The sequence below is a fragment of the Oscillatoria sp. CS-180 genome, assembly GCF_028330965.1.
Lineage (GTDB): Bacteria > Cyanobacteriota > Cyanobacteriia > Phormidesmidales > Phormidesmidaceae > Halomicronema.
This window is the reverse complement of the sequence record NZ_JAQMUB010000067.1, coordinates 1-115343: the sequence shown is the minus strand read 5'-3', so window position 1 is coordinate 115343 and position 115343 is coordinate 1. Positions and strand designations below refer to the sequence as shown.

Sequence of the window (115343 nt, the reverse complement as noted above, 5' to 3'; positions counted from 1 at the left end):
CAAGCGCGGTCATTCCATCTTGACTACCATCATCATCAAAAATGAGGGGAATAACCGGATTTAATTCTTGATCTGGCATTATTAATCAGCCTTTAACTTAAAATTAACATCGCAAAAATTGCACCCAGACATGGGTAATAGGTGCACAACCTATTGAGACAATTGAAGTGCACAATAATTCAATTGAAATTGAGAAAATCGAAAGTTAGATTAGAGCAATTTCAGCGTTGAAGGAGTTCCATGACACTCACTTCGGTCAAAAATTATGATACTGGAACAATCTCCGTAGAAGGGTAATATTAGTAAGTTGTCTAAGCTAAGTTTTGTAGCAATCTGAACAATAGTGCTGCGTGCTTACACGGCAACTCTTGTTTAAAGAACTCAGTTAGCATTCATTTTATAGAGTCACTGATCTTAGGGCTTTTTACATCGTCAGTGTGAACAAATTGAGCTTTTCAAACCGTGTTAAAGACTTTGCATAGGACGTCGAGAAATTTGGCTTTTGATCTCTTGAAAGATTTTTTCCCTGCATGATGTTATCGGCTTGCTTAGGTAAGAAAAGGTAGAAAAGTTATCTTTTGTCAGGATCGTGATTGATTCAATAATGACCTTGTCGAAGATTCGATTATGATAATGAGACGATTTAGAGCTAGTAGCGAAGGCTGTTTACTAGACAATCGGGTCGAGCCGAGTTGAAATCCGCCAGGCGATCGCCGCAGTTTTTTTCTGATGGATGCAGATAGCCTCGTTCATGCCGTAGAAGAGCTTTTGCAGCGACGTTTAGAGGCGCTTGAGCGGTTCGTTTTGTGTCAGTCCTGGCTGAAGCGTACTTATGCTCAGATGGCGCATGAGTCGAGCTATGGCCCAGAGTATGTCAAGCAGATAGGGTCCAAGCTCTGGTCAGAGATCTCTGTTGCTATGAACGAGACGGTGAGCAAAAAGAATATTCATCTGGTGTTTACCCCATATTTTCAAAATTTATCCAGCAATCAGCAGCCGTCGTCTGTTCAAACAGGTTCACTCACCGCTGTGTCCAAGTCGTCTGATTCCTCTAGTGAAGTCCTCGCTGCTAACGATTATGGCGATTTCACGGTGCCCTCAGGACCAGTGCCCCTGAATTCATCGTTATATATTCAACGGTTGCCTTTGGAAACGATCGCGTTTCACGAACTGGAACAGCCAGGCTGTTTGTTAAAAATCAAGGCTCCCCGTCGTATGGGTAAAAGTTCTTTGCTGAATCGGCTGCTGGCCCATAGCTCGACTCGGGGTCACCGCACTGTGAAGCTGAACTTGCAAGAAGTGGACGAAGCTTGCTTTGCCAGTTTGGATAAGTTCCTACGCTGGTTTTGTGCCAACCTGAGTGGGCAGTTGGGATTGCCGTCTCAAGTGGATGCACTATGGGACGATGACATGGGTAGTAAGGTCAACTGCAAGCTTTACATCGAACGGTGTGTGCTGGCCAACTTGACGGCTCCATTGGTATTGGGAATCGATGAGCTGAACCGTATTTTTGAATATGCCGCGATCGCCAATGACTTTTTGCCTATGGTGAGAGTGTGGTACGAGCAGTCCAAGGATGATTCGCTTTGGCAGAAGCTGCGTCTAGTACTGGTCCACGGCACTGATTTCTACGTGCCTTTGAAAATTAATCAGTCCCCCTTCAATGTAGGCTTGTCCATCGTCCTTCCCTCGTTTACGCTGGCTCAGCTACATGAACTCGCTCATCAATATGGCCTGACCTCGCTAACCCAAGGTCAAGGGCCGTGGCATCTCAAAGCGCTGCATCACTTGACCAACGGTCATCCTTATCTTGCCAGTTTGGTTTTTTATGCATTGCAACAGCCGCAGACCTCTTTGGCAGAGATTTTGGAGACAGCAGCAACACCCATCGGGATTTATCGCCAGCATCTGCAACGCTATTTAGCTACCTTACAAAGCGATCCGGAACTGGCTGATGTCTACTCAAAGGTGGTCAATGCTGAGGAGGGCGTGAGGTTGGATGCGATTGCGGCTTATCGGCTAGAAAGCTTTGGTCTGATTCGCTTTGAAAATGATCTCTTCAAACCTGCCTGTGAGTTGTATCGGCTCTATTTTCAGAATCAACTGGCTGCATCGACTTCATGACTTATGCGATATCAAGTGGGTGGCACCTTGGTTGCCACCGATCCAACTTATGTCGAACGGCAGGCCGATACCGATCTTTATCAAGCCTTGGAAGCTGGTGAGTTTTGTTATGTGCTGAACTCCCGGCAAATGGGCAAATCTTCGCTGATGGTGCGGACGAAGTATCGGCTCCAGCAAGAAGGACACCGCTGCATCACCGTAGACTTGACCAACATTGGCAGTGAAACTGTTACGCCTACTCAGTGGTACAAGGGATTGATAGCTGAGCTATGGTCGGGCTTTCGGCTGTTTGACAAGGTGAATTTTCGCGATTGGTGGCAACAGCATGATGATCTGTCACTGCCACAAAAGCTAAGCCAGTTTATTGCCGATGTTTTACTAGGTCGACATCCCGAAGACCGCTTCTATATCTTTTTTGATGAGGTTGATAGCATTCTAGGGCTGTCCTTCTCAATTGATGACTTTTTTGCCCTCATTCGCTATTGCTACAACCGGCGGGCCGTCGATGCTCGCTATTGCCGGATTGCGTTCGCCATTTTTGGCGTTGCTTCTCCGTCTACGCTCATTCAAGACAAACAGCGAACGCCGTTCAACATTGGCCGAGCCATTTCCCTGAACGGCTTTTCGCTCAGTGAAGCTCAGCCTTTAGCGACAGGACTTCAGAGGGCAGGAGCCGCTCCACAACAGGTATTAGCGACCGTACTCAGATGGACTGGGGGACAACCTTTACTGACGCAAAAACTCTGTTCCCTACTGATTCAGGAGCATCAGTCAGCCTATCTCACCGACCCTGAAAGCCTAGAAGAAGCGATCAGCCCAATTCACAAACCAGCGGTCGAAAGCTGGATTGATCAGGTCGTTGCAACCCACATCATTGCTCATTGGGAGAGCAACGATGAGCCAGAGCATCTACGCACAATTCGCGATCGCATCCTCTATCAGCCCACTATGACCAGTCGCATTTTGGGACTTTATCAGCAGATTCTTACGATCAGAGACGTTCCTTTAGATTCCAGTCCTGAGCAAATCGAGCTGCTGCTTTCAGGACTGGTTGTTTCTCAATCAGGGCAACTTCAAGTCAAAAATCGTATTTATCAGGCCGTCTTCGATGAAAACTGGGTCGCTAAGCAACTCAGTCACCTGCGTCCCTATGCTGAAACATTCAATACTTGGATAGCATCCCGTCAGCAAGATACCCGCTGTCTGCTGGAGGGGCTTGCTCTCAAGGAGGCGATCGCTTGGGCCGATCAGAAACAGCTCAGCGACTTAGATTATCGATTTTTGAGAGCTAGTCAATTGCAAGAACAGCAGCGCGTTGAGGCACGCTTAAACCAAGAACAACAAGAACGCCAGCAAGCCGAATTCGCTTTGTGGGCTGCTAAGGAAGCGAATCAGGTCCTCGCCCATGCGCAGCGTGTCAGTCAACAGCGGGCCAAGCGTCTGCGACCTCACCTCAGGTGGACTGCTGTATTAGGCGGGGCGATCGCCAGTTTGACGTTGCTGCTGCGTCTAACCGGATGGCTAGAGGGAATGGAATGGGCAGTGCTGGATAGGTTTTTTCAGCTGCGCCATGGAGCTGAAACCGTTGATCCTTATATCACCGTAATTACGATCAACGAACCTGATTTGCAACAGATTGGACGTTTCCCGATTCCTGATCAAGTGCTGGCCGAGACTTTGCAATCCTTGAATGCTCAGCAACCGCGCCTGATTGGTCTTGACTTGTATCGTGATTTGCCTGTACAGCCGGGGACCGACCAACTCAACCAGCTATTTGCCGCACTGCCTAACCTTATCGGCATCGAGAAAACGGTCGGCAGTCAGGTTGCTCCGCCCCCCTCATTGGCCGTTAGCGATCGCATCGGTTTTGCTGACTTGGTGCTAGACAGCGATGGAAAAGTGCGTCGGGCATTGCTGTCAGTTCGTAGCGAAGAGGGTGAAACGCAGCAGGGGTTGGGGCTGAGGTTGGCAGTTGCCTATCTAGAGGCTGAAGGGATATTTCCTGAATCGCTGCCAAACCAACCTCATAGCATAAGGCTGGGCCAGTCCACCCTACGGCCTTTTCGTCGGTATGACGGAGGCTACATCCGGGCAGACGACGGAGGCTATCAAATCTTGATGAACTATCGCGGTAACTTGTCCAAATTTCAAACCTTTTCGATTAATCAGGTCCTGGCCGGAGAGGTCCCTGAGGAGGCTGTGCGCGATCGTATTCTTCTCATCGGGTCCACTGCTGAAAGCATCAACGATTTGTTTCGAACACCCTACAGCCGCAGTTGGTTTGGGGCCTCTGAACAGATGGCGGGAGTCACGATTCATGCCAATATCATCAGTCAGCTCTTAGCGGGAGCAATCGACGGGCGTCCTTTACTGAATACCTGGTCAGAACCTGGGGAATGGCTGTGGATTTGGGGATGGACGACAGCGGGTGCCGTTGCCGCTTGGGGGCTAAAGCTGATCAGACGAATTGCGATCGCGAGTCTAGTGGGGGCGATCGTTCTGCTTGTTGTCAGCTATCTCAGCTTTCTGGCAGGCTGGTGGATTCCTGTCGTCCCAGCAGTCCTGGGATGGATTACCGCCTGCTTATCGTTTCCGCTGATCGCCGCTCGGCGCTCAAAACGCATTCAGCTTCAGCAAACCGTTCAACAACTCGGGCTGCTTAGCCGAGAACAACCTGCTGTTGCCCAAATCGCCTTGGAGTTTTTGAAGCAGACGGAAAGCAAAGAAAACCAAGCGACGATTCATGCTTTTTGGGACAATGCTTCAGATTAATAGACAGCTTTCATGGCGATTTCTTTGTTAGAAAATAAAAATACTGGCTGCGGGCATTACGCTGCGCTAACAATACCCAACCAGCGGTCAATGCTTGCATGAAGATCCTTTAAACAACACGAGTAAGGCTGCTGTATGTCGCACTCGACCGGTACATAACGACCCTGTCGATAGGCATGGGCATGGGCTAAACTCGCTTGTCTTACTTTTCTCACGTTGAGGTCTTTGAAAGAGCCTATTTTCATTACTTTTTCCAACTTCGATTGCCGGATCTTTTTTGATATTCTCGGTCAATGTTGGCTTTGCTTAAAAGTCATCATTAGGATTTAGGCCCTGTTTCATGGCCCGAGGACCTTTTGACGCCAGAGGTATAGCCGTCGTCAGTTCTGTTAAGGACATCTAGCGATGTGCTGAGCACCCGTTTGTGTATGAGCCAGAGGGCTGAAGCCATACCACTAGCTTTACGGTGCTGTATGAAGCGGCGGCAGAAAGGACCTAAAGGAAGAGCCTGTCACGAGCAACTAGATGCTTTGAAGTTCTAGGAATCGTCCAGTCAGAAATGCAATTTTTGTGAGTTGATGGTTAACCTGCAAGCTTCTCCCTACATTTGGCGATCGCAGCCGGGCTACTTGAGTGAAAGTGGTTCGGGTTTCGAATCTATTCATATCTTGCTGGGCCGATTTCTGGCTGATCGTCATAGCCCCAGCCCACTCATGCATCGATCTGTGGTGGAGCACAATCCTGAGTTTGCTTGGGGGCAGGGGCAGCCTTTGGAAAAGGTGATCGATTCTCAAGCCGCCTTCGAACAACTATTGATGAATCCACAGCTCTATCGCAATGCGATCGCAGTCATTGAACCTTGGGAGCATGTGGGCCATAACCCGCTGGGTGAACATGTCCGGGCATCTATCAACGTGGCCTATCTAGCGCAAGTCATTGCCGATTGTGACACCGTTTTGTTTCCGCTCTGGTCATCCGGGGTGTTTGATCTCGACAAGCTGACGGCGGTGTTGGCGTCTGGTTTAGCGATCGTGATGGAAGGCGGTGATCCTTCCCTGCGAGACCCGACAACCTTTGCTGGGTCCCGATGCTCGCACGACGATTTGATTGCGGTGACGGAAAGGATTTTGCTGTCGCGATCGCCTACCAGTGCGCCCGCCATCTTTATCTGTTTGGGACATCAGCTTGCAGCTCAAGCCCATATCAGCCTGCTACAAAAAGCGGTTCAAGCAGTGCTGACGTCAGGTCCCCTTGTCGGAGATGCGAAAGGAAAATCGCTGCGATCGCTGCAGCGGGTTTGTGAGCGTATTCAGTCTGTGGGGCAATCGCTTCCCATTTTGAAGAAAACCGGACGGCAGGTAGCTAACGGCTGGACTCATCCAGAATTTGCAGTAGCCAAAAATGAATCGCAGGAAGTGGGCGATCGTCAGCTGTTGCACTATCAGTCTCCTGATGCCGAGACGTCAGCGATTCCTGAAGAGCTGACGACTGCCCATGAAATTACAGCTGATCAACATGAAGGCATCATCGACACGACCATTGAGTACGAACATGAACTCAACATCGCCATGTTCCATTCCGATGAGGTGAACGAAGAGGCAATTCTCTTTGCGAACTGGGCCTATCGGTTGATTCATGATGCCCTGATTCCCTGTCGCCATGTGGTGGCTAATAGCTCGTTATCCTGGCTCATTCGTCTGCCCGATGCGATTGAGATTCTTTGTTCGACAGCAGAGCACGGTGAGGTGGTGACCGAGTGCTCTGCCACTTGCATCAACTACATCGATTTCGAAACGCGGAAAGTGCGGCGATCGTTTACTTGTCAGTTCCATCCTGAACTGCTGTCTGACCTGCGAGTAGTCGGCGTGCGGGAACCACCTACCTACGCAGAGCTGAAGCAAGACGATGGAGCGCGGCTGTTTATGCGACTCCTCTATGCCGGCATGCAGGAGTAACCCCCATTGCTGAAATTCTTTGTTTCCAACGCTTGAAATGAAAGAGTTGAATATGCTCAGCAATCCCACAAAATCCCGCTCCGCACCACTAATGTGATGCCCTTTGTCTTGCAAATCAAGGAGCTTTCAAGTTATGCCTCCGAATCTTTCTGCAGATCGTCAGCATGAGTTTAGAGAAATCTATACCCTATTTGACGCCAACAACGATGGCTATCTGACCGAGCAGGAAATTGCTGACGCGCTAGAGGTCTTAGGACGGGGAATTACGCCTCGGGACCGTAGTCAACTATTGAACAAAGCCAGCGCCGCTGTCCAAGGGGACTTGAGATATTTTTTCAATCAGATTGATGTCAATCAGAGTGGCACCCTATCGGTGCAAGAATTGACCGCACATCTGCGCCAAACGGGACAATTTTCATCTGAGACAGAATTGGCTTATTTGTTTAACTGCATTGATAGAGATGGCAGCGGCGAGATTGACTTTGAAGAGTTTGGCGAGCTGATGCTGCGGCATCGTCGGCTGATGGCTAATTATGAGGAATTTACGACATACTTCTTGCCCATTCATGCTGACGGTGATGATGCGATCAGTCTTAAAGAAATGAATTTGGCTATGCGCAGTGTCGGTGAGGCGCATTTGTCAGAACAGGAATCGGCGCAGCTGAAAGCGCAGATACAATCGTTGCCGCTGACCTGGACTCGCTTTATCGAGATGTTGTTATTGACTTAGCTATGCCTGAACCCTGTGGATACCGAGAGCGCTTTTTCTTCCAGCTTAAGCACAGCCATCCTAACGCTTATGCCATCTATCTTATGATCAGCATCGTCAGTATCTGGAGTGGCAGCTGGTACCTTGCAGACACGTGGGCTAGCGGACAAGATCTACTAGCTCCAGTCTCTGCTGTTGCCCCAGTGGTTGCGGCAAAACATCTGTTTTTGCTTGTGCTGGGCTTAACGATGCTCTACATCGACGATCAGTCGCTTGATGAATTGGTTTTGATGAGAACCAGTCGACTTAAACCAATAGATAGGCGGCGGGGGCAATGGGGTAAAGCAGTTGTCTACCTTAAACGTCACTATCCCAACCTTATTGCTGTCTATACCTACATCGGTATTATCTTGTCTTGGTGTGGTACGTGGGGGCTGCTGTGGGATATTCCCATACAGCCTTTTTGGCGGTCTTGGATGACCATTGCCTTGGGATTTTTGATGCTCTATGTTGATGACTTGAAGCTGACAGAGGTTTAAAGGTGTGACTCACATCAGGAACTACTCGTCATTGCAGACCTCAAATTCCTCACTTTTCTAACCTTGTCTAGGGCTAAACCCCCTGTAATATCAGATTGTTTCTGTCATCTTAAGCGGTTATTCAACCCGCTCCTAGAAGTTTTTAGATGAAACGTCGTCACCTTTTTGAGCAAATTGCTGTTGGCGGTATGGCGGGTGCACTAACAGCCTGCAGCTACCCTCCAGAGCTGACCAGCGAACCAGAGCGATCGCAGCCTGTCGTCAACTGGCGTATGGCAACGAGTTGGCCTCGATTTCTCGACGTCTTCGAAGGACTTGACATTTTATGCCAGAGAGTGAGTGAAATGACCTCTGGGCGCTTTACCATCACTCCCTACGAAGGGGGCGAATTGGCTCCACCACTGGGTGTGTTTGATGCGGTCGCAGCTGGAGAGGTGCCCTGTGCTCATACAGCACTCTATTACTTTGTAGATAAAGACCCAGCTTTGGCGTTTGGCGCATCGATTCCCTTTGGTTTTGACACGCAGCAGCAACACGCCTGGCTCTACAGTGGTGGCGGCATTGCCAATATCCAAAAGCTGCTTGACCCATTTGGCTTAGTCTGGCTTCCAGCAGGTAACACAACGGGACAGATGGGTGGTTGGTTCCGCCAACCTATCAACACCGTCGCTGACTTAGCAGGACTGAAAATGCGAATTCCGGGTCTGGGTGGCCAAGTATTGAGTCGATTGGGGGTTGCCACAACCCCGCTTGCTGCGCAGAATATTGTGCCTGCTTTGCTAGATGGCACCATTGACGCTGTCGAATGGATTGGTCCCAGGGAAGACCGCACCTTGGGGTTACAGAATGCTGCTGCCTATTATTACTATCCCGGATGGTGGGAACCCGCGACTACTTTTGCATTACTCATCAACCAGCAGCAGTGGGCTAATCTTCCCCCGGCCTATCAAACGGTTTTGAAAACGGCATCTGCCGCTGCCAACCTTGCTATGGTTGCTCGCTACAACGCCCGTAATCGGGAAATTCTAGAACGTTTTCGATTAGGAGGAACCACAACCCTGCCCTTTAGCGATGAGATTTTGGCAACGGTTCGTCAGACGGCCTTTGACATGTACGAAGAATTTGCGGCAGATGATAGAACTTTCGACACCCTCTATCGACAATGGTTAGATTTTCGACAAAATCTCTATGCCTGGAATCGAGTGAGTTCTCTGAGTCTTGCCCAATTTGCTTTTAACACCGTTTAGGAGCTAACGGTTCAATGCAGCGCAGACGGCTACTCCAAAATTTGACCCTCGGGGCAACAGGGGCGATCGCCCTTCAACAAACAGCGCAAGCCCAAATCAACTCTGCGGTGACGCCTGCCTCATCAACTGAAATCAAATGGCGCATGGCAACGAGTTGGCCCCGTCGCAACAACATCATCTTTAGCGCTATCAAAATGTTCTGTGAAAAAGTGGCGACAATGACAGCGGGGCAATTTATCATTACTCCCTACGAAGCTGGGGAAATTGTATCGGCGTTAGAGGTGTTCTCTGTCGTGCAGTCGGGTGAGGTTGACTGCGGTCATACCACGAGTGGCTATTACCTCGATCAGGCCCCGGCCCTCGTGTTTGGCACCAGTCTGCCCTTTGGTCTGATGCCCTATCAACAATATGCCTGGCTCTACTACGGCGGCGGTTTAGAGGCGATCCAATCCATCTACAACGATTTGGGATTGGTGGCTTTGATGGCTGGCAGCCCAGGGGTCCAAATGGGAGGCTGGTTCAATAAAACGGTGGACACCGTTGATGACCTAAAGGGACTTAAGATGCGTCTACCCGGTTTTGGGGCACGGGTGATGGAACAACTGGGGGCAGAGCCTGTACTTCTAGGCGTCAATGATATTGCAACAGCACTGGATGAGGGTCAGATTGACGCTGCAGAATGGCAGAATCCTCATGGGGATGAACAACTTCGTCTCTATGAAGTTGCAAGATATTACTACTATCCCGGTTGGTGGGAACCCAGCACAACCTACGAAATTTTGATCAATCAGGAGCAGTGGCAGCAGTTGCCGACGGCGTATCAGCGCATCCTGCAAGCGGCTGCCAGTGAGATGAACCTGACGATTCTGGCAGAGTTTGATGCGGCAAACGGTCGAGCCTTACAAAATCTCATCTTTCGAGGCGTTGAGCTAAGACCCTTTAGCCAAGACATCTTAGAGGCAGCTCACACCGCCACCTTTGAGCTCCTGGAAGAGACGGCTGGCGAGGACTTGAGTTTTCAGCAGTTATACCAGCAGTGGCGTCAGTTTCGGCGTCAAATCTTCCAGTGGAATCAAATTAATGAACTAAGTTTTAACCGTTTTTCTCTCCAGGCTGATGAATCATAAATCCCATCACAATACGCCTAAGCGATCGCACCAGTTAAACCGATTACAGCTGTGGCGTACGCTGCGAAACCTGAAGATTGGCCGCAAGCTGACGTTGGGATTTGGCAGTTTGGTCGCAATTACGCTGTTGGTGGTGGTCTCAAGTTATTTGGCCGGACAGGTAGCCTCATCCAATATCCAGCGCACTCAAGATCTGCGGGTGCCGACAACCCTTGCCTCAGCCAATGCCCAAGAAAACTTGTTGAAAATGCTGTCGAATATCCGGGCCTATTTGGCAACCGGAGAACCAGAATATCGCTACCGATATCAGCAAACCCGTCAAGCCTTTGAGGCGGATTTAGCCCAGTTGGAAAGGTTATTTAGCGATCGCGATGCCTCAGCCCAGTCACGGGAACAACTGGAGGAATTAACAACGAGCTACCGCGATTGGTTAGCGTTACCCGATCAGCTCATCGCCTTACAAAACAATCTAACGGATAACCAACCGGCGTTGAAAATTCTGGACGAGCAGGGCGATGCCAGCGTGATTGTGATTCAGCGAGAGATGGGGCTAATGCTAGAGGAGCAAGAACTGCGATCGCCCTCCCGCGCCAACACAATCTTACTGCGTGACATGGCGGAATTCAGGAATACGTTCTCATTAGCGCTCGCAGCCCTGCAAAGCTATCTCGTGACCCGAGAACCCGCCTTCCGCTTCGAATACAACGCTTTGGCGAGGGCGAACCAACTGGTTTGGGAACAGCTCTTGGAGAATCAGACTGGCCTTACCGACAGTCAGAGAAACCGGATGACGGCAATTGCTAAGCAACGGCAGGCGATCGCCCCCTTGCCAGAGCAGATGTTCGACATTGTTGATAGTGACCAGTACCGTCAGGATTTATTCTTGTTTCAAGAGCAGGCTGAACCGCTGGCCGAGTCGATGCTGAATCAGCTCAAGCAAATTGTGACCGATCAGCAAGTCGACTTAGCCCAAGAATTACAGGCTGGCAGTCGAGGGCTGGCTTTGGCGCAATGGCAGACGTTGTTAGGTGGTTTGCTAGCAGTAGGGGTGGGCCTTGCAATGGTCAAACTGCTACAGCAGCAAATTGCAGAACCCATTAAACGACTCACTGAAGTTACTAGCCGTATTCAAGCGGGAGATTTGGACGCTAAAGCCCCTGAAACCTCTAAAGACGAAGTGGGTGATTTGGCGCGATCGTTCAACAGCATGGCAGCTCAACTTAAAGAGTCTTTGGAAACATTAGAAGACCGGGTAGAAGAACGCACTGCCGAACTCGCTAGCGCCAATGAGCAAATTCTGGCATTGAATGAGCGGCTCAAGGCAGAGAACCTGCGGATGGGGGCCGAACTCGACGTAGCCCGCCAGATTCAACAGATGATCTTGCCCAAAGCAGAAGAATTAGAAAATGTTGAAGGTCTGGACATTGCAGGCTACATGGAACCCGCTGATGAAGTTGGGGGTGACTACTATGACGTGTTGCAGACCGAAGGCATCGTCACTTTGGGTATTGGAGATGTGACTGGCCACGGGTTAGAGAGTGGCCTGCTGATGCTGATGACCCAAACCGCCGTCCGCACTCTACAGGAAATTCGCGAGTATGACCTGGTGCGATTTTTAGACACCCTCAACCGCACGATTTATCGTAATGTGCAGCGGATGAATAGCGATCGCAACTTGACCTTGACTATCCTCAACTACTCTGAAGGTCGGGTGAGTATCAGCGGTCAGCACGAAGAAACGCTAGTGGTGCGAGCCGAGGGTACGGTTGAGCGCATCGATACGATGGATTTAGGCCTCCCCATTGGATTGGATGACGATATTGCAGAATTCATTGATCACGCCATTGTGGAACTGCAACCTGGAGATGGGATTGTCCTTTACACCGATGGGATTCCCGAAGCCTACAATCCCGATAAGCAGCAGTACGGCTTGGAACGACTCTGCGAAATGGTGAGCAAACATTGGCAGAATCCAGCAGAACAGGTCAAACAAGCCATCATTGATGATGTTTGTCAATTTATCGACACCCAGAAGGTGTTTGACGACATCACACTGTTGGTGTTCAAACGGCAAGACGTTACCACAGAGTCTTTACCTGATCCGGCTAACGAAAGTTTTCTCAAGACATTAGCGATGCAATAACTGGATGTTCAGTTGGGTAGATCCCAACGTATTGAAGGCTGATGACGATGGACTATTACCCAATTCCAAAAGGCAACTCAGGTATGGAGAAGACATTTGGCGATTTCATCACAAACTTTCCTCCGGATCACGACTCTCTGGAGCTAAGTTTTACGCCTACCTCTGAGCGGATTCGTCATCTTTGGCGCAATCAGCGGTTATCGGCCCATTTCATCGCGGATTACTTCGTCAATTTTTTGCCGCTCGATAAGGATGATCCGGTTGAAGAGCGGCGGATCAAAGAGGCTAAAGGAGCCATTAGCTACGTCGCTAATGAACTGCTTGAAAATGCCATGAAGTTCAATCTTGAAGATGCTGACTGCAAGGTCAGATTTGGCATTCACTTTTTGGATGGTTCCGACATTATCGCGGTCATGTTTGCCACAAATAGCATCAACCGCTTCGGAGCTGAAAAATTTCAACAGTTCATTCAAGAATTGCTAGAGTCTGATCCAGAAGAATTTTATATTCGTCAGGTAGAAGCCAGCGCCGAAGACCCCGATACCAAAATTTCAGGATTAGGCTTCCTAACGATGATCAATGACTACCAAGCTAAGCTGGGTTGGCAATTTGAACCCGTTGCCCCGGATTCAGAAATTTCTATTGTCACCGCCATGGTTCAAATTGCTCTATAGGAACAGGTTTGCCAAGACGTTCCAAAATAAAACCTAGACCAGTAAGATCACAGAGAATTTATGGGATGCTACATAGGCGATTCTCCATGATCGCCTGGATAAGATCAGCCGCAATATTCAGCTGTTTTACCTTAATACAACTGCTTAAGCTCAGAGGATAGGACTTGTCATGACCGCTCAGGAAATCAAAGGCGAAGACTACACAATTCAATATGACTCAGAAACTCAAACTGTTAAGTTTCAGGGAGAACTAGCGCTGGGAGGCCCTAAAGACTATGACCCGATCAACAGCTTACTAGCAGACGTCATTGATCAGGATCCCACTGAGATGACGCTGGACCTCCGAGAGTTAGCTTTCCTTAACAGTTCTGGCATTAGCATGTTATCTAAATTTGTCTTGGGCCTGAGGAAAAAAAAAGGGACTCAGCTAGTCATTTTGGGGTCTAACGATATGCCGTGGCAGGGTAAGTCTTTAAAGAATTTACAGAAGTTTTTACCTAGCCTCAAACTTGAAATTGAGTGATAGATGATGCAGCAAAACTGACAGTATTTAGAGTAGATTATTTCTGTTGCTTTAGCCTTCTCACCTTTAGAGAAGCTTCTACCTTTCTATTAGCTATCCCATGCTAAATTCACTGCCGATTCATTTACGTGAAACGCTTTATCTTGCAGTTAGCTTAATTGTGACGGTAGTCGGAGCAGCGGGACTGTATGTGATTTTCTTTCGCCTACTGCGATCGCTTTTTCGAAAGTGGGATCGCGACATTGCTCTAGTCACTCTGAATGTTTCGGCTTATCCCGCCCTCTTCTTGTTTGTAGCAACCTGTCTCAAAATTACGGGTCAGCGATCAGAAATATTGGGTTCTGTCCTGTGGTTACAGCGACTGTTACTCGCAGGCATTATCGCGGCATTGGGATATTGGTCACTATGCTTGTTTAAGCAAGTCATTGTCTACTACCTCAAAGACTACGCCGAAACCACTGAAATGATGTGGGATCAGGTGCTCATTCCGTTGCTTGAAGGGGTGATTCCGACACTATTAATTGTGCTGAGTACAGCAGCGATTTTTCAATTTTCTCTAGGGTTGGACTTAAGCGGGATTTGGCTCACTTTGGGAGGAAGTGCCTTTGTCATTGGCTTTGCCGTAAAAGATATCCTAGCGAACTTTTTTAGCGGTATCGTGTTGCTGCTTGATAGCCCTTTTCAATTTGGCGATGTGTTGCGTATTGATGGTAATCAAGACGGAGGAGAACTGGGAATCTTGCGAAAGATTGGTGTGCGGGTCACTCACATATACATGTTTGAAACGCATACCGAGGTTTATATTCCCAACAGCGTGATGCAAAGTCAGAGAATTACAAATCTCAGCCGACCCATTGAACCCATTCACTATTCCACTCGAATTCAATTGCGATCGCACTGTGATCAAGAACAGGCTCGACGCATTATGGAAGAAATTCTTCAAGCTCATCCCGATACGTTGGGAGACATCGGCACCAAGCTAGTTCATCTTGAACGGTACTTCAATTGGGAAGAAACCGATAAAAGCTTCCTTAACAAGAAAGAAAATGGACGCCAGCGGTTAGAGGCCGAACATGCCGTTAATGAAAAGTTGGCCGATATTGAGCAAGCCTTAGAGGCCCTGAGTATTACCCTAGGGTTTGTGGAAAAAGGCGGACTTGATCCAGACGATGTAGAAACCATTCAGGAGGAGTTCAACTATGTTTTAGAGTTGATTGGCCTTAAAGTAGTCCAACAAACACCTCGCCCTCGCCGTTCCTTTCTGGGTCTGCAACAACGGCTCATTCGATTTCAGCTTGAAGAAACGCAAGACAGCGATGCGCTGATTAGCCTGGTGCGAGAATGGTATCGAATTTGGCTACGGGATCCTAACGTGGTTCACAAAGACGAATACATCTTGTCAGAGATTTGGGAACGCAAAATTGAACTGCTGAAAAAGCAAGCCTACAAGCTCAACCAAAAGATACTACATCCCTATCGAGAAGAAACGCGGCTGGATGACTATTCGCGAAAGTTTGTGAAATGGCTACGCAACCGCTTTAAGCAGGCTCGGAGTGCTTGGCAGAATCCAGACGTGCGTCTAGAACAAGTTGTGCACGATCGCGAACGCACCTTCTTTGAATTTAGCCTGGAATACTATGTCGATGATATTCGCTTGGAAGATGGCGAGCGGGGCGATCGCATCAACAGCGACATCCACCGCGAAATCTTGCTTCACCTCAAAGATGCTTGTCAGGTGACCGCTTAATCGCCTGCTGGCTGTACCCCTTCTGTAACTTCACCTTAAAAGCCATGCTGTGGCACCTGCTTCCCTATACCGTCGGCACTCGCGCCTTTGTTATCACAGGTTTACTGATAGCAGCGCTTGGTACCAGCCTCCTGTACTTTATTTTGTTCTCGGTGCTGCGATCGCTATTTCGCCGCCTTGAAAACGATTTACCCCTAGTCACGCTGAATGTCTCGGCCTATCCTGCCCTGGCCTGTTTTTTGCTGCTCAGTCTCAAGGTGACGTTTCTTAGGCTCAAAACGATAGATGGCATTGACGATTTCGAACGGTTGCTTACAGCGGGGCTGATCATTGCGCTGAGCTACTGGCTGGTGCAAATCTTTGAGCAGGTAGTCGTCTACTACCTGAAGGAATTTACCCAGCAGTCTGAGGTGATGTGGGATGACGTGTTGCTGCCCCTACTGGAGGCAGTGGTGCCTGTCGTTGTGATTCTCCTGAGTGGAGCGCTAGTGCTGAACTCCTTTGGGCTGGATCTCACTGGCATCTGGGTAACCCTGGGGGGGGCAACCTTTGTCATTGGTTTCGCGGTTAAGGACATTCTGGCAAACTTCTTCAGTGGCGTGGTGCTACTGATTGATACGCCATTTCAATTTGGTGACGTGCTGAAACTAGAGGATGGTTCTGTCGGCATGCTGCGCCGTATCGGCGTACGGGTGACACAGCTTTATATGTTTGATAATCACTGCGACATGTACATTCCCAACAGCGTTTTGCAGGGGCAAAATATCACCAACCTCAGTCGCCCAACGACTTACTATCATTACTCCACGGTGGCAGAAGTGCCTTTTGAGCAGGATCTGGATCAGCTCAAACAAGTGATGCGAGAGATTGCCCTGGCCCACCCCGATACTTTGGGGAATCTCGACGATAAGCTTGAGCTGATGGAGGGGTATTTCCACCCCTCAGAGACAGAACCGCTGCTAGCAGATCAACAGATCATCGGGCGCAAACGGCTGGAAGCTGAAAACGATGTCAACTTCAAGCTAGAAGAGATTGACTTAGAACTGAGTTCCATCGTAGTGACCCTACAATTTGCAGAGAAGGGCGGATTGACTCAGGATGAAATTGAGAATATTCAAATGGAGTATGAAACGGTGCTCCAATCCATTGGTTTAGCCCACACCGAAGAGAGCGGCAGCCGTACTGAAGAGAACTTTGAAGAGACGCAAGAGGATGATACCCTACTTGAACTCATTCGTACTTGGTATCGCATCAGCATCCGCGACCCTAATTTGCTGGACGACGATGAAGATATCATCCCTGAAGACTGGGAGCGGCGTATCACACTTCTGAAGCGACGGGTCCAGCGGCTCTATCAAAAAATTGCTCGACCCGAACGTGAGGAAACTCGGCTGGATGACTATGTGCTGGAGCTGCGGCAATGGCTAAAAGATCGATTCAAAACGCCTCGAAAAAAATGGCAAGAGCCGCAAGTGTTGATCAGCGATTTGCAACATGATGACGAGGGCAATGCTTACCTCACCTTCCGCCTTAATTTCTTTGTCGATGATATTAAGCTCGAAAACGGGAAGCGCGGCGATCGCATCAGCAGCCAAATCTACCAGGAAATGATGCGCTATCTGAAGCAGGCAGATGCAGTAGAAGCCATCCCGGATTCTCCATCACCTATCTCATTCAACGATTTAGCCTGATGATAAACAATGAACGAACAGAGTTAATGCTATTTTACGCCGTCCGCATAAAAACCATTTTCCTCATAGAATTTTCTAAATCCTATTAAGCGTAGATTTGCTTTTCCGGCGATCGCTTCAACATCAAAATTGGACTATTTATGTCTAGACAAAATTTTCGTTTAATCCTTAGAACAGGCGCTAGCATACCTCATTCAAGGTCAACTCTTTAGTCTGTGAGCGATCGATGTGACTCTCCTTAACCTTTTCGTAGTCAACCTTTCCAGACATTAATCATAAACTATTCAAAAATTCTAAAAAGACCCTCGTGATTTACAACCAGCGCCGCTACAATGCAACCAGCGTTCTAATAACACTAAGCTAATTGTTCGAGTCAGGTACTTTAGCATAGAGAGAACTCTTACCTTTGCATATGCCATAGGGCTGTATGAGAACGCGATTTTAACAGTGGAAGAAAAGCGTAGCTTGTTGCTTAAAAACAGTGTTTGAAAATTTACTCCCTCCCCTTAATAACCACAACCTACCCTATCCCGATACCATCCACCCCATTGTGGTGCACTTTGTCATTGCGATGTTCCTGTTTGCCGTGCTCTGCGATGTGATTGCTTATTTCACTAAAAACGTTCGGCTCTACGAGGTGAGCTGGTGGAATATGGTTTTTGCTACAGTTTCCATTTTTATTGCCATCATTTTTGGGCAGCTCGAAGCAGGCTTAGCGACACCCTATGCAGCGGCGGCGGCAGACTTGAATCTTCACACATTACTGGGATGGTCGCTGTCTGGCCTACTGGCGACCATTACAGGCTGGCGCTACATCATCCGATTGAGAAATGCGAACTCCTTGCCGAAAGCCTACCTGGGCCTTAACGCTGTGCTAACCGTTCTTGTCCTGTTCCAGATCTATCTAGGGGATAAACTAGTCTGGGTCTATGGACTCCACACTGAGCCAGTTGTAGAAGCAGGTCGAGGAGGTTTACTGTGAGTTTGATGCCGCTTGTTGAAGGGTCCTGGCTGCCAACATTAGGGGCACAAGCCAATGGATTACCCTACGGCGTGCCGATTCACCCTAACCTTGTGCATTTGACGCTGGGGCTATTTATCGTCGCGATCGCTTTCGACATCGTTGCGGCTCTCTATCCCTTAGAAAAACCCATCTTCAAATTTCTAGCCATCCCTGTCACTAGCTCTGGCTTATATGACGTGGGCTGGTTCAACATGGTCGCTGCCGCTGTGATCACGTTCTTCACAGTTGCCGCTGGATTTTATGAAATCATGCTGGCGGAACCCCCTAACGATGTGATCAGTCCCTGGGGGCTGGGGGCGATGGACACCATGGTCTGGCATGGTGTTGGCGGTGTGGTGTTGCTAGGGCTGATCGTAGCTATGACCGTTTGGCGAGGATTCCAGCGCTACGTTTGGCGAGAAGATCGAGCCCGGCAAGTGCAGTGGAGCTACCTATTAACCGGTTTGGGTATTTTCGTGCTGATGTTTGTCCACGGCACGCTGGGCGCTCACTTAGGATCTGACTTTGGCATTCATGTCAGCGCTGATCGCTTAATTCGCTCCGGCATCAATCCCAACACTCACTTGAATATCCTCATTAAGCACTAGAGGTCATCGCAAATATGACTCGACGCACGATTTTGATTCTGACCGGGCTGGCGATCGCGGACTTCTTTCTTAGCCTCTGGATAGGTCAGCAAGCGTACAACTGGATGCCACCCCAAGCCTCTGCTGAATCTATGCTGGTGGACAATCTGTTCAGCTTTATGACGACCATCGGTAGCTTCATCTTCTTTGGGGTCACGGGCACTCTCGTATACTCCATCCTCTTCCAGCGAGCTGCCAAATATGACTCCAGCGATGGTCCCCCCATTGAGGGCAACGTCAAGCTAGAGGTTGTCTGGACCGCTATTCCGGTGCTGCTCGTCATCTGGATTGGCACCTTCAGCTACCAGACCTACGATCGCATGGCTATCCTGGGTCCAATGGAGCACATGGCGATGGGAATGCCTTCGGCAACGGCAGCTCCCCTAGACGCACCCGACGAACCGGCAAGTCCTATCAAGGTCTATGCTCGTCAGTGGGCATGGGAGTTTCACTATCCCGATCAGAACGTCAGCAGTACGGAACTCCATCTGCCTGTGAACGAGCGGGCGCGACTGCTCCTGTCCTCTGAGGATGTTCTACACGGCTTCTTCGTTCCAGCCTTTCGAGTTAAGCAGGATGTCGTGCCAGGTCGCGAGATCGATTTTGAATTCACGCCCATCCGCGAAGGGCGGTATCGCCTGCGAGACTCTGAATACAGCGGTACCTATTTTGCGGCTAACCAAACGAATGTTGTCGTTGAGTCAGCAGCGGACTATCAGCACTGGTTAGCGGAAGCAGCAGACACTCCACTGGCCCCAGCTCAAAACGTTGCCTATGAGGAGTTCAATCGCGCCAATGAGAACGCGATCGATCTCGGCTGGGAAACCGTCAAACCGGCTCCTGCACCCGTCGTCAATTACGCTAGTTCGGAGGAAGACACTCATGAGTAACGCATCTCTGGAGGTGGCTCAGCCCAGTCTCCAGCCCCAGCCAGGAGCGCCCGATAACTGGCGTCGGTTTTTCACCTTCAGCACTGACCATAAGGTCATTGGCATCCAGTACATCGTCACGGCTTTTATCTTCTTTCTGTTTGGAGGACTCTTGGCCATGGTGATGCGAGGAGAATTGATTACTCCTCCCGCTGATCTGGTCGATCGCACCGTCTATAACGGTTTGTTCACCATGCACGGCACCATCATGCTGTTCATGTGGACCTTTCCAATGCTCAACGGACTAGCGAATTATTTGGTGCCGCTGATGATCGGTGCCCGAGACATGGCCTTCCCCAGACTTAACGCTGCGGCTTTCTGGCTGGTTCCTGTGTTTGGCGTCATCCTAGTGGTCAGCTTCTTTGTTCCGGGTGGTCCATCTCAGTCAGGTTGGTGGGCCTATCCTCCCGTGAGCTTGCAGAATCCGACAGGCAATCTCATTAATGGACAATCCCTTTGGCTGCTGGCCGTTGCTCTGTCTGGGGTGTCCTCCATCATGGGCGCAGTCAATATTGTCACGACCATCTTCCGGATGCGAGCACCGGGTATGGGTTGGTTCAAGATGCCTGCCTTCTGCTGGACTGTGCTATCTGCACAGATGATTCAGCTCTTTGGTCTACCAGCTCTGACGGCAGGCGCAGTGATGCTGCTGTTTGACCTGACTGTAGGAACCAGCTTTTTTAATCCTGAACTGGGCGGCGACCCAATTCTTTATCAGCACTTCTTTTGGTTCTATTCACACCCAGCGGTCTACGTCATCATCCTGCCAATCTTCGGCGTGTTTTCAGAGGTTTTTCCGGTTTATGCCCGTAAGCCGTTGTTTGGCTACCGGGTGGTCGCAGTGTCTTCTCTGATCATTACTGGACTGAGCGGTATCGTCTGGGTTCACCATATGTTCGCTAGCGGCACCCCAGGCTGGATGCGGATGCTGTTTATGTTCACCACGATGATGATCTCTGTGCCGACAGGGATTAAGGTATTTGCCTGGGTTGCCACGGTTTGGGGGGGCAAGCTGCGGCTCAATACGGCCATGCTGTTTGCGCTGGGGGGGTTGACGATGTTCCTCTTTGCCGGCATCACAGGCATTATGCTGGCCTCGGCTCCGTTTGATATTCACGTCAACAACACCTATTTTGTCGTGGGGCACTTCCACTACGTTATCTACGGGGCTGTAGTGATGGGCTTTTATGCGGCCATCTATCACTGGTTCCCCAAAATGACGGGCCGCATGTATTACGAGGGGCTAGGGAAACTGCACTTCGTCCTGACTTTTATTGGCGCTAACCTCAACTTCCTGCCCATGCATCCTGTGGGATTGCAAGGCATGCCTCGCCGGGTAGCGTCCTATGACCCAGAGTTTGCGTTTTGGAATGTCCTCGCCAGTTTGGGTGGCTTTTTATTGGGCGTCTCAACCTTACCGTTCATCCTTAATATGCTGAGTTCCTGGGCACGGGGTAAGGAAGCGGGCGATAATCCTTGGCGGGCGATCGGTCTAGAGTGGCTCGTCTCGTCTCCCCCACCCCACGAAAACTTTGATGAAATTCCCGTTGTTGTCTCGGGTCCCTATGGCTACGGCAGTGATGAACCTTTAGTTGCTAGCGATTCCACCAAGGAGTTAGTCAGTGAGCACAGCTAATCTTGACCCTACTTTGAACACTCAGGCAGTTCACGGTGCAGCAGAACACGAAGAAGAAGATCATCGCATGTTTGGCTTCATCGTCTTTCTGCTATCGGAAAGCGTGATTTTCCTCAGCTTTTTTGTGGGCTACATCGTCTATAAAACCAGCGCAGCTGACTGGTATCCGGCTGGCTTTGAAGGATTGGAAATTCGAGAACCCTTCATCAACACGGTCGTTCTAGTTTCCAGCAGCTTCGTCATCTACTTTGCTGAGCGCTTTCTGCATAAGGACAACCTGTGGGGCTTTCGAGCCTTCTGGTTGCTGACGATGGCAATGGGCAGCTATTTCTTGTACGGGCAGGCGGTGGAATGGATGGCGCTACCGTTCGGCTTCAAGGATGGTGTATTTGGCGGCACGTTCTATTTGTTGACAGGATTTCATGGCCTCCATGTCCTATCCGGGGTACTGCTGCAGGGCATTATGCTGGGGCGATCGTTCATTCCTAATAACTATGAAAGTGGAGAATACGGCGTCGATGCGACCTCTATTTTCTGGCACTTCGTGGATGTCATTTGGATTGTTCTATTTATCCTGATCTATGTCTGGCGATAGGCTATTCATTCTTGATAGCAATCTGACGATGTTATTCCACGCTGGTTTCGGTGGGCAATGCCCACCCTACAAGGCATTTGAGGGGTAGAAGGGTAGGGTGGGCATTGCCCACCACGCAAGTGTTGCATTAACAGAATTGCCCTTTAAACGTCCGAAAGTGAACAGCCCAGGCAATGCCCAACCCTATCTGTATTCTGGGTAAGTCCTAAAAGTGACAATTCTGAGCAAAATCTTTGAAGAAATTGACGCAGGTCATAAACCTAGGTCAACGGACTTTGTGAAACACCACACGCATCACGGGGAACTCCATGATTATTGATGATCAGCATTACGACGTAATCATTGTGGGTACTGGAGCTGGCGGCGGAACTCTAGCCCAGAAGCTCGCTCCTACGGGCAAGCGGATCCTGATTCTAGAAAGGGGATCGGGCATGGCCTTGGACGAGCAAAACCGCGCTGATGTGGATGTCTTCAAAAAAGGACGTTATCGCGCCCCAGAACAGTGGTACGACCAAGCCGGTGAACCGTTTTCACCCCAAACTAACTATGCCGTAGGCGGCAATACCAAAATCTATGCGGCTTCCCTGGTACGGATGCGCGATCGCGATTTTACTGCGGTCACTCATCAAGAAGGCACTGCCCCTGAATGGCTGTTCAACTATGCCGACCTGGAGCCCTACTACACTGCTGTTGAGCAGCTCTATCAGGTCCACGGAGACGTTCAAAACGATCCGACGGAACCCAAACACAGCGGTGACTATCCTTACCCAGCAGTAGACCATGCACCTGTAATGCGGCCCATTGTTGCGGCGATCGCCCAGCAAGGACTCCATCCGACGCCGCTACCGATGAGTCTTACTCGTCAAGCAGATGACCCAACGGGCGATGCTGAGGTCTTTGGGATTGACCTTGCTCTCAAACACACCAATGTCACGCTGAGGACATCGGCCAAAGTGGTTGCCCTCCACACCAATCCTACAGGGACCGAAATTAAGGGCGTTCAAGCCGAGATCGGTGAGCAATCGATGATCTTTAACGCTGATATCGTTGTCTTGGCCTGTGGCGCGGTCAATTCAGCGGCGCTACTCTTGGCCTCTGCTAACGAAAAGCATCCCCATGGTTTGGCGAACAAGTCTGATCAAGTGGGGCGCAACCTAATGAAGCAGCAGATGACGGTGATCGTTGAACGGGGCGCGGCCAACAACGACGGCGTCTTTCCCCGTAGCGTTAGCGTGAATGACTTTTATTGGGGCGATCGCGACTATACCTATCCGATGGGACACATTGAAAACAGTGGCGGCCTGCTGCAAGACGTGATCTTTGCTGAATCGCCGCCGCTGCTCTCCGTATTGGCGCAAATCATGCCCGGTTCGGGGCTAAAGCAACTGGCAAAGCGCTCTGTTGGCTGGTGGGCGCAAACAGGCGTCCTGCCTGACCCAAACAACCGCGTTTACTGGCACAAAAAAGGTAAGTTACGCTACGCCTATGAAGTCAATAACTTTGAAGCCCACGATCGCCTCGTATATCGCTGGCTCGAAGTTCTCAAGACGCTAGAAAGAGATAGTAAAGAGGCCAAGCCCAGTGGCGTGTATCCCCGGGGCGAAGCGCCCATTCAAGTCGTCGGCTATCAGTGCGGTACCTGTCGGATGGGCACCGACCCCAGCACCTCTGTTCTAGACGGCAACTGCCGTACCCATGAAATTGATAATCTCTACGTGGTAGACAGCAGCTTCTTCCCCTCCTGTCCCAGCGTTGGCCCAGCCTTGACGATCATGGCAAATGCATTGCGGGTTGGGGATCGTGTGTGCGATCGGTTAAAAGGGTAGCTGTACGACATAAGACAGAATTAAGTCCTTGCCTGACAAGTTGTCTACGCCCTAGCAATGGAGTTGAATGCTGACTATGTATTGCTAGATGATGCAGATGCTCGTAGCAATTGTATTAGGCGATATATGTGCAGTAGTGGGCAATGCTTTGCCAAATCCTTTAAGAAGACTGCCGAGCAGTCCTTTCAGCAATCATCAGATTTTGTAGCTATCCTCTAGCCTTCGAAAGTACCTTCATAATGCTAAGCATCATCAGCTTGGAGAAGTTTATGGCACCTTCTGAACCCAACACCATTGACGCTAACGGATACCCCAGAACTGACTTCTCGAAAGCGTTTCAAGATGGCTATCAGTTTCAGTACGACTTACCTCATAGCGGGCTGCAAACCGTTGAATTTACTACTCATCAAATTGATGATTTAGTATTGCCGTCAGGCCAGATTGTTGCTTGCGATCCGTCCATCAGCGAAGATTTCGAGTGTACTTTCACGCAAAGTGTGAAGCCAGGATGCTACCCCATCTTTCTGAGTTTGGCAGGGTTCAAGCCCGAACGAGATAGAAGAATTGCCTGTGCTATGTTGCAGTTCAACAAGCAAATGCCGCTTCGATGGGACCTCGCAACTCTAGAGCCGAGCCGGTCCGCAGAGTATCAAAACTATGGAGTTGACTCTGGCACAGGTTGCTTCATGGATGCTGAGGGTGCCAGTGCTCTTCTGCAATTTGAGAATCCGAATTCGGATGTGTACGCCAGAGCTTTGCAAAAAAGCCGAGATGTTGGTTGGGAAGCTAGAAGAGGAACTTTTGACCCATTCTGGCATGAATACTGGGAGGTTGTAATTGAACAAATGGAAAGCAACACCACAGCAGCCGTAAGTGATGAATATCTTTACGATAGAAAAGGGGGCTGGGCAAATTTTTGCATCGATGAGAACACCGGGGCTAATGTGGTTGCTTTCAACTCAGGCTGGGGAGATGGTGGCTATGCATCTTACTGGGGCTACGGTGCTGACGGCGAGATTGCTTGTCTTGTCACCGATTTTGAACTTTTCAGGAGTAACAAAGTTTAATTTCGGGGAGTTGGTTTGTCAGGTAGCCCACCACTGCAGCGAGGGCGATGGTGACAATAATCCACGCAGTTGATGGCATCGGCAGTGAGCGGAGGAGGGCTTTACACTTCAACTACAGTTCTATTCAACAAAGTCTGATTGATTTCGCCAACCTACATGGCCCCTTTCCTTTTTATTGCAGCTGATCCACATTTTCATACAGCTCGGAAATATCGCAGGTGAAGCCAATGCTAGAAAACTCCACGCGATCGCCACTACGAAAAATGTGAGGAACCCAAAGATTATTAGCTTTACGCTGAAAACGCTCGACTAAAATTTGTTTCTGATGAATCAAGACATATTCTTCCAGCAGCGGATTGGACTGGTAATCTGTAAACTTATCCCCTCGGTCGAACGCCTCCGTTGAGTCCGACAAGACCTCTACAACGAGTTGGGGATACAGAATAAAATCTTCGCTAGAGCGGCGATCGCGTTCATCACCGGTCACCGTTAAGTCTGCATAGTAGAAAAGCCCCAACTCTGGCAGCCGCACCTTCAGGTCACTGGCATAGGCGATGCAGCCCAATTCCCGCAAAGGGTTGACCAGCAAGGCCGAGAGATTTCCCGTGATGATGACATGGGCTTTACTTGCTCCCGCCATCGCAACGATTTGCCCTTGCACATACTCGTGTTTGATCGGACTGATCCGCTCAATTTCCAAGTATTCTTCAGGCGTAAATGAGGCATGGTGTTTGCTGACAGTCATGGCTGGATGTGTGGAACGAGGGCGATCGCCTTATCCCAATTCTGACTCATACAGTCGCATTAAATACCTGCTCAACAGTGAGTTGTAAGTCAGGAAAAGTTGTTGAAAGGATGCGATCACTCCCTCGAAACTGACTCAACTCATATTCCCCATCTACCAAAGTACACACCGTTAAAGTCGGCTGTTTGGGAGTACCAATATAGCGTCGTCCACCAATTCCTAAATAATCTGCAATCCAATATTCCTGAACGCCCAGATGTTCATAATCGCCCAATTTGAACAGGTAATCATTTCGCCAGTTTGTCGAAACGACTTCCACAGCAAGTTTAATACTTTGGCCCAGTATGACGATAGATTCGCGTTCCCAACGAGGTTCATGGATAATCTCACTCTGATCCAAAACAATGATGTCCGGTTCATAACCTGTGTCATCGGCAATCTTGATGATGCATTCTTTAGGAATAAAAAATGGACGCTGTGTTTGTCGAATAGCTGAACCCAGGTTGTAGGCTAAATCACCTGCAATTCTAGAATGCTTGCCTCTGGGCTTTGGTATTTCAATGATGACTCCACGCCTTAATTCATAATGATGCTCAGACGCTTCGGGATACCACTCTATAAATTCATCGAATGATAGGAGCGTTTTATCCGATAGGGCGATCATTGCAAGCGTGCCTCCTTAAGGGGTTACCAAAGTCGCCATAGCCACAGTATAGGAGACGAGTCGAAAGCCCTCAGTTGCCAGGGAACTACTGAGGCGTCTGTTTTCAGTGGGTGTTACGGCTGCCAGTTCTGGGGAATCTAGCGTTTGAAAATGTGCTTCGCTTGCGATACTTGGAGCGATCGCCCCGCCGGTCTACATAGTTTGTTTGACCTTGAGTAGATTTCTCGGCAAGTCAACTTTATGTAGTTCTGGAACGACCTGTTTGATGATTAGAAATTTTTTGTCAGTCACTCAGCCTATTCCCTGGCTCAACACAGTTTATATTTCAAGAGTCCTCGCTCGTTATCAAAGCGAGCTAAATGATTCGAGACGAAATCTGTGAGGAGTCAATTGATGTTGAAAAGAGTCTTGCTAGTCTTGCTGACTGTAGCGTGTCTGATTGGCTTGGTTGCCGTGAACGCCAAGGCCGATATTGTGGCGGAACCCGTTGTGTACGAGATAGACGGTCAGCCCTACGAAGGGTATTTCGCAATTAATGAAGGATTTGGTGATGAGCAGCCTATCGTATTGCTCATTCATGATTGGAATGGGATTGGCGATTATGAAAAACGCCGCGTTCAGATGCTAGCGGAACGGGGCTATGCTGCATTCGCAGCCGATTTGTACGGGCAGGGTGTTCGGCCAGCTAATCCGGAGGAATCGCAAGCGGAAAGCAGCAAGCTCTATAGCGATCGCCCCACGATGAGACAGCGCCTGTTTGCAGGACTGTCCGAAGCCCAAAGCATGACTGGTGTGGATCCCAATCGGGTTGTCGCCATGGGGTACTGTTTTGGCGGGGCCGCAGTTCTAGAATTTGCCCGCGCTGGAGCCGAGATCGACGGATTTGTCAGTTTTCACGGCAGTTTGGAAACCCCTGAAGGGCAGACCTACGAGCAGGCTCAAGGGCCAATTCTCATCCTGCATGGTGGCGACGACCCGATCGCACCCATGTCTCAGGTCGCCGCACTAGCTGACGAACTCAATGCTGCGGGCGTCGATTACGACATGGAAATCTATGGTGGTGTGCCCCATTCATTCACGGTGTGGGGCGCTAGCGGTGAAGCCACTCGCTACGATCCGAAGGCCGACACTCAGTCCTGGGACACACTGCTTATGTTTTTAGATCGGCAAATTCGTTAGCAGGTGTTGCACTCATAGCAGGTGGTCGCACTTATCAAGCATGGCTCGGTTAATCAGTTCTCCTGGTTGACCGAGCCATCGTCTTGACTGAATCTCTCCTGAGAGCACAGGGGTTTTCTGCTGAGTTTTTCCAGGCAAAACTCTAAACTCTTCATCAGGACAGCATCAGGCACGTCAGAGAACATGACGATAGATGACTGACTTTTAAGGAATTGTGACTGTGCGACTCTCTTTTATCGCCTATAGCATTCTTGCTGGCGTGACGCCGGCGCTAGTCTTAGCCAACAGCATATTGTCCTCTGGCCCTACACGTCCTGTTCAGCCGCTGTATAAGATGGCACTGACGGATACGCTGATGGATTCTGAACCCAAAACGCTGGTCAGGGCATACAAGCTAATGGACGTCGCATCAGAAAATCCTGCTCAAGCCCAGATTGTTCAAGAAAACGGTCAAACTTTTCTTGAGTTTTATCATTCGCTCAACACACCGGCACAGATGCCAAGATTGATACTCATTCTGGATACTGCTGCGGAACCCGACTCAACTTTTGTTTATCAGAGCGATCGCCATTTAAAGGTCGGAGATCTTGAAAAGAGTTCAGGCCAGCATCGCTATCCTCTGCCGTCCTCGATTGATCTGTATCAATATTCCTCAGTTGTCATCTGGTGCCCTGAGCTAAACACCACAATGGGGTATATGCCTATTGTCAAAAAGGCGTAAACTATTGTTATTCCATAACCACATGAAAAGAAAACTCCAGTCTTAAGGACTGGAGTCATGGTGTGCAGATGACTGATTCAAAAGGAGTTAAGCACACCAAGCTTGATACATTCAAAGTCCATAAAAGAACCGAAATAGTTACTTTATTAGAGTTTCATTCACTATCAGACCAATTTCAATATTGATTATTAGCTTCGAAGTATACTAATCAACTAATAAAACTCAAGTAGCAACGAATTAGCTACGATAAGAAAGCAAGCTATAGCACTGCGACTTCCAAAGCCTTTTAATCAAGTGAAACTTAGAAATTCCTCAAAAATTTAGGCTCCCCGTTACCAGAGAGCCTGCATCACATAGCTGTGACTATAAACTAGAAATCAACAATCAATGACTAGTCTTTGTCTAGATTTTCACGGCGAAGCTCATCAAAGTTTGTTGCATCTTTGTCTAAATTTTCGCGGCGAAGCTCATCAAAATTTACACCACCGGAAACATCTTTTAGCTGATCATCCGAAAGCTGTTCACCTTTTGGATTGGCATCTTTCTTAGCTTGCTCAGTCATCTATATTTTCTCCAAACAAAATACATTTATAAAGATAGGCATACTCATCAAAATTGTCTGCCTGAAAAAATAGCTCTCTAAATTATGATAAAACCCGATTTTATGTATGCTTTGGGATATTCTCTGTTGATGGATCACAGTCAGTAGCGACTTTTGTTGTAGAAGATTGCTTTTTTCATTAGGTTGCGAAACATTCCGCTTTTTACTTCTATACTTGTGCAAGTCACACCCAACTTTATTTGATGACAGATACTTTGCTGCAAGAGTTGAGCAATACAGACTTGGACTGGATGATCACCCATGGGAAGCGATCGCATATTCCAGAAGGTCATCAACTCTTGGATTCCCGTAACGGTACTGATTCAATCTACGTCTTGATAGAAGGAAAGTTTGACTTAAGCTTTGTGCCTTTTGTTGATTCTCATGCCCAAAAGACTTCAATAGGTCAGCTTACTCAGGGTGAAATTGTTGGTATTGGCCCTTTGTTTGGTAGGCCAGAAATTAACTGCATAACAACGGCAGAACCCTCTTTAGTGATGTCGATGTCGGTGAGTGAATTGCAGGCAAAATTGCGGGAAGATATTGCCTTTGCCGCTCACTTTCACCGAGCAATCGCCATTATGCTGTCTGATCGATTGCGCCGCATCTTTGAAGACCCTGAACGGATTCGATTTTGGGGGGAGCGGTCTGTCAAAGAGGTGCTCTCTGTCTTCGGAGAGTTACGGGATAGCGACGTTGATTGGCTGGCTTCGTTTGGTGCGACAGAGGCGATCGCCGCCGACAAAGTGCTTTTGCAGGCAGGACGCCCCGTGGACGCTCTTTATGTTCTACTCGACGGGCAAATGTCGATATCCTCTCCAGGGGGCAAATTCAATCCCCTCTACTTGTGCTTTTCGGGATTAGAAAACAGTACTCGCGACCAGAAAGCTTTTGCCACCCTCTCAAAGGGAAGTATGCCAGGCATTATCTCATTTTTGGACTTTCGCCCCTTGCCTGTGACGATTCGTGCTGTCAAAGAGTCTCTTGTTTACGCGGTTCCTCGTCAGACGCTCGTGACGAAACTACAGGCAGACAATAGCTTTGCGTCTCGGTTCTATCGCCTGATTGCGATCGAGATTCTGGAACTGCTGCACACGGTTAGCACTCGCCTGGTTGACCCTCACTCAGACGCTGGACCTCCAGATATTGAGGAACATGACGAAGAGCTCGACATGGAAGACTTACAGCAAATGTCTGAAGGGGCTAAGAAATTCAACTGGATGCTGTCGCAACTGGGAGTTACGCAAGATGGCTGACGAGAAAGCAAACGATCTGTTCCGTCAGGAATCTCTAGAACGGCTGTCCTCTCCAGAACGGTTAGACGAGTTGATGACCATTGTCAACTTGAGGACTTGGCTGCCCTTGGGCGCATTGTGCCTGTTGCTGGGAATAGGGCTGATCTGGAGTTGGATAGGACGCATTCCCATCACGACAAACGGTCGTGGCATGTTAGTCCAAGACGAGCAAGACACAGGTCATCTAGTGGCCCTTCTACACTTTGACAATCGCTATCGAGGTCAGTTTCGTCCGGGCATGCCTGTCGTTCTCACGCCTGAAACGCTACTGATTTACAACGAGCCGGGACTCCAGGCCGAAATTGTAGAGGTTTTGGAATCGCCTGCGCTAACGCTTGAGCAGGCCCGTCAAGTTGAACTGGAATCAGAAACTCGGGAGGACGGACGACTAGAAGTTTTGGCTCAGCTTTCCCCGATGGACAGCGCCATGCCACCCAACACTATCGTTGCTGGGGTTAGAGTGCAGGGACGCATCACCCTTGAAGAACGCGCTCCCATCGCCTTCGTGTTCCCATTTCTAGACCGTTAAGCCTGGTTTTAGGGTCGCTGTCATGCTGATTTTTCCAAAACAAGCCGTTCGTTCTTCTTCTAAGCGGGTCAAAACGCCCACCGTGCTGCAAATGGAGGCAGTGGAATGTGGGGCAGCGGCATTAGGGACCATCCTGGGCTATCACGGTAGAACCGTACCGCTAGCCCAATTGAGGCAAACTTGTGGAGTATCACGGGATGGGGTTACCGCAGCCAGTCTGCTCAAAGCCGCTCGCAGCTATGGCCTGGATGCTAAGGGGTTTAAAAAGAGCCTAGAGCGGGTCATGTTATTGCCGCCCCCGTTCATTGTGTTCTGGCACTTCAATCACTTTCTAGTCGTCGAGGGGTTTACTCCTCAATGGGTCTACCTGAATGACCCAGCAACGGGGCCGCGTCGGATTACCCATGAAGAGTTTGACGAGGGGTATACAGGTGTCGCCCTCACATTTGAGCCAGAGGCATCATTTCAACCCGGTGGACAGACGGAAAACTTAGTGCGATCGCTCTGGGGTCGTCTGCAAACCTCCAAAGGGGCGTTACTGCTGGCAATCATCGCAGGTCTCTTTCTGGTGCTGCCGGCGCTGGTGCTGCCGGCGCTGAGTCGCGTGTTTGTCGATTCTGTCCTAGTAGGTGGCCGGTTGGAGTGGGTGCCCTATTTGCTGCTGGGTCTGCTAATAATCGCCGTTACTCAGGGCTGGCTGACAGCACTTCAGCGACAATATCTGCGATCGCTACGGGTCAAACTAGCCGTTGGCATGACCAGTCGCTTTGTCTGGCACGTCCTGCGCCTTCCAGTCGGTTTCTATGCCCAGCGGTTTGCTGGAGAAATTGCGAACCGGATTCGCCTGAACGATGAGGTCGCGGCTGTTCTCTCCGGACGACTCACGACAACAGTGATCAGTTTTTTATTATTGCTGTTCTATATGCTGGCAATGGCCCAGTATGACTTGCTGCTGACGGCAATCACCGTTGGGTTTGCCATTGTTAACGTGGTGGTTTTGCAGTGGATTGGTCGCCAACGAACGGATGCCAATCTGCGACTGTCTCAAGATCAGGGTAAGGCCGCAGGGGTAGCGATCGCGGGTCTTCAGAGCATTGAAACGATCAAAGCCTCAGGGTTGGAGTCTGACTTCTTCGCTCGCTGGGCAGGCTACTACACCAAAGCCATCAATGCCCAACAAGCCCTCGGCCTGACCAACCAAACGCTCGGCATTTTGCCCTCCCTCCTCTCCGCCCTCAGTAATTTGGCTCTTTTGGTTGTTGGCGGTTGGCGCGTCATCAACGGTGAACTTAGTATCGGGATGCTTGTCGCCTTTCAACTGCTGATGGTGAGCTTTCAGCGCCCCGTTAATCGCCTCGTCCGGTTTGCCAGTACCCTACAAACCCTGCAGGGTAATCTACAGCGCCTCAACGACGTACTCGCCAACGATGTTGATAGACAGCTTCAGGACCCGAGACAACCGAAAGACAGCTCTGAGGAACCCACGACATCCGAAACCTCAATTCCCACAGCCCTATCCCTTCATCCCTCCGTCCCTCACCGCCTCGTTGGCTCTGTCACCCTCAAGAACATTTCCTTTGGTTACCATCCGCTAGAAGCTCCCTTGATTGAGAATCTCAACCTTTCGATTCAACCTGGGCAGCGAGTGGCGTTTGTGGGCGGCAGTGGTTCCGGCAAGTCTACTTTGGCAAAGGTGATTGCGGGACTGTATGAGCCGCGATCAGGCGACATTTGCTTTGACAATATTCCCCGTAGTCAGATCCCTCGCAACGTATTGACGAACTCCATTGCGGTAATCGAACAGGACATTTTGATTTTCGAAGGTCCAATTCGAGACAATCTGACGCTTTGGGACACAACAATTCCCACTGCCGACATCCATAAAGCAGCTCAGGATGCCGCGATCGCAGATGTCATCGTCGCTCAGCCCAACGGGTATGATGCTCAGCTTTTGGAAGGGGCTTCAAACTTGAGCGGTGGCCAGCGACAGCGGCTTGAGATTGCCCGTGCCCTAGTCGGCAACCCGTCGATTCTGATTCTCGATGAGGCGACGAGTGCTCTCGATACCGAAACGGAAAAGCGTATTGACCAAAATCTACGCCGCCGGGGATGCACCTGCATCATCGTGGCCCACCGTCTCAGCACCATTCGAGACTGCGACGAGATTCTCGTGCTTGACCGGGGAAAAATCGTCCAGCGCGGCACTCACCAAAGCCTGTGGGAAGAAGGGGGACGGTACCAGCAATTGATTCAACAGGGAGGAGGATGACATGCACGTTACTGCGAACCAGCCCCTATTACTCACCCAACCCTCCCAAATGTGGGTGATCGACTCTGGCAAAATGGCGGTCTTTGCCACGACTTTTATAGATGGCAAACCGGCGGGTCGTCGCCGCTTTCTATTTGTAGTAGAGGTCGGCGGTGCCTTGTTCAGCGCTGATGTCTGCCCTAAAACGGGCTTGGGTCTGTTGGCGATCGCCTCCGAACCTTCAGAAGTCACTCCATTCCCCTTAGTCGAAGACGATGAGACGACAGTCCCCACCAACGACCTTAAACAGCTGATCGATCCCTGGATTCATCAGCTCGGACAACTTGATGGCATGCCCCATACGGCTCAGACCGGAGTGACACCGGACATTCACTATATTTCTTTAGTCTCTGGTCAGGTCTGTCGTCCACCTGATGGAGACGTGTCTTGGGTCCGAATGCAGCAGGGAACAGCTTATTGGATGGGAAATCCAGCGCTCTCTCTAGTAGCTGAGCTGGGCTGCTTCCCGCTGGGGCACTGCATGTTTTTGCAAGCACAGGATCACATTGAGTTTTTTATTCGGCCTACGGCTGAGGTCAAGAACCGTAAAATCTTGATTCGAGGGCTGAAGCAACTCCACATCTACTTCTTCATGACGTTGGAGCAGATTGAGACTCTTCGTCAGCGATTGAGTCTGCGGCGCTTTCAGCAGCGGCAACAACTCAATCAAGACGTCACTCAAAATGTGGTCAGCAAGCTAGCTGGCGTTTTGGAGCAGGACGATCCTTGGCGGGATATTGAATCTCCTCTTTTAGCCGCAGCAGGGGCTGTCGGGCATGTCTTGGGCGTCAGGATTGAACCGCCGGCGGCGTCCGAAAATACAGCCCGTGTGAAGGAACCGCTAGAGGCGATTGCCCGTGCTTCTCAGCTACGACTGCGACGAGTTCTCTTACGAGGCCAATGGTGGCAGAAAGACAGTGGTCCCTTAGTGGCCTATACGCGAGAAGATCGTCATCCAGTGGCACTGCTTCCCGCTGGCAATAAGGGCTATGAATTGTTTGATCCGGTCAAGCCTAAGACCAAGGAGTCACTCACAGGGCACAACTTGGTGACGGATGCGATCGCCAACACGCTCGATCCGGTTGCTTTCATCTTCTACCGTCCTCTACCGACTAGCAACCTCAACGCCTGGTCACTATTGACGTTTGCCTTTCGGGGACAGACCAAGGATTGGCTCACTATTGTGCTAACTGGGGTCGCTGCCACGCTGATTGGCATGTTGGTGCCCCAAGCGACGGCGGCACTGGTTGATACTGTTGTGCCTTATGGCGATCGTACTTTGCTGGTACAGATTGGCATTGGGTTACTGGCAGCAGCGTTTGGAGCTGCCGTTTTTCAGCTGGCTCAAGCGATCGCAACTCTACGAGTCGAAACAGCTTCCGATGCTCATTTGCAGGCTGCGGTCTGGGATCGGTTGCTGAAGCTGCGGCCCTCCTTCTACCGCCAATATGCAACAGGAGACCTCAACTCAAGAGTCTCCAGCATCAGTGCTATTCGCCGCAAGCTCAGCGGGTCGGCCCTCCAGGGCATCTTGTCAGGTGCGTTTGCCTTGCTCAACTTGGGCCTTTTGTTTTACTACAGCCCAACTCTTGCCTTAATTGCACTGGTTGTTGCCGTCGTCATTGTGGGTGTCACAGTGTCATCTGGCCTGGTTTTAGTGCGCAAGTACCGTCCGCTGTTGGAAATGCAGGGCAAGCTCTATGGGTTGTTGGTACAGCTCATCAACGGCGTCTCTAAGCTGCGGATTGCGGGAGCTGAGGAACGGGCGTTTGCTACCTGGGGTCAGCAGTATGGGCAACAACTTCGACTCACTCTAAGCACGCAGCAATTGGAAGATTCAGTTGATGTTTTCAACACAGTTCTGCCCATTTTGACGACGCTGATTCTCTTTTGGTTGGCCAGTCAGTTCATCGATCCAACCGTGAATGGGGGGCTATCGACGGGAGAATTTCTGGCGTTTTCAGTTGCCTTCGGTATTTTTATCTCAGGGGCAACCAGCCTCAGCAATACCCTAGTTGAACTGTTAGATATCGTGCCGCTCTGGCAGCGAGCACAGCCCATTCTTCACGCTGAGCCTGAAGTCAATCTATCCAAAAACGACCCAGGTCAGCTGTCGGGATCCCTTCAGGCGGATCGAGTCAGCTTCCGTTATGCTTCAAACGGTCCGCTAATTCTGGACAGTGTTAGCTTTGCCGCTAAACCTGGAGAATTTATCGCGTTAGTCGGTCCGTCGGGGTCAGGAAAATCAACTGCGATGCGGTTGCTGCTGGGATTTGACAGTCCAGAATCCGGCAGCGTGTACTATGACGGACAGGATCTGTCAGGCTTGGATTTAGTCGCTGTCCGTCGCCAGTTTGGAGTTGTGCTGCAAACGAGTCGCCTCAGCGCTGGGTCTATCTTTGAGAACTTGGCAGGCGGTGCGCTAATTTCTTTGGAAAATGCTTGGGATGCAGCAGAAAAAGCCGGATTGGCAGACGATATTCGCGCCATGCCGATGCAGATGCATACGGTGGTCAGCGAGGGCGGCAGCAACCTCTCAGGGGGACAGCGACAAAGGCTCTTGATTGCGCGATCGCTGGCCGTCAATCCCAAGATTATGCTGATGGATGAGGCAACAAGTGCATTGGATAACCGGACACAGGCGATCGTGACGGACAGCCTGAATCATCTCAACGTGACGCGAGTTGTTGTTGCCCACCGTCTCAGCACCATTCGCGACGCTGATCGCATCTACGTCATTGAAGCAGGCCGTTTGGTCCAGCAGGGCAATTTTGAAGAACTGGTTTCTCAGCCCGGTTTGTTTCAACAACTGGCAAAACGGCAACTTGCCTAATCGTTATAGCCGCCGCCAGTTTTGTGAGGACAAGAAGTAACCCATCTGATTATGCGCTAAATAGCCAGGTGCTATTAGGTCCCCAACCTTCTAGCAGAGTGCAAGTCTGTCCCCTGCTCCCTGTTCCCTATCACCTAGTCTGCACCAAACAGTGACGCTAAGCACTACGGCTGCTCAACGCCGATTTTTGAAACTCTTCCCTAAAGAACTGAGTGGATTTTTGGAGCCAGAAACTTCTTTTTTAGGCTTTTGGGAACCGTCGAGATGATACTTAGAGTTCGGGGAAGTCGTGTCAATTCTATCTTCACGATAGTACTGATAATAGCTATAACGTGTTTGGCTCTCTTGTTTGGAGCCATTGGCAACCAGCCCCAATGGGAAAACCTTGGCAACATTGAGTTCATCAAGAGCCATCTGCATTTGAGCAAACTTAATTTCTCCTAACGTCGCAGTCAATAGAACGCCTTGAGTATACGCGGCAAGAACCAGGGCATCGGCGAATCCCAGAATAGGTGGAGTATCGAAGATGACAACGTCAAAGTTGTCTTGAGCAAATGCCAACAGATTTTTCATGCGCTGAGCCGTCAATATTTTGATGGGATCCGGTGGCATGGGACCTGACGACATTAAAAATAGATTTGGATCAATAGGCACATCGGAGATAGCTTCTTTAATCTCAATATCACTAGAAATGTAATTCGAGACCCCAACTTCGTTGGAAACATTGCAGAGCTTATGCAGTGTGGGACGTCTCAAATCGGCATCAATCATTAAAACCCTGCGCCCCGTCGTAGCCATCGCATGAGCAAGGTGGAAAGTGATCGTGCTCTTACCCATGTTTGGAATCGCTGAACTCACCGCGAACGAGGTGATCGGGTTATCTGGACTACTCAACTGAACGTTAGTGCTTAAAATCCTGAAGGCTTCCAAAAAGGGAGTTGAAACGGATTTTTGACCATTGTTACCCTCTCCATTAGAGGAGAAGAAGCGAGTGTTGAATCCTAACTGGCTCAGCTGGCTCAGAGAACTTGCCAGAGAATGCTCTCCTTCTAAAAGCTTCTCATAGGGAATGACAGCTAAAAGCGGAATTCCTGGCCCTACAGCTTCCTTCAGTTCCTCTATCGTATAAATTTTGCCTGCGAAGCGATCGATGATAATTGCAGTACCTGATCCTAAAAGAACACCCAAGACAACGCCTAGCACTAGATTACGCTTAGCGCTTGCTACTGAAGCCTTAGGAGCAGAGGGCGGTGTCAAAATTTCCCAAGGTGTCTGTCTTTGAGCGGCATCAATTCTCAAGGCTTCACGTTTAGTCAAGAACTGATTGAGATTGGTTGAAGCGATATCCAGTTCACGCTGAATACTGCCATATTCACGGGCAGTAGTTGATAAATTCTTAATCTGATTATTGAGAGACCCGATAGTCTCACTCAAAGCTCGATTGCGGTCCTGCAATTCTTGAATATAGTTTGCCAACTGACGCTGTACTCGGATGCCCTCTCGCTGGAGCAACGGCTGAAGGTTTTGACGACGCTCTTCAATCACGTCTATTTCGGGGCTGTCTTCTAAATAGAGGGTCAGCTGATCGGCAAGCTCACTGTCCACTGCCAGAATCTGGTCTAGAAGGGCTTGGTAGCGATCGCTCTCCAACAGCACTGACGTCGCGGCAAACTCCTCACTATTGTTGAGATCTGCCTGCAAATTATTGTAGATATCCTGAGCTTCTTGGATCTGAACTTGCAAATCTAGTTGCTCAGCATTAAATCGGGCAGCCTGTTCCGATAGCTGTTCCCCTTGCACGAGGGGATCGATTAAATTGGCACTTTGCCTCAGCCCTTCAAGCTCTCGCTCCAGTTCTTCCACTCGTTGTCGAGCGACCGGAAGCTGCTCATCAACAAAGTCAATGCCCCGAAAAATCGCATTCTGCCTGTCTTCCAAACTGTAGCTGAGGTAGGCTTCGACAATTATCTCTAAAGCATAAGCAACTTTCTCAGGGTCTGTATTCGTATAATTGACGTGGAGCGTGTTGCCGGTCTGATCAGGCTTAATTGAGAGGTTGCTGGTAACTTGGTTGTACGTTGTATTAGGATAACGCTGCTGAATCTCCACGAGAATTGGATCTATTAAACGAGGGCTTTTAAGAATTTTGAGCTTTGTCTCGTCAACAGCAACGTCAAATAGCTCAGATTGATTACTAAGAGCCTCATCGTTGATAGTTGAGATAATCTGCGTCTCTAGGGTAGTGGGTGGCGTTAACAGTTCAAATCCTGCATTGTAAACAGGTGTATCAGTGATTGCTTTCAGAACGGCTGCTGACGCCGTCAAAGTAGTCACGCCGAGCACAATCAACATACGGCGTTTGATAGCACCCACAAAACGCCCCAACTGCAGCCCACCTTCTTGCTCCGAGGCGGGAACTGCGATTGCTGATTGTGGTAGCGAACTTTCGGAGACCATGCTGGTTTACCCTATGTGATATCTATCTCTAAGAGATTTCGCGTAGAAACACTAATCAAGCCGAGTCAGGAAACAGGACTAATCAAACAGTCGGATAAATGATGTCGGTACTAATCAAACAGTCGGATAAATGATGTCGGTATTGTAAATAGACTGAATACTCTACCCAAAGGTACCACCACTGTGTCTAGAGTGTCGGCAATGCTGGCTGATGTTGATCGATTCACGACAATCACATCATTATTTCGGAGCGTCGGGTTGGTTTCGTCATTGATGCCTGCCGCAAAGTCAACAGGAACAGAACTACGGGTTACTGTCCCATTAGGATTAAGGCGAATTAGGTCAACATCAGTTGTTCTTGCTCGCCGACTGTCAAATCCGCCCGCCGCCAAAATTCCCTGGCTTAGGGGAGTGTTAGGCGGCACCTCAACCACGCCAGGGCTTTCAACTTCACCCACGACGTTGATCCGAATGGTATCTGGAGAAAAGCTAGCTGCCGCTATTTCAGCCAGTTCTTCCGGTGGAATATTTTCTGCTTCCGGGATAAAGACCGTATCCCCCTCTTGCAGCACGATATCTTGAGTAATCTGCCCTTCTGCCAGGAGTTCCCAGAGATTAACACCAATCCGCTGTTCTTCTCCATTACGAGTTCTTCGATAGATTTCCACTCCGCGAATATCGGCATCTGGCTTAATCCCCCCCGCAACCTGAATCGCTCGGGTCACGGTAGGGGGGATGCTAGCACCTCCTGTTCCTCCAGGGACGCCCGCTTCCCCTGTTCGAGCAGTCCCAGTAACGGTATAAGGCCCAGGTCTGAAGACTTCGCCAATAATCACGATATTCAGTGGACGACTTTCATCGGCGGCAAAGCTAGCAGCAGCTAATTGAAGTGACTCATTTGGGTCAAAGGTTTCTCTGGTCGGGATAAAGACCGTGTCGCCATCGCGCAGGTCTAGGTTATAGCGTAGGTCTCCGGTCTGCAAGAACTCCCAGAGGTCAGTGACCAAAACTTCCTCCGTGACGCTGCCCCCTGTCCTCGTCACCACAATTTGCCTTAAATCTGCCGATTGGGTCACACCACCTGCCATTTCCAGCGCCGATATTAATGAGGGAAACTGGGTTCCTTCGCGCTCTAAAACGTATGAGCCCGGATGGGTGACCTCTCCTGCAATGCCGATTCTTAGAGGACGTGGCTCGACGAGTGAGAGATTGATGATGGGTCGTCGGAGCCGCGCTGCGTAGGCTTCAGATATTTTGGCCTGAGCCTGTTGCAAAGTTAACCCAGCAACTGGAACTTGGCCCACCATAGGCAGGCTCAATCGTCCGCTGACTAGGACTTCATACTCGCCGCTGTATTCGGGGATACGGAATACTTCAACGCTCAGACGATCGCCCGCACCAAGCACGTACCCATCGGTGACCGATTCTGTAACGACTGGCTCACTATCAACGACCGGCTCATTATCAATGCTAGGGAATGATCGCTCATCGATAGGAGCCAAATCAGGCAGCGGTGCCGATTGCGACAATCCCGGCAAACAGAGGGCTAGAGCCATCAGTAAGGCGCATGGTAGAGACGCCAAGAAAGATATTTGCAAGCGATTATATAAAAGAGTCATGGGCTAGGCTCAAAGATTGGCTAAGACTCGAACATGACTGACCTCCCACCCGTTTTGAAAGAAGGGTGCTATCCAACCGTATTGCTCTGATATAGAAGGATCGCATAGAGCAAAGATTAATAAAGACCATGATTTTGAAACAGACAGATGACCCATCATTTCGACGGTTTTAGAATTTTTTAGTTAAGGGCAGTTTGGAGTAGACTCAGCCGCTGATGCTTGGTTGCGTATAAAAGCTTCAATAGCGTAGGACTTACGGAGTTGAAGCCGGTCTTGGCCCTTTACCCCAGAATATGGGAAGTCGGATTTAATGTTCTCCAAAATATGGAGATGTAAGAGGGTTTATGCATAAGTCCTATGTAGGTAGAAGACATTTCTGGCATCATGATTTGGCTTTATCGGAGCTACGGATCTAAAGCGAAGAAATACGGTAGACATTTATATTCTGAACGCTAATGCTAATTGGTAATCTAAGGGTACGCATTTTGATGACTCAAATATGAAGTTTATAAAGTTGTTAACAAATTGAATTTTCAATGAAGTCTTCCATGACTTTATGGGACAGACAGATAACGTTTGCTCCCTAGAGCCTACACCCCCAATCATCCATCTTCAGGATGGCTTGACGTTGGTCCGCTTCTTGAACAGATTCTGACTTCGAGTGAAGTTTTCCCCTTAGGGTGTAGGTTGCTAACGCTGCATATTCTCTTAACACAACCCGTGCTTGTTGCAGAGAAAATAGTCCTTTTTCAGAAGGAACGGCATGAGGTGTCACATCAAAGCCAAAACTCTGGAATACCAAATATGCTCTTAGCATATGAGGCTCATCCGTCACTAAAAGAACGTTGGTCTCAGCTTTGGGCTTAAGAGAAGCTTCCGAGAACAGACCATTTTCCCAGGTCGTTTGAGAGCATCGCTCACCGGACAAATAATCCATTTCAACGCCCATTTCATGAAGCACTTTCACAATTTGAGGCGCGTCAGTCATACCGCTCACAAAAACGGGAACCGGCTTGGTTTGAAAAATTTCTGAGGTAGCTAAAGCTCTTTCGGCGCGATCGCTGGGACCTCTACCCAGGACGATGATGGACGCAACCGTTTCGTCTCGACTAGTCGGTAGTAGATTGGCGATCGTCTTCATAGACGCATTAAGAAGCAGCGGAGAGGACAATCCCAACACACCTAAAGCAATAAGCCAAGACTTACCCCAAAATGCTCGCCGGGAAGAACCAAAGGAACGCTGGCAGGTCAGGCAAGTATAAGCCGCTGATACTGAAGAACGATGTTGAGTAACAGCAGAGCTTTTACAGAAAGGACACCGCATGAGACACCTTGGATGAGTTCAATCATAAAATGGACGGAATAAAAACAAATAGCCGAGCAATTCTAGATTCTTTTCAATAACTGATTTGACGTACTTATGTTTTGCCAATATTTCATTTTGGAACTGGTTTGAAATCGTTGAAAGGCGGTTAAGATGAAGCTCGCGTAAAAATTGAGCAAAAAGTCCTGAATCTGATAATATCTTCAATTAATTATGAACTCACTCATATGTCTAAAGCCAAAGTTCAAACAAGTTAGATCCGTTTAGGAATTTATATATAGCTTCAGCCATCTAGGTTCGCGCATTCAATAGCATCTAGGTGCTTGGTCCATAGCTAGATGGCTTACCGTCTTGTCCTAACAGGACTCACGACGGCTGTACAGTCAACTTCCATTTTTATTGACGTTATAGCAACACCAGGTAGGACTTTTAGGTTTTTTGGGCTATGGATGATCTACCCGATTTTACTCATTATGGCTATTCTTTACAGAAAGAACTGGGAGCGAATCGTTCCGGTGGTCGAATTACATATTTAGCGATCGAGATTGAGAAACAAAGAACCGTTGTAATCAAGCAGTTCCAGTTTGCAAAAACTTCATCTAGCTGGTCTGCATATGACGCTCATCAGCGCGAGATTGAGGTTTTGAAGGGCTTGCAGCATTCTGGAATTCCCGCTTACTTGAATTCTTTTCAATTGCCTGACGGCTTTTGCATGGTGCAGGAATATAAACAGGCTCAGCCACTATCCGTCAATCGCAGTTTTAGTGGTGAAGATATCGGGGCGATCGCTACTCAAACATTAGAAATTCTGATCTATCTACAGAATCGGATTCCGCCTATTATTCACAGGGATCTAAAGCCAGACAATATCTTGGTAGATGACAAGCTCAATGTTTATCTAGTTGACTTTGGATTTGCCCGTGTAGGTGATGGCGAGGTCGGTGTTAGCAGCGTCGTCAAAGGAACTTTGGGCTTTATGCCCCCTGAGCAATTATTTAATCGTCAGCTCACTGAAGCTTCAGATTTATATGGTTTAGGCATGACGTTGATTTGCTTATTAACGCAAACTAAGCCAGATGATATTGGCTCCCTTGTTGATATTAGCTACAAAATAAAATTCAGACATTTGGCGCCAAAACTTAGCCTTCCTTGGGTGAAGTGGTTGGAAAAAATGGCGGAGCCGAGAGTCAAAGATCGTTATCCAAATGCACGGGAGGCCCTTAAGTCGCTACCTACAGCATCAATTCACCCGCCAGAAGTGCAGATGAGTCAGGCCAATTTCACAATTCAAGCCAATCGCATTGGAGAAGTCATTACCCGCACAGTTGACGTGACCAATGTTGTTCCTGAGATTCTGCTTTCAGGTCATTGGGAGGTGCAAAAGCATCCTCAAGATCCAAAGATGCCGAATGGGAATCATGCCTGGCTTGAGATTACACCCTCGACTTTTGAGGGTAACCGAGTCCCCTGTCAAATCAGCATTGATACTCGCAAATTGATGGCTGGCGAAACTTATCAACGGACTCTACTTTTGCATACCAATGCGTTTCCCCAAACTTATTCAATTCCGCTTCAAGTTCAAACAGCTAGCATCCCGGTTCAAAATTCTAGCGTCTCTTTTTATCCCATCTTGGCCCTGTTCTTTTTCGTCTTAATGGCCTGTCGGATTCTGCTATGGGCAGCACTGCCAGCCTCTCTTTTGCCCCAGGCTGTTGGGGTAACAAGTTTTGGTTTGCTGCTGGGTACGGTGGGAGGATTACAAGGCTCTGCATGGACTTTGCAGGGAGCCAGAATTTATTTAGGGTCTCAGTTGGCCTCTTTTCTATCCATCTTTCTTGCTGCGGCGACCCTAACAGGTGTGGGGATGGTCATTGACGGTCTAGCGGGTTCCTGGGATACCATTTTGGCAGGGCTTATTCCGGGCACAATTGGCGGTTGGTTATTGGGACTCGGTTTAGGACTCACAACAGAAAAGCTTTTGGAGGCTCATGTTCCCAAAGCAGAGGCGATCGCCCTAGCACTAACCACCCTATTCCTTGCCTTAGCCGTTGCACTGGGCCTGCTGCTTGGATTTGGGCAGTGGCAGATCCTGTTACCCCTGACGGTTTCGGCAATGGTTTTAGGCTCTCTTCTGGTTCATGCTCCTTTGAAGCGAGCTAAGCGGATTGCGGCTTATCGACAGATGGAACGCAATCATATCCGTCCCCGCAATTAAAGAGACATCGCAGATATATATAGATGCTGCCAATTCTGTTAGGACAAGACAGCGAGTCATTTGGCTATGAGCTACGGAGATTTCTAACAATAAAAATACCCAGCTGTAGTGCATTACGCTGCGCTAACGGCACTCTACCAGCTGAGTTTATGATGACTGCTTTTGGCCCCCGCTCCCCAATCTTCCAGTATTAAACAATACCCGGAGTTTAAGCCCTTTGCTCAGAGTTCAGTCAACTTCTAGTACCGCTACGCGGAATTCAAAATACCCTCCGGGAAGGGCAAAGCCCTACAAAATTCAGAATACTCTGCGAGAAGAGCAAAGCTCTACAAAACTAAGATAGATGGGCTTTCCCAATGTTTTGAATAGTAAGCCTATTTCTGCCATAGTGTATTAGTGCCAGCTTCGATTAAGGCCAGTGTCCGCATATCTTCTATGCGTTGCCTGGAAATGTAGTGATTTCTGCATTTGCAAGTAGGGTCAATTCCTGATTAGCGACTTCTAGATTCGTTAGCGCCAAATTCATGCCAGGAATCTCAAAGTTTTTCAGATCAAGCAAGCTACTGACTTGTTCAAGAATAACCGCAGTAAGTTCAGGAGAAATCTCTCGATTATCGAGATATTCAACGTCCTTGAGGTCGACGCGGTTTCCCCTATCGGCAATGTAAGGAGTAGCGCGAAAAGCCATTTGCTCAATTTCGCCTGTGCTTAAATTTTTGAGATGGGCATGAACGGCTACCTTGCCATTTTCAGGAAGTTGAAAAGAGACTTCTTGAGGTGTCATGTGAATAGATTGACCATTGCGATTGATAGTCAAATCCGGCATTTTACTATTCACAAATTGAGAATTGAAGGCAGTATCAATATCTGATTCAGATAGCACCATCTTCACAGAAGAATGGGTTGGCCGTTCCAACGTAATGTTACCGAAAGCAGCCTTCCAGGGATTCACTTTGATGGCGTCCGTCTTGACAGTTAACTGCTTTGTTCTCAGCTCCTCCTGCATGACTAATCCTTCACCTTCAATGGTGACAGAATTGACTTCACCATTCATGAGTGAAGCTGGATCGGCGTCTACATCAACATTCAAAGTCTCCGCTTCGTCGAGCTGAGACTTCATTCCAATTTCAGCTGCTTTGCTGATAGCCTGTCTACCCAAACTCGAATCGTTAGTCACTTTAATTCACCAATATGCTTTTCATAAGCTAAGTGGAGCCATAAGCTGACGCCCTCTACAGGATGGGATATTTTAGCTCTATTAAAAATAAGTCAATAAACCTAGTATTTTCATGTTTCCAAGATGATTCTTACTGAAATATTTTTTAATATTGCTTGTCTGTGCTTGTCATAGCCCATATAGAAAATTGAATTCACAGAAGAGCTAAGTCAGGAAAGGATGTATGAGTGAATTCAACCCTTAGAGGGATAGAGCATTTTTCAGGAATTACGCTACACAGAAATAGCTGTCTCAATGCTCCCGTTATGACTGTTTCACCTCTTCTGGAAACACATCAATCTTTCTGGATAGCGTCAACTTTGCAATCTAGCTATCCGTCACTTTCTCAAGACATCGAAGTAGATGTTGCGATCGTGGGAGCGGGCTTGGCAGGAATTACCACTGCAATGCTTTTGAAAAAGGCCGGTAAGCGTGTTGCTGTCTTGGAGGCAGACCGAGTTGCCGAAGGTGTTTCGGGTCACACCACGGCTAAGGTGACCTCGTTGCATCAGCTGAAATACGACACGCTGATCAAAGAGGTAGGCGTCAACAAGGCTCGTCTTTATGGGGAGTCTAATCAGGCGGCTATCGAGCAGATAGCGGCGTTAGTCAAGGATGAGCAGATTGATTGTGACTTTGAGCGTAAAGACGCCTACACGTTTGCAGAAAGCCAACAAAATTTAACCAAAGTCAAGCAGGAGGTTGAGGCAGCCCAGAAATTAGGGCTACCGGCAACCTTTGAAAAGGACATTCCTTTACCCTTTGCAACATTGGGAGCAGTCAAGTTTAGTCAGCAGGCTCAATTTCATCCTCGTAAATACATTCTGGCTTTGGCCGGCAAAATCGATGGCAACGGGTCCTATGTGTTTGAGCAGACTCGTGTCAAAACGGTGGCAGGCGAAGATCCTTGTCAGGTTCGTACTCAGAATGGCTTTACGGTCACAGCACGAGACGTCGTTATCACCACAAACTTGCCCATTTTGGATCAGGGGTTGTTTTTTGCAAAAACGTTTCCCAAACGCTCTTACCTAATTGGTTTCCAAGTCGAGCCAGACCAAGTTCCTGGAGGCATGTTCATTGGCACCGGCGAGACGTATCGCTCTATTCGCGCTACACCCACTGATGATGGCGGCACGATAGTGTTGGTCGGTGGCGAAGGCCACAAGGTGGGAGAGGCGTCGGATACTCCAGAACGTTTCAATCGACTCGCTGAATATGCTCGCGATCGCTTCGGAGCTACCAACGTTGATTACTATTGGTCCTCTCAGGATATGGTCTCATTTGATAAGCTGCCCTACATCGGCAAGCTTACTCCGGCTAATCAACATACCTATGTGGCAACAGGATTTAGTCTTTGGGGAATGAGCAACAGCACGCTTTCGGCCATGCTGCTAAGGGATCTCATCCTGGGTCAAAAGAACCCCTGGGCTGATCTTTATGAGGCCACTAGAGCAACTCCGTTTATGACTCAAAAGTCGCTGAAGAACAATCTAGATGTGGGCAGCCGTTGGGTCGGCGATCGCCTTAAAGGACTTTTTGATAATCCCAACCAAATCAAACCCAATGAAGGAAAACTTGTCACTGTAGGCACCGACAAGATAGCAGCTTACCGAGATGAATCTGGAACGCTCCATCAAGTCTCCGCAGTTTGTCCCCATTTAGGCTGCATTGTTGATTGGAACCAGGCTGAAAAAAGCTGGGATTGCCCTTGTCATGGATCGCGATTTGACGTAGACGGCAAGATTTTACATGGACCAGCTGTCAATGAACTAAAGCCGAAAGGGTCTTGAGGACTAGCCCCAGTAGTCTATCTGCCGTCATAAGAGTGACATCACCTACTATCCATCTCAGGTTGGAAGCGTTTTCGTTAGCGACGGCTTAAGCTCGTGGGGCTACTTATCTCGGCAGGTATCTCAGTTCATGGGCTATCAACCCATCAGCAATTACGGCATTATTGGCAATATGCGAACCACCGCCCTGGTGGGACTCAACGCCTCAATCGATTGGTACTGTTTTCCAAAACACGATTCTCCCAGTGTGTTTGCAGCCCTTTTGGACGACGAGAAAGGTGGCTTTTTTCAAATTACCTCCAAAACTGAAGACGTCACACACAAACAATTCTATTGGCCTGAAACGAATGTCTTAGTCACTCGGTTTTTGTCTAAGACCGCTGTAGGAGAAGTGGTTGACTTTATGCCGGTGGGCACAGACGCGCCCAAGCAGTGGCTGATCCGCCAGGTCAGGTCACGGCGATGTTCAATGCGGTTTCGCATGACCTGCTATCCTGCCTTCAACTATGGCCGTGATGAGCATCACACCAAGCTCGTTGATGAGGGAGCCATTTTCGTATCGGATAACCTCAACATGGCTTTGGTCACAGACGTGGAGCTGCAACAGGACGATCGCGGCGTCACGGCGGAATTCGTTCTTGAGGAAGGCGAATCAATGGCCTTCATCTTTCGTGGTGTGGACTGCACGGAGGACTGCAATCTTCCCATTTCTCAAGATCATGCGGAAAAGCTGTTTGAGCAAACGGTTTGTTTCTGGCGTAGCTGGCTTTCTCAAAGCGTGTACAGGGGGCTTTGGCGAGGCATGGTGGAGCGCTCGGCATTGGTCTTGAAACTCCTGACTTACGAACCAACTGGTGCAATTATTGCCGCACCTACAACCAGCTTGCCCGAGGACATCGGTGGTGAGCGTAACTGGGATTACCGCTATACCTGGCTGCGAGATGCAGCCTTTACTGTCTATGCTTTGCTCAGGCTGGGGTTCACTCAAGAGGCCCATGCCTTTATGGGATGGATTGAGCGTCGTTGTCATGAGGTGGATGGCAAGATGCTGCAGGTGATTTACACCATTGATGGCAGCCGCGAACTTTCAGAGACTTACTTAGAGCATCTATCCGGTTACAAAAACTCTAAACCTGTCAGACTTGGCAATGGAGCCTATGACCAGCTTCAGCTCGATATTTATGGAGAGCTGATGGACTCGGTTTACCTCTTCAACAAGTACGGCACTCAGATCTCATACGACTTTTGGCAGCATCTACGACGCTTGCTTGATTATGTGTGCGATAACTTCTATCTCTCTGATGATGGGGTGTGGGAATCGCGTGGCGGGCGAGAACATCACGTGTATTCTAAGCTCATGTGTTGGGTTGCTCTTGATCGCGGCTTGCGTTTGGCAGAAAAGCGATCGTTTCCAGCCGATCGCGACACCTGGATTTCTCTGCGCGATCGCATCTACGAAGAGATTTTTGAAAAAGGCTGGAACGAAGAACTGGAATCCTTTGTCCAAATCTATGGCGGCGATACCCTCGATGCAGGCTGTTTGATCATGCCGTTGGTCTTTTTCATGGCTCCTAATGACCCCCGCATGATCAAAACGTTGGAGCGAGTCCAGAAGCCACCGCGAGAAGGGGGACTAACGGTTAATAGCTTGGTCTATCGCTATAATCCCCAAACCTCTAGTGATGGTTTAGAAGGACGAGAAGGCACTTTCAATCTCTGTACCTTTTGGCTGGTCGAAGCCCTGACTCGTGCGGGCAAAACTGATCCTGAACAGCTGGACAAAGCTCGCTTAATCTTTGAGGAAATGCTGAGCTATTCCAACCATCTGGGTCTCTACGCTGAGGAAATGGCTGTTAACGGTGTGGCTCTGGGGAACTTTCCTCAAGCCTTCACTCACATTGCGTTAATCAGCGCCGCCTGGAACCTCAATGAAACGCTGGAAGCTCACAGCAGCAACCCATGTTCTAGTTGAGGCGGGTTGCCCGGAAATTTTTAGGCATCAAAATCTTGCGGAGCGTTCCATCCGATCTCTCGGTTCAGCCAATAGTGTACATTCGCCCCCTCAATCCCCCATTCTGGGAGACTTCTGGAGATTTGGCTCCTCCAGAATGGGGCTGGGGGGCCAAAGCAGTCAGCCTCAACTCGATTGCAAGATCTGGATTGACTCACCATTTTGAGCTTGACGCTGCACTAGCCCAACTGCGGATCAACCTGCCTTACTTACAACGTGACTGGGGATTCCACATATACAGTAGGATCTTGCATGGAGAAGTGAAGGCCGTAGCTCTCCAGACGTTCAGCGATCGTTTCATTAGCTAGTTCCAAAAGACGCTTGCGGAGTTCGATTGAACTTTCGCTGGAGCCAAGAATGAAAAAGGTGACACGGGCACGGCGCATATGCTGATCGGCGCGTCCGTTTTCATTAGCGCTGTGGGGAAACACGATGCTGGTACTGTCGGGATCAACCCCAAAAACTGAGTTAGTACTCTGAGTAATCACTTGTTTGACCAACGCGGCATCTTCATTGGTCAGCCTGCGAGTAAAGTCGAGGTAGAGCATAACCATCACCTTTTTGGCACGGCTGACGTTTTCAATCTCCATGTTCAAGAGGGTTGAGTTTGGCAAGATGAAGAGCGTACTTTTGGCCGCTGTTCGAATTTTCGTCGATCGCAGTCCGATTGATTCGACTCGGCCCAGCTGTCCATCAGACAAGCGAATATACTCCCCTGGAATAAAAGGCCGATCCAGATACAGAACAATGGTGCTGAGCAACTGCTCCAGAATTTTTTGAGCGGCAAAAGCGATCGCCAACCCGCCAATTCCCAAGCTGGCGAACAGTCCAACTAGATTGAAATTCTGACTCTGGGCAAACGCTAGCACTGCAATAAAGCCGATAATCACGTTTGCTACCGTTTCAAACACCAGTAGCATCTCATCAACTTCGCGTCCAACCTTTTTCAGCAGTTCTACGCCATAGATACGAAAAATGCGACCGAACAGACGAGAGGCCAACCAAGCCATTGTGCTAATCAACGCTAAGTCTACAAATGGCTTGAAGAAGTCGTGCAGGCTGCGATAGTCCTCCTGCAGCCAAACCATCGCCAGCGAGACTAACAACATCGTGCCTGCTAACTGAAAAGCTCCACTGATAGGGGCGACTAGGTTTTCGTACAAGTGAGAGACTTGTTCAGGAGAAAAGCGGCGAATGAACAACCGCACAATACGCGGTGTGAAACGGCCAACGGCGATCGCTAACAGCAGCGATACCCCAAAAACCACCAGTGTGGGCGTTTCCTCGAACGTGATTCCCACAATTTCGAGCCAATTCTGTAAATTAAATACCTCAGAATCCATATCAAAATTCAAAATTCAAGACCCAAAACTTAAAACCCAAAACCCAAAACCCATAGACGTAGATGCAATAGGGCTTTCGAAAGGGTTAGGCAAAACTCAAAACTCAATCTTCAAATCGTGATGGGTGAGTCAACGTAAACAATCGGCTCCTCAATATCAAAAGAAATGCCGTAACTTTTCAGTCGCTGAGTCATTTTTTGATTCGCGATATCCAGCAGTTGACGACGAATGTCCATTGAGCTGCCAGTTGCCCCCAAGATGAACAAGGTTGCTTGTACTTGAGTTAGGTTGCCGCTATCAAGGGTGCGGAAGGTAATGTCAGTGCTGCGGGTGTCGATGCCGAAAATGTCGCGGGTGCTTTCCGTGATGACCTGACGGATAAGAGCTTGTTCTTCTTCGCCAACGGCTCGATACAGATTGAGATAGACGATCGCCATTACTTTTTTCGCGCCTGTAAAATTCTCAACTGTGGTTTGAATCAAAGAACTATTGGGCACGATCGCCAGCGTGCCTTTTCCAGAAGTTCGAATTTTGGTAGAGCGCAATCCAATCGTTTCAACTCGACCAAACGTTCCGTCCGGTAGCCCAATATAGTCATCTATCTCGAAGGGACGATCTACATACAGTACGACGCCGCCTAGTAGTTGTTCCAACACCTTTTGAGCGGAGAAAGCGATCGCAATGCCCCCTACGCCTAAACTGGCAAATACCCCGATAATATTAATTTGATGGGTTTGAGCAAAAAGAGTTGTCAGGATAAAAATCAGCCCCAGGTTTGCTAAAAACCGGCTGACCACTAAAAGTTCACTATTGGTCTTGCGACCCTCCTCAACAGCTGCGCCCAGCAAATATTCATCAAAATAAGTTTGGAAACATTGACTCAGGAAAAGGCCTAACGAAAGGGTTAGAGCGAGTGTCAGGCCAAACTCTAAGTTGCGGTACCAAGGCACATACCAGAGTCCTTGTAATAGGATTAGGGCGACGAGATCGAGAATGCCTAAAGCACCTGTTAAGGTGAGGAGCGATCGGTGAGGTTCGACAACCCGACTGTAAAACTGTTTGGTGTCGTCTTGGAAAAAGCGCTTGAGAAGAAGTTGCGTGAATAGAGGCACTGCTTGACTGATTAAAAGCGCAGTTCCTCCGGAGGTGACGGCAAAAATTGCCCAAAAGAGGGCTGGATTTTCAACTGCAAGAGACAAATAGGCGTCCCACATCATGTTTTTAAGCAATAGAGCGTTCAACTAAGCTTGACTTCGCTGATAGAGCGATTTTAGACAAGAATTCCTGTTTCGAGAGAATAAACTTTGACCAGACTTACGCAGTTGAATGGGGCTTCAACGCCTGAATTTATAAAAAGGGGAAGCCGAATTCAACGTTCCCAAGAATTGAGGGATGCAAAAGGCCCTGTGTAAGCCTTATGTGACTAAATACGGTGGCTCATGGGTCGCCACAGTAGTTCTAAATCAGCCCTAAAACAAACCGTTAGAAATAAATAACGTGTCAAATTTCCAATAGAGATGACGCAATTTTTGAACCATGTCCAAGATTGACGGTATCCTTTCCTAGAATTCAACTGTCTCAAGGGGCGCTTGGCATCGACTATGGGAAAGATATTGATTTCGGCAGGTCACGGCGGTCTTGAGGACGGAGCACTCGATATGGGGGTTACGGTGCCGGGTACGTCCGAATCTGCTGAGATGATTCGGATTCGGGATTTGGTGGTGCCAGAGCTGCGATCGCGAGGCTTTGAGGTACTTTCAGTGCCCGACGACCTCAGCCGCGAGCAGACTCTACGATGGATCAACTCTCGCTGCCAACGAGACGACGTCGCACTTGAAATCCATGCCGGAGCAGCCACAAGTCCTGGAGCACGGGGGGCTAGCGTTTTCTACATTGCCAACAACGAAGTTAGAAAATCTCACGCGGAACTTTTGCTGCTGGCCCTACTCCGTCGCGTTCCCCAATTGCCTAGCCGAGGGGCTAAACCTGACACTACAACGGGCGTCGGCAATCTGGATTTCACCCGTCGTTTGGGATGCCCCTCTCTGTTTATGGAGGTAGGCTATCTAACGAACCCCGATGATCTGGGACTCATTCAGAATCGACGCCGAGATATTGCGCTAGGTATTGCCGATGGGGTGGCGTCTTGGAGTCGTGCAGTGGCTGGAAACGCAGCGGAAACGATACGCAGTTTTCCAGAGGTCAATATCAAGGTCAATACCGGTCTTTATGACGAAAAAGGCATCATTATCAACAACAACGCCTATATTCCTATCGATCTGGCTGATCAGCTAGACGTCAATGTGGTTCAGGACCCAGAGGTTCGACGGATTCGATATCGAGGGGTGGTCTACATCAAGGCAATTGATCTGCGGGAGTACAACGTTTCCGTTGGCTGGGATGCAACCACCCGCAGCGTTACGCTCAAAACCATCAATGCCCTACCCATTTGCTCTGATCAGCTTCAGCGCATTATGGGTAAAGGTGTCACCTCTGATATTCAGATGCTGATGTTTCTTAAGGCCAACAACGAAAATGCTGTGCAGCCTTATAAAGATCTGCCTCGTTTTTATCGCGAGGAGGGAGAGACGGAAGGGGTCAACCACGACTTAGCCTTCTGCCAGATGTGTTTGGAGACCTCTTACCTCAGATTTTTGGGCAGCCTACGTCCTGAGAGCAACAACTTTGGGGGAATTGGGGCTGTTTCCGGCGATGACGGTGCCGTCTCGTTTGATACTCAACGGATTGGCGTGCAGGCCCATATTCAACATCTCAAAGCCTATGGCAGTACGGAGCCGCTGGCCCAGCGGGTTGCCGATCCACGATTTCGTCTCGTTCGGCGTGGGGTCGCACCGTTGATCACCGATCTCAGCGGTCGATGGGATGCAGACCCCCTGTACGGGGAGAAAATCATGGCAATATTGCGGCGTTTGTATGAGTCGGCAGGTCTGCTCTAGAGAAAGGGCAGAAAAACGATGGATAGGCCAATAGCGTCTATGGGCAATCTGATTGAGGTTCCTTTGGGATCAAGATGTTTCATGTTCAGCATCCGGTGCTATCTTGGTGTCTGGTTTGGGGTGACAACCGTTTAGGCGCAGGCAGCAAAGCTTTTGGCCTGGCTTAGCAATCTGTGTAAGACAGGTCAACCTCAGGTTTTTATCGGACAGTCGGGATGGTCAGGTGAAGGAGGGTTTGAGTGAAGGTTGACAAAATTTTTGTCTCAAAGTCTTAATTGGCTGATCTGTCTACATCTAGCTGTTGGCTTTAGCCAAGCGAGTCGTTTGTTGCATTGCTTGTTTAGAAGATTCAGATAATGGCCCATTCCCTCGTGAGTTCCAACTCTCTAAATCGGCAAAGCTTGCTTAGGTTTTGGAAATTCCTACCAACAGGCGGACTAGCCCTCTTTTTATGGGTGATTTGGGGACTGCCTGCTCTGGCTCTAGAGCTGCGGGTTGCGATTCGCGAAAATGAACCTCAGGTTCTCGTCGGCACATCCAATACAGGGGTTGTTCGAAATCAGCAGGGGCAGTCCATTGCTCAGGTACCAGAGGGTCGATCGCTCACCATTTCGGCTCAAGGTTCCCAAGTTCAGATTGGCGACACGTTAGGACAATCATTCTGGGTTGAGCCTAGTGCAGGGGGCTTTGTCTTTATTGGCGATCGCTGGTATCGCGGACGTGTGCTGGTGACCGCTAGCGGCAGCGGCGTCACGGCAATCAACTATGTGGATTTGGAATACTACCTGTATAGTGTCGTTGGCGGCGAGATGCCGACCAGTTGGCCGTTGGAAGCCCTAAAGGCGCAGGCTGTTGCGGCTCGTTCTTATGTGCTATATCGGCGTCAGCGGGGGCGTCAACCCCACTACGACGTGGGCACCACCACCACTTGGCAAGTGTATAAGGGGCTAGAAGAAGAAGCCTACAGCACTCAAGCAGCCGTAGACGGAACCCGCCATCAAGTGTTGGTGTATAACGGGCACGTCATTGAAGCGGTTTTCCACTCTTCTTCTGGGGGGCATACCGAAAACGTTGAGGATGTTTGGAGCAGCCCCATTCCCTATCTGCGCGGAGTGCAAGACTATGACTACGGCGCACCTGTGTTTGAGTGGGCACAGTCGTTTTCAGTAGATGAGTTGAGCCTGATGATGCCAGATGTAGGGCGGTTGGTTAGCGCTACGCCACAGCGGACGACGCCCCGAGGACGCATCCAGGAGATTCGCATGGAGGGCGATCGCGGCACCCTGGTGATGACTGGAAATGACCTGCGCAGTGTGCTCAATTTGCGCAGTACACTATTTTCCATAGCCGTTTCAGGCGATCAGGTTCAAATCAACGGACGCGGCTATGGGCATGGTATTGGCATGAGTCAGTGGGGCGCCCACAATATGGCGCAACAGGGCTACTCCTATCGTCAAATTTTGGGCCACTATTATCAAGGCGCTCAGCTAGCCAGCATTGAAGTTCGTTAAGCGCAAACTGCTTGTAGGAGGGGACGTTATGGCGACGATTGTGCGATCGCTCCATGTCGCTTTGCTGGTTCGTGATTTAGAAACCGCCAAGGAATTCTATCGGGATGTTTTAGGTCTAGAGTTGGTGCCGCGATCGCTCAAATTTCCAGGGCTTTGGTTCCAGGTGGGTGACTTTCAAATCCACATCATGCAGTTTGATGATTGGCAAGCCCCTTGTCCCCGCCCTGACAAATGGGGCCGCAATCCTCATCTCGCGTTTCAGGTTGATGATTTAGGCCCCATCAAAGCCCGTCTCAGCGAACGTGGTCATCCCATTCAGATGAGTTCATCCGGTCGAGCTGCCCTGTTTACGCAAGATTCAGACGGCAATATCGTCGAATTGAGCCAAGGCTAGACCACACCACCACAACCGCGTAGCGACGCGATATATCGTGCCCCATAAACAACTCATGCTAGTTAAGGACAGGTTGACCCAAATCAGGGAAAACGTCTTGGACAGCGGGATAGACGATTTTGCCATCAGCGACATTGAGACCTTGCGCCAGGGCCGGATCGTCTTTGAGCGCGTCCAGTCCTTGATTCGCAAGCTTGAGAACGTAAGGCAGGGTACTGTTGTTCAGAGCTTGAGTCGCCGTCCAGGGAGCGGCACCGGGCATGTTGGGAACGCCGAAGTGAACGACTCCGGCCTCAATATAGGTTGGCTTACTGTGAGAGGTAGGGCGGAGGGTTGCGATACAGCCCCCCTGATCAACGGCGACATCGATAATGACCGAACCGGGATGCATTTGCGCTACCAACTCTCGATTCACCAGCGTTGGGGCTTTGCGACCGGGAACCAATACGGCCCCAATCAGCAAGTCGGCCTTGGGAACGACCCGCTCAATTTGCGCGGCTGTGCTGTACAGTAGCTCCGCTCGGGAACCGAAGAGGGTCTCTAGATAGGAGAGGCGATCAACGCTGATGTCCAGGATTTGCACTTGGGCACCCATGCCAATCGCAATACGAGCCGCTTCTGTGCCGACGATGCCGCCTCCTAAAATCACAACTTGACCCGGCTGAACCCCCGGAACGCCACCTAGCAGGACGCCTCTTCCGCCCTGCTGTTTCTCTAAATAGCGAGCACCAAACTGCACTGACAATCGCCCAGCAATGATGCTCATTGGGGTGAGGAGCGGTAGTCGACCATCTGCGGTCATTACGGTTTCATAGGCGATCGCACTCATCCCGCTTTTGAGCAGCGCCTCTGTCAGAGTCCGCTCAGCCGCTAAATGCAGATACGTAAAGAGCAGCAAGTCTTTCCGAAAATAGGCATATTCAGAAGGCTGGGGTTCTTTGACTTTGACTACCAGCTTCTGTGCCCAGGCCGTTTCCGCATCGCCCACTAGAGATGCCCCTACAGCGTCATACTCGTCGTCTGTAAACCCAGCACCTACGCCTGCTCCTTTTTCAACGACCACTTTGTGTCCCTGAGCGCAGAGTGCTTTGACACTGGCAGGGGTCAATCCAACACGAAATTCCTGGTCCTTGATTTCCTTCGGTAGCCCAATGTGCATAGTTGCTTGATACCCTTTGACAAAAAATGATCATCGCCACTGTCTCGATGACCTTTGCTCAGATAGGTCTTAACTGTAATACGGTGCGATCGCCGCTTTCAGACAGTTAAGAGACAGTGCTGCATCAGCAGTTCTCATAAAACATATTAGTCGGAGTCAGGTGACCTCGCTCCGACTCTAACCATCGGTTCTTATCCCTTCCCCAGATCTTCTCGATTGACCGATACGGTTGAGCCATTTGTAAACCATCGGGTCGAAAGGAACGCGACAGCAATGAGTCAGCAGGAAGAATACAGCGGTGATTGTGAGTCTCATCGGCTATTTTCCTGCGATCGCGAAGCGGCCTTATCACTGCTTCAAGCTACCTTTGAGTCCACTGCTGATGGTCTCTTTGTGGTGAATCGCGACGGTCAGGTCTTAGGGTATAACCAAAAATTTCTACACATGTGGAATCTGTCGCCTGAAATGGTAGCACCGGATGCGGAACCCCTCACACGATTTCGGTATCTAGCGAATCAGACAACGGATCCCCAGGGATTTGAAGCCCGTGTTTTGGAGCTGTTTGATCGCACCCCCGACGCGATCGTGTCTGACCAGATTGCGCTGCAAGATGGCCGCATCTTTGAGCGCTATTCCCAACCGCAAAGGCTGAATGGTGCAATCATAGGCCGCGTGTGGAGCTATCGCGACATCACCGAACGGCATCGTGCCGAAGCAGCGCTGCGCCAAAGTGAGGAAAAGTTTCGCCGCATTGTAGAACAGGCCAATCATGCCATCCTTTTAATTGGTCCAATGGGTGACATCCGCTATGCCTCGCCTAACCTCAATAACCTGATCGGATTTCCGCCCCACGAAACCCAAAATCGCCCCTATGCTGCCTTTGTCCATCCCGATGATCTGCTGCTGTGCGATGCCATTTTCTATCAGGTGTTAACCAGTGGACGCCAGCACGATGAGATTGAATTTCGCTCTCGTCACAAAGATGGCCGCTGGGTCTGGCAAAGTGCAAGCCTGGCGCGATCGCACGATAGCAGTGGGGATCCCGTCATTGTCGTCGTGACCCACGCGATCGACGACCGCAAACAGCGCGAACGAGCACTGCAAGAGCTAGTGGCCGGGACAGCGTCCTACACTGGAGAAGAATTTTTTCGGTCCTGTATTGGCCACATTGCAACGCTTCTGAAAGTAGATGGGGTTCTTATTGGCAAATTAAAATCGCCTCAGAACCGTCGGGTTAGCACGCTCTCGTTTTATGTGGACGGGCAGATTCGCGACAATTTTGAGTACGACCTGACAGACACACCCTGCGAGCGGGTCGTTGTCGAAAACGCGATGTTTTTTGCAGAGAATTTAACTGAGCCCTTTCCTGGAGATTCCTCATTAGCGATCGAACAGCTAGATTGCTACTTAGGCGTTCCGCTCACGAGTTCCACCAACGAAGTGATCGGCCTAATCGCCATCCTGAATCGAGATGAATTGAAATTTGATTCTGATCGCGAACTCTTTCTCCACATTTTTGCCGCTCGGATCAGTGCTGAATTGGAACGACAGCAGACCGAGTTAGCCCTACGACAACGAGAAGCGAAGTATCGCACCATTTTCGAGAACTCTCAAGCCGGTATGGGGCGTTCTCGCATTGCTGACGGCCTCATTCTTGAAGCCAATCAGCGGTTTGCTGACATCATGGGCTACGACTCCCCCAACGAACTCATTAACCGAGTATCCAGTCTCTCGTTCTACGTGGACTTGAGCGATCGCAGTCGCGTTGTGAATCAGCTGCGCGATCGCGATGGCGTACACAACTTTGAGCTAGAGCTTTATCACCGAGACGGGCATCGCATCTGGGTTTGGCTTTCACTACAAATCAATGAAAACGAAAGCTGCATTGAGTTTGTCATGACGGATGTCAGTGAACGCAGGCAGACAGAAGAAGCCTTACGACAGCGAGAAAAAGACTATCGTTTGTTGGTTGAAACGGCTAATTCAATCATCGTTAAGTCCGATGTGGAAGGCAACGTTCTGTTCATGAACGATTATGGCCAGCAGTTCTTCGGCTACTCCTTAGAAGAAATGATGGGCTGCCACGTTACTGAAACGTTTATTCCGTCGATTGAAACAACAGGACGAGATCTGAGAGTTTTTCTAGCGAATCTCTTCGTCCATCCCGAAAACTACCTCTTTAATGAAAACGAGGGTCGCTGCAAAGACGGTCGCCGGGTTTGGATCAACTGGTCCAATAAGCCTATTTTGGATGAAGCCGGAGAAACCGTCGGCGTTCTTTCGGTAGGCGTGGATGTTACCAAGCGCCGCCAGCTTGAGAAAAACCTGCTGCAATCTCAACAGTTCCTTCACACGTTTATTGATAATTTGCCCCTGACTGTTTTTAGTAAGAACGTTCAAAACGACTTCCGCTACGAGTTAATCAATAAAAACGCTGAGCGCATCATGGGCTTCTCACCTGCTGCCGGATTGGGAAGAAACGACTATGACTTGCTCCCTCCTGAGATCGCCGATATCCATCGTCAAGATGATTTGGACGTTGTTCAGCAGGGGCAGCTGATTGAAACCTCCAGAGAACTCTTTCGGCCTACCACAGGTGAGCACCTCTTCATTCGCAGTATCAAAATGCCTTTGCGAGACGGACAAGGTAACATCACTCATCTGTTGGGAATTGGAGAAGATTTTACAGACCGCAAAAGAGCCGAACGGTTGTTGAGCAGCCAAACCCAAATTTTGGAATTAATTGCCGCCGATGGCCCCCTCGACGAAACACTAACTTTGCTAATCAGCACCTTCGAACAATTGGCGCACTGTAGCGGAGCCTCCATCTTGTTTCTGGACGAAACCGAACAACGGCTGTACAACGCTATTGCGCCGAGCCTGCCAGAAAGCTACACGCGGGCCTTGAACGGTCTCGAAATTGGGCCTTTTTCGGCTAGCTGTGGCGCTGCGGCCTATCACAAGGTTCCCGTCATTGTGACTGACACGCTGACCGATCCGCTTTGGGCTAATATTCGGCAAATTGCTCAAGAATGCAATATTCGTAGCTGCTGGTCAACGCCCATTTTGGCCTCTCAGGGCGCTGTGTTGGGGACATTTGCTATGACCTTTGATCGCGCTAAATCTCCCTCTACTGAAGACTGGCAGATTTTTGGCACGGCTGCTCATTTGGCAGGCATCGCGATCGAGCGGCAGCGCACCGCCACCGAGCTTTACCAGGCAAAAGAAGCGGCAGAAACGGCTAACCGGGCCAAGAGTCAGTTTTTGGCCAACATGAGCCATGAGTTACGAACCCCAATGAATGCCATTTTGGGGTTCACTCAGCTTATGGTCCGAGACGATGGACTCTCGGCACAGCAGCAGCAGGCTCTGAACGTTATCAACACCAGCGGCAAACATCTTTTGGACTTAATTAACGATGTTTTGGAGATGTCCAAGATTGAAGCTGGTTCCATTACGCTGAACAATAAACCCTTTGACTTCCATGATCTGTTGAATACCCTGCAGAGCATGTTTCAGATTCAAGCTGTTAGCAAAGGGCTAGCGCTGTCCTTTGAAATTGCTGACAACGTCCCTCACTACATCGCGTGCGATGAAGGCAAGCTGCGGCAGGTCCTCATCAACCTGCTTGGAAATGCGATTAAATTTACTCAAACAGGACAAGTCAGTCTCTCGGTAGACCTGGATTCTCCAGCCGTGGATGCAGCAGCTCACTTCGCTGCCGCGACAAAAATTAGATTCGCGATCGCCGATACGGGTCCCGGTATCCCTGACGACATGGTGCCGTTCCTCTTCCAGCCCTTCGTGCAGGCTCTCCATCATGTTCCGGGTGAAGGCGGCAGTGGTTTGGGGCTTGCCATTACCCATCAGTTTGTTCAGCTCATGGGTGGCAACATCGACGTCCTTACTGCCGTTGGCGAGGGCACAACGTTTACCTTTGCCCTAGACGTCCAAATCACTAATCCCTCAGAAAGCAGCTTCTTCTCAGCCCATCAAACAATCCAGCGCCTAGCTCCTGACCAGCCTCAATATCGTGTTCTCGTTGTTGATGATCGCCCTGAAAATCGCGCCCCCCTGATTCAACTGCTCCAATCCGTCGGCTTCGAAACCCACGCCGCCATCAATGGACAGGATGCCTTAACCCAATGGCAAACCTGGCAACCCCATCTGATCTGGATGGACATGCGAATGCCCGTTATGGACGGCTACGAAGCAACGCGCAGAATTCGCGCATTAGAAGCCGACCCAAGCCAGACGTCAGCAGTTAGGAGACAGGAGGGGGCCGAAACGCAAACCCCATTCTCCCATTCCCCTACTCCCTCACTCTCCTCTACCAAAATCATCGCCCTCACGGCCAGTGCCTTCGAGGATCAGCACCAGAACATACTGGCTGCCGGATGTGACGATTTTGTACACAAGCCGTTCTATGCAGCTGAGATTTTTCGTAAAATGGCAGACCATCTGGGTGTGCAGTTCGAGGTGACGGCTCCTGTTCAAGACCATGATTCACCAGCACCGGTGGACAGTCGTTTGCTTGCAGTAGATGACCTTCAAGATCTGCCGGATGATTGGAAACGGACCTTTCATCAGGGAGCAATTCAGGCGGATGCTGACTGGCTGCGATCGCTCTTAGCCCAGCTACCAGAGAACCAAGACATGCTCAAGCAGCAGCTTAACCGTCTGATTACGCAGCTTGACTTTGATACCCTAATTAACCTGACGGAGACTTCCTGCGGTGACTGATTCAGCAGCTAGACCCTATCGGGCCGATATCTTGGCGATTGACGATACACCCGAAAACCTGCAACTACTTTCTCAGTTACTGACGGATCGTCACTACAAAGTCCGTAGTGTCACTAAGGGAACAACGGCCATTCGAGCGGCTCAAGCAGCACCCCCCGACCTGATTTTGCTGGATATCAACATGCCAGAAATGGGGGGATACGAGGTCTGCGAAAGGCTGAGAGCAGATGAGCGCACGCGCGAAATTCCGGTCATCTTTATCAGTGCATCAGGTGAAACGGTTGACAAGATCAAGGCTTTTGAAGTCGGCGGAGTGGACTTTGTGACCAAGCCTTTTCAAGTCGAAGAGGTTCTCGCTCGAATTAAAACGCACTTACAGCTACGTGCTCTGCGGCAACAGTTACAAACTCAAAATGAACAGCTTCAGCAAGAGATTCGCGATCGCCTCAAGGCTGAGCAGGCATTAGAGCAGGAACGAGAAAAATCGGAAAAGCTGTTGCTCAACATCCTACCCCAGCCGATTGCAGAGCAGCTTAAGCAAAACCATCGGGCGATCGCCTATCGATTTGAGGCAGCCACCATCTTGTTTGCGGATATTGTCGATTTTACGGGACTGTCTGCGGCGATTCCCCCTACCAAGCTGGTCGATCTGTTAAATCTGATCTTTTCTGAATTTGACCAGCTAGTTGAGAAACATCAGCTGGAAAAGATTAAAACCATTGGTGATGCCTACATGGTTGTGGGCGGTTTGCCTAATCCGATGACAGATCCCGTAGCGGCTGTTGCTGACATGGCTCTGGATATGCAGCAGACAATTCGCCGCTATCATCGCGACGACGGCAGTCCTTTCAGTCTCCGCATCGGTGTCGATACTGGGCCCGTTGTGGCGGGGGTCATTGGAATTAAAAAATTCTCCTACGATCTATGGGGTGATGCAGTAAACCTCGCCAGCCGCATGGAATCTCAGGGCGAACCCGGGCGGATTCAGGTCACTGAAGCGCTGCATCAACACCTGCATGATCGCTACCGCTTCACACCCCGGGGACCCATTCGCATCAAAGGTCGAACGGAAATGCGAACCTACTGGCTAGAGGGACGCCTACAATTATGATGGACAGGCCACGAACTTACCAAGCGGATATTCTGGCGATCGACGATACGCCAGAGAATTTGCAGCTCCTGTCTCAGCTGCTAACGGATCGGCACTACAAGGTCCGCAGTGTCACTAAAGGAAAGACTGCGCTGCGGGCTGCCCAGGCGGCACCGCCGGACCTAATTTTGTTAGACATCAACATGCCCGAAATGGGGGGGTACGAAGTCTGCGAACGACTCAAGGCTGAAGACATCACCCGTGACATCCCCGTCATTTTCATTAGCGCTCTAGGTGAAACGCTCGATAAAGTCCGAGCCTTTAAAGTCGGCGGGGTTGACTTTGTCACTAAACCGTTTCAGGTGGAGGAGGTTATTGCCCGCATTGAAACGCATCTGCAAATCTGCCGCTTGCGCCGTCAACTTCAGGCCCAAAACGTGCGCCTAGAGCAGGAAATTCGCGATCGCCGACAAGCTCAAGAAACCTTCAGCAAGGCCTTTCGGTCTAGCCCTAGTCCCATCACCATCACGACCTTAGAGGGTGGGCGATTCCTAGAAGTCAACCCCAGCTTTCTGAAACTTAGCGGTTACAGTCGGGGTGAAGTCATTGGGTTTCGAGTGGACGAACTCAATCTCGGACTGGATATGAATCGCTATCGCGAGAGGCGGGAGCGGCTAGAACAGTCAGGCGCACTTCACAACTGGGAATTTGATCTGCGGACTAAATCGGGCCATGTGCGAACGGTTCTTCTTTCGGTTGAGGAAATCGAGCTACAGGGCTATCGATGTGCCTTAGCGATCGCCAACGACATTACCGAACGCAAGCGCCTTGAAAATGAGTTCATTTCCCTCGTTAGCCATGAACTCAAAACCCCCATGAACTCCATGATTGGTGCTTTGGATCTGCTTGGTACTGGGCAACTCGGCAGCCTCACTGCTCAGGGGCAGCAGATGATCGACATGGCTATCAACAATGCTGAACGCCTGGTCCGTTTGGTCAACGACATCCTCGATCTGGAGCGGATGAAGTCCGGTACCCTTACCCTCCAGCCTAAGCTCTGTGACCTGCCCTATTTATTTCAACAGGCCAAAACCGTCATGCAAACCATGGCTCAAGCAGCCCAAGTGACGCTTATTGTTGAGCCTGCCGATGTCCAGTTGTGGGTGGATGGCGATCGCATTCAGCAACTACTCACCAACCTCCTCAGCAACGCTATCAAGTTCTCATCTGCTGGAGGCACAGTCTACATGAGTGCACAGCTGGAAAACGTTGAGGACCATCAGACCGTAGAAGGTCAACCCCAAATCCCAAACCCCCAGCTTCACCGATCGACCGACCCCTCTTCTACTCTGCACATCACGGTTCGAGATCAGGGTCGCGGCATTCCAGCAGAAAAACTAACTCTGATCTTTGAGCGCTTCCAACAAGTCGATACGTCAGATGCTCGGGCAAAAGGCGGAACGGGGCTAGGGCTAGCGATTTGCCGTCAGATCGTCCAGCAGCACCAAGGACAAATTTGGGCCGAAAGTGTAGTCGGCGGCGGCAGCACCTTCCATGTCGTCCTGCCGTTAATGTCTGCCCTAAACGAGGGCAGTATCGCAATTGACGACGCTACTTCTGACTAAGCTTGGACGTATATTGCTGATTTCAATCATTAAATTTTTGTCGAAACTCTTGGGGATAAAGCGCTCGACGAATCGAGTTACCCAAAACCGCAGCTTTGATTGCTTAAACCAACCCAGTATCCTTAAAAAATTTCTTGTATATTCAAACTCTTCAACGCTATCCGTCGAATATTCTAAGGGCGGTTAATCCCCTAATAAACGTATGGTCTTATCAGAATCTAGCCGCTCGAACGCGCAACCAACCTCCGATTCCGTTGTTCGTATCGTCGAGGTGAGCGCAATTGATGTCCCTGAAACTGGCGAATTCAAGTACAAGTGCCGAGTAACCATCTATGGTGAAGGCAGGCTGAGGCTAGACAAGAACCTCATGACCCGGCTGCAGCCCAACTGGTTAGTAGATATCAAACATTCTGGGGACTGCACCATTGCGCTAACGCTACTTTATCGCCAGGGAGGACTTGGGGAACCTTGGCAAGAGGCTGACACTGTTGAATTTTCCACCGCCGGACTGTTTAGGGATGAGCGCAGTATTGATGTTGAATGCCCTATCACCACCTGGGCAATAGCCCCGAATCTAAAGCTGAAGGCTCGCCTGACCCAAAGCAGTTCCGCTATTCAAAACGAAGCGGTTTCTTTGAGTTTGGCGACCACGCAGACGAACCGTAAGCGCCCCCCACTCAGTGTTGAAGACGATGTTCCGGTGAAACTGCCCGAAGCGATTCCTCTTTCTATGCCAGAAGCCGTCATTGTCAAGGACGTGTGGAACAAACTGCGAGCTTGGAAAGAACTGCAGATGGAGACGTTCTTCAAACGTCTTCTGTTGGAGGTCCCCGAGCTAGAATCTCTGCTTGGTGAGGCGCTCAATACCATACCAGACTACTTTTTTGAGCTGTTTGACTGCTGTGTGCGGCAGCTCTGTCCACACACCGAAGCTGTTGTGTGGGAGCCGATGATGGGAGTGCCTATTGAAAAAGGGGACAGCTTCGATACGGTGGAAGACTATGGCAACCTCTTTGCGGACATTGGCCTGAAGCCGCGCCACTGGCTGAAGGCGCGGCAGGTGTGGATGTGGATGCTACCCCAGATCCCCTATCTGGAGGACTACGATCGCGATAATCTCGCCAAGGGGGAGGGATCGGCTCTCTACAAGTTTTTCAATACCCATGTGATCACAGGTATGGTGGCGGCGCGCGATCGCTACGATGCCGCCCTTTCTCCAGACATCGTTCAGCGTATGGCGGCGTCCTGGCAGTACATTGGCGATCGCAAGAATGAGATGGGGATAGAGTTCTATCAAACGCTTTTTGCAAAGTATCCTCAGGTGTTGCCCATCTTTGGTCGGGCCGATATGAATTACCTATCGACCCATCTACTACAGTCCCTAGAATTTCTCTTTATCTGTCTGTCTGAAGGGGATGCTGAGCGCCTACTCATCGAGCTACGGCATCTGGGGCGTATCCACGGGAACGCGGGCGTGCCGTCCTTTGCTTACGGTGCTATCTCTGACGTGATGCTGATCCTGTTTGAAAAGTATGTGCCTGACTTTGACGATGATCTGCGGCAGGCATGGCGAACGCTGATCGACCGAGTCAGCAATGTAATTAAGCTACCCAAGCTGAATGAAGAACGGCTGCTGAAGAAGGCCAAAGAATTCTTAACCACGATCTCTGATGAGCAAGCTTGGGAAGAGTCTGATCGAGAACAGCGCTGGCAGGACATTCAAGCGGAAGTGCAGGCCACGGGCACCTACACTCACACCTACGAGGAACTGGCCTATGGAGCACAGGTCTCCTGGCGCAACGCTTCCAAATGCGTAGGGCGGATCCAGTGGCAGAACTTAGTGGTGCGCGACTGTCGGCATATCACTGACCCTGACGATATGTTCCGGGAATTGGAAGAACACTTACGACTGGCTACTAACGGCGGCAACATCCAGATCACCATGACCGCCTTTCGACCCAAACTGCCTCAAGAACGCTGGGGACCCCGCATCTGGAATCCGCAGCTGATTCGTTATGCCGCCTACGAAATGCCCGACGGCAGCATTCTAGGGGACGCCGCCAACTTGGGAGTGACCCAAGCAATCACTGAAAAAATGGGCTGGCAGCCGCCGGAACCTCGCACCCCGTACGACATTCTGCCCTTGGTGATTGAGGTGCCCGGAAAAGAACCAAAGCTCTACGAGTTTCAAAAAGAGGACATTCTAGAAGTCGAAATCGAGCACCCTACCTTAGCTGGCTTTAAGGACTTGGGTCTACGCTGGTATGCTGTTCCCGCTATCAGCAACTTCCGCATGGACATTGGCGGCATCACCTATGCCTGCATTCCTTTCAATGGCTGGTACATGGGCACCGAAATTGCCCGTGATTTTCTGGAGGAGTGGCGCTACGACAAAATGGAAGACGTTGCCAAGCTGCTGGGCTTGGACACCAGCACTGAAGCAACCTTGTGGCGCGATCGCGTCGCCTTAGAAATGAACGTAGCGGTGATTCACTCGTTCCAGAAAGCGAAGGTGACGATGGTCGATCACCAGTCCGCCGCGCAGCAGTTTCTTACCCACGACTTGCGAGAGAAGAAGTCTGGGCGCGAGTGCCCCGCTGATTATGGCTGGGTCATGCCCCCGGCAGGCGGCAGTGCCTGTCCGGTTTGGCATCACCAAATGCGTGATTTTTATCTGGAGCCAGCCTATCACCACGCTGCTGATCGCTGGGCCGTAGAAGCTGACCTCGACTTAGAGCAGTTTATTCAGGCGGCGGATGAGAATGAGGACCGCAGCGATCGCATTCTGATTCTCTACGGCTCTGAAACGGGAACCGCCGAAGGGTTTGCTCGCCGTGCTGCCCGCCAATTCGTGGCCTATCGCCCTAAAGTCATGGGCTTAGATGAATACAACACTGCTCATTTGGCTTCAGAAAAGCTGTTGCTAGTCGTCACCTCGACCTTTGGAAATGGGGATATGCCCGGCAACGCTAAGTCATTTATGCAATGGCTGAAACAGCAGCCACGGGGTGCCTTACAAGGACTCAACTATTCTGTTCTCGGCATTGGCAGTACGATTTACGAACACTTCTGCGCCGCAGGCGTTGCCCTAGACAAAGCCCTAGCCAAAGCTGGAGCGAATCCCATTGTTCCGCTGCACAAAGGCGACGAGATCAAAGGTCAAGCCGATACCTTCAAGCAGTGGTCAGGCTTGGTCTCCCGCGTTTTGGGAGCCGATGATACTAGCGCTAGTCCCCAATCTCTTCCAAAGCTTACCGTTACGTATCTGGACGCTCAGCCCCCTAGTGCCCCAAACTCCCATCGTCCTATTGCCGTTCCCCTCCTCTCCAATCGTGAACTGCTCAAAGAAGTCATTCCGGGCAGTCGCTCTACCCGTTGTCTGATGTTCGACATTGCCAATGCTGAGCTGCAGTACGAGACTGGCGACCATGTAGCTGTGCATCCTAACAATCCAGCAGATCTAGTAGTGCGGCTATGTCGTCGTCTTGGCGTTGACCCGGAAGCAGTTTTTACTGCTCGGTATGTGATGCCAGACGGCACAGAACTGGAAGACGAACCTCCCGTCGCGGGACCGACAACGGTGCGTCAGGTGCTAACTGAAGTTATTGATTTAGCGCTGCATGACCCCTTCCGTGACTTGCTGACGGCTCTGCATGGAGCGGCAACCAGTACCGCAGACAAAGTGCGTCTGGCGACCTGGTTGGAAATTCTTGCGCTGGAGAGCGATCGCGCCGAAAACGTTGCCCTTCGCAAAAAGCTCCAGGACTGCTTCATGACCATCGTCGATCTCTTCGAGGAGTTTCCCTCAGCCCAAATCACTCTAGAAATGCTGCTGGAATTATTGCCCCGGCTCAAGCCCCGTCTCTATTCCATTTCTTCCTGCCCGCAACTGCACCCCGGCAAAATTCAAATTACTGTCGGGGTGCTCCAAATCAAAACTGATACTGGTAAAACTCGGCAGGGGTTGTGTTCTAACTATTTGGCAGGGCTGACAGCGGGCGATCGCGTTTGCCTTGATACCCGCACCTCTGACTTTCGTCCCCCAACTGACCCCACAGCACCGTTGCTAATGGTTGGTCCGGGCACGGGCATCTCTCCCTTGCTCGCCTTTCTTCAGCACCGGGAGCATTTGCAAAACATGGGTGTCCAGCTGGGTGACGCCACACTTTACTTTGGCTGCCGCAACCACAGCGACTTCCTCTACGAAGCGCAGCTCAAGTCTTGGCTAGAACAAGGCGTACTCAGTAATCTGCAGGTGGCTTTCTCACGTCTGACCGAGCAAAAGGTGTATGTGCAGACCCTAATGCAGCAGCAGGCAGCAGTCCTCTGGCAGCAGCTCAGCCATCCACAATGTCACTACTACGTTTGCGGCGATGCCCGCATGGCAGATAACGTGTTTGATGTATTTATGCAGATTGCCAAAACTGAAGGCGGACTCTCCCACGTTGAGGCGGTTGAATTCTTTGATCGCATGAAGCAAGAAAAGCGCTTCTCTACGGATGTCTGGGGTGTCACTCTAAACTTCGAACAGGCCATCAAGCAGGTTAAGAAAGACAACTATGCTCGTGCTGAAAAATGGCTAGCCAATCTCTAGATGGAGGGTGTCGTATAACGTCAAGTCAGCATACCCGCTTGGATACAGCTTTAGCTGTTTAAGCTTGTAGGCTTGCGTATCCAATAACATCCAGGTCCTTGCCCATAGCCAGATGCCTTCCCGTCTTGTCCTAACGGAACTGGCAACGGCTACAGGGCCAACAAAACCAAGAGCAGCGACGAAATACTGTATTGAATACGACTTTTGAGCAAGACGGGCGATCGCAACAGCTCGTTTCACAATTTTGCAAGCTAGATGTTGCGGTCTGCATTTGAGTCCAATCAAAATGCTAAAGGTACGACCTGAGCAAACTGATAGTTGCTTGCCCAGTATTTTCCCAGCTGAATTGAGCGGAGCGCTTCAAACCGGCTTCGCTGAGTTGGTCCCAAAGTGTGCGATCGCGGGCGACCTGTGCCATTGCATCCGTCATCTCATCAGGCGATGTCGGAGAAACCAAGAGCGCTGCTTCTCCCGTCACCTCTGGAATGGATGAGATATTGGAAGCGATCACTGGAGTGCCACAAGCCATCGCTTCGAGTACGGGGAGACCAAACCCTTCCCATAAACTCGGAAAAATGAGCGCCAATGCCTGATTGAGCAAGATGGGCAGCTGCTCATAGGCCACATAATCTAGAAATCTCACCTGGTCCACAATCCCCAATGCCTCTGCTTGTCGCTGTAGTTCTGGGGTATATCGCTTATCAGACGGGCCGGCTATCCACAGCTCATAGTGACTAGGGTTGGGAAGCTGGGCAAAGGCTTGGAGGGCGATCGCGACATTTTTATAGGGTGCATGGCGTCCCAATATCAGAAAGTAATTCTGACGCTCCAACGCTAAGGGCCGAAAGTGCTCTGCATCGTGGGCCAGTGGAATCGGCGCTATCTTGCGGCTACTCAATCCATAAAACGCCATCACATCATCCGCTGTGGCCTGAGAATTACAGATGACATGTGCCGCTGCTCGCAAAACCTGGGGCACATAGACCCGATGCAGCCCAGTGAGCGATCGGGAAATGTCAGGAAACCGCAGCGGAATCAAATCGTGAATCGTCACAATGAAGCGACAGTTTGAGAAAAGCGGTGCTTCTGCGATTGGGGAAAACAGCAGTGGGGCTGCTGCGCCCTGCCTCGTTTGCTGACGATAAATCCGTGGCAGCTGAAACTGGGTCCATAACAGCCGCCGCAGGTGCCCCTTCATACCCAACTCAGCCGTCATGTTATCTGCTACAGGATAATACTCAGTTAGCCCACTCGCTTCAGTCGCCAAAAAGCAAGGATCCAACTGAGATAAAAAAGGCAGCAGGTTCAGCGCATAGTTGGTGGTCCCTGTAGGCTTGTGAAGCAGGTAGGCCAGATTTACGAGCATGGACTCTGAGTTTGGTGCTGCGGAAACCTTCAAACCCTAACAGAAGACACACGCTGTTTTTACAGTCGGTAAAGTTGTGCAGCGGCAGGGGGAGCGGCGATCGCTCAGCTATGCTAGGGTAGGCAATGACTACAGCGGGATGTAGCGCAGCTTGGTAGCGCACTTCGTTCGGGACGAAGGGGCCGGAGGTTCGAATCCTCTCATCCCGATTCTTCTAAACTCTACTGCTGAAGCGCCTTGTGGCTTACGCATCAACCTTTTGATGATGCTTTCACAATGACTGTTGCACCTATAAGTTGCAGTATTTGCAGCGCTGTTTGGTTCTTTGATTCTTAAAGAAGCAGATGGTTTGCCGTAACCTTACAAATCGCCTTTCAGAATCGTTTCTACGGTTAGCCTAAGTTCAGGAAAGGTGGGCGACTGTACGCTATCACTGCGGCTAAATTCAGTCGCGTCATACCAGCCTTCAGTGAGTATGAGTACAGTAACTTTTGCAGAAAGTGGGTCAACTATCCAGTATTCAGGGATATCAAGAACGCTATACTCAGCTCGCTTAGCACGATAGTCGACTCCCTTGGTGGACTCGCTGACGACTTCTACAACCAGTAATGGTGGAGGCTCATTGAGTTGGATAACGGCTTCACGGTTTTGCAGCTCTTTCCACTGATTCAGAGGCAAGACAACCACATCGGGAATGCGAACGGTGTCCCATCGATCGCCTCGTGGAGATTGAATGCCAATGACCATTTGCTTGGAAACCCAATCTCGCCCTAGCCGCTTGATTTCATTACGAAAGCAGGTATTGATAAAATCGGCAATCTCACCATGCAGTCCCATGCCAAGGGTTATCGGGACAAGCTCTCCGTTGACGAGTTCATACGTCGTGTCGGTACCGTCGTCATAAGTTAGGTAGTCATTGAGAGTCAGCCGCTGAGTTGTCGTAGGCATCTTGGGTCAGCAGATTGAGATATTGATTATCTTAACGGACAGCTAAATGTCTGATTTGGCATCGCCGGTGCTGCTTTTTTAATTCTTTTTGACGGTGTCTAAAGTTCAGTAGACCCATCTGAGACGAAGAAATGGTAGACCGGACCAGGTATTTGGCAGGAATCTGGTAGAGCGCCCTATTGAGAATCGCTATAATTGAGGCGCAGTGGGGATTAGCAGAACTTCTGAACTTCGTTCGGGACGAAGGGGCCGGAGGTTCGAATCCTTTCATCCCAATTCTTTTAAGATCATGGCGCAAGGTCATTTTTGACGAAAGCCTATTGATTGCCTTTGGCATTATTAAGGCAGCAACCTGCGGATTATCTCTATGTCTACACCCTTTGATGCGGCTCCAACGGCAGCTAGAATTAGGCGGTTTTGGTAACTTGGCGTTAGTTTTGGGATGGAGCGCAACGCTTACCATAACTATCTTAATGAGCTTGTCAGCGATCGCTATGCGCTCGTAAATGGTCTGCAACTGTTACGGGACGAATTACAGTTGCCGCCTTTAGCAAAACGGATATGAAGACCTGTGGGGCCGACATGAGTTTGCCCAGTGCGATCGCCCGCATTCAATCCCAACAGCCGGAGCGAGGCATTCAAGTTGGCGCGCTGGTTTATGAGTCAGGTGAAGCTGCTGTATGCAGAGGGTGACTCGGTAGACGGAGCCCTAGAGTCGGTTTATATGAAGCTGATTCAGCTTTCGCGGGTGCGAGGGTGGCTGCGGGCAAAGGATGTCCGCAATTATGAGCGCAGCTTACGGAAGGCGAGTGCGGAGGTGATTCGATCGCACTTTCGAGAGTTAGAGGCGATGGGGTATGGGGAGACCTGTGGGGTGGGAAATCGGTTGCAGTGGCGAGCGACGGTAGACGCGGTAGACAGATCTGAGGCAACGGTAGACAGGGTGTCTACCGCTGAAAGCATTGACGGTTATGGGCTATAGGGAAACGGTAGACAAGTAGACAAGTTTTAACTCTGGAGAGCCTCTAGAAAGTTTCTACTTGTCTACCGAAATGCTTGAAAAGCTTACAGGTTATGGATTTTGGGCAGTAGGTTGGCTGTCCACCAAGCGTCTACCGTTGTCTACCGTGTCTACTGAAGCGGTAGGGGAAATAAGAGCAAGGCGTCAAGATTCGGATATGGCGTGACGTAGTTGCAGGTTTTCTCTAATTTGATTCATTGCGATGGGACCTTCTAAAACTTCTTCCCGTTGAACAGCCTCCTGTCCGATTTGAGCATCCTGCTGAAGTTCCATCAGTCGCCCTTCGTAAATGCCGTCTTGTTGTTCGAGCAGGTGCAAGCCAGCGGTGATGACCTCTAAGGCAGACTGATATTTCCCCATGGCAATTTGATGGTGGATGAGTTGTTCAAGCTCTGGCGTGAGAAACACTTGCATGACGGCCTGAAAAAAGTGAATTTTCTTGCCTCTCATTCTAAGACGCAGGCTCGACCCAAGGAGCGTTGCCTCTGAAGCCACAGTCCTCATCGAGCTGCGTGAGCTGCGGCAGTTATGGGCTGAAAAAGGATGGATTAGAATGACAGCAGATTGATGTCCCTTTCTGTGCCCAGGTGGCCAGATGGGTTGATAGGCTGACGCCACTACGGACTGATCGAAAATGCCATGATGATTCCGGCTGTCACGCGAGACCTCACGTTTGAAACGTTCATTGACGTTGAGGATGGCAATGAACTGAATGAATTTGAACTGGTCGATGGGAGGCTGGTGCTCATGCCGGAGCCGGATGATTGGCATGAAGAGATTTTAGAATTCCTCTCGTTTATGTTTGAACTGCAGTATCGGCGCATGAAGCTGCGGTACTCGGTGCGAAAGCGGAATGCGTTGATGATTGACAACACGAGGGGCCGCCGCCCTGATGTGGCGGTGATTGACCGGCCTGCAACCCGACGGGAGGATCGACAACCAGGGATTCGCAGCGTGCCTCGAATGATCGTGGAGATTGCCTCTGGCAACTGGAGTACGGACTTGGTGGAGAAGCAGGAGGAGTATGAGGCGCTACAGGTGCCGGAGTTCTGGATTGTGGATTACCGGGGGCAGATTCCAGCGAAGTATTGTCAGCGGGGGAAGGGGAAGAAGGTGATTGTGCTGATGCTGGAGGATGGGGTTTATCGGAAGGCAGAATATGTGGAGGGGGAGACGGTACCGTGTCTGACGTTTCCGGAGTTGGAGTTGACGGTGGAGCAGGTTTTAGCGGCTGAAGAAGCTTAGCAAAATCCATTGAGATACCGAAGCATTACTAACTGGTTCTAGCTTTTAGAAACACTCTAAAGTGTTTGCTCGCAACGGATCGCTCTCTCATTCAGAAAATTACTAAATAAGGATTAGAGAAATCTCAGTTTCTGCGGCTGTATGTCACTTATAGGTGCAAAGCAGCTTTGAGGAAGTGCGGTACCTCCATTGAAAAGCTGATTGACTGGGGAAAACTTTGTGGTAATTGCTTTCCAGAAAATTGAAACAGGCTAAAAATTGATAGATCCTGCCGCGCTAAAATTATGGATAGGTACCTAAAATGAAATTAGCAGCGACGACGACAATTTCCAACCCGCTGAAAGTAGCTCAATAATGACTACTGTCTTTGACAAGCTGTAGGTTGAGGTTCTTGGTCAGCAACACTCATAGCAAACTCTGGATATATTCGCACAGCATGAAAGCCTTCGTCTGGGCTACCAAACATCGCGTGGTCTGCATAAGGTGATAGTTGTTCGATTTGTGGAACAAAAGTTTGCGAGCCGTTAGATCGGGAATCAAGGTGAAGGTGAGCGCGGATATAAATAGATTGGTCTGGTGCAAGGTTAACAGGAAGATTACTGTTTACTTCAAATGGTTTCTCATAATCGTTGATTTCAGAGATTAACTGCCGATGAAGTAAATTGCCTTGAGGCGTTATGAGTTCCACCCAATCTGTACGCTGTTCACAGCCAACGTCGGGACTTTTAACTGTTAAATTCAATCTGTATTGATTTGAATCGAGCTTGGAAACGACTGCGTCTAGAACTACTGCCCCAGGAATCAAATTTGGATTTTTCTTTTCTGCCCACAATACTAGAACATCGTCATAGTCAAACCAAGTCGGTCCTGTTATTAATGTTCTCATGGTACTTTGCCAGTAATCTAATCGAGCAAATCCAATGGCAACCTCCCTAATAATGTAATAGAGATTATGTTCTCGAACTAACTCTAGCGAGTAATTCAATAGCCTTTTTGTATTCTCTGAAGAATGTCCTAGCCTACCAATAGCGTCCACAATGTCCTCAGCTGCATAAGCTTTTTGCTTATTACTAGACATGGATTCGGCAATGAAAAGTGTTTGCTCAAGAATTTGCTCAGCTACTTCCACATTTTCTACCCGGCCAGCTACATATGCGATACGACTTAAAGCATAGGATTTTTCCCGCTCATCAGTGATATGAGTAGTAGCTGATAAAGTTTTTAAGAGAACATTTTGAAGTACTTCTACATCTTTTATTAGTGCAGCCGTATCTGTGATTGAATTCAAAGCATACGATGTTCGCCAAGCTTCCTCCGTGTTGGCTTCGTCTTCGTTGATAGATTCAATAGTATCTATTGCTTGTGAAAGAGCTTGCTGAGCTATTTCTTTGTCTTCTAGTTGCCCCGCTGTGCTGGCGACATTACCTAAAGTATTAGCCTTTTGCACATTCTCTTCAATTGACTCAGTGACCGCCATAGCCTTCAAGAGAGCCTGTTGAGCTATTTCCCTATCTTCTAGTTGCCCCGCTATGCTAGCGACATTACCTAAAGTATTAGCCTTTTGCACATTCTCTTCAATTGACTCAGTGACCGCTATAGCCTTCGAGAGAGCCTGCTGAGCTATTTCCCTATCTTCTAGTTGCCCTGCTATGTTGGCAATATTGCTTAATGTAATGGCTTTTGATTTGCTTTCTGTAATTGCCTCTGCATAGTGAAGTATTCTTTGTAAGACTAGTTGAGACTGGCTTGTTTCTAACCTTGGGGCAATAAGACTAACTTCTTTGAGGAAATCAGCTTTGACCGCCTCACTACGAATATTTTGATCAGCTACCCTCAAAGCTCTTGACCAGTTACCGTCTTTTCCAATTGCCAAACCGATGTTTGCAATATATTCATCCGATGCCTGAGTCAATGCTAAGGATAAAACCCAACGTACAACTTGAATTTGGCCCTGGGGAACAAATAGAAGCCAGTTCAATGCCAACAGTAGCGCTACGAATGAAGTAGTTATAAAAATTCCAAATCGACGAAGTCTTTGGCGACTCAAGCGTATTAGTTTCTCCTTCTGTAAGCGCTTTGCTCCAAAAATGACATAAGAACGATTCCTAGCAAGCAAGCGCAGTTCTGACCAATTTAATAGATATCTAGAGGAACAATTACTGCCAAGCCATTCATTAACCCTACGATCTAAAAGTCTCCTTGCTTTGTCTGCTGAGGTAAGTTCTTGTCCTATCTGCCTCATAAGAGCGGGTATAAGCCTCTCATGAGCAAGTTCATATCCATACTGTTGCTGACGCTCAACAGGAGTAATCAATCTCACACTGCTGAGAACAAGCCAGTGGACAGCATCCTCAACATCTTGAGCCTTTACATCACCTTGGAGTTGCCTTTGTAAATCAGGCAGAGTTTGAACCTCCGCTCGAACTTGACGCTCTAAATCGGTTAGCTGAAGTAAAACTTTTACAACTGCCTGACGTTTGGCAGGCAATGCTAATGTCGCCAGAGTACGATCTAAATAGCGAGTTAAGAGTCCTTCGACTCCTCCAAATTTTTGAAACGCTTCTCGATTAAATGCTCTCATCTCAGAAGTCTTCTGACGCTCAATCATCCAAGCTAGGATTTGCAAATCAACTGGAGAGATTAGACCACCTTCTGAATTTACTAATTCTTCAGTTGCTAAATCAACTACAAAGCGACGATCAAAGCGGAGATTTTCCGTTTCTGCGATAACTTCTAGTATGTGAACGGCTGCTTCAGGTTCGAACTTCTCAAGATGCACTATGTCCTGTGGCCCCAAAGAGTAACCTAATGCCTCCTGTACTTCGTAAAGTTGGTAGTACAAATCAGAGCGAATGCTCACCAAAATTTTGACGGCGAGGGATTTGGGATACTGATACCAGGCTGCCAAAGCCTGAATAAACTCAGCTCGATCAGGCTTTCGGGGAAAATGTGCAAAGAATTGCTCAAATTGATCAAAAATCAGCAGAACAGGCATTTCAGTTGCCTCTGTTGCTTGCTGTAGGATCGTTAAAATCTCGCGAGAACCTGAAGACATTGAGACTAGCCAATCCATTGGAATCTCTAGCTGTTCTGAGATAGAACGTCTGATAGTTTCAATCGGTTCTTGATCGGAAAAGCGAACATAGATTCCTCGATAACTTTTCGAAACTTGATTTAATTGAGGTAGAAGTCCAGCTTGCAGAAACGAAGTCTTACCGGAACCGGACTCACCTATTAAAACGCCAATCCGGAAATGAGGGCTAGTGATTGCTTCCAGACACTCTCTCAGAGCATGATTGCGCTGTAATCGCCTGAAAATCTCAGCGTCTTCCTCATTAAAAGGTCGTAAGCCTTTAATTGCTTTACGCTCTACTACTTCAACAGTATTATGTCGAATACGTCGTGGCATCGTTACAACTGCCACAATCAATGCTCCAGTGAACATCAGGATGGCAATAAGACTTACACTTGCCCAAATTGAATCTTGTTGTTCTTCTGGAAGCCAGTGGCTTAAAGTTTCACGAAAGAATAGTCCCGCTAAGCTCAACACGACTCCTGTAAGCACTAGCAGCATGAACAAGTTGCGCTGGCGGATCAGCTCTGCTATCCAGCGGATAAAGTTGGCAACTGCCTCAGTAGTTTGTTTAACTGTCTCGCCTGAGATAGGATTTGGTGATTCAGAACTCATCGCATTCAGATCCTGGGATTCTGCTCTATTAAAACCGAACCTCATCAAAATCACCTAGAGGCAACGAAATATTGTGAGCATCGATGCCTTAAAAATTTGGGTTAGGCAGGTAGTAACACAACCCCAGCTGCTTTTAGAGATACTAAACAGGGTAGATTAGATCCGCTCGTGATCACGCCTCAACAAACTAAACGCCTCTTCCTGCTCGGGAATGAGCCCAACCCCTGTCATTGGAAAATGCAATTGTAGTGTGCGCTAAACACGCTCAGTATGCAGGTTGCACATTGGCTACCCCTTTAACCGCTTCTGCATCGTTTCCAACTTCCTTAAATCCGCTGCTCGCTTCCGCCTTTGATACCGATCCTTCGCCATCCCATTCACCACCTTCATCGCCTTGGGATGCTCCACGAGATACTGATACGCCGCTTCAAACCACACCTCCTTGGTGATCTTCTCATCCATGCAGAGAGGCAGCAGCGCTTCATTAATATCCGCTTCCAACCGCGTGGTCGTGCACACCAACTGCGTAGATCCGACCCTTCATCTTGACTCGTAAACATGCTGACGTCAACACCTCCAGGCTTGACCAGAGATACTCTATCCTGATGTCACTGCTGCATCTTGATCCGGTTGATGAGGATTTGTTTTCGGGCAAATCCCTAAGCACCTTTCCGTGTTCTGGGATAATCAAAATCTTCTCCGGTATTCTGACTCGCTGTTCCACTATTTGCCGTATTCTCTGGCGATCTGATCAAGATTTCCGGCTTCAGGGTTCATCATTCGGTTCTTCTTATGGGGGGATAGCATTCAAAACAGCCACCTTCACCTGTTGGGCCAAGTCAAGGGCCTCAGATGCGGTTTCCTGATCGGGAAAAAACTCCAAATCATAGCGTGATTCCACCGCATAGGGCATGAGTTCCGCTAGGTTATCGACCTTCACCAACCAGGTTTTGGCAGCATTGACACAAAGTTGATTCAGTTCCAGCAAGTCATGGATGCGAGGTATCGCCATACCTCTATATGCAAGAAACCCTTTTAAGTACTTTTCAGCGGCTTGTTGAGCGTGGTAGCAAGCAGTGTCATAAGGCCCATCTGAGGCCAACACAAGTTGGGCTGTCGTCAAATCGCTATCGCCCTTACGAAACCAGCCTGTCGCTAAATCACGCTGGTTTTTCATATAAAACTTTGCCTTCTCTCAAAGCAGTCGTGATGAAAGCATTGGGCACCGCTGACCATTCTTGAATTTCAGTCGGTGTCCAGACAGTAATATCTTTGTTGGGAAAGACACCCATGAGAGCTTTGTAGTAGCGTGGCGATCGCTTAAAGCGCGGCAAATCTGACTCTTCCACAACTAATAAGTCTAAGTCGCTTTCAGCATGGGTGTCACCTCTGGCCTGAGATCCAAACAGAACAACTTTGAGTGGATCTCCAGTTGCCCGAATACGGCTCACCACTTCTGCTAGAAGTGCTTGACTGACAGCTGGATATTTGCTCTCTGACGTCATTCCCCTTTCCGATTGGTAAAAGTAGCAAGGGCTAATGTGCTTAACTCATGCCCGTCATTACTCAATATCCTACAACTATGGGCACGCTTCGCTTTGCCTCTCCTAAGTTTTAATCCAGCGAGGAATAGTTCTAAGGGATTGGTAGCTCCTCTGAGGCGACTACGTCAATGACCACCCTCCTCCTTACTCTAAACACCACTCTCTACTCTGGCGTGATCAATATTCATAACTCCGGAGTCGCGATCGCCTAACTCCATATATGGCCTGCTCCGCATACTGGCACTTTAGAGCAGCGGAAAAACTACCGATGGCTTGTGAAATCAAGGCTTCAGTAAAAAAACTAGCAGCTCCATAAGAGAATGCGAATCTGTTGAGTTGAGCTTACCAAGCTTTTTGATCACCACATCTTCCTGAATCGTGGTGATGACAGGTTTAATCACAGACAGCTTTAATAACCCCGCTCCTTGCCAGTCAGAAATCATCATTTCCCTGAATAACAGAGGTGTTTTTACTTGACTCGTCACAGCAATCAGAATCAGGTCCGGACGAGATACGTTGTACTCACTTGAGCTGATGACGACCGAGGGCCGTTTCTTCTGAGTATTTTGGTGGGTGAAAGGAAACGGAACCTACTACTTCGCCAAACTCACAGGTCATCATAGGCATCATCCTCTGGGTTATTCCAGACTAAAGCAAAAGAAGGTTCAGAAACTTTCGCCGCAGATGTCACTAGCGAGCTGTCTTGATAGTCTGGTTGCTCAATGGCTTCGGGCATCTTGGCCTCGGCCCACTGGAGCAGACGCGCCGCTAGATGAAACTGCTCTTGCCAACTCAAACGTTGAGCCTCTTGCATTAGCTCTTGTAGCGTCATCTTGCTCATCTCCTCAAAAGTCTCATTCTATTGTGGCATCAGAGGTTGGACTTCAGGCAGGATGGCTAACACGTCTGATCTCCTTCGAAACCTAGTCCTAACCTATTACCGACAGATTTCGCGCCTCAACAACCAAAACATCTTGCCTTGCTCTGGCATAATCAACTGCGAGGAACTGCTAGCCCTCTAACAACATAGACGGAACCAAGTCAGGGGAACTAATGGGTATCGGATCCTCAACGTCAGCTTATACATCTGAATTTCCGTTTGCGATCGCTATGCTCGCTTGATATGACCGTTTTTGTGAACATCCACGCCCTTTAGTAGGGTTTCTTTCTCCTCATCCAATTCCTCTTGGTGCATGGTTTCGCGCATTAGGGCTTCTCTCAAAGACCAACAGGTTGCCATATAAATAATCCACAGAAAGTTGATTAAATAGGTCATCAAGCTTTCGGTGTAGTTGTTGACATACATGATGGTGAAGAAGGCGATCGGCCAAATGCTTGCAGCACTGTCGGAGACGTACGCCAGCTTAAACGCTCTAACCCAAGCCTGAATTGAACTCAGTCCGTAGAAAAAGAGCCCGATAAATCCTACGTCTAGGACGAGGTCATACCAACCGTTATGAGCGTGGGTGGGGACAAAATTGATGCTGCCCACAAAGACGGCAATGGCGGCCTCGGAAGTCCAAAATGCACTTCTGCCATACCCTAATAGAGCCTTGTTGGGAATAAAGGACTGTCTCAACACGTCCCAAATCAGGGTGCGACCTGAAAGGGTTGGATCTCGACCAATGCCAATGAAAATTTGATCCCATGCGGTATACACAAACAGGATGCTACAGGTTGCGACCACCACGCCGAGATAGAGAATCAGTAGTGTTTTCATCCCCCGCCAGCGATAGCGACGGTAGAGAAACACAAAAGAGATGACCATGATTAAAAGCACCTGCCCCGTTTTAGAGGTGGACAGGAACAGGAGTGCAACGCATAAGCCTAGTAAAGCTAAGATCCACGGCTTTCGCTCTTTGGAATCAAGCACCTGCACCAGGCAAACGGCTGAACACGTCGTCATCCCAGTGGAAAAATAGTTCTTGTGTCCGAAGATGCCTTTCCAAGCGCCTGCGTGGGTGACGTCTTGGTGAATGCCGATGGAGGGAACCCCGATCGCAAAGGCCAAACTAATTAGAGCTGTAATGCCCATCGCTACTGTGATCAGCCGCACCTGTTGTGCCAGCGAAAACCGGGTTGCTAGGAATAGCGCAATCAAAACTCCCTGAATGTATTCGCTTCGCAGGCCCAAGATCGTGAGTTGTGGATTGATGGACCAGGCGAAGGAGACGAAGACGATCGCGTGAAAAATCAGCAGGAAGATATCTGACTGCAAAACGCGAACGGTTGCTTTGTAACGAGCTGCTAGACGAAAGGCGATCATGACGGGCAGCAGATATCGAATCAAGGTTTCTGCTACACCCGGAATGCCAACGCCTGAAAAGAAGCTGGACAAAGTTGCCGTGGAGTGCAGGATCCCCAGGACCGCGATCGCTCTGTCGATTAGACCTGGATCGAGGAGTGCTTGATAGCTGGGGGAAGGAGCAGGGGGAGCAGATAACGTTTTTGAAAACTGCTGACTTGTTTGCATAGAGGTAAATCAGTTGCTTCTGGAGACCAGAACCCGTTCATGGCAAATGGCTTTCGTCCGTAAAAATTCTGACGGTGCTAGCTGCCAGTTGTTTCCTTTACTGATGCTTCCCTTACCACAGCATAAATGCTCAAATTAGTTTTGAGTTTTCCATTTTGAGTTGTGAATGTCAGAAAACTTACGCAACAGGCCGGTCAACTGCTCTAAAACTGTAGATCTGACAGCTGCATGAGCACGATATCCTGCACTTACTCCCTCAGAATCTATCTGTTAGGCAGAAATCGGTCAAAGTCTCAGTGGCACTGTTGGGGTGGCGTTTCAGAAAGCTTAATCTACCCAGCCAATCTCTTCGTTAGTCAGCATTCGGTTCCTCTGCTCTCCATGATCGATCGCGTATTCAGGTACCTTTTTGTAAGCAGGTAACCGTCTACCGCGATAGATATCGTTACTGCCACCGGGTCTCATCTTGACGGCGAGAGCCGGTTTGGGTTCGGGTTCTGGCTCGGGTTCGGGTTCGGGTTCTGGAGTTTGCTCCGCAGCTTCGGTCATTTTTAAGATGACCTGTTTCGCTTCATCCAGTTCTTGGGTGACTTTTTTGAGCTTATCCGCATCGGCTTTGGCTGCTTTCTCAGCCTGTTCCAGAGAGTCTTTAAGTTCAAACAGGCGCTCCTGATGGTCTTTGAGGTCTGCTTGCAGCCCCTGTACCTGTTTTTCGAAATCAGCTTCTTTGGCTTGCGATGCTTCTAAGTCACTTTTGAGCTGTGCGACCTGCTTTTCGAGGTCGGCTTTCGTGACGCTGCGGCTGCTACGGGATCCTGCACTTTTGGTGACTGTTCTGGTGGCAGCCGTAGTCGGTTTGGTGTCCGTTGATTTATTGCTGTTGGTAGACGTCTTTCTAGAGCGACTCGCTGTTTTGCGAGTGGGAATTTTCTTCTCGGTTGCCGACTTTGCTGGAGAGGATTTCCGGCCAGATTTCTGAGGGGGTGTTGAAGTCTCTTCTGAGGGGGTGACCTCTTCTTTCAGCAGGTCAGATAGGTTTTTCTTAGTCATGGTTTGCTCCAATCTAGCTGTACTTCGTCGGCGACGCGATAATAGTCGGCTCTCGCTTCCTTAACATTGGCTCCTCGCCACTGAGTGATGGGAACCCCTTCGAGGGCAGCCCGTTCATGGGCTTTGTAGGTACGAATAACGGTTTTGCAAGCGGGAATATTCAGGCTGTCAAGGGTTTGCTGTGCCTCGATCGCCTCAGGCAAACTACGAGAATCGACTTTGGTCAACAAAACCCGATGGGCTACACCAGACGGAGCGATCGCTACCTTGATCGTCGTGATTAGGGCTGACAGGTCCATTGGAGCGGGCGGTGTGGGCAGCAAAATGTAATCCGCAACCGGAATGACGGCGGCTAGTGCTGTTGAATTAAGGGCCGGAGGGGTGTCCACCACAATCAAAGAATACTCATCCACACTCTTTAGTTTGCCTAGAAGGGCCGCGTCTGTCTCCTGAGTGATATCAAACGTCACGGGCTGGGCATTGTGAGTCACCCACCAGCTGGCAGACGCTTGCGGATCAGTATCTACTAACAACACAGAATGCGACTCAGACAGAACGGCTGCCAGATTGATGGCGGTAGTGGTTTTGCCGACTCCTCCTTTGCCGTTGAGGATAGCGAGGATTTTGGGAGGTAAGCCCTTGCGACTTGCTGCCAAGGCAAGACTCCTTTGCTGAATTTGGGGAGTCCTCGGCAACGATGATAAATGCCGGACTCATGACAGGTTGACTATATCGCATCTGCGATCGCTCGCAACGCTTTTGGATCATCTGCTAACTGATCAGGATTGGCAGCTACCAATGCGGTTCGGCTATTGAAGCCCCACGTGACTGAAACGGCTTGCACTGCCGCAGAGCGGGCTGCCGCAATATCTCGGACTTCATCACCGACATAAGCGGTTTCAGTGGAAAGGAGCTGATGACGTTCTAAACACTGGGCGATGAGTCGGCCTTTGCGAAACAACGTGCCACCCCCATCGACGCTGGCAAAACAGTGTTCGAGTCCATAGGTAGCCAGAAACGCCCAAACGACTTCGGGTGTGTTGGAGGTCACGATGGCTAAGAAATGCCCATCTTGGCGCAGCTGCTGAATCACTTCAGGCATGCCTGAGCATGGGGGAATTTGAATACTCTGCTGCCGCAATTCCTGCCTGAGGCGTCGCAGCAGCGCCGGAATTTTGAGAACCGGAATGCCGGAATAGCGAATGAGTTGACGAGGTGTTAGCCCCTTCAAAGCATCAACTTCGGCCAATGGCGTAGGTCGATAGCCAAACTCAGGGGCTAATTGATTGGTGATGGCCACAATTACGGATAAGCTGTCCGCGATCGTGCCATCAAAGTCAAACAAGAGGTTGGACAAAGCTGCTTTACCAAGGACGCCAGTCTTCCCAATCTTCGTTGAAGATAGAGGTGCCCGGGAACTGAGTCGGGTTACCACTCGCCTCGATTTCCCGTCTCAACTCGTACATCAGCGGGTCCAAAGTGGGGAGATTATCCACCAAATCATAGGGCAAGATGCCATTGCGAAGTGCAAAGTCTGCGGTGGCGGCTGCCCCGACTCCAACTGACCACTCATAGGAGTGAACTCGATAGGCTGCTGCTGCAATAGTGCTCATCGCCAGTCCCTTGCCGGTGACCAACAGATTGTCTACACCCTGAGGAATGAGTGCCCGTAGCGGAATTTGAGTGGGATAGGCCTGACCATGGGCCTGACGAACACCCGGACGTTCAATATTGCCCGGTTTCTCTGGTGGATTCTCCAGCATGCAGGGATGAAAATCGATCGCATACTGAGCAATGCCAATGGAATCGGGGTAAATGCGGGCTCGACGGCGCTGAGGAATATCTTCAGCCGGGGTTTCATTGAGCACGGCACTGGTCGCACCTTGTCCGGCCACTTCGATCCGCAGCGCCTCATAGGTTTCGGGGTCAAGGTTGTTTTGATAAAACGGATCGCTGAAGTCGATCCAAGTGAAGTCAACCTCGTTGATTTCAAAACCGTCTTCGTAGCCGAAGGACGGACGCCCCACAATACGCCGACCTTCCCGAATGTAGGGGAATTTTGAGAGTCCGTGGGCAGTGCCCATGGGGGAATCATACCCCTGCAACAGGCGACTGTTTGGCGTGGGTTCCTTAAGGCTGTCGTCGAGCTGTGAGTCGGTAGCGCCGATGAGGAACCAGTAGTAGAAGCTCAGCGCATTTTCTTCGCCGCGCCTCAAGGACTCCTGACGGAGGCCACCCATCCAGCCGCCCGGGTCCAACTGGCCTCGCTCCGCTAGCTGCTCAGCGGTATAGATTAAATTGTCCTCAGGATTACCGGGACGATAGTCATTGCCCCAAGTCCAGTTCTGCATGGAGATATCGCCGGGACGGGGACGCGGCACCCCAGCAATTCTTTCATCACGCTCCGGATCGGCGGCATATAGACGCCGATAGGTGAAGACGTAATCGTAGTAGTCCTGAGCGTTGTAGTCGCGGGTCTGCTCCCAGCTGAAGTACGGCTCGTATTGCAGGTAATAGCTGGGGATGAGCTGCGGCTGCGGCGACTCCGTCTTTTCCATCGCAAAGGTGTAGGTGAATCCCTGAGTGCAGTAAGGATCATTGTCCGTGACGGGAGAGGACGGATTGAGATAGGTTTTGGGATCTAGCCCGAGGCGATAGGGCACCCCCGACATGGCGATGAGTTCACCCGTTTCGGTAGCCTCAATGACGTACCAGTCTGTTGGGCCTTCCGGAGCATCAGCGGGGGGCACAAACTGAATGATCGTTTTGTCGAACCGTGCCGAATCTTCGTAGCGATAGGCGTCTGCAATGGTGGCAGATAGCGGTTCAGTGTTGAGGGGAGGAGCACCGGATGCAGGACTGTGCTGAATGCTGACAACGCTGGTGATTTGGCGACCGTCGGCGCTAAATTCCAAGTCTTTCGGTACCGTGGAGGGGAACCACTTCAATTCACCATCCCCTTGATCCGCTGCATCTTCTAACATGTCGAATAAGAGGGCGTGGGCATCGTAGGGCATAAAGCAGGAGGCACTGACCCAGCAACGACCGGGATTGAGTTCCCCGTATTTTTCCATGACGCGATCGCGCAGCTCTCGGTATCCCTCTGAATAGAACAGGAGCTGCCGCTGTCGCCGCGACTCGTCTAGGGCAGTTGTTCCCTGGGAGGAAATTTGTCCTCCTACCCAGTCAGTTAATTCTGTTAAGCAAACGGTATGGCCCGCTTTGAGACTTTGATAAGCGGCAGCCGTGCCCGATAGACCACCCCCCACAATCAACACATCACATTCCACAACCTCATCGGGTGTTCGCGGCAGGGCAGCCAAGAACTGAGATGACTCCTGAGCGATCGCGGTGAGCTCTACAAAAGCAGGAGAAACAAGGGCGATTGAGGTTCCTAGCAGAACTCCAACCCGACCCAAGCGACGTAATCCAGGCATCGGTGATTCCTTAACGACGTTTCTCCAAAAAGCTTAAGAGAAATTTGACGCAATTTGGGCAAATAATCGCCGGAATACAGAAAAATAGCTTTAGTCTCTAGGCTTTTGTACCCATTAGCATCTGGGGACTTAGTGCATCGCCAGATGACTCGCCGCCTGTCTTCACGGAACTGGCGACGGCTATAGGGCAGGTGGAACCGGCAGCAAGGAAAGGGATGGCAGCACTCATATCGTCATCCTCAATCTGAGTGCTGAGCTTAGGTTTTAGCGTTCTCTGTCGCTGGATTGCGTTGGCGATACTGAGGCTACGGAGTTTCGGCCAGGTTCCGGAGGCGATCGCTGCGACGGGCCGCAACAATATTGTCGGATTCGGCTTCCAAATCGGCCAGATCGAGCAGCATGTCCTGCCGAAATTGCTCTTCTTCGAGGGAGTCAGCGTTGTAGACAATCGCGAGGGCGTCGTACCAATAGCCGGCAGCAGCGTAGGCGATCGCATCTTGAAGAGTTAGGTCATCGCCTGAGACGGCCTGAACGGCATCGGCGGGAGGGTCGGCAATGGTGATATCGGCAGAAATCCATTTCCCAGGCATGGTTTTATCGTCGTCGCAGTAGAGAATCGCCTGCCAGGTGTAGGTTTCCCCGACCGTCAAGTCTTCACCGTCCGGGAGCGTATAAGCAATGTAGCCCGCTTGGGTTTCAACTTCTTCGCTCACAATTAGCGTACTTTCGCCATCAGCTTGAGACGAGAGATAGAACTCCAGTGTCCCCACAGGTTCAGGGTTCATGTACCAAACAAAGGTGGGACGGGACGAGAAGGATTGCCCGGTGCCGCTAAATTGAGGGGCGATCGCAATCATTTCGCCACCGCAGCCTCGGGTACCGCCCTGAGTGCCACTTCCCGATATTTGAGAGCCGGGTGGGGGTTCATAGGCTCGACTTTTGACCGCGCTGCTGAGGCTAGTGCCCGAATACCGAGTGGCTTGGCTGACGGAACTATTCGCCAGACTGGGGGTTCCCAGAATAAGCAATAGGATCGTGCCGCTACCCAGACGAGAGACCTGCCGCTTTAAACGAGAAAAGTAAAAACGCTTATCAGATTTTTTTAGAGTCATGGCTAACCTCTGAACGAGTACATCACGGCAGAAACATGCTCACCATTCAGAATGCTAGGAAAGCCCATCTGCCTTAGTTTTAAGTTTTGAGTTTTGAGTTCTGTGTAGCGGTATTAGCTTACTGAACATTGGCGAGATACAAAGCGGATCAAGCGGAAGGTCCAATACAGTATTGTGGCCGTTAGTAAGATCATACTGACCCACTGCAACCAGGGCAGACTGACGCCTATCCGACTCAGTCCAAAGAGCAAGGCATCATCTAGAAAATTCAATAAAAACGGAAACCCTTTCTGAAAACCGATTTGAAGGAGGTCCAATAGCGTACTTTTCATCTGTAGACTCTCTGCTGCTGGGGATTGATTTCACAATAAGGACATTCGATTTGAGAAACAGCCGATGTTTGAGACAGCGAGATTGCGGTTAAGGGTTGAGCCGGTTACCGTTTTCAGCAAAGGGGAAAAGCGTCTAGCGTTTCCACCAGAACTGACGGCGTAGGGGCCAGCGAAGTTCGCAGTGGGTGCCGTTTTTTTCGAAGCTGCGCTGAAATGTGCCGCCAAGGCGATGGGCCAGGTCTTGGGCCTGCTGGGTGCCGCGACCACCTGTGGCGGAAGCGGTTGATTGTGGCAGGGGGAGATTATCGGGATTACCTTTGCCATTGTCTTCTACACGAACAATGTTGTCCGTTTCGGTCGTGCCGCAAAAAATGGTCAATCGCTTGGGATTGACCGCGTGTTTCCCGATGTTGCAGAGCATTTCTTCCAAAAGGCGACAAATGGCGCGACGATCGCCCGGAGTCAGTTTGGTTTCTGTCAGGGGTTCAAATTTGATGACCTTGAACTTGAGACTGTCGAAGCCGGGAAAGTCTCGCTTTAGGGTTTCGACGTAGACTTCATAGAGAACTTCATGTAGAGCATTGCGTAAGTCCACCACTTGCTGACTGCCGAGCTGAAGCTGATCGTCTTGGGGCAGGGATTCTTGCTGTAAGCGGTTGTAGACGGTTCTGAGTTCTTTGTTCAAGTCGGCGAGCTGGGTGTTGACTTGAGGATCTAACGTTTCTTTTTGCCGGAGCAAGAGGGCCAGCGTTTGGAGGGGACCATTGTGAATAGCGTCGTAGGTTTCTTCGATGACGCGCTGCCGTTCGGTGATGCGCGATCGCAAGGTCTGGTCATAAAGATAGAAGCCGGGCAGTACCAGTCCGTTGAGGGTGAATCCAATCAGAGTCGGGATAACGGGAATCCACCAGCCAAACCACCACAGCAGCAGCAGGCTCAGCCCGACTAGCCCCAGCGCAATCACCCCGACTGAGAGCAGGTACCAGGCTGGCTGGGTGAGGAAACGAATCAGCACCATGCCGACAATCCCCCACAGCACTATCCATAGATATTCCCAGACCTCAGCCCAGCCCACAATTAAGGGGCGATCGTCCAGCACGGCACTGAGAATTTGGCTCGTGATATGGGCGTGCATCTCAACGCCGTAAAGCTGTCGTGGATTAAGCGTGTTGGCGGCAGCAGAGTTGATTTGGTCTTTGACGCTGAGGGCTGTTACGCCGACTAAAACGATGCGATCGCGAATCAGCGCCTCATCCACCTGTCCTGACAACACGTCGGTCATCGAGACTTGCTCAAAGGGGGAGGGACCGCTCCGCACATTGACCAGCATTTGGATGCCGGTGGCGTTGACGCCGACATAGCTGCCGGAGTTGGCAGAGAACCGAATCAGCTCAGTGTCACCAAACTGCATGTTCTCTGGATTCCGTTGACCGTTGGTGAGAAAGAGATCTTGTTGAGCCAGGTACGCCTCAGCCAGGACGAGCGGAAAAGCTACCCGAAACTCGTCAGCCGTGGGATGCCCGACAGGGGGAAAGGCTCCTAAATAGGCGCGGCGAACAAAGCCATCGGCATCGATTGGAAAATCGTTAAAGCCGACCTGTTCAGGCGGCAGTGGCGGCGGTGGAGCCACGGTGTCGCTGAGGATAGCTTCAATGCCGAAGACCTGTGAAGACTCGGCCAGGATTTCAGTGAGGTCTGCGTGGCCGGGTTCGACGGGAAAATCTCGATAGATATCGATGCCGATCGCATAGGGGCGAGCTTCCTTGAGCCGAGTAATCAGTGCTGCCAAGTTGGCATCGGGAATGGGATACGTGCCGACGGCCTGAATGTCTTGCTCATCAATGCCGACAATCAGCAGTCGCTTATCGGTCGGTTCGGCGGGACGCCATCGTAAAAAGCTATCGAGGGCTTTCCACTCAAGCTCTTGGAAAGCCCCCAAAGCACGCAGCGCCAGCATCAGCACAATAACGGTGACGCCTGGCAGGATGCGACGTTGCCAACTTGCTCTAGAAATGGTCTGCCAGATTTGGGAAGAGTTGTTGGAGTTTGTCACATAGTCTCCTTAATTCATCCGTCATCCTTGGCTAGTCAATTAGTCCTTCATCCCGCGCCCGGATTTCGGTCTGAATGCGAATGTTTTTGCCCGCTTCTGGATACACCTCCAGGGCATCCTGTACTTTGGTCCAGTAGTGGCGTACGGTTCTTTCGGCTACGTTCATCTTCTCGGCGATCGCCTTATCCTGCAATCCTTCTTTAAAGGCCAGTCGCAGCACTTCCAACCATTCCGGCTTCACTTCAATGCCGGCTCGCATGTCACGCGGGGTGTAGATCAGTCCTTTGAGGGCCCAATCGACTTTGGTGAGCATTTCTTTCATGGGCAGGTTTTTGTCGGCAATGGTGAAACCTGCTTGATGAGCATCAATGGCGGGTTTGAGGCGTACCAGCGATCGCACATGGGCACTTTGCACCACAATATTGAGATCGGGATAAGTCTCTAGGATTGATCGCAATAGCTCAATTCCCGCTTCAATTTCTGACGTTGTGCCGGGGGTTTGAGGAATCGACAAGTCCATCATGAGCAGATCAGGAGCACCGTAGCCCAGTTCCTCTTGGGCGGCCTGAGCGGTGGCTGCCGTGCGGATGGTGGCTTGCGGATACTCTTTCTCTAAGGTCATGACGGTGCCGCCTAAAACAGCTTCATGATCATCGACAACAAGGAGCTTTAAGGGGTCATTGGGGGAAGTCATGGATCTATCGCTCTATGAATCAGCTAGTACAGGAATGGCCCAGGATAATTTTAGGGACAACGAATCAGGCTGGACCACCTCCTGACAGTCGCCTTGGGTAAAAAGCTGAAAAGTCTGTAGAAAGGGACTGAGCGATCGCCGGAGGGATGGCCAAAAAGATGGCGGGCGTAAGGTCGCGTAGTCTGCCGATAGGGTCAAACATTTGACGTTGCCTTGCTCCTCTAAACTCAGGGTCAGGGTTTGTGGTAATTCCTCCGCTTCTAGCAGTTGCTGAAGCAGCGTTTTCACCAGCAGCACTAGGAGCCGCGTGTGCTCAACTTGCTCCAAACTCCAAACGCTGGGTAGTTCAAGGTTTAGGTTTAGCCGATCTTGCCAAGGCTGGATCACATGCTGTAATGCCAGTGGCAGAGACTCTTGCAGATAAGGGGACTGTAGGCGATCGCAAAAATCTTCCACCAAAGCATAGAACCGATTGATAGCCGCTAAGTGAGCTTCGCAGTCCACCTCGGATTGGGATTGAGCCTGACAGTCAATCTCCAAGCGGCGACGGAGCGCGATAATCTCTTGCAGCAGACCATTGCGAATGAAGTCAGTTTCCTGATTCAGCATCTGTGCCTGATATTGATGCCACCAACGCAGTAGGTTGGTGGGATGCGATCGTTCGGTCCCCAAGTTAAGATCTCCTGCCATAGCTGCCTTGTATATCAGATTACTTAACCCAGCCGCCTGAGGTTATCGCAGTTTACCGACAGTCTTATTTCATGTCTAAGCAAATCTGTTGGCGCAAAGCTGTCAGCTGACGCTGAGGAGGGGTGAAGGCGTTTTCGAATATCATCCTTTGGCGGTTAGCAGACTTTCCAGAAAAACCGTTACTATGAATACAACAAAGTAAAGTTTTGTGAAAATTGGACTGAATTATGACATCCCTGGATCTTGAAAACATTTCTACACAGCTGGAGAGCGAGAGTTCTAGAGACCGCATGTTGGCACTGGCTATGCTGCGGAACGTTGAGGCTGAGACAGCAGCTCCTCTCGTGAGAAAAGTGATCAATGATTCCAATCTGCAGGTGCGATCGATGGCTGTGTTTGCGATGGGGCTAAAGCCGGACGAGGAAACTTACGACATTCTCGTGAAGCTGGTTGAAACTGATCCCGACTATGGTATTCGGGCGGATGCAGCGGGTGCTTTGGGCTATTTGGAAGATCCCCGGGCGTTTGAAGTCCTTGTGCGGGCCTTTTATGAGGATACGGATTGGCTGGTGCGCTTCAGTGCCGCAGTGGCGCTGGGCAATCTCAAGGACCCCCGTGCCCATGACGTCCTCGTAGAAGCTTTGCAGTGTGAGGAGGTCGTCATTCAGCAGGCCGCGATCGCCGCGATCGGTGAGATTGGCGACGTTAGCGCTGTGGAAGATATTCTCAACTTTGCCCAGTCTGAAGATTGGCTGGTGCGTCAACGATTGGCGGAAGCGTTGGGCCATCTGCCTGCTCCTAAGACTGAATCGGCCCTGCGCTTTTTAGAGCGAGATGCCCACCCCCAAGTTGCTCAAGCCGCTCGCATTTCTCTGCAACGCCTCCACGATCACGATCGCTAAGCTCAACCCCACCGCGTCAAGGCACAATTGAAGCATCTTCATCCCCAACCCCTTGATGTTTCAAACAACTCGCAGACGCTTAGCCCTCTGGTACACAACGGTAACCGCGGTGGTGCTGTTGGTGTTTGCCAGCGGGGTTTACTGGTACGTTCGCACGACGCTGGTGGAGCGAGTGGATGACACCCTCAACCACGTGGTGGAGATTGTGCAGCGATCGCTAGTCATCGAACCAGGTGGGGCGGTGGGCGATCGTGTGCTGACGGCCATCGGCATGGTAGAGCCGCCGATGCGGGTCAATATTGAAGCTAGCTTTCGAGACAGCGCCCCCACGAACGAAGACGACCACATTGATTTGGAATGGTTCAGTCCAACGGGAAAGCTGCTGTGGTCTACACTTTCAGAGCCGCTTGATCTAGCCATTAAGGTTAATCCTTCGGGGGAAACGGTGCATGTCAGTGATCAGCAGGTGGTGCGTCAGGTCACGGAACGAGTGGTGGCGGGCAACCAGATTTTGGGCTATTTGCGGGTCAGTCATCCCTGGTTTGAGGTGACGAAACCCAGTCGTCAGCTACTGCAAGACCTGTCGTTGGGCATCAGTCTGATGGTGGCAGCCGTGGCGACGGTGGGCTGGCTGCTGTCGGGCATTGCGATCGCCCCGGTACGGGACTCTTACCATCAGCTTAAGCAGTTCACAGCGGACGCCTCCCATGAGTTAAGGAATCCCATTGCGGTCATTCAGACCAATGTGCAGGTGGCGCTGGCGGAACTGGACACGGACGAGGAGGCTCAACAGCAGCATCTCCACGTGATTGAGCGGCTGACTCGTCGTCTGGGTCGGTTGGTTGATGATTTGCTGTTCTTAGCTCGGCAGGAGGGGGGGTTAGCCCCTCTGAAGGAAGAACCCGTCGATTTGCCGCTGCTGCTAGCAGACGTGATTGAGGAGCAGAGTGCCATTGCTGATAACAAGGCGATCTCGCTCACATGCCAAGCCTGCGAGAACGTCCTGCTGGCCCTAGTCGATGATCCGGGAACAGCAACGGCACAGGCCACCTGGACTGTGTTGGGAGATGCCGATCAGCTGACCCGTCTATTCACCAATCTAATTAGCAACAGTCTGCAATATACCCCCGACCACGGTGACGTTGTGGTCAGCTTTGCTGAAGGCCGTCTCCAGAGTCTGCCAGCGATCCAGATTAAGGTGAAGGACAACGGGATGGGGATTGCCAAGGAAGCGCTGCCCCACGTGTTCGATCGCTTCTATCGGGCTGACCCGGCTCGCCAGCGTTCCGCCGCCACCGGATCGGGATTGGGGTTGGCGATCGCTAAAGTCATCGTCGAGAACCACCACGGCGACATTCACCTCCAGAGCACTCCCAACCAAGGCACCGAGGTCACCGTCGTTTTACCCGTCAAACCGGAGTTATTGCTTTAGTCCTCTAAGGCGTCATCAATCAATATTTTCCTCCAGTCCCCGCTTTAACGAAGCCGAGCAATTGCCTTGTATTCCATTGCAAACAGCAGTCAGAAGCCTTGTCAACTGACGCTTAGACCGACTGTTGCCTAAGGGATCAGACATTGAGGGACTGCGACCTCAATGGCACATTTTTTTAATATCTCCATCGCGTTATGCGGCTGACCGTCTCCGTAACTTCACCTATGATGGACGGAGAAAAGCGTCCTGCCTTCATGGGCCTCCATTATCCATGCCTGCAAAAGCCAGAAACAACAAGGGCGATCGCGCTGAGCGGCTGCGGCTCTATCGGGCTTTGCAGGGGCTACCTGCGGCTCATTTTGACGAAATCCTCTTTGCGCTGAATCCTCCAGCGGGCATTGTCTCTCCCGCTCAAACACAACAGGGAACGCGCACGGGGGAGCTGCTAGGTTGGGCCGAAGGGCAGGGCGGTTGTGGTTTGGTGGCGGTTTATGAGCTGCTAGTGGACTACGTTCCGGACCTGCCGCGTCCTTCAGCATCGGATAAAGATCCGGTTCCTGTCAGCAGCATAGAGACTTCGCTAGGCCGTCTTGTGATCAGCTACAAGCGAGAAATGGAACCAGATGAACCCCTGGCGCTGTCTCTGCGTGAGGCGTTGGGTGAGCAATACACCGTGTTCATTGATCAGCAGATGACGGTGGGGGCGAACTGGGTGGAGCAGATTCGCAACGAAATTCAGCAGGCAGAAGCGCTAATTGTGCTGCTGTCGGAACCCGCCGTGAGCAGCGAGATGGTGCAGCGGGAAGTGCAGATGGCCCACGAGTTTGCCCGGACTCACGGCCATCCCCAAATTCTGCCCGTGCGGCTAGCTTACCGAGAGCCGTTCCAGTATCCCCTCAGCGTGTATCTCGATCCGATTCAGTGGGCCTTTTGGGAATCCCCGGCGGACACGCCGCGTCTTTTAGAGGAGCTTCGGCAGGCCCTCACAGGCGGCACCCTGCCCCTGGCAACGCCTGCCGACAAAGCCCAAATTATTCAGGCTCCTAAACCCGTCGCCGTGCCGCGCCCGACCCCCTCGGCTCAACCCCGGTCCTCGCGTCAGGCGCTGCCGCTAGAGCTACCGGAGGGGACGATGGCTCCGGAGTCTCAGTTTTATGTGGCGCGATCGTTTGACCAGATTGCCCAGAGCACGATTCAGCAGCAGGGCGTCACCATTACCATCAAAGGGCCTCGGCAGATGGGCAAGAGTTCCTTGCTCAATCAGGTGATGAGCACAGCCCATGAGCAGGGGAAACGGGTGGCCTTTCTGGACTTTCAACTGTTTGATCAGGCCTCGCTGACCGACCCCGACACGTTTTTCCCCGAGTTCTGTGCCTGGCTCACGGATGAGCTGGACTTGGAGGATCAGGTGGATGAGTACTGGAAACGGCGTCTCAGCAACACCCAGCGCTGCACTCGCTACGTTGGCAGGTACCTGCTGCCCACCCTAGCGGCTCCCCTCGTGCTAGCGATGGACGAAGTGGAGACCATGTTTGACACGGAGTTTCGGTCCGATTTCTTTGGCATGTTGCGGAGCTGGCACAACAACCGCGCTACTAAACCCGCCTGGAAACAGCTTGACCTCGCCCTGGTGACCTCCACCGAACCCTACCAGCTGATCGACAACCTCAACCAGTCCCCCTTTAATGTGGGACAAATCATCGAACTCACCGATTTTGACTTTGCTCAGGTGGCTGACCTCAACCAGCGCCACGGCGATCCCCTCACTGCGTCGGAACTTCAGCGCCTGATGGATCTTGTCAATGGACATCCCTACCTAGTCCGCAAAGCCCTTTACCTGGTGGTCACCGGAACCCTGAGCACCCACGACCTGTTTGATCAGGCCGACAAAGAGCGCGGTCCCTTCGGCGATCATTTGCGCTATCACCTCTTTCGCATGTACGACAAACCCGAACTGGTGCAGGGCTTCCTCCAGGTCATCCACACCCACACCTGCGCCGACGAGCGCGTCTTTTTCCGGCTCCGAGGCGCAGGACTCGTCCAGCGCAGCAGCAGCAACGGCGTTGAAGTTTTACCCCGGTGTCAGCTCTATGAGCAATATTTTCAGCAGCATTTAGGCTGAGGAATTTTGGGTTACAGATATGAACGATCAATTCGAAGGCTATGCGCAAGTAAAGAAGTTCTCAGTTCTTAGTTTTGAGTTCTCAGTTTTGAGTTCTCAACTTTAAGGAATTCAAAACTCAAAACTCAAAATTCAAAACTCCATCATCCCATCACCCAACCACCCCCTAACCCCCCATGGCACAGCAAAGCATCTACACCGTCGGCGGTACCGTGCAAGCCGGCAGCGGCCTTTACATTCCTCGGCAGGCGGATCAGCAACTGCTAGAGCTTTGTCGCAGCCGCACCTTTGCCTATGTGCTGACGCCGCGACAGATGGGGAAGTCCAGCCTGATGGTGCGAACGGCGGAGCAGTTGCGGGACGAGGATGTTTGTACGGCGATCGTTGACCTCCAGCCCATTGGCGCTAGCGTTTCTCAAGAAGAATGGTACTTGGGGCTGCTCACCGAGATCGAAGAACAGCTCGATCTGGATACCGACCTGCTGGACTGGTGGGAAGACCGCGCCCATCTGGGGTTTGCCCAACGCCTCACTCGCTTTTTCAAAGAGGTGGTGCTGACCGAAATCGACGGCCCCGTGGTGGTCTTTATTGACGAAATTGACACCACCCTCAGCCTCGACTTCACCGACGACTTCTTTATCGCCCTGCGCTACTTCTACACAGACCGCGCCCAAAATCCCGAATTCCATCGCTTGTCCTTCGTCCTCATCGGCGTCGCCACCCCCGCTGACCTGATCCGCGATTCTCGCCGCACCCCCTTCAACGTCGGCCAGCGAGTAGATCTTACCGACTTCACCCCCCAAGACGCCGCCCCCCTCGCCGCTGGCCTCGGCCTACCCGACCCCGACGCCCAACAGGTCCTGACCCAAATATTGCAGTGGACCAGCGGTCACCCCTACTTAACCCAGCGCCTGTGCCAAGCCGTCACCGAAGACATCAGAAACCAGGGGCTGGAAGTTAGAAATCAGAAATCGGCAGAAACCCATAACCTACAGCCTATAACCCATAACGAACGACGAATAACCAACAACGATATTGACCACATCGTTGCCGCCACCTTCTTCGGTACGATGGCCAACCGCGACAACAACTTGCAGTTTGTCCGCGATATGCTCACCCAGCGGGCGCCCGACCTTTACGCCGTGCTGACGACCTATAGAGATATTTGGCGAAAACGTCGGCTGATTGAGGATGAGGAGCAATCGCCGATCAAATCGCACCTGAAGCTGTCGGGCATTGTGAAGCAGGATGCGGATCGGACGCTGCGGGTACGGAACGACATCTATGCCACGGTGTTTGATGGGGAATGGATTCGGGAGAATTTACCCGTTAACTGGCGTAAGCGGATTAAGCGCTTGCAGGGAGCCATTGCCGCCAGCGTTGTACTGATGGGGTTAATGGGGGGGCTGATGACTTGGGCGCTGTGGGAGCGGGGACGGGCGACTGCTGCGTTAGAGGATGTTGAGGAGGAGCGCGATCGGGCTGAGGGCGAAGCTGCAAGAGCTGAAGCTGAAGCCCAAAGAGCTGAAGCAGAGGCTCGCAATGCGGAAGTAGCTTTAGACGAAGCTGAGAAACAGCAGCAGCTTGCAGAACAGCGGCAGCAGGAAGCTGAGATAGCAACACAACAGGCTGAGGAACAGCGACAACAAGCCGAAGCCCAGCAACAGCAGGCAGAAATAGCCCGTCTTTCAGAGGCGGAACAGAGACGAATTGCGGAACAGCAGCGGCTTGGTGCGGAGCAGGCCCGACTAGCAGAGGCAGCGGCTAGGAAAGATGCAGAGGAGGGGCGTATTGTTGCTGAAGCAGCTACCGAAAGCGCGGAAAAAGCAACCCTGCGCGCTGAGAAGCAGCAGCAAATCGCCTTAGCAAGACAGTTAGCAGCTCAGGCAGACTCTACTCGACGTCTGAGAGGCAACTTACTACCTGCCAGTATTCTTTTAGCAGTGGAGGCAATTCAACGTTTTCTGGCTGTTGAGGAAACGATTTCTATAGGGAGTGCAGATGCTGCATTGAGACACTATACTCTGCTAGCTCCTCAACTAGCTCTTTATAAAGATGCTTCTTCCATAACGTTCAGTCCTGATGGTCGTTACCTAGCTATGGGTAACGATGACGGGACCATCACTCTACAGAATTTGAGAACCGAAGAGACTCGTCTCATCTATAACCATGCTAGTAATGTCAATACTTTGAAGTTTAGTGCTGATAGCTCAGCAGTGGTTTCAATCAGTAACGATGGTCTAGCGGTTGTGCAAAGGTTAGCCGATATTGCTGCTAATCCACTCACTATTCAGCAGTTTTCAGGTCAACTGGAGACAAGTCAATACCTGGATCAACACGTCGAAAATAAACTATCAGATGAAACTCTATCTGAAGAGCGGTATTTTGCCATTCACAAGTTATTCGGGGAGGCTGGGCAACGGATATTCATTAAGCTTAAAAGCAATGATTTCGATACATATCTCTATTTGTTAAACGAAGAGGGGCAGCTTATAGCCTCAGATGACGATGGGTTAGATGGTTGGAATTCAGGTGCGAATATTGTTTTACCTACTACTGGTGACTATGAAATTGTTGTTAGTTCGTACAAAGCACAAGAAATTGGTCGCTATGAATTGAGTATTCAACTGGGAACCCAGGGAATTGCTTTGGGAGAACACACCTCTGAAGTGCGAGCGATCGCCTTCAGCCCTGATGGAGAGCGAGTAGCTACTGCTAGTTGGGACGCCACAGCGCGGATATGGAATTCTGTCAACGGTATAGAACTGGCTCGTCTTAACCATGAGAAAGCTGTCCAATCGGTTGCCTTCAGCCCTGATGGAGAGCGAGTAGCTACTGCTAGTGGAGATGCTACGGCGCGGATATGGGATGCTACTGATGGAACAGAACTAGCTCGTCTTAGCCATGGTAGCGCTGTCCAATCGGTTGCCTTCAGCCCTGATGGAGAGCAAGTAGCTACTGCTAGTGGAGATGCTACGGCGCGGATATGGGATGCTACTGATGGGACAGAACTAGCTCGTCTTAACCACGGTAGCGCCGTCCAATCGGTTGCCTTCAGCCCTAATGGAGAACGAGTAGCTACTACCAGTCTTGATAATACAGCACGGGTATGGAACGTTGTCAGTGGTGCAGAACTGGTCCGCCTCAACCATGATGGTATTGTTCAATCGGTTGTCTTTAGCCTTGACGGAGAGCGAGTAGCTACTGCTAGTGGGGACGCTACAGCACGAGTCTGGAACGCCGTCATTGGTACGGAATTGGCTCGCCTCAACCATGGCAGTGCTGTTCAAGCAGTGACCTTTAGCCCTGATGGCGAGCAAGTTGCCACTGCCAGTTTCGATGACACTGCACGGGTCTGGAACGCTAATAGTAGTACTGAAATGGCTCGTCTAGATCATGATAGCGTTGTCCAGGCAGTGACCTTTAGCCCCAATGGCGAGCAAGTTGCCACTGCCAGTTTCGATGACACTGCACGGGTCTGGAACGCTAATAGTGACACAGAACTAGTTCGTCTAAATCATGATAGCGTTGTCCAGGCGGTGGCCTTTAGCCCCGATGGCGAGCGGGTAGCCACTGCTAGTGGTGACGCTACAGCAAGGATTTGGGATGCGGCCAGTGGTACAGAACTGGCTCGCTTAAATCATGATAGTTTTGTCCAAGCAGTGACCTTTAGCCCCGATGGAGAACGAGTGGTCACTGCCAGTTTGGATGATACAGCGCGGGTATGGGATGCGTTTAGCGGTACAGAATTGGCTCGTCTTAACCATGATTTTGATGTCCAAGCAGTGGCCTTTAGTCCTGATGGAAAGCAGGTAGCTACTGCCAGTCTTGATAAAACTGCACGGCTATGGGATGCCTTCAATGGTATGGAACTGGCCCGCCTTAACCACGATGACGTTGTCCAAGCAGTGACCTTTAGCCCCAATGGTGAGCGTGTAGCCACTGCTAGTGGTGACGCTACAGCAAGGATTTGGGACGTCGACAGCGGTGTGGAACTGGTTCGTCTAAATCATGATAGCGGTGTTCAATCAGTGGCCTTTAGCCCCGATGGTGAGCGGGTAGCCACTGCCAGTTTTGATGCTACGGCGCGGGTATGGGATGTGGCCAGTGGTACAGAAGTGGCCCGCCTCAACCATGATGACGTTGTCCAATCAGTGACCTTTAGTCCCGATGGCGAGCGGGTAGCTACTGCCAGTCTCGATGCTGCGGCGCGGGTATGGGACGCCGACAGCGGTGTGGAACTGGCTCGTCTAAATCATGATAGCGGTGTTCAATCAGTGGCCTTTAGCCCCGATGGCAAGCGGGTAGCAACCGCCAGTTGGGATGCTACGGCCCAAGTTCGCTATACATATCCTGAAGATCTGATTGCTCAGGCATGCCAACGACTCACTCGTAATCTCACTATTTTGGAATGGCAGCGCTATTTGGGTGATGAGTCATACCGTCGTACCTGCTCGAATTTACCCTATCCTGACGACTACGAAGATTTTCTGGAGCAGCAGAGTAGTAGCGAGGAAGTCAGTGGGCTGAGGCCCTCTTTTCAGGAAGTAGGACAGACTCTTTTGGGTAAAGAGTGATAGGAAATGGGTCATTATCAATAGTCGTGTAGAGGGACACTGCTTTTTTGTCGAGCATGAATCTGTACTGCCGGTTTGGGGATCTTCACCCTATCAACCTCTTCTAAGATGACTTACCTTGTTAGCCTTTCCCTGGAGGACCTACCCTGTTAGCCCCTCCCTGGAGGGGAAAGTAATGTTGGTGGGCGACTACGGTTGAACTCCTGCCCGGCTTCTTGTAGGGTGTAGCTTGCGGGGAATGGTTTCAGGCGGGGAAGAGAGAGGGTGCGACCTCTCAAATCCCCTGAACATCCCGAACTTAAGCTAGGTAAGTCGAGACGCCTGGAGTCATTGTATTCCGACTGTCTTGTCCTACCGCTACACGAGGTAATTTGCCAACTGCATTGGAGTCTGCACTATGCAGGCTTGCTGTAGTTGTGTGGAATTCTACTAGGGTCATCGAAGCCCGTTCTAGCGGGCGTTGGCGGCGCTGTAGGAAATCCTGGGCAACTTATTCTCATAGGGAGCTGGAGTGTTCCCCGTTTTCCTAAGACGAAAACGGAGATAACCCGTCATGTTTCAATCGAATGCTGGTGAAGAGGCTCCGGTCTCTTCTGCGTTTAACCTGCCGTCTTTTAATCAAGAGACGGTGCGGCACATTCTACTGGGCGACTACGCCGCTCTCATTGCGGTGATGATGCGTTTGGCAGCGCTGGGGTATTGCGATAGAACGGCTTGGAGCGATCCTTTGCCCACAGGCCGCAGCGGTGAGTACATTAGCGTCATGACCCGCAGACGGACCTTGCCGTAACGTTCAAAGACAGCCATAGCCATCTGACTATGGCTGTCTAACGCTAAAGAAAAACCCGTTTCCCCTCCGGGGAGGGTTTAAACCCTCGAAAAGGCCCGCCCCGTCCTACGAACTCCGGCGGAGGGGGTTTAGCCCTTAAACGCTTCTGTTACGCCCTTGATAGTCTGATCCCGAACTCGGGTTAATTTAGCCCTGGGCGGAGGGGCAGAGGTCGGCGAGTTGGCAGCGATCGCACGCGGGTTTGCGAGCATTACAGACGGCTCGTCCGTGATAGATCAGCCGGATGGACCAGTTTTCCCAGTCGGGCTGGGGCAGCAGCTTCATTAGGTCGGGTTCAATTTTGCGCGGGTCGGTATGTTGAGTGAAGCCTAAACGATTGCTCAGGCGTTTGACGTGGGTATCGACGGTGACGCCAGCATTGATGCCAAAGGCGTGAGCAAGTACCACGTTGGCGGTTTTGCGGGCGGCTCCTGGCAGGCTGGTCAGCTCCTCCATCGTTTGCGGCACCTCACCCCCGAAGTCTGTCACAATCTTGCGGCAGGCTCCCTGAATATTCTTCGCCTTGTTGCGGAAAAAGCCTGTTGACTTCACCAGCGCTTCGATGTCCGCCACGTCTGCCTCCGCAAACGATGGAGCATCTGGAAACCGCGCGAACAGGGCCGGTGTCACCTTGTTGACTCGCTCATCAGTGCACTGGGCTGACAAAATGGTTGCCACTAATAGCTGTACAGGGGTTTCATAGTCCAGCGAGCAAGTAGCGTCGGGATATAGGTTTTTTAGGCGGGCCAGAACTTCCAAGGCCCGCTTCTTAGTCGGCGGCAGCTTACGGCGCGGACTCACTGCAGCAGATCCTGAAAGATTTCCAGCTGAGAGGTATCTCGCACGATTAGAAAGACGCCCAAGCCCAGCAGCAGCACGAGTCCTGTCTGCATGACGTTTTCCTGCAAGCGCTCTGGCAGCGGTCTGCCTCGCAGGGCTTCAATCAGCAAAAAGGCCAGCTGACCACCGTCCAAGGCCGGCAGCGGCAGGATGTTGATGATGGCGAGGTTGATGCTGATGATGGCGGTGAAGGGAAACAGCGTCGCCGCGTTGGAGGAAGCCAGGTCGGCTCCCTGCTCGACGATTCTCACCGGTCCGGCAACCTGACTCGCCATCTGAGAGAAGTTGGTGATCAGCGCCGCAAACCCTTGCACGGTCTGTATGAACATGCCCTGAAACTCTTGAGCGGCTAAGCCAAATATTTCAAAGACGGTGTTGGCGCGGCGATACTGTAATTCGCCATTGCGCTGGAGCTGAACGCCGATAACGGACTTACCGTTGGGTGCCAGTTCAGGAGTCACCGTTAGATCCAATAGTTCATCGTTGCGCTGAACCATCAAATCGATGGGGCGCTCAGGATTGTTCTGAATCAGGTCGACTAAATCTTGAACCGTGTTTTCCTCGGCGTTGAAGTCGAGGCTATCAGCAGACAAAATGACGTCTCCGGGACGAATGCCCGCCTCAGCTGCTGGAGAACTCTCGGAAATGATTTGTGGGATGAGAATGCCCGGCTCTGGATTGAAGGCTTGGGGCACGCCAACGGATGCAAACTGAGCCACAAACACTAGATAGGCAAACAGCAGGTTCGCAATGACGCCCGCACTAATAACGATCGCCCGATCCAAAACAGGCCGATTTTTCAATAAATCGGGGTCTTGTGGTGGAATGTCGCTTTCTGGATCGTCGTCAGGAAACCCAACAAAGCCCCCCAGCGGAATCGCTCTCAGGGCATATTCTGTCTCGGGTCCCTGATATTTCCAAAGAATCGGCCCAAAACCGATGGAGAAGCGGTTGACGTGGATTCCTTGGAAACGAGCCGCCAGGAAATGACCGGACTCGTGAACAAAGATGAGTAGGGCTATGACAGCGATCGCGGCCAGAACGGACATAAAATTTAAGGGTTTGTGAAACAAATAGGTTTTCCTATTCTATCTGGCTGACCTCGATATCACAGGGAAAATTGTTTCGGTCGCAGGACGGAGATTACGAATCGACCGCAAACGCTTTATTTATGGCGGTAGTGAGCGATCGCGTCTTTGATGAGGGAGATTTGTTGGAGCAGGCGATCGCTCTGCAAGAGGCCCTTAGCTTTATCGATGCCTTGTTCCAAACTGTCTGCTACGCCGCTATGCCAAAGGTAGAAGCCGCCGTTCCAGAGGGCAATGGGTGTGAGGGGCGTGGTGGTGCCGGATAGGGTTTCTTGCAGCAGGGTTAGGTAGTCCAATTCGGAGTCTAGGTCGACTTCTTTGCTGTCGCCCAAACCATAGTCGCGGGCGTGAAGAATGAGACGTTCTTCGCTATCCGGACCGAATACGCCAATGATGGCGGCCCGAGCACGAGGCAGATCGGGGCTGCCTTCCAGTCCTTTAACGGTGCTGAAGTGGGGTACGCCAATAGTGGTTAAGGCTCCTTTTGCCAGATTCTCCGTGGGGGGATGAACGTAGCCCACCATGACGCGGCAGTCCCCTCCATAAGGACACCACATCAGTTCTAGGGTCGCCTGGGGTGGACGTTTGCCAATCTGCTCGCGATAGGGCACCAGCGTTTGAGCGGACGGAAAATGGTCGGGCAGGTGCAGATAGCCCTGGTAGGTTTGCTGAAAGATGGACTGAATGGCTTCTAGGGATAGTCCAGTCCAGTCGATTCCCAAAGATTGCCAAATGGCAATTAGGGGCAGGCCATATTTGGTGGGCATTCGTTCGCCGCCGTGGAGCAGCACTGGGCAGCCCATGGCTGAAAGCATTAGCGCTACGAGCGGTTGGGCAGGGGCGGTGCGCGATCGGCCATCATAGGGCAGTCCAAACACGATCGCCGGATAATCGGCGGCGATGGGGCGCAGCAGTGGCCCGACTTTGGCATAGGTATCTAAGAAGCCTGCTAGCTCTGTGAAATGGGGACGTTTGATGCGATGGGCAATCATAAAGGCTCCGATTTGAGCCGGAGTCGCTTCTTCAGACAGCATCAATCGAGCAGCCTCAGCAGCCTCTTCACGGGTCAAAACGGCTGAGGTGTGCTGTCCACTGCCGACTTTTTTAAGGAGTGCTCGAAATGCTTGGCTCATTGGAATTAGATGCTTTTGGCAGATAGAAGTTCAGGGAGATCGCGATGGGGCAAAAAGACGGCACCTCGTTCTAAAACAAGCTGGCAAAAGCTTTTGATGACAGGAATATTTAAGCGATCTGACGTGGTGACTAGTACGACCCTGCGTGTGAGGCTGGGGGCTTCTGTGGGTCGGATGGCTAGGGTTGGATCGTTGAAGCTTTCGGCGAGAGCTGATTGGGGCAGCAACGCCGTCAAGTTTCCTTCACGAACAACGCCCCGGAAGGCATCCAGCGTATTCAATTCCACAGCGGTTTGCAGCTCTCCGCCACTGCGCTCAAACTGGGTCTGCACTAAGCGCTGCATCCCATAGCCGTCTTTAAACATTACCTGGGGATAGTGTGCTAGCTCGGCCCACGGCACCTGTTCAAACTGAGTGAGCGGATGATTGGCTGCCATCAAAACCTCGACGGGTTCTTCATACAGCGGCTGGACAGCCATGTCAGGGCTGGCAGTGAGGCGCTCATTGTCCATCACGATCGCCACGTCAACGAGTCCGTCTCGCAGGACTTTCAGGGAGCGATCGCTCCCCAGGGCTGTGACCCGCAACTGCACGTGGGAATAGTTTTGGCAAAACTGCTTCAGCACGGGCGGCAGCAAGTATGAGCAGACCGACTGAATCGCCGCGACGCAAAGTTCGGGCTGCTTGCCAGCCATCAGGTCGGCAATGTCTCGGGTGGCCTGGCGCCAGTCCTGGCAGATGCGGCGGGCCTTAGGCAGCAAAGCTTCGCCCGCCACGGTGAGTTTAACCTGTGCCGCTCGGTGCAATAAGGGCGCATCCAGTTCAGCCTCTAATGCTTGAATCTGGCGGCTGATGGTGGATTGCGTGACACCACACCGTTTGGCAGCCTGTTGGAAGCTTCCCGTCTCGGAAACCAATAAGAATGATTCAAGCTGTTCTACCCGCATTCGCCTTCAACGTATCGGAGCTGTGTATTCTAAACCCGTTCAAAACTCTGAGCACTTCCGCAGACTGTGCTGTAAGTACAGCAGGCATCCGCATAGGATGGGCAGGCCCATCTCACGCTAGCTCTAGGAGACTAGAGACCTGTTTGCGTAAGCCTCTTATTGTCGGTTTATGAATAAGTAGCAGATACAGTGACGTAGCTTAGTATCAAGCATTGCTAAATATCAATCCTATCGACTGAGTCAGTCTTAGGAAGTGTCGGGGGACTAGAATCCTAGACCCCTAAATAAATCAACTGCTATAGAAGTTTTTGGAAGTTGGGATTGGCACCCAGGGCTTTAACTGCTTTTTTAATATCTTGAGTACGGCTTTTGTGGACAACCAGCGTGGCTTTGCCATCGCGCACCACAACCACGTCTTCTAGACCAATGGTGACCACGACCTCATCCTCGTCCGAGGTGTAGATTACGCTGCCTGTGGTGCCTAAGCCCAAGTGCTGCGCCATCTCTACGTTGGGTTGTTCTGGTGACTTCAGCAGACGCTCAACGGCATTCCAATCGCCCAAGTCGTCCCAGCCAAAGGAAACAGGCATGACGCAGGCTTTGTCCGTTTTCTCCATCACGGCATAGTCGATGCTGAGCTTATTTAATGATGAATAGGCATCCACCCCTTTGGCTCTGAGGGGCACCATGATTTCTGAAGCATGGGTATCTAGCTCTTGCAGCATAATCGCGGCAGGAAAGATGAACATGCCGCTGTTCCAGCTGAAGCGACCGCTCGCGATGAAGTCTTGTGCTGTGGTTTGATCGGGCTTCTCAGTAAACCGAGCCACTGTGTAAGCGGGGAGATTGCCAAAGCTGCCAATAGCATCGCCCTGCTCAATGTAGCCATAGCCGGTCGCTGGAAACGTGGGGGTAATTCCCAGGGTGGCGATCGCCGATTTCTCAATGGCTAACTCAGCAGCGGCTTTCAGCGTATCGCGGTAGGCGTCCTCATCGGCAATCCAATGATCGGCGGGAAAAAAACCTGCGATCGCTGAGTCGCCATGCCGTTTTGCGACTTCTAATGTAGCCCAAGCTACTGCGGGAGCGGTATCTTTTCCTTCAGGCTCAATAAGCAAATTGCTGTCAGGCAGTTGTGGCAGTTGCGATCGGATACCGTCTGCTAAATGAGCTGCGGTAATGACCCAAAGCGACTCCCAATTTCCTGCCAGAGGAAGGAGACGTTTTGCTGTGGACTGTAATAAGCTGAGGCCGCTACCGTCCAAACATAAAAATTGTTTAGGGTGCTGACGACGGCTGACAGGCCAAAATCGTTCGCCTTTTCCGCCTGCCAAAATGACTGGAATTACCGTTTGGGACATGGGGCTGACACTCCAAATACTGTCCGCCTTATCGTACCCAAAGCTTGAGAAAAGCAAGATATAATCGCCGTAATCTTTTGTTTATATTCGCAAAAACCCGTTTGGAGAGTGTCGTTTTTGGGCTTCCTACATGGGAGTGCAAAATGAGACCTACCATCCCCAGGAACCGTCTTATGTCGTGTGAGGATACATGTCGCCGTCTGTAGAACCCCCACCTAATAAGTTTCGCTCTGCACCTCTTGAGCAGACGGCTACTCAGTCTACTCCAATCAATGCTCCTCAAACGCCAAACGGGTTCTCGAATCAGGTCATGCCTTGGCTGCGCCGCCTGGGCTGGACAGTCGCTTTTACAGGAACTGCGATCGCCTCAGCCTTGGGCGGTGCTCTGTTTGCGACCTCAGTTCCTCTGCCGGGATGGCTTGCTCACAAAGCAGCTGAGCCTCTCAATCTGGGTGAACTCTGGCAGTCCGGTTTTCGCTATCAGGTGACCCGCCCTGTCAATATCTTAGTCATGGGCGTCGATATTCCTGAACCGGGTGATGAGGACGCCGACACCCTGTTTTCTGGTCGCTCTGACACGATTCTGATAGTGCGAATTAACCCAGAAGACAGCACGGTCAACTTACTGTCTATTCCACGAGACACCCAGGTCGATATTCCGGGTGAGGGCGTAGCGAAGATTAATCACGCCAACTTGGCGGGTGGCCCGGAGCTGGTGGCTCAGACGATTCAGACCAATCTGGGACCGGTTCCTATTGACCGCTACGTGCGTGTCAGCACCGGTGCGCTACGGGAACTGGTGGATTTGCTGGGCGGCGTCGAGGTCAGGGTGCCTCACCGCATGGTCTACACGGATGAAACTCAAGGTCTCAACATTAATTTGGACGAGGGCTGGCAAACGCTGAATGGCGATCAGGCCGAACAGTTTGCTCGCTATCGGGGTGACAGCATTGGCGACATTGGCCGAGTGCAGCGCCAGCAAATTCTCATGAAGGCTCTCCGAGAACGGCTGACGCATCCGACGGTGATTCCTCGCTTACCGCAGGTCATGCGAGTCATGATGCAGTATGTCGATACGAATTTGACTCTGGAAGAAACGTTAGCTTTGGCAAATATGGGAATGGAGATTGAACCCAATGATCTACAGATGGTGATGCTGCCAGGGCGTTTTAGCACGCCAGATGAGTACATTGCTAGCTACTGGGTTCTAGATCCTAGTGCAACGCAAGGCATCATGAATCGCTTTTTCCAACTTGACGACGTGGCTTTGCTGACCAGTCGTGATGATCAAACGATCACCAGCATTCCCATCGCGGTTCAAAATGCTTCCGGTGAGCCGCAGGTTGCCGGTGACGTTGCCCAATATCTGCGCCAGGAAGGGTTTCAAAACGTGTATACCATTTCTGACTGGTCAAGTGAAATTCAGCGAACTCAGGTTGTTGCCCAGCGTGGGGATCTGCGCAGTGCAGGCATTGTCGCGTCTATTCTAGAAGTTGGACGGGTGGTCGCTGATTCCACGGGTGATCTGCAATCAGAGCTAACCATTCGAGTTGGACGAGACTGGCTGATCGTCGCTCCTGAAGAGGACTAGGGAACGGGAACTTATTTAAGTATCAACGTTGAGCTTTGGATTCGCCAATGACTCAATCATTCAAAACTCAAAAGTGAGAACTTAAAATTCATGCATTCCTAAACCGTTAGCGATCGCGTAGGTGAGAGCCGAAGGCAGCAGAATGAAGCAACCATACGGGAGGATTATCAAGCTTGCAGGTGCGCTAGTGCTAGCGGCGATCTGGCTGCTCCTCATGACCGACCCCGCGATCGCCTCAGTGCCTTAACCACTGCCCTCTAGATTCATACATCCAACAGCATCCGGATGCTCACGCATAGCCAGATCGCTCGCCGTCTTGATCCAGCAAAACTAGCGACGGTCATAGTCGCGCGCCAGTAAACAAGCACCCTTACTCCTCACTCCCTCTTCCCCATTGCCCAGACCGTACTCAAGCAAAACAACTAACGCTGAATGACAAAGTAGCTTCTAAATTCCCCCCACCCGTCCGTCCGTTTGCCTTTCACTACAGCCAGTCCTGAAACGTTTGCCAGCACGTGACCTCTTCCAGCAGTGAGCGATAACCCAGAACGTTGGGGTGCAGGCCATCGGTTGAGATGCGCGATCGCCACCAGGCATCTCCTCGACTAAGCCACAAATCAAAAATGTCTAGATAAGGGATGTTCTTTTGCCGACATAGCTGTCTCGTCGCTTCTTTATATCGATACTGATCGAGATGGCGGTAATGCAGGACCTCTGCGAACGGCATCCGCTCTTCCAAGACAGGGGTCATGCCGATGAAGGCGACAGGGCACAGCGCAGAAGCGGCGTCCAACAGCTCCAGCATCTCCTCTTGAAACGTATCGAAGTCTGTGAGATGACGGCCTGTTGGCTTGCCGACTCTAGCCGCGTCATTCATGCCGACCGATAAAAACAGACGATCAGGAACACGATTTCTGAATTCTCCGCGCGTCTGAAACTCTTGCACCAGCCGCAGAGAAACGCGCTGTACCGTGTCTCCACGAACACCCAAATTATAGATGGCGTGACCGGGTGTCTCGGGCTGCAGCCAGCGACGACGTAATCGCTCTACCCAGCCGCCACCTTCAGGGTCACCGTATCCGTATACCAAGCTATCTCCGATCGCAACTACTCGCTGTTCTACCCGCTCTTCTTTGAGGGCTCGCGATCGCGTCAGAGGAGATGCCGCTACCATGAATAATTTCTCGCTCACATCACTATTCGAAACAGTGGAAGTGGGTTCATTTCCACGGGTTACTAGGCGAATTTATCATTCTAAAGATATCTTTTCAAACTTTCATACCTAGCGATATCGAGAATTCATTCGCTGGCCTACATCCGTGAATTGTTGTTGAGGAAATTTGTGGTATTCTAGGAGACCGTGTGTTTAGCCTCAGAAGTAAGACAAAGCCTCAGCTTTTCAGGTGATGAATTGCGATGAGACTGGGTTTTAGAACATGTGCACCGAAAGCTGATTGCTGTCGAGACGCGATTTCTTTATTTTGCCAGCGTCCTATCTGGGTTTGAATCTTTGGGAGCAGGTCAAGCAGGCGCTGCTAGCCTAGATGGAGATAGTCGTACTTTCTCAGCAGGACTCTGAAGGTTGGGGGAACACGCTGAGAAAAGTTGAGATTGGCTTTCTAGGCTGACTCAGTTTAGGTTGTTGATATTTCGGAGAGTTGTGGGGCGATCGCATGGCGAAGAAAGAAGCTGAGAAAAAGGACACTAAGGGCAGCAACCGTGAGGCGTCGTCGACTCAGTCTGCCTCTAATGTGAATGCGGTTGCTTTCTTAAAAGGAACCAAGGAAGAGTTGGCTAAGGTTGTTTGGCCCTCTCGGCAGCAGCTGATTAGCGAGTCAGCGGCGGTGATCTTGATGGTAAGTCTTTCGGCAACGCTGATCTATTTGATTGATCAGCTATTTGGCTGGGCGTCTAGACAGGTGTTTTAGATGATTTCGGAAGCAGAGTTTCAGTCTGACGATAATTTAGGCTCGGCGGATGACCAAAATGATCAGCCGAAGAAGTCTTCTGCACGATGGTATACCGTGCAGGTTGCTTCGGGCTGTGAGAAAAAGGTGAAAGCTAGCCTAGAGCAGCGCTTGCAGACCTTGGATGTGGCAGACCGAGTGCTGCAAATTGAGATTCCTCAGACCCCGGTCAAGAAGGTCCGCAAAGACGGCACTCACCAGAACGTCGAAGAGAAGGTCTTTCCAGGCTACGTCTTGATTCGCATGATCATGGATGACGAAGCTTGGCAGGTCATCAAAAACACCCCTCACGTGATCAACTTTGTGGGGGCTGAGCAGCGCCGTGCCTATGGACGGGGACGAGGGCACGTTAAACCGATGCCGCTAAGTCATGCCGAAGTCGAGCGCATCTTTAAGCAGACGCAAGAGCAGCAGCCCGTCATCAAGGTCGATATGGAAGCGGGCGATCGTATCACCGTTTTGTCGGGTCCCTTCAAAGATTTTGAGGGTGAGGTTATCGAGGTTAGCCCTGAGCGTAGTAAGCTGAAAGCTTTGCTATCCATCTTTGGGCGAGATACCCCGGTAGAGTTGGAGTTTAATCAGGTACAGAAAGAGAGTTAATCGATGGCAAAGAAGGTTGTTGCGCTGATTAAGTTGGCGATCCCTGCGGGGAAAGCCAACCCAGCACCGCCGATTGGCCCTGCTTTGGGCCAGCATGGCGTGAATATCATGGCGTTCTGCAAGGAATACAACGCTAGAACTGCTGATAAAGCCGGTCTAGTGGTTCCAGTAGAAATTTCGGTTTTTGAGGACCGAAGCTTTACGTTCATCCTCAAGACGCCGCCCGCGTCCGTCCTCATTAAAAAAGCAATTGGCATTGAGAAAGGTTCGGGACAGCCTAACCGAGAAAAGGTGGGTACCATTACTCGCGACCAAATTAAAGAGATTGCTGAGACGAAAATGCCTGACCTCAATGCAAACGATATTGAGGCAGCGATGCGGATTGTTGAGGGCACTGCCCGCAATATGGGTGTAACAGTCGCTGACTAATCGCTTGATTATCCGTTTGTTCAAGTTCACTGAGTGGGGAAGAAGTTTGGCTTCGCTAGCACCCCAAGGAGATTACGTTTAATGTCTAAGAAAGTATCGAAGCGGTTGAAAGAGCTGCAAGAGAAGGTTGCTGACAAAACTTACGAACCGTTAGAGGCGCTGTCGCTACTTAAAGAGACGGCAACTGCAAAGTTTGAGGAATCTGCCGAGGCTCATATTCGTTTGGGTATTGACCCCAAATATACGGATCAGCAGTTGAGAACAACGGTGATTCTGCCTAAGGGTACGGGACAAGACGTTCGAGTTGCCGTGATTGCTCGGGGTGAGCGGGTTTCAGAAGCGTCTAATGCTGGAGCCGATCTCGTCGGTTCAGAAGAATTAATCGACGAGATTCAGAAAGGCATGATGGACTTCGACGTTCTGATTGCTACGCCAGACATGATGCCTAAGATTGCCAAGTTAGGTCGTCTGCTGGGGCCTCGTGGTCTCATGCCTTCGCCAAAGGGGGGGACCGTCACCACTGATCTACCCACTGCGATCGATGAGTTTAAGGCCGGTAAGCTGGAGTTTCGAGCGGATAAAGCTGGAATTGTCCATGTCCTGTTTGGCAAGACCAAGTTCGACGCTCAGGATTTGCTAGTCAACCTCAAAGCTTTGCAAGAGTGTGTTGACCGCAATAAGCCTTCGGGCGCTAAGGGACGCTACTGGCGGACTATGTATGTTTCTGCTACAATGGGGCCTTCGATTGAAGTCGATATTAGTGCTTTGCGCGACTATCAGGTGGCGGAAGCAGTTTAAGTTTTTTGTTGTCACTGGGGAAACGCCTCGGATACTCAAATCAACCCCCAATTGAATTAGTAACCGAAGACAGCAGGCATTGATAAGTCCTGCCGAGGTTCAGACGCTTTTTGAAGCACTTGCTTGTCTCTGTTGATACAAGCTGTGTTTTAAGGCCTGAAGCCTCGGCATTGCCGGGGCTTTTTAGCTGCCTGCTCCAGCGACCATCAAGCTTGCTTAGGAGTGGATCCTAACCCAAGAGGAGGTGAGACCGAATATGGGTAGAACACTAGAAAATAAGCGGGAGATCGTTACAGAGCTGAAAGAGTTGCTCAGCGAATCTCAACTCGCCCTTGTGATTGACTACAAGGGCTTATCTGTGGCTGACATCACAGATTTGCGCAATCGCCTGCGCGAGAAAGGGGCTATCTGCAAAGTGACCAAAAACACGCTGATGCGGATTGCCGTCGAAGAGGACGACAACTGGAAGCCCATGACGCAGTTCCTCAAGGACTCGTCAGCTTTCTTGCTCGTCAAAGAGGACTTGGGTGGCGCGATCAAAGCCTACAAAGGTTTTCAGAAAGACACCAAGAAGACTGAGCTTCGCGGTGGCGTGATGGAGGGACGAGCGCTTAACAACGACGACCTCGAAGCCATCACCAACCTGCCAACCAAAGAAGAGCTTATTGCTCGGATTGCTGGAGCAATCAATGCGATTCCGACCAAGCTGGCTGTAGGCACTAACGCTGTACCCACCAAGCTGGCTGTGGGTATCAAGGAAGTTCCCGCATCGTTAGTACGCGCCGTCAAAGCCGTATCCGAAAAGGAGCAGGATGCTGCTTAGTCCTGCTGACATCTTTTTTCCAACCCGTTTTGTAATTTGTACATAGGAGAGACCCCATGTCTGAGAAGACCGATCAAATTCTAGAAGAACTGAAAACGCTGTCTTTGCTAGAAGCATCTGAATTGGTTAAGCAGATTGAAGACGCTTTTGGCGTTGATGCGTCGGCATCTGGCGGTGGCGGCATGATGATGATGCCCGGCATGATGCCGGGTGCGGCTCCTGGTGCTGAAGCTGAGCCTGAAGAAGAGAAGACTGAATTCGACGTCGTTCTGGAAGAGTTCCCGGCTGACAAGAAGATTGCCATCCTTAAGGTAGTCCGTGGTCTGACTGGTTTGGGTCTGAAGGAAGCAAAGGAGATCGTAGAATCCACTCCTAAAGCTATCAAGGAAAGCGTTTCCAAAGACGATGCAGAAGATGCTAAGAAGCAGCTAGAAGATGCTGGCGCTAAGGTCAGCCTCAAGTAACCTCTGCTTCTAGTATTTTTCGTGATTCCAACTCCCCTGGTCGGTTCGCCGACTGGGGGTTTCTTTGATTTCCCTAACCGTTATATACGATATACAAGCTACTGATAATTCTTTGAATGTGCTTTATGACCACCGTCATCGTTGCGACTGGAAACCCCGGCAAGCTCCACGAGATGCAGACCTACTTAACTGATTTGGATTGGGAGTTAGCGCTAAAGCCTGCTGAAATTGATGTGGAGGAAACGGGCACGACTTTTTTGGAGAATGCCTGTTTGAAGGCCTCTGAGGTAGCAAAGGCAACTGGAGAATGGGCGATCGCCGATGACTCTGGCTTGATGGTAGATGCCCTCAACGGTGCTCCTGGTCTCTACACTGCTCGCTATGGACGGACAGATGTCGAGCGTATTGAGCGCCTCTTGCGAGAACTATCAGAGGTATCGAATCGAGCTGCTCAGTTTGTGTGCGCGATCGCCCTATCGCAACCAGACGGTACGATTGCTCTGCAAACCGAAGGGACCTGTCCCGGTGAGATTGCCGACCAGCCCAGCGGCACTGGGGGATTTGGCTACGACCCAGTTTTTTACGTGCCATCCGTAGGCAAGACTTTTGCTGAGATGAGTCGTGAGGAGAAAGATCGGCTCAGTCATCGAGGCGTGGCATTTGCCCAGCTCATGCCGAAATTGCGATCGCTGAAACTATCATCGTGACTGTCCATTAAACTGTCCACTCATGGACAGAGGTTGAGTCGACTTTAAAGGGGCAGTTTTTCTTAAAAGATTGTCTATTAGGACTGACGCAGGGTTCCTGACATTCCTCAATTGTGGGACCGTTGAATCCAGCTTCCCCCAATTTGAGGGTTAAGGGCCGAAGCCGGATTCAACGGCATCAGTCCGCTCTATCTTGACCAAACTGTTAAGGTTCGCTGATCAGCCAAGCGACGATACTGACGACCACTGCGGCCACTAGCCAAAGTGGAGTGGGAGGCAAGAGATAGCCGACTAGATGCGGCAGCCCATCAATAACGGCTGTCACTAAGTAGGCGATCGCAATCAGAATCAGCGTAAAGATCAAACTCATTTTTGTTTCGCTTGCTTCAGATAAACAGGGGCGCTCGGTGGTACTGGGACGATTTCTGTCAACTTGGTGACACTTTACAATGTGACTGATACAGAGGCCCGTCTGCCAACACTTACACCACCATAGAGAGGTCGAGGGACAGGCTAGACGTTCTGTTCCCTCCTGAGTACGGTTGTGGCCATTGGGTAGGACAATCAAGGACGTTAGATTTGTGCCCGTTAGGGATTAACTCTGCTGTCTGTTTCTATCTTTCTACCTTTTGCTACACATTTTCTGACAAACACGCGAGGGTTATGACGATGATTACTCAACTCAACTCCATGCTTCGTCGCCCCCTATCTATTCTGGGCGGCATGGCAATGCTTTTAGGGGCTTCTTCAGCGTTGGCTCAATCCGCCAACTTCGAAGGCATTACTCTATCGGCGTATCCCCCAGCCGGAGCTAGTGTAGACGGCAGTATTGTCGGGTCTTTTTCACTCTCCAGCATTGCCAATAGTGACAGCCAAGGCAATCTTTGTGCTGGTTTTGCTGACACTAATCCCGATCACATTCTCACTTTGGAAAGCGATTTTCCGACCCTAACGGTGACTGTAGATAGTGGCGAAGACACAACGCTACTCATCCAAGGCCCGACTGACAACGCTATCCGCTGTGGTCAAGACATCAGTCGCAGCAATATGGATGCTCGGATTAGTGGTCAGAATTGGCCTGCAGGGACTTATCGGGTCTGGGTTGGTGCTCACAACCAAGGGCAGCGATTCAACTACACGCTGACCGTGGAAGAATAGGGTTTATCGTTATGCAAAGATATGGGCGTAGACTGGAGTCACTCTTCTATCTTTGTCCTTTTGCCTCTGTCATAACGGGATGCCATCTTACCTATGATTGAAGTCGATCACTTGCACAAGGTCTATGGATCTACAGTCGCTCTGAAGGATGTTTCCTTTAGAGCGGAACCGGGAGAGATTCTAGGCTTTCTGGGACCCAATGGCGCAGGCAAAACCACCACTATGCGGATTCTGACCGGGTATTTGCCTGCCACGAGCGGTACTGCCAAAGTCGCTAACTATGACGTTCATACCGAGTCTATGGCCGTCCGTCAGCACATTGGTTATTTGCCGGAACGTCCACCGCTCTATCCCGATATGACCGTTGAGGGCTTCCTAAACTTTGTCGGGCGGATCAAAGGCGTGGCGGCAGGCGATCGCCCCGAGCGCATCAGCCATTCTATTCGGCGCTGCGGCTTAGACGAAAAGCGGTCAGTCCTGATTCGCAAGCTGTCTAAAGGATTTCGTCAGCGGGTCGGCATTGCCCAAGCGATCGTGCATGATCCAGACGTGATTGTGCTGGATGAGCCGACTTCAGGACTTGATCCCCGACAGAACAGTGAAGTCCGAGAACTGGTTCGTAGCCTGGCTGGGGATCACACGATTATTCTTTCGACGCACATCCTGCCGGAAGTCGATGCGACTTGCGATCGCGTTGCCATTATCAACAAAGGGCACCTCGTAGCGGCAGGCAAGTTGAATACGCTGATGAGTCAGCTGACAGGCACCAGCAGCTATGGTTACAGCGTGGAGGTGCGTGGTGCTCCTGCTAATGTGCAAGGTACCCTTAAAGCCATCCCTGGCGTTAATTCAGTGGAGTTAGAAACGTCTAAGTCCCAGAAAGATTCTCGCTATCAGTTCATCGTGACGGCAACTCGAAAGGATCATGGTGAGGCGATCGCGGCGGCGATCGTTCAGGCTGGGTTTGGCCTCTGTGAACTACGCCGCCATCGGGTCAGTCTTGAAGATGTGTTCCTCAATCTAACGACCGAAGAGTCGATAGACGAATCTGCGGCTGAATCAGAAACCCCGACGGAATCTCGGGTGGAAGGGAGTGGCGAGCCTGCGGCAACAGATGCTTAGGAGATTTCTGACGATAAAAATGCCCGGCTGTGGTGCATGACGCTGCGCTAATGAGACCTACCAGCAGTCAATTCTTTCCTAGAAATCCCCCCAGCAGTCGCGTTGTTGTACAGGTAGAGCCTGATCCCGCTATCGCACTGCTTCTATCAGACGCGAGAAATAGAACTGAGTTTTAGTCATCGCTCTGCGTTCGATTGTCCAGCCCAAGGATTCTAGAACGCCAACAACGTCCTTTTCTGCATGGAGATAAGCGCGAGTTGCTTTGCTTGGTCCAGGAAAAAAGCTTCCAACCTTTTTGAGCAGGCTGTAGAAGGGCGTTTTAGGGGCAAAGCTCAAAATGACGCGAGAGTCTGCCAGAGATGAAAGATGCTTGATCATGTCGCCCGCTTTACTCTGGGGATAATGAATCAACACATCCAGGCAGATAACCGTGTGATACCGACCGGATAGCGACTCTAAATCAGACGCCTGAAAGTTGGGCATTCGGTCAGCTGGCAAAACGGCTTGGGCTCGCTCTTGGGCCTCACCTACCATCTTCTGCGAGATATCGCTGGCATTGACGATCGCCCCTGCTTGTGCCAGAGGAATACTCAAGCTGCCTACGCCACATCCCGCATCACAGATTGAGAGTCCCTGCAAGTTGCCCTCTGCTCGCAACCAATCCATCAGGGTGTCAATGGTTTGCTGATGCCCTTTACGGATATCAAGCTGCACCTTATTAACTTTGCCATCGCCATAGATCCGTCGCCACCGATCAAATCCCGTGGCGTTGAAGTACTCACGAACGACCGTTTTATCGTCTATAGCGTTAGTCATGATTGCGAGGATAGATTTTGCTCTACGCGAAAGTAATCACAGCTTCACATTCTATTACTTTCTGCAACGTTCCTGAGGAAAAAAGGAGAAAGGGAGAACGGTAAAAT

General features: G+C 50.6%; 91 protein-coding genes, 1 tRNA gene and 1 pseudogene (1 of these 93 running past the window's edge). 55 read left to right on the top strand and 38 right to left on the bottom strand.

The genetic code is table 11. The features are described 5' to 3' along the window. A protein-coding gene (locus tag PN498_RS16110) for a nucleoside hydrolase (protein WP_272063926.1) crosses the window boundary here: on the bottom strand, positions 1–79 show its beginning. 2636 nt of this gene lie to the left of the window's left edge; the window shows 79 of its 2715 coding nt (coding positions 1–79); its start codon is at positions 77–79; its stop codon lies beyond the left edge, outside the window. 650 nt (positions 80–729) lie between these two features. On the opposite strand from PN498_RS16110, the gene PN498_RS16105 reads away from it, so the two are divergent. The 19 genes from PN498_RS16105 to PN498_RS16015 all read left to right on the top strand — a co-directional run bounded on the left by PN498_RS16105 (position 730) and on the right by PN498_RS16015 (position 24954). Continuing rightward, the gene (locus PN498_RS16105) at positions 730–2124 is read left to right on the top strand and encodes an AAA-like domain-containing protein (RefSeq protein WP_272063925.1); all 1395 of its coding nucleotides are present in this window, start codon (positions 730–732) and stop codon (positions 2122–2124) included. A 3-nt stretch (positions 2125–2127) separates the two neighbouring features. Beyond that, positions 2128–4896: a CHASE2 domain-containing protein gene (locus PN498_RS16100; RefSeq protein ID WP_272063924.1), complete on the top strand. Its 2769-nt coding sequence runs from the start codon at positions 2128–2130 to the stop codon at positions 4894–4896. 578 nt (positions 4897–5474) lie between these two features. Then, positions 5475–6851 carry a hypothetical protein gene (locus PN498_RS16095; protein ID WP_272063922.1) on the top strand — a complete coding sequence of 459 codons (1377 nt, stop codon included), beginning with the start codon at positions 5475–5477 and terminating at the stop codon, positions 6849–6851. A 133-nt stretch (positions 6852–6984) separates the two neighbouring features. Then, positions 6985–7581 (top strand): EF-hand domain-containing protein, encoded by a 597-nt coding sequence (locus PN498_RS16090; protein ID WP_272063920.1) that lies wholly within the window; start codon positions 6985–6987, stop codon positions 7579–7581. A 2-nt stretch (positions 7582–7583) separates the two neighbouring features. After that, complete coding sequence (locus PN498_RS16085) at positions 7584–8099, top strand: hypothetical protein (protein ID WP_272063918.1); 516 nt, start codon at positions 7584–7586, stop codon at positions 8097–8099. 146 nt (positions 8100–8245) lie between these two features. Next, the gene (locus PN498_RS16080) at positions 8246–9346 is read left to right on the top strand and encodes a TRAP transporter substrate-binding protein (protein ID WP_272063916.1); all 1101 of its coding nucleotides are present in this window, start codon (positions 8246–8248) and stop codon (positions 9344–9346) included. Between the two features lie 14 nt (positions 9347–9360). After that, complete coding sequence (locus PN498_RS16075; protein ID WP_272063915.1) at positions 9361–10473, top strand: TRAP transporter substrate-binding protein; 1113 nt, start codon at positions 9361–9363, stop codon at positions 10471–10473. Next, positions 10463–12616, top strand: a complete 2154-nt coding sequence (locus PN498_RS16070) for a SpoIIE family protein phosphatase (protein ID WP_272063913.1) — start codon at positions 10463–10465, stop codon at positions 12614–12616. The genes PN498_RS16075 and PN498_RS16070 overlap by 11 nt, the downstream gene beginning before the upstream one ends. Before the next feature lie 47 nt (positions 12617–12663). Beyond that, the gene (locus PN498_RS16065; RefSeq protein ID WP_272063911.1) at positions 12664–13290 is read left to right on the top strand and encodes a slr1658 superfamily regulator; all 627 of its coding nucleotides are present in this window, start codon (positions 12664–12666) and stop codon (positions 13288–13290) included. A 169-nt stretch (positions 13291–13459) separates the two neighbouring features. Next, positions 13460–13813, top strand: coding sequence for a slr1659 superfamily regulator (locus tag PN498_RS16060; protein WP_272063909.1), 354 nt, complete (start codon positions 13460–13462; stop codon positions 13811–13813). A gap of 100 nt (positions 13814–13913) precedes the next feature. Continuing rightward, positions 13914–15560, top strand: coding sequence for a mechanosensitive ion channel family protein (locus tag PN498_RS16055; protein ID WP_272063908.1), 1647 nt, complete (start codon positions 13914–13916; stop codon positions 15558–15560). 44 nt (positions 15561–15604) lie between these two features. Then, positions 15605–17251: a mechanosensitive ion channel family protein gene (locus PN498_RS16050; RefSeq protein WP_272063907.1), complete on the top strand. Its 1647-nt coding sequence runs from the start codon at positions 15605–15607 to the stop codon at positions 17249–17251. A gap of 481 nt (positions 17252–17732) precedes the next feature. Continuing rightward, entirely contained in the window at positions 17733–18233 is a 501-nt protein-coding gene (locus tag PN498_RS16045) for a DUF2231 domain-containing protein (RefSeq protein ID WP_272063906.1), read from the top strand. 5 nt (positions 18234–18238) lie between these two features. After that, entirely contained in the window at positions 18239–18862 is a 624-nt protein-coding gene (locus tag PN498_RS16040; protein ID WP_272063980.1) for a DUF2231 domain-containing protein, read from the top strand. Positions 18863–18876: 14 nt separating this feature from the next. Next, entirely contained in the window at positions 18877–19791 is a 915-nt protein-coding gene (locus PN498_RS16035) for a cytochrome c oxidase subunit II (protein WP_272063904.1), read from the top strand. Beyond that, positions 19784–21466 carry a cytochrome c oxidase subunit I gene (gene ctaD / locus PN498_RS16030; RefSeq protein WP_272063902.1) on the top strand — a complete coding sequence of 561 codons (1683 nt, stop codon included), beginning with the start codon at positions 19784–19786 and terminating at the stop codon, positions 21464–21466. Before PN498_RS16035 ends, ctaD begins: the two co-directional genes overlap by 8 nt. Further along, on the top strand, positions 21453–22061 hold the full coding sequence (locus PN498_RS16025; protein ID WP_272063900.1) for a cytochrome c oxidase subunit 3: 609 nt from the start codon (positions 21453–21455) through the stop codon (positions 22059–22061). Before ctaD ends, PN498_RS16025 begins: the two co-directional genes overlap by 14 nt. Before the next feature lie 308 nt (positions 22062–22369). After that, complete coding sequence (locus PN498_RS16020; RefSeq protein WP_272063899.1) at positions 22370–23887, top strand: GMC oxidoreductase; 1518 nt, start codon at positions 22370–22372, stop codon at positions 23885–23887. 269 nt (positions 23888–24156) lie between these two features. Then, a complete protein-coding gene (locus PN498_RS16015) occupies positions 24157–24954 on the top strand; it encodes a DUF4241 domain-containing protein (RefSeq protein WP_272063897.1) in 798 nt (265 codons plus the stop codon). Between the two features lie 172 nt (positions 24955–25126). Here PN498_RS16015 and PN498_RS16010 read toward each other — a convergent pair whose 3' ends face one another. Both PN498_RS16010 and PN498_RS16005 read right to left on the bottom strand, forming a co-directional pair. After that, positions 25127–25699, bottom strand: a complete 573-nt coding sequence (locus PN498_RS16010; protein ID WP_272063896.1) for a Uma2 family endonuclease — start codon at positions 25697–25699, stop codon at positions 25127–25129. Positions 25700–25745: 46 nt separating this feature from the next. Further along, the gene (locus PN498_RS16005) at positions 25746–26363 is read right to left on the bottom strand and encodes a Uma2 family endonuclease (protein WP_272063895.1); all 618 of its coding nucleotides are present in this window, start codon (positions 26361–26363) and stop codon (positions 25746–25748) included. Between the two features lie 393 nt (positions 26364–26756). Between PN498_RS16005 and PN498_RS16000 the strand changes: the two genes are divergently transcribed. Then, positions 26757–27542 (top strand): dienelactone hydrolase family protein, encoded by a 786-nt coding sequence (locus PN498_RS16000; RefSeq protein ID WP_272063893.1) that lies wholly within the window; start codon positions 26757–26759, stop codon positions 27540–27542. Positions 27543–27762: 220 nt separating this feature from the next. Continuing rightward, entirely contained in the window at positions 27763–28263 is a 501-nt protein-coding gene (locus tag PN498_RS15995) for a DM13 domain-containing protein (RefSeq protein ID WP_272063891.1), read from the top strand. A 391-nt stretch (positions 28264–28654) separates the two neighbouring features. Here the strand turns inward: PN498_RS15995 and PN498_RS15990 are convergent, their stop codons facing one another. After that, entirely contained in the window at positions 28655–28825 is a 171-nt protein-coding gene (locus tag PN498_RS15990; RefSeq protein ID WP_272063890.1) for a hypothetical protein, read from the bottom strand. Between the two features lie 242 nt (positions 28826–29067). Between PN498_RS15990 and PN498_RS15985 the strand changes: the two genes are divergently transcribed. Genes PN498_RS15985 through PN498_RS15970 form a run of 4 tightly spaced genes read left to right on the top strand, consistent with a single transcriptional unit; the run spans position 29068 to position 35829 of the window. Next, entirely contained in the window at positions 29068–30120 is a 1053-nt protein-coding gene (locus PN498_RS15985; RefSeq protein WP_272063889.1) for a cyclic nucleotide-binding domain-containing protein, read from the top strand. Further along, positions 30113–30688 (top strand): hypothetical protein, encoded by a 576-nt coding sequence (locus PN498_RS15980; protein WP_272063888.1) that lies wholly within the window; start codon positions 30113–30115, stop codon positions 30686–30688. The genes PN498_RS15985 and PN498_RS15980 overlap by 8 nt, the downstream gene beginning before the upstream one ends. A gap of 22 nt (positions 30689–30710) precedes the next feature. Continuing rightward, complete coding sequence (locus tag PN498_RS15975; protein ID WP_272063886.1) at positions 30711–32957, top strand: NHLP family bacteriocin export ABC transporter peptidase/permease/ATPase subunit; 2247 nt, start codon at positions 30711–30713, stop codon at positions 32955–32957. A 1-nt stretch (position 32958) separates the two neighbouring features. Further along, on the top strand, positions 32959–35829 hold the full coding sequence (locus tag PN498_RS15970) for an NHLP bacteriocin export ABC transporter permease/ATPase subunit (protein ID WP_272063884.1): 2871 nt from the start codon (positions 32959–32961) through the stop codon (positions 35827–35829). 174 nt (positions 35830–36003) lie between these two features. Here the strand turns inward: PN498_RS15970 and PN498_RS15965 are convergent, their stop codons facing one another. The 3 genes from PN498_RS15965 to PN498_RS15955 all read right to left on the bottom strand — a co-directional run bounded on the left by PN498_RS15965 (position 36004) and on the right by PN498_RS15955 (position 41229). After that, a complete protein-coding gene (locus PN498_RS15965) occupies positions 36004–38286 on the bottom strand; it encodes a GumC family protein (protein ID WP_272063883.1) in 2283 nt (760 codons plus the stop codon). 110 nt (positions 38287–38396) lie between these two features. Continuing rightward, a complete protein-coding gene (locus tag PN498_RS15960) occupies positions 38397–39842 on the bottom strand; it encodes an SLBB domain-containing protein (protein WP_272063881.1) in 1446 nt (481 codons plus the stop codon). Between the two features lie 646 nt (positions 39843–40488). Then, positions 40489–41229, bottom strand: a complete 741-nt coding sequence (locus PN498_RS15955; protein WP_272063879.1) for a YdcF family protein — start codon at positions 41227–41229, stop codon at positions 40489–40491. Between the two features lie 445 nt (positions 41230–41674). On the opposite strand from PN498_RS15955, the gene PN498_RS15950 reads away from it, so the two are divergent. Then, positions 41675–43444: a serine/threonine protein kinase gene (locus PN498_RS15950; RefSeq protein ID WP_272063877.1), complete on the top strand. Its 1770-nt coding sequence runs from the start codon at positions 41675–41677 to the stop codon at positions 43442–43444. A gap of 433 nt (positions 43445–43877) precedes the next feature. Here the strand turns inward: PN498_RS15950 and PN498_RS15945 are convergent, their stop codons facing one another. After that, on the bottom strand, positions 43878–44621 hold the full coding sequence (locus tag PN498_RS15945; protein WP_272063875.1) for an LmeA family phospholipid-binding protein: 744 nt from the start codon (positions 44619–44621) through the stop codon (positions 43878–43880). A 305-nt stretch (positions 44622–44926) separates the two neighbouring features. Here PN498_RS15945 and PN498_RS15940 point away from each other — a divergent pair, with 305 nt between their 5' ends. After that, the gene (locus tag PN498_RS15940) at positions 44927–46450 is read left to right on the top strand and encodes an FAD-dependent oxidoreductase (RefSeq protein WP_272063873.1); all 1524 of its coding nucleotides are present in this window, start codon (positions 44927–44929) and stop codon (positions 46448–46450) included. Between the two features lie 130 nt (positions 46451–46580). Then, complete coding sequence (locus tag PN498_RS15935; protein WP_272063872.1) at positions 46581–48422, top strand: glycoside hydrolase family 15 protein; 1842 nt, start codon at positions 46581–46583, stop codon at positions 48420–48422. Positions 48423–48670: 248 nt separating this feature from the next. Here PN498_RS15935 and PN498_RS15930 read toward each other — a convergent pair whose 3' ends face one another. Together PN498_RS15930 and PN498_RS15925 are read right to left on the bottom strand one after the other, a co-directional pair. Next, on the bottom strand, positions 48671–49804 hold the full coding sequence (locus tag PN498_RS15930) for a mechanosensitive ion channel family protein (protein WP_272063870.1): 1134 nt from the start codon (positions 49802–49804) through the stop codon (positions 48671–48673). Between the two features lie 110 nt (positions 49805–49914). Beyond that, a complete protein-coding gene (locus PN498_RS15925) occupies positions 49915–51021 on the bottom strand; it encodes a mechanosensitive ion channel family protein (RefSeq protein ID WP_272063868.1) in 1107 nt (368 codons plus the stop codon). 384 nt (positions 51022–51405) lie between these two features. Between PN498_RS15925 and tftA the strand changes: the two genes are divergently transcribed. The 3 genes from tftA to PN498_RS15910 all read left to right on the top strand — a co-directional run bounded on the left by tftA (position 51406) and on the right by PN498_RS15910 (position 54666). After that, positions 51406–52761 (top strand): hormogonium tapered terminus morphoprotein TftA, encoded by a 1356-nt coding sequence (tftA, locus tag PN498_RS15920; protein WP_272063867.1) that lies wholly within the window; start codon positions 51406–51408, stop codon positions 52759–52761. Positions 52762–53117: 356 nt separating this feature from the next. Beyond that, on the top strand, positions 53118–54272 hold the full coding sequence (locus tag PN498_RS15915) for a SpoIID/LytB domain-containing protein (RefSeq protein ID WP_272063865.1): 1155 nt from the start codon (positions 53118–53120) through the stop codon (positions 54270–54272). Between the two features lie 28 nt (positions 54273–54300). Next, complete coding sequence (locus tag PN498_RS15910) at positions 54301–54666, top strand: VOC family protein (RefSeq protein ID WP_272063862.1); 366 nt, start codon at positions 54301–54303, stop codon at positions 54664–54666. A gap of 58 nt (positions 54667–54724) precedes the next feature. Here PN498_RS15910 and ald read toward each other — a convergent pair whose 3' ends face one another. Beyond that, positions 54725–55825, bottom strand: coding sequence for an alanine dehydrogenase (gene ald, locus PN498_RS15905; protein WP_272063860.1), 1101 nt, complete (start codon positions 55823–55825; stop codon positions 54725–54727). A 273-nt stretch (positions 55826–56098) separates the two neighbouring features. Between ald and PN498_RS15900 the strand changes: the two genes are divergently transcribed. The 4 genes from PN498_RS15900 to PN498_RS15885 all read left to right on the top strand — a co-directional run bounded on the left by PN498_RS15900 (position 56099) and on the right by PN498_RS15885 (position 67877). Continuing rightward, on the top strand, positions 56099–60568 hold the full coding sequence (locus PN498_RS15900) for a PAS domain S-box protein (protein WP_272063859.1): 4470 nt from the start codon (positions 56099–56101) through the stop codon (positions 60566–60568). Continuing rightward, on the top strand, positions 60561–61679 hold the full coding sequence (locus PN498_RS15895) for an adenylate/guanylate cyclase domain-containing protein (RefSeq protein WP_272063858.1): 1119 nt from the start codon (positions 60561–60563) through the stop codon (positions 61677–61679). The genes PN498_RS15900 and PN498_RS15895 overlap by 8 nt, the downstream gene beginning before the upstream one ends. Further along, positions 61676–63283 carry an ATP-binding response regulator gene (locus PN498_RS15890; protein ID WP_272063856.1) on the top strand — a complete coding sequence of 536 codons (1608 nt, stop codon included), beginning with the start codon at positions 61676–61678 and terminating at the stop codon, positions 63281–63283. The genes PN498_RS15895 and PN498_RS15890 overlap by 4 nt, the downstream gene beginning before the upstream one ends. A gap of 202 nt (positions 63284–63485) precedes the next feature. Continuing rightward, positions 63486–67877, top strand: coding sequence for a nitric oxide synthase oxygenase (locus PN498_RS15885; protein ID WP_272063855.1), 4392 nt, complete (start codon positions 63486–63488; stop codon positions 67875–67877). Here PN498_RS15885 and PN498_RS15880 read toward each other — a convergent pair. Next, positions 67863–68117 carry a hypothetical protein gene (locus PN498_RS15880; protein WP_272063854.1) on the bottom strand — a complete coding sequence of 85 codons (255 nt, stop codon included), beginning with the start codon at positions 68115–68117 and terminating at the stop codon, positions 67863–67865. The genes PN498_RS15885 and PN498_RS15880 overlap by 15 nt on opposite strands. Positions 68118–68166: 49 nt before the next feature. After that, positions 68167–69243 (bottom strand): glycosyltransferase family 4 protein, encoded by a 1077-nt coding sequence (locus PN498_RS15875; protein WP_272063852.1) that lies wholly within the window; start codon positions 69241–69243, stop codon positions 68167–68169. 135 nt (positions 69244–69378) lie between these two features. On the opposite strand from PN498_RS15875, the gene PN498_RS15870 reads away from it, so the two are divergent. Then, positions 69379–69452, top strand: a tRNA-Pro gene (locus tag PN498_RS15870). Positions 69453–69603: 151 nt separating this feature from the next. Here the strand turns inward: PN498_RS15870 and PN498_RS15865 are convergent. Then, positions 69604–70191, bottom strand: a complete 588-nt coding sequence (locus PN498_RS15865) for a Uma2 family endonuclease (protein ID WP_272063851.1) — start codon at positions 70189–70191, stop codon at positions 69604–69606. A 179-nt stretch (positions 70192–70370) separates the two neighbouring features. Between PN498_RS15865 and PN498_RS15860 the strand changes: the two genes are divergently transcribed. From PN498_RS15860 to PN498_RS15850, 3 genes are read left to right on the top strand one after another with little or no spacing between them, the layout of a single operon-like run. Beyond that, positions 70371–70697 carry a hypothetical protein gene (locus tag PN498_RS15860; RefSeq protein WP_272063849.1) on the top strand — a complete coding sequence of 109 codons (327 nt, stop codon included), beginning with the start codon at positions 70371–70373 and terminating at the stop codon, positions 70695–70697. A gap of 55 nt (positions 70698–70752) precedes the next feature. Next, on the top strand, positions 70753–70884 hold the full coding sequence (locus tag PN498_RS15855) for a hypothetical protein (RefSeq protein WP_272063847.1): 132 nt from the start codon (positions 70753–70755) through the stop codon (positions 70882–70884). Then, the gene (locus PN498_RS15850; protein ID WP_272063845.1) at positions 70850–71173 is read left to right on the top strand and encodes a hypothetical protein; all 324 of its coding nucleotides are present in this window, start codon (positions 70850–70852) and stop codon (positions 71171–71173) included. The genes PN498_RS15855 and PN498_RS15850 overlap by 35 nt, the downstream gene beginning before the upstream one ends. Before the next feature lie 183 nt (positions 71174–71356). Here PN498_RS15850 and PN498_RS15845 read toward each other — a convergent pair whose 3' ends face one another. After that, positions 71357–71626: a ribbon-helix-helix domain-containing protein gene (locus tag PN498_RS15845; RefSeq protein ID WP_272063844.1), complete on the bottom strand. Its 270-nt coding sequence runs from the start codon at positions 71624–71626 to the stop codon at positions 71357–71359. A 225-nt stretch (positions 71627–71851) separates the two neighbouring features. On the opposite strand from PN498_RS15845, the gene PN498_RS15840 reads away from it, so the two are divergent. Beyond that, positions 71852–72457: a Uma2 family endonuclease gene (locus PN498_RS15840; protein ID WP_272063843.1), complete on the top strand. Its 606-nt coding sequence runs from the start codon at positions 71852–71854 to the stop codon at positions 72455–72457. Positions 72458–72815: 358 nt separating this feature from the next. On the opposite strand, the gene PN498_RS15835 is transcribed toward PN498_RS15840, so the two are convergent. The 15 genes and pseudogenes from PN498_RS15835 to PN498_RS15765 form a co-directional block, all read right to left on the bottom strand. Further along, positions 72816–76145: an nSTAND1 domain-containing NTPase gene (locus PN498_RS15835; protein WP_272063841.1), complete on the bottom strand. Its 3330-nt coding sequence runs from the start codon at positions 76143–76145 to the stop codon at positions 72816–72818. A 288-nt stretch (positions 76146–76433) separates the two neighbouring features. After that, positions 76434–76664, bottom strand: a complete 231-nt coding sequence (locus PN498_RS15830) for a hypothetical protein (RefSeq protein WP_272063840.1) — start codon at positions 76662–76664, stop codon at positions 76434–76436. Positions 76665–76935: 271 nt separating this feature from the next. Further along, the gene (locus PN498_RS15825; protein ID WP_272063838.1) at positions 76936–77322 is read right to left on the bottom strand and encodes a HEPN domain-containing protein; all 387 of its coding nucleotides are present in this window, start codon (positions 77320–77322) and stop codon (positions 76936–76938) included. Continuing rightward, positions 77306–77650, bottom strand: a complete 345-nt coding sequence (locus PN498_RS15820) for a nucleotidyltransferase domain-containing protein (protein WP_272063837.1) — start codon at positions 77648–77650, stop codon at positions 77306–77308. Before PN498_RS15820 ends, PN498_RS15825 begins: the two co-directional genes overlap by 17 nt. Positions 77651–77970: 320 nt before the next feature. Next, a pseudogene (locus tag PN498_RS15815) lies at positions 77971–78246 on the bottom strand (type II toxin-antitoxin system PemK/MazF family toxin); the annotation flags it as partial. A gap of 50 nt (positions 78247–78296) precedes the next feature. Then, on the bottom strand, positions 78297–78521 hold the full coding sequence (locus PN498_RS15810; protein ID WP_272063836.1) for a hypothetical protein: 225 nt from the start codon (positions 78519–78521) through the stop codon (positions 78297–78299). A 276-nt stretch (positions 78522–78797) separates the two neighbouring features. Next, entirely contained in the window at positions 78798–80162 is a 1365-nt protein-coding gene (locus PN498_RS15805; protein WP_272063835.1) for an O-antigen ligase family protein, read from the bottom strand. Positions 80163–80489: 327 nt separating this feature from the next. Continuing rightward, positions 80490–81212, bottom strand: coding sequence for a hypothetical protein (locus PN498_RS15800; protein ID WP_272063833.1), 723 nt, complete (start codon positions 81210–81212; stop codon positions 80490–80492). Further along, entirely contained in the window at positions 81209–81868 is a 660-nt protein-coding gene (locus PN498_RS15795) for a ParA family protein (RefSeq protein ID WP_272063831.1), read from the bottom strand. The genes PN498_RS15800 and PN498_RS15795 overlap by 4 nt, the downstream gene beginning before the upstream one ends. 71 nt (positions 81869–81939) lie before the next feature. Continuing rightward, on the bottom strand, positions 81940–82569 hold the full coding sequence (locus tag PN498_RS15790; protein WP_272063829.1) for an HAD hydrolase-like protein: 630 nt from the start codon (positions 82567–82569) through the stop codon (positions 81940–81942). A gap of 7 nt (positions 82570–82576) precedes the next feature. After that, positions 82577–84649: an FAD-dependent oxidoreductase gene (locus PN498_RS15785; RefSeq protein ID WP_272063828.1), complete on the bottom strand. Its 2073-nt coding sequence runs from the start codon at positions 84647–84649 to the stop codon at positions 82577–82579. 305 nt (positions 84650–84954) lie between these two features. Then, a complete protein-coding gene (locus tag PN498_RS15780; protein ID WP_272063826.1) occupies positions 84955–85761 on the bottom strand; it encodes a DUF928 domain-containing protein in 807 nt (268 codons plus the stop codon). Positions 85762–86226: 465 nt separating this feature from the next. Continuing rightward, positions 86227–88146, bottom strand: a complete 1920-nt coding sequence (locus PN498_RS15775) for a sensor histidine kinase (protein WP_272063824.1) — start codon at positions 88144–88146, stop codon at positions 86227–86229. A gap of 31 nt (positions 88147–88177) precedes the next feature. Continuing rightward, complete coding sequence (locus PN498_RS15770) at positions 88178–88840, bottom strand: response regulator transcription factor (protein ID WP_272063822.1); 663 nt, start codon at positions 88838–88840, stop codon at positions 88178–88180. A gap of 12 nt (positions 88841–88852) precedes the next feature. Further along, positions 88853–89530, bottom strand: coding sequence for a hypothetical protein (locus tag PN498_RS15765; RefSeq protein ID WP_272063820.1), 678 nt, complete (start codon positions 89528–89530; stop codon positions 88853–88855). A 227-nt stretch (positions 89531–89757) separates the two neighbouring features. Between PN498_RS15765 and PN498_RS15760 the strand changes: the two genes are divergently transcribed. The 5 genes from PN498_RS15760 (at position 89758) to PN498_RS15740 (ending at position 99353) form a co-directional block, all read left to right on the top strand. Continuing rightward, positions 89758–90432: a HEAT repeat domain-containing protein gene (locus PN498_RS15760; protein ID WP_272063818.1), complete on the top strand. Its 675-nt coding sequence runs from the start codon at positions 89758–89760 to the stop codon at positions 90430–90432. 55 nt (positions 90433–90487) lie between these two features. Beyond that, a complete protein-coding gene (locus tag PN498_RS15755) occupies positions 90488–91864 on the top strand; it encodes a sensor histidine kinase (RefSeq protein ID WP_272063817.1) in 1377 nt (458 codons plus the stop codon). A gap of 271 nt (positions 91865–92135) precedes the next feature. Beyond that, positions 92136–93986: an AAA-like domain-containing protein gene (locus tag PN498_RS15750; protein WP_272063816.1), complete on the top strand. Its 1851-nt coding sequence runs from the start codon at positions 92136–92138 to the stop codon at positions 93984–93986. A 176-nt stretch (positions 93987–94162) separates the two neighbouring features. After that, positions 94163–98563 (top strand): AAA-like domain-containing protein, encoded by a 4401-nt coding sequence (locus PN498_RS15745; RefSeq protein ID WP_272063815.1) that lies wholly within the window; start codon positions 94163–94165, stop codon positions 98561–98563. Positions 98564–99116: 553 nt separating this feature from the next. After that, on the top strand, positions 99117–99353 hold the full coding sequence (locus tag PN498_RS15740) for a hypothetical protein (RefSeq protein ID WP_272063814.1): 237 nt from the start codon (positions 99117–99119) through the stop codon (positions 99351–99353). A gap of 186 nt (positions 99354–99539) precedes the next feature. On the opposite strand, the gene nth is transcribed toward PN498_RS15740, so the two are convergent. The 5 genes from nth to PN498_RS15715 form a co-directional block, all read right to left on the bottom strand. Further along, complete coding sequence (gene nth, locus PN498_RS15735; protein WP_272063813.1) at positions 99540–100193, bottom strand: endonuclease III; 654 nt, start codon at positions 100191–100193, stop codon at positions 99540–99542. Beyond that, positions 100190–101281 (bottom strand): RIP metalloprotease RseP, encoded by a 1092-nt coding sequence (gene rseP, locus PN498_RS15730; protein ID WP_272063810.1) that lies wholly within the window; start codon positions 101279–101281, stop codon positions 100190–100192. Before rseP ends, nth begins: the two co-directional genes overlap by 4 nt. A 116-nt stretch (positions 101282–101397) precedes the next feature. Next, positions 101398–102453 (bottom strand): anthranilate phosphoribosyltransferase family protein, encoded by a 1056-nt coding sequence (locus PN498_RS15725; RefSeq protein WP_272063809.1) that lies wholly within the window; start codon positions 102451–102453, stop codon positions 101398–101400. A gap of 5 nt (positions 102454–102458) precedes the next feature. Further along, entirely contained in the window at positions 102459–103400 is a 942-nt protein-coding gene (locus tag PN498_RS15720) for a LysR family transcriptional regulator (RefSeq protein WP_272063808.1), read from the bottom strand. 296 nt (positions 103401–103696) lie between these two features. Further along, positions 103697–104761, bottom strand: coding sequence for a mannose-1-phosphate guanylyltransferase (locus PN498_RS15715; protein WP_272063806.1), 1065 nt, complete (start codon positions 104759–104761; stop codon positions 103697–103699). A 190-nt stretch (positions 104762–104951) separates the two neighbouring features. On the opposite strand from PN498_RS15715, the gene PN498_RS15710 reads away from it, so the two are divergent. Then, positions 104952–106352 (top strand): LCP family protein, encoded by a 1401-nt coding sequence (locus PN498_RS15710; RefSeq protein ID WP_272063804.1) that lies wholly within the window; start codon positions 104952–104954, stop codon positions 106350–106352. A gap of 484 nt (positions 106353–106836) precedes the next feature. Here the strand turns inward: PN498_RS15710 and PN498_RS15705 are convergent, their stop codons facing one another. Beyond that, positions 106837–107526: a GDSL-type esterase/lipase family protein gene (locus tag PN498_RS15705; RefSeq protein WP_272063802.1), complete on the bottom strand. Its 690-nt coding sequence runs from the start codon at positions 107524–107526 to the stop codon at positions 106837–106839. 499 nt (positions 107527–108025) lie between these two features. Here PN498_RS15705 and secE point away from each other — a divergent pair, with 499 nt between their 5' ends. The 7 genes from secE to rdgB all read left to right on the top strand — a co-directional run bounded on the left by secE (position 108026) and on the right by rdgB (position 112140). Then, positions 108026–108280 (top strand): preprotein translocase subunit SecE, encoded by a 255-nt coding sequence (secE, locus tag PN498_RS15700; protein WP_272063801.1) that lies wholly within the window; start codon positions 108026–108028, stop codon positions 108278–108280. Continuing rightward, positions 108281–108919, top strand: coding sequence for a transcription termination/antitermination protein NusG (gene nusG, locus PN498_RS15695; protein ID WP_272063800.1), 639 nt, complete (start codon positions 108281–108283; stop codon positions 108917–108919). Positions 108920–108922: 3 nt separating this feature from the next. Beyond that, a complete protein-coding gene (gene rplK / locus PN498_RS15690) occupies positions 108923–109348 on the top strand; it encodes a 50S ribosomal protein L11 (protein WP_272063799.1) in 426 nt (141 codons plus the stop codon). A gap of 81 nt (positions 109349–109429) precedes the next feature. Continuing rightward, the gene (gene rplA / locus PN498_RS15685) at positions 109430–110146 is read left to right on the top strand and encodes a 50S ribosomal protein L1 (RefSeq protein ID WP_272063798.1); all 717 of its coding nucleotides are present in this window, start codon (positions 109430–109432) and stop codon (positions 110144–110146) included. A gap of 256 nt (positions 110147–110402) precedes the next feature. Beyond that, on the top strand, positions 110403–110969 hold the full coding sequence (rplJ, locus tag PN498_RS15680) for a 50S ribosomal protein L10 (RefSeq protein ID WP_272063797.1): 567 nt from the start codon (positions 110403–110405) through the stop codon (positions 110967–110969). Positions 110970–111025: 56 nt separating this feature from the next. Continuing rightward, the gene (gene rplL, locus PN498_RS15675) at positions 111026–111433 is read left to right on the top strand and encodes a 50S ribosomal protein L7/L12 (RefSeq protein ID WP_272063795.1); all 408 of its coding nucleotides are present in this window, start codon (positions 111026–111028) and stop codon (positions 111431–111433) included. Between the two features lie 125 nt (positions 111434–111558). Beyond that, the gene (gene rdgB / locus PN498_RS15670; RefSeq protein WP_272063793.1) at positions 111559–112140 is read left to right on the top strand and encodes an RdgB/HAM1 family non-canonical purine NTP pyrophosphatase; all 582 of its coding nucleotides are present in this window, start codon (positions 111559–111561) and stop codon (positions 112138–112140) included. Positions 112141–112345: 205 nt separating this feature from the next. Here the strand turns inward: rdgB and PN498_RS15665 are convergent, their stop codons facing one another. Further along, the gene (locus tag PN498_RS15665) at positions 112346–112510 is read right to left on the bottom strand and encodes a hypothetical protein (RefSeq protein WP_272063792.1); all 165 of its coding nucleotides are present in this window, start codon (positions 112508–112510) and stop codon (positions 112346–112348) included. Between the two features lie 299 nt (positions 112511–112809). Between PN498_RS15665 and PN498_RS15660 the strand changes: the two genes are divergently transcribed. Together PN498_RS15660 and PN498_RS15655 are read left to right on the top strand one after the other, a co-directional pair. Continuing rightward, entirely contained in the window at positions 112810–113298 is a 489-nt protein-coding gene (locus PN498_RS15660; protein ID WP_272063791.1) for a hypothetical protein, read from the top strand. Positions 113299–113391: 93 nt separating this feature from the next. Further along, positions 113392–114420 (top strand): ABC transporter ATP-binding protein, encoded by a 1029-nt coding sequence (locus PN498_RS15655; RefSeq protein ID WP_272063790.1) that lies wholly within the window; start codon positions 113392–113394, stop codon positions 114418–114420. 129 nt (positions 114421–114549) lie between these two features. Here PN498_RS15655 and bchM read toward each other — a convergent pair whose 3' ends face one another. Then, the gene (bchM, locus tag PN498_RS15650) at positions 114550–115236 is read right to left on the bottom strand and encodes a magnesium protoporphyrin IX methyltransferase (protein WP_272063788.1); all 687 of its coding nucleotides are present in this window, start codon (positions 115234–115236) and stop codon (positions 114550–114552) included. Between the last annotated feature and the right edge of the window lie 107 nt (positions 115237–115343).

Excerpts from the sequence above, each read along its gene's own strand:
- PN498_RS16105 (WP_272063925.1), top strand. The coding sequence starts at position 730 with ATGGATGCAGATAGCCTCGTTCATGCCGTAGAAGAGCTTTTGCAGCGA.
- PN498_RS16100 (WP_272063924.1), top strand. The coding sequence starts at position 2,128 with ATGCGATATCAAGTGGGTGGCACCTTGGTTGCCACCGATCCAACTTAT.
- PN498_RS16095 (WP_272063922.1), top strand. The coding sequence starts at position 5,475 with ATGGTTAACCTGCAAGCTTCTCCCTACATTTGGCGATCGCAGCCGGGC.
- PN498_RS16090 (WP_272063920.1), top strand. The coding sequence starts at position 6,985 with ATGCCTCCGAATCTTTCTGCAGATCGTCAGCATGAGTTTAGAGAAATC.
- PN498_RS16085 (WP_272063918.1), top strand. The coding sequence starts at position 7,584 with ATGCCTGAACCCTGTGGATACCGAGAGCGCTTTTTCTTCCAGCTTAAG.
- PN498_RS16080 (WP_272063916.1), top strand. The coding sequence starts at position 8,246 with ATGAAACGTCGTCACCTTTTTGAGCAAATTGCTGTTGGCGGTATGGCG.
- PN498_RS16075 (WP_272063915.1), top strand. The coding sequence starts at position 9,361 with ATGCAGCGCAGACGGCTACTCCAAAATTTGACCCTCGGGGCAACAGGG.
- PN498_RS16070 (WP_272063913.1), top strand. The coding sequence starts at position 10,463 with ATGAATCATAAATCCCATCACAATACGCCTAAGCGATCGCACCAGTTA.
- PN498_RS16065 (WP_272063911.1), top strand. The coding sequence starts at position 12,664 with ATGGACTATTACCCAATTCCAAAAGGCAACTCAGGTATGGAGAAGACA.
- PN498_RS16060 (WP_272063909.1), top strand. The coding sequence starts at position 13,460 with ATGACCGCTCAGGAAATCAAAGGCGAAGACTACACAATTCAATATGAC.
- PN498_RS16055 (WP_272063908.1), top strand. The coding sequence starts at position 13,914 with ATGCTAAATTCACTGCCGATTCATTTACGTGAAACGCTTTATCTTGCA.
- PN498_RS16050 (WP_272063907.1), top strand. The coding sequence starts at position 15,605 with ATGCTGTGGCACCTGCTTCCCTATACCGTCGGCACTCGCGCCTTTGTT.
- PN498_RS16040 (WP_272063980.1), top strand. The coding sequence starts at position 18,239 with ATGCCGCTTGTTGAAGGGTCCTGGCTGCCAACATTAGGGGCACAAGCC.
- PN498_RS16035 (WP_272063904.1), top strand. The coding sequence starts at position 18,877 with ATGACTCGACGCACGATTTTGATTCTGACCGGGCTGGCGATCGCGGAC.
- ctaD (WP_272063902.1), top strand. The coding sequence starts at position 19,784 with ATGAGTAACGCATCTCTGGAGGTGGCTCAGCCCAGTCTCCAGCCCCAG.
- PN498_RS16020 (WP_272063899.1), top strand. The coding sequence starts at position 22,370 with ATGATTATTGATGATCAGCATTACGACGTAATCATTGTGGGTACTGGA.
- PN498_RS16015 (WP_272063897.1), top strand. The coding sequence starts at position 24,157 with ATGGCACCTTCTGAACCCAACACCATTGACGCTAACGGATACCCCAGA.
- PN498_RS16010 (WP_272063896.1), bottom strand. The coding sequence starts at position 25,699 with ATGACTGTCAGCAAACACCATGCCTCATTTACGCCTGAAGAATACTTG.
- PN498_RS16005 (WP_272063895.1), bottom strand. The coding sequence starts at position 26,363 with ATGATCGCCCTATCGGATAAAACGCTCCTATCATTCGATGAATTTATA.
- PN498_RS16000 (WP_272063893.1), top strand. The coding sequence starts at position 26,757 with ATGTTGAAAAGAGTCTTGCTAGTCTTGCTGACTGTAGCGTGTCTGATT.
- PN498_RS15990 (WP_272063890.1), bottom strand. The coding sequence starts at position 28,825 with ATGACTGAGCAAGCTAAGAAAGATGCCAATCCAAAAGGTGAACAGCTT.
- PN498_RS15985 (WP_272063889.1), top strand. The coding sequence starts at position 29,068 with ATGACAGATACTTTGCTGCAAGAGTTGAGCAATACAGACTTGGACTGG.
- PN498_RS15980 (WP_272063888.1), top strand. The coding sequence starts at position 30,113 with ATGGCTGACGAGAAAGCAAACGATCTGTTCCGTCAGGAATCTCTAGAA.
- PN498_RS15975 (WP_272063886.1), top strand. The coding sequence starts at position 30,711 with ATGCTGATTTTTCCAAAACAAGCCGTTCGTTCTTCTTCTAAGCGGGTC.
- PN498_RS15970 (WP_272063884.1), top strand. The coding sequence starts at position 32,959 with ATGCACGTTACTGCGAACCAGCCCCTATTACTCACCCAACCCTCCCAA.
- PN498_RS15965 (WP_272063883.1), bottom strand. The coding sequence starts at position 38,286 with ATGGTCTCCGAAAGTTCGCTACCACAATCAGCAATCGCAGTTCCCGCC.
- PN498_RS15960 (WP_272063881.1), bottom strand. The coding sequence starts at position 39,842 with ATGGCTCTAGCCCTCTGTTTGCCGGGATTGTCGCAATCGGCACCGCTG.
- PN498_RS15955 (WP_272063879.1), bottom strand. The coding sequence starts at position 41,229 with ATGCGGTGTCCTTTCTGTAAAAGCTCTGCTGTTACTCAACATCGTTCT.
- PN498_RS15950 (WP_272063877.1), top strand. The coding sequence starts at position 41,675 with ATGGATGATCTACCCGATTTTACTCATTATGGCTATTCTTTACAGAAA.
- PN498_RS15940 (WP_272063873.1), top strand. The coding sequence starts at position 44,927 with ATGACTGTTTCACCTCTTCTGGAAACACATCAATCTTTCTGGATAGCG.
- PN498_RS15935 (WP_272063872.1), top strand. The coding sequence starts at position 46,581 with ATGGGCTATCAACCCATCAGCAATTACGGCATTATTGGCAATATGCGA.
- PN498_RS15930 (WP_272063870.1), bottom strand. The coding sequence starts at position 49,804 with ATGGATTCTGAGGTATTTAATTTACAGAATTGGCTCGAAATTGTGGGA.
- PN498_RS15925 (WP_272063868.1), bottom strand. The coding sequence starts at position 51,021 with ATGATGTGGGACGCCTATTTGTCTCTTGCAGTTGAAAATCCAGCCCTC.
- tftA (WP_272063867.1), top strand. The coding sequence starts at position 51,406 with ATGGGAAAGATATTGATTTCGGCAGGTCACGGCGGTCTTGAGGACGGA.
- PN498_RS15915 (WP_272063865.1), top strand. The coding sequence starts at position 53,118 with ATGGCCCATTCCCTCGTGAGTTCCAACTCTCTAAATCGGCAAAGCTTG.
- PN498_RS15910 (WP_272063862.1), top strand. The coding sequence starts at position 54,301 with ATGGCGACGATTGTGCGATCGCTCCATGTCGCTTTGCTGGTTCGTGAT.
- ald (WP_272063860.1), bottom strand. The coding sequence starts at position 55,825 with ATGCACATTGGGCTACCGAAGGAAATCAAGGACCAGGAATTTCGTGTT.
- PN498_RS15900 (WP_272063859.1), top strand. The coding sequence starts at position 56,099 with ATGAGTCAGCAGGAAGAATACAGCGGTGATTGTGAGTCTCATCGGCTA.
- PN498_RS15890 (WP_272063856.1), top strand. The coding sequence starts at position 61,676 with ATGATGGACAGGCCACGAACTTACCAAGCGGATATTCTGGCGATCGAC.
- PN498_RS15885 (WP_272063855.1), top strand. The coding sequence starts at position 63,486 with ATGGTCTTATCAGAATCTAGCCGCTCGAACGCGCAACCAACCTCCGAT.
- PN498_RS15875 (WP_272063852.1), bottom strand. The coding sequence starts at position 69,243 with ATGCTCGTAAATCTGGCCTACCTGCTTCACAAGCCTACAGGGACCACC.
- PN498_RS15865 (WP_272063851.1), bottom strand. The coding sequence starts at position 70,191 with ATGCCTACGACAACTCAGCGGCTGACTCTCAATGACTACCTAACTTAT.
- PN498_RS15855 (WP_272063847.1), top strand. The coding sequence starts at position 70,753 with ATGAAGACCTGTGGGGCCGACATGAGTTTGCCCAGTGCGATCGCCCGC.
- PN498_RS15850 (WP_272063845.1), top strand. The coding sequence starts at position 70,850 with ATGAGTCAGGTGAAGCTGCTGTATGCAGAGGGTGACTCGGTAGACGGA.
- PN498_RS15845 (WP_272063844.1), bottom strand. The coding sequence starts at position 71,626 with ATGCAAGTGTTTCTCACGCCAGAGCTTGAACAACTCATCCACCATCAA.
- PN498_RS15840 (WP_272063843.1), top strand. The coding sequence starts at position 71,852 with ATGATGATTCCGGCTGTCACGCGAGACCTCACGTTTGAAACGTTCATT.
- PN498_RS15835 (WP_272063841.1), bottom strand. The coding sequence starts at position 76,145 with ATGAGTTCTGAATCACCAAATCCTATCTCAGGCGAGACAGTTAAACAA.
- PN498_RS15825 (WP_272063838.1), bottom strand. The coding sequence starts at position 77,322 with ATGAAAAACCAGCGTGATTTAGCGACAGGCTGGTTTCGTAAGGGCGAT.
- PN498_RS15820 (WP_272063837.1), bottom strand. The coding sequence starts at position 77,650 with ATGACGTCAGAGAGCAAATATCCAGCTGTCAGTCAAGCACTTCTAGCA.
- PN498_RS15810 (WP_272063836.1), bottom strand. The coding sequence starts at position 78,521 with ATGACGCTACAAGAGCTAATGCAAGAGGCTCAACGTTTGAGTTGGCAA.
- PN498_RS15805 (WP_272063835.1), bottom strand. The coding sequence starts at position 80,162 with ATGCAAACAAGTCAGCAGTTTTCAAAAACGTTATCTGCTCCCCCTGCT.
- PN498_RS15800 (WP_272063833.1), bottom strand. The coding sequence starts at position 81,212 with ATGACTAAGAAAAACCTATCTGACCTGCTGAAAGAAGAGGTCACCCCC.
- PN498_RS15785 (WP_272063828.1), bottom strand. The coding sequence starts at position 84,649 with ATGCCTGGATTACGTCGCTTGGGTCGGGTTGGAGTTCTGCTAGGAACC.
- PN498_RS15780 (WP_272063826.1), bottom strand. The coding sequence starts at position 85,761 with ATGACTCTAAAAAAATCTGATAAGCGTTTTTACTTTTCTCGTTTAAAG.
- PN498_RS15770 (WP_272063822.1), bottom strand. The coding sequence starts at position 88,840 with ATGACTTCCCCCAATGACCCCTTAAAGCTCCTTGTTGTCGATGATCAT.
- PN498_RS15765 (WP_272063820.1), bottom strand. The coding sequence starts at position 89,530 with ATGGCAGGAGATCTTAACTTGGGGACCGAACGATCGCATCCCACCAAC.
- PN498_RS15760 (WP_272063818.1), top strand. The coding sequence starts at position 89,758 with ATGACATCCCTGGATCTTGAAAACATTTCTACACAGCTGGAGAGCGAG.
- PN498_RS15755 (WP_272063817.1), top strand. The coding sequence starts at position 90,488 with ATGTTTCAAACAACTCGCAGACGCTTAGCCCTCTGGTACACAACGGTA.
- PN498_RS15750 (WP_272063816.1), top strand. The coding sequence starts at position 92,136 with ATGCCTGCAAAAGCCAGAAACAACAAGGGCGATCGCGCTGAGCGGCTG.
- PN498_RS15745 (WP_272063815.1), top strand. The coding sequence starts at position 94,163 with ATGGCACAGCAAAGCATCTACACCGTCGGCGGTACCGTGCAAGCCGGC.
- PN498_RS15740 (WP_272063814.1), top strand. The coding sequence starts at position 99,117 with ATGTTTCAATCGAATGCTGGTGAAGAGGCTCCGGTCTCTTCTGCGTTT.
- rseP (WP_272063810.1), bottom strand. The coding sequence starts at position 101,281 with ATGTCCGTTCTGGCCGCGATCGCTGTCATAGCCCTACTCATCTTTGTT.
- PN498_RS15725 (WP_272063809.1), bottom strand. The coding sequence starts at position 102,453 with ATGAGCCAAGCATTTCGAGCACTCCTTAAAAAAGTCGGCAGTGGACAG.
- PN498_RS15720 (WP_272063808.1), bottom strand. The coding sequence starts at position 103,400 with ATGCGGGTAGAACAGCTTGAATCATTCTTATTGGTTTCCGAGACGGGA.
- PN498_RS15715 (WP_272063806.1), bottom strand. The coding sequence starts at position 104,761 with ATGTCCCAAACGGTAATTCCAGTCATTTTGGCAGGCGGAAAAGGCGAA.
- PN498_RS15710 (WP_272063804.1), top strand. The coding sequence starts at position 104,952 with ATGTCGCCGTCTGTAGAACCCCCACCTAATAAGTTTCGCTCTGCACCT.
- PN498_RS15705 (WP_272063802.1), bottom strand. The coding sequence starts at position 107,526 with ATGGTAGCGGCATCTCCTCTGACGCGATCGCGAGCCCTCAAAGAAGAG.
- secE (WP_272063801.1), top strand. The coding sequence starts at position 108,026 with ATGGCGAAGAAAGAAGCTGAGAAAAAGGACACTAAGGGCAGCAACCGT.
- nusG (WP_272063800.1), top strand. The coding sequence starts at position 108,281 with ATGATTTCGGAAGCAGAGTTTCAGTCTGACGATAATTTAGGCTCGGCG.
- rplK (WP_272063799.1), top strand. The coding sequence starts at position 108,923 with ATGGCAAAGAAGGTTGTTGCGCTGATTAAGTTGGCGATCCCTGCGGGG.
- rplA (WP_272063798.1), top strand. The coding sequence starts at position 109,430 with ATGTCTAAGAAAGTATCGAAGCGGTTGAAAGAGCTGCAAGAGAAGGTT.
- rplJ (WP_272063797.1), top strand. The coding sequence starts at position 110,403 with ATGGGTAGAACACTAGAAAATAAGCGGGAGATCGTTACAGAGCTGAAA.
- rplL (WP_272063795.1), top strand. The coding sequence starts at position 111,026 with ATGTCTGAGAAGACCGATCAAATTCTAGAAGAACTGAAAACGCTGTCT.
- rdgB (WP_272063793.1), top strand. The coding sequence starts at position 111,559 with ATGACCACCGTCATCGTTGCGACTGGAAACCCCGGCAAGCTCCACGAG.
- PN498_RS15665 (WP_272063792.1), bottom strand. The coding sequence starts at position 112,510 with ATGAGTTTGATCTTTACGCTGATTCTGATTGCGATCGCCTACTTAGTG.
- PN498_RS15660 (WP_272063791.1), top strand. The coding sequence starts at position 112,810 with ATGATTACTCAACTCAACTCCATGCTTCGTCGCCCCCTATCTATTCTG.
- PN498_RS15655 (WP_272063790.1), top strand. The coding sequence starts at position 113,392 with ATGATTGAAGTCGATCACTTGCACAAGGTCTATGGATCTACAGTCGCT.
- bchM (WP_272063788.1), bottom strand. The coding sequence starts at position 115,236 with ATGACTAACGCTATAGACGATAAAACGGTCGTTCGTGAGTACTTCAAC.